The 115,343-nt window shown below is 38.9% G+C and carries 93 protein-coding genes, 2 pseudogenes and 1 riboswitch; of the genes and pseudogenes, 22 read left to right on the top strand and 73 right to left on the bottom strand.

Going from position 1 to position 115,343, the window contains the following annotated elements; genetic code table 11:
- Nucleotides 1-99: 99 nt before the first annotated feature.
- Nucleotides 100-276 carry a small, acid-soluble spore protein K gene (locus tag ACFVSW_RS15775; RefSeq protein WP_024030816.1) on the top strand — a complete coding sequence of 59 codons (177 nt, stop codon included), beginning with the start codon at nt 100-102 and terminating at the stop codon, nt 274-276.
- A 41-nt stretch (nt 277-317) separates the two neighbouring features.
- Here ACFVSW_RS15775 and ACFVSW_RS15770 read toward each other — a convergent pair whose 3' ends face one another.
- Nucleotides 318-641 carry a YfhH family protein gene (locus ACFVSW_RS15770; protein ID WP_387317638.1) on the bottom strand — a complete coding sequence of 108 codons (324 nt, stop codon included), beginning with the start codon at nt 639-641 and terminating at the stop codon, nt 318-320.
- A gap of 89 nt (nt 642-730) precedes the next feature.
- Here ACFVSW_RS15770 and ACFVSW_RS15765 point away from each other — a divergent pair, with 89 nt between their 5' ends.
- The gene (locus ACFVSW_RS15765) at nt 731-1,402 is read left to right on the top strand and encodes an SDR family NAD(P)-dependent oxidoreductase (protein ID WP_387317611.1); all 672 of its coding nucleotides are present in this window, start codon (nt 731-733) and stop codon (nt 1,400-1,402) included.
- A 9-nt stretch (nt 1,403-1,411) separates the two neighbouring features.
- Here the strand turns inward: ACFVSW_RS15765 and recX are convergent, their stop codons facing one another.
- The gene (gene recX, locus ACFVSW_RS15760) at nt 1,412-2,221 is read right to left on the bottom strand and encodes a recombination regulator RecX (RefSeq protein ID WP_387317610.1); all 810 of its coding nucleotides are present in this window, start codon (nt 2,219-2,221) and stop codon (nt 1,412-1,414) included.
- A gap of 291 nt (nt 2,222-2,512) precedes the next feature.
- Between recX and ACFVSW_RS15755 the strand changes: the two genes are divergently transcribed.
- The 4 genes from ACFVSW_RS15755 to ACFVSW_RS15740 all read left to right on the top strand — a co-directional run bounded on the left by ACFVSW_RS15755 (nt 2,513) and on the right by ACFVSW_RS15740 (nt 5,901).
- The gene (locus ACFVSW_RS15755; RefSeq protein WP_387317609.1) at nt 2,513-3,319 is read left to right on the top strand and encodes a UTP--glucose-1-phosphate uridylyltransferase; all 807 of its coding nucleotides are present in this window, start codon (nt 2,513-2,515) and stop codon (nt 3,317-3,319) included.
- A gap of 16 nt (nt 3,320-3,335) precedes the next feature.
- Nucleotides 3,336-5,333: a galactosyltransferase-related protein gene (locus ACFVSW_RS15750; RefSeq protein WP_387317608.1), complete on the top strand. Its 1,998-nt coding sequence runs from the start codon at nt 3,336-3,338 to the stop codon at nt 5,331-5,333.
- A 105-nt stretch (nt 5,334-5,438) separates the two neighbouring features.
- Nucleotides 5,439-5,573, top strand: coding sequence for a YfhE family protein (locus ACFVSW_RS15745; protein ID WP_082195836.1), 135 nt, complete (start codon nt 5,439-5,441; stop codon nt 5,571-5,573).
- A gap of 139 nt (nt 5,574-5,712) precedes the next feature.
- Nucleotides 5,713-5,901: a YfhD family protein gene (locus ACFVSW_RS15740; protein WP_387317607.1), complete on the top strand. Its 189-nt coding sequence runs from the start codon at nt 5,713-5,715 to the stop codon at nt 5,899-5,901.
- 128 nt (nt 5,902-6,029) lie between these two features.
- Here ACFVSW_RS15740 and ACFVSW_RS15735 read toward each other — a convergent pair whose 3' ends face one another.
- The 4 genes from ACFVSW_RS15735 to ACFVSW_RS15720 form a co-directional block, all read right to left on the bottom strand.
- Nucleotides 6,030-6,527: a DoxX family protein gene (locus tag ACFVSW_RS15735; RefSeq protein WP_387317606.1), complete on the bottom strand. Its 498-nt coding sequence runs from the start codon at nt 6,525-6,527 to the stop codon at nt 6,030-6,032.
- Nucleotides 6,528-7,050: 523 nt separating this feature from the next.
- Entirely contained in the window at nt 7,051-8,283 is a 1,233-nt protein-coding gene (locus tag ACFVSW_RS15730; protein ID WP_387317605.1) for a homoserine dehydrogenase, read from the bottom strand.
- Nucleotides 8,284-8,354: 71 nt separating this feature from the next.
- Nucleotides 8,355-8,466: riboswitch (SAM riboswitch) on the bottom strand.
- A 116-nt stretch (nt 8,467-8,582) separates the two neighbouring features.
- Nucleotides 8,583-10,547, bottom strand: coding sequence for a galactosyltransferase-related protein (locus ACFVSW_RS15725; protein WP_387317604.1), 1,965 nt, complete (start codon nt 10,545-10,547; stop codon nt 8,583-8,585).
- Nucleotides 10,548-10,731: 184 nt separating this feature from the next.
- Entirely contained in the window at nt 10,732-11,856 is a 1,125-nt protein-coding gene (locus ACFVSW_RS15720) for a galactosyltransferase-related protein (protein ID WP_387317603.1), read from the bottom strand.
- Between the two features lie 365 nt (nt 11,857-12,221).
- Between ACFVSW_RS15720 and ACFVSW_RS15715 the strand changes: the two genes are divergently transcribed.
- Both ACFVSW_RS15715 and ACFVSW_RS15710 read left to right on the top strand, forming a co-directional pair.
- Complete coding sequence (locus ACFVSW_RS15715) at nt 12,222-12,653, top strand: AAA family ATPase (protein ID WP_387317602.1); 432 nt, start codon at nt 12,222-12,224, stop codon at nt 12,651-12,653.
- Nucleotides 12,654-12,703: 50 nt separating this feature from the next.
- A complete protein-coding gene (locus ACFVSW_RS15710) occupies nt 12,704-13,594 on the top strand; it encodes an ROK family protein (RefSeq protein WP_387317601.1) in 891 nt (296 codons plus the stop codon).
- 184 nt (nt 13,595-13,778) lie between these two features.
- Here ACFVSW_RS15710 and argH read toward each other — a convergent pair whose 3' ends face one another.
- The 17 genes from argH to ACFVSW_RS15625 all read right to left on the bottom strand — a co-directional run bounded on the left by argH (nt 13,779) and on the right by ACFVSW_RS15625 (nt 33,466).
- Nucleotides 13,779-15,155, bottom strand: coding sequence for an argininosuccinate lyase (argH, locus tag ACFVSW_RS15705; protein WP_387317600.1), 1,377 nt, complete (start codon nt 15,153-15,155; stop codon nt 13,779-13,781).
- 194 nt (nt 15,156-15,349) lie between these two features.
- Complete coding sequence (locus tag ACFVSW_RS15700; RefSeq protein WP_387317599.1) at nt 15,350-16,561, bottom strand: argininosuccinate synthase; 1,212 nt, start codon at nt 16,559-16,561, stop codon at nt 15,350-15,352.
- An 82-nt stretch (nt 16,562-16,643) separates the two neighbouring features.
- Nucleotides 16,644-17,612: an ornithine carbamoyltransferase gene (gene argF, locus ACFVSW_RS15695; RefSeq protein WP_387317598.1), complete on the bottom strand. Its 969-nt coding sequence runs from the start codon at nt 17,610-17,612 to the stop codon at nt 16,644-16,646.
- A complete protein-coding gene (carB, locus tag ACFVSW_RS15690; RefSeq protein WP_387317597.1) occupies nt 17,596-20,832 on the bottom strand; it encodes a carbamoyl-phosphate synthase (glutamine-hydrolyzing) large subunit in 3,237 nt (1,078 codons plus the stop codon). The genes argF and carB overlap by 17 nt, the downstream gene beginning before the upstream one ends.
- Complete coding sequence (locus tag ACFVSW_RS15685) at nt 20,819-21,895, bottom strand: carbamoyl phosphate synthase small subunit (RefSeq protein WP_387317596.1); 1,077 nt, start codon at nt 21,893-21,895, stop codon at nt 20,819-20,821. The genes carB and ACFVSW_RS15685 overlap by 14 nt, the downstream gene beginning before the upstream one ends.
- Nucleotides 21,896-21,901: 6 nt before the next feature.
- Nucleotides 21,902-23,101 (bottom strand): acetylornithine transaminase, encoded by a 1,200-nt coding sequence (locus ACFVSW_RS15680; RefSeq protein WP_387317595.1) that lies wholly within the window; start codon nt 23,099-23,101, stop codon nt 21,902-21,904.
- Nucleotides 23,101-23,895, bottom strand: a complete 795-nt coding sequence (gene argB / locus ACFVSW_RS15675; protein ID WP_387317594.1) for an acetylglutamate kinase — start codon at nt 23,893-23,895, stop codon at nt 23,101-23,103. The genes ACFVSW_RS15680 and argB overlap by 1 nt, the downstream gene beginning before the upstream one ends.
- Nucleotides 23,896-23,907: 12 nt before the next feature.
- Nucleotides 23,908-25,134 carry a bifunctional glutamate N-acetyltransferase/amino-acid acetyltransferase ArgJ gene (gene argJ / locus ACFVSW_RS15670; protein ID WP_387317637.1) on the bottom strand — a complete coding sequence of 409 codons (1,227 nt, stop codon included), beginning with the start codon at nt 25,132-25,134 and terminating at the stop codon, nt 23,908-23,910.
- 63 nt (nt 25,135-25,197) lie between these two features.
- Nucleotides 25,198-26,235, bottom strand: coding sequence for an N-acetyl-gamma-glutamyl-phosphate reductase (argC, locus tag ACFVSW_RS15665; protein ID WP_387317593.1), 1,038 nt, complete (start codon nt 26,233-26,235; stop codon nt 25,198-25,200).
- Between the two features lie 268 nt (nt 26,236-26,503).
- Nucleotides 26,504-26,929, bottom strand: a complete 426-nt coding sequence (locus tag ACFVSW_RS15660; RefSeq protein ID WP_387317592.1) for a DUF4395 domain-containing protein — start codon at nt 26,927-26,929, stop codon at nt 26,504-26,506.
- Between the two features lie 174 nt (nt 26,930-27,103).
- Nucleotides 27,104-27,724, bottom strand: coding sequence for a response regulator transcription factor (locus ACFVSW_RS15655; RefSeq protein WP_387317591.1), 621 nt, complete (start codon nt 27,722-27,724; stop codon nt 27,104-27,106).
- Nucleotides 27,705-28,799, bottom strand: coding sequence for a sensor histidine kinase (locus ACFVSW_RS15650; RefSeq protein ID WP_387317590.1), 1,095 nt, complete (start codon nt 28,797-28,799; stop codon nt 27,705-27,707). The genes ACFVSW_RS15655 and ACFVSW_RS15650 overlap by 20 nt, the downstream gene beginning before the upstream one ends.
- Before the next feature lie 37 nt (nt 28,800-28,836).
- Nucleotides 28,837-29,934, bottom strand: coding sequence for an ABC transporter permease (locus ACFVSW_RS15645; RefSeq protein WP_387317589.1), 1,098 nt, complete (start codon nt 29,932-29,934; stop codon nt 28,837-28,839).
- Nucleotides 29,931-31,049, bottom strand: coding sequence for an ABC transporter permease (locus ACFVSW_RS15640; RefSeq protein WP_387317588.1), 1,119 nt, complete (start codon nt 31,047-31,049; stop codon nt 29,931-29,933). The genes ACFVSW_RS15645 and ACFVSW_RS15640 overlap by 4 nt, the downstream gene beginning before the upstream one ends.
- A gap of 22 nt (nt 31,050-31,071) precedes the next feature.
- Nucleotides 31,072-32,004 carry an ABC transporter ATP-binding protein gene (locus tag ACFVSW_RS15635; protein WP_387317587.1) on the bottom strand — a complete coding sequence of 311 codons (933 nt, stop codon included), beginning with the start codon at nt 32,002-32,004 and terminating at the stop codon, nt 31,072-31,074.
- Between the two features lie 141 nt (nt 32,005-32,145).
- On the bottom strand, nt 32,146-32,910 hold the full coding sequence (gene aroD / locus ACFVSW_RS15630; RefSeq protein WP_387317586.1) for a type I 3-dehydroquinate dehydratase: 765 nt from the start codon (nt 32,908-32,910) through the stop codon (nt 32,146-32,148).
- Between the two features lie 16 nt (nt 32,911-32,926).
- Nucleotides 32,927-33,466 carry a shikimate kinase gene (locus ACFVSW_RS15625; protein ID WP_387317585.1) on the bottom strand — a complete coding sequence of 180 codons (540 nt, stop codon included), beginning with the start codon at nt 33,464-33,466 and terminating at the stop codon, nt 32,927-32,929.
- Nucleotides 33,467-33,796: 330 nt separating this feature from the next.
- Between ACFVSW_RS15625 and ACFVSW_RS15620 the strand changes: the two genes are divergently transcribed.
- The gene (locus ACFVSW_RS15620) at nt 33,797-34,684 is read left to right on the top strand and encodes a peptidylprolyl isomerase (RefSeq protein ID WP_387317584.1); all 888 of its coding nucleotides are present in this window, start codon (nt 33,797-33,799) and stop codon (nt 34,682-34,684) included.
- 161 nt (nt 34,685-34,845) lie between these two features.
- Here the strand turns inward: ACFVSW_RS15620 and sipW are convergent, their stop codons facing one another.
- The 16 genes and pseudogenes from sipW to ACFVSW_RS15540 all read right to left on the bottom strand — a co-directional run bounded on the left by sipW (nt 34,846) and on the right by ACFVSW_RS15540 (nt 53,027).
- Nucleotides 34,846-35,424, bottom strand: a complete 579-nt coding sequence (sipW, locus tag ACFVSW_RS15615; protein WP_387317583.1) for a signal peptidase I SipW — start codon at nt 35,422-35,424, stop codon at nt 34,846-34,848.
- Nucleotides 35,425-35,503: 79 nt separating this feature from the next.
- A complete protein-coding gene (gene tapA / locus ACFVSW_RS15610) occupies nt 35,504-36,151 on the bottom strand; it encodes an amyloid fiber anchoring/assembly protein TapA (protein WP_387317636.1) in 648 nt (215 codons plus the stop codon).
- Between the two features lie 390 nt (nt 36,152-36,541).
- Entirely contained in the window at nt 36,542-38,155 is a 1,614-nt protein-coding gene (locus tag ACFVSW_RS15605) for a M4 family metallopeptidase (protein WP_387317582.1), read from the bottom strand.
- Between the two features lie 132 nt (nt 38,156-38,287).
- The gene (locus ACFVSW_RS15600) at nt 38,288-39,892 is read right to left on the bottom strand and encodes a M4 family metallopeptidase (RefSeq protein ID WP_387317635.1); all 1,605 of its coding nucleotides are present in this window, start codon (nt 39,890-39,892) and stop codon (nt 38,288-38,290) included.
- A gap of 117 nt (nt 39,893-40,009) precedes the next feature.
- Nucleotides 40,010-40,603 (bottom strand): TasA family protein, encoded by a 594-nt coding sequence (locus ACFVSW_RS15595; RefSeq protein WP_387317581.1) that lies wholly within the window; start codon nt 40,601-40,603, stop codon nt 40,010-40,012.
- Between the two features lie 617 nt (nt 40,604-41,220).
- Nucleotides 41,221-41,724, bottom strand: a complete 504-nt coding sequence (locus ACFVSW_RS15590) for a PepSY domain-containing protein (protein ID WP_387317580.1) — start codon at nt 41,722-41,724, stop codon at nt 41,221-41,223.
- Nucleotides 41,717-41,914 (bottom strand): hypothetical protein, encoded by a 198-nt coding sequence (locus tag ACFVSW_RS15585; RefSeq protein ID WP_387317579.1) that lies wholly within the window; start codon nt 41,912-41,914, stop codon nt 41,717-41,719. The genes ACFVSW_RS15590 and ACFVSW_RS15585 overlap by 8 nt, the downstream gene beginning before the upstream one ends.
- 205 nt (nt 41,915-42,119) lie before the next feature.
- Entirely contained in the window at nt 42,120-44,306 is a 2,187-nt protein-coding gene (locus ACFVSW_RS15580) for a Xaa-Pro dipeptidyl-peptidase (RefSeq protein WP_387317634.1), read from the bottom strand.
- A gap of 27 nt (nt 44,307-44,333) precedes the next feature.
- A pseudogene (locus ACFVSW_RS15575) lies at nt 44,334-45,161 on the bottom strand (PepSY domain-containing protein); the annotation flags it as partial.
- A gap of 947 nt (nt 45,162-46,108) precedes the next feature.
- Nucleotides 46,109-46,702: a TasA family protein gene (locus tag ACFVSW_RS15570; RefSeq protein ID WP_387317578.1), complete on the bottom strand. Its 594-nt coding sequence runs from the start codon at nt 46,700-46,702 to the stop codon at nt 46,109-46,111.
- Between the two features lie 384 nt (nt 46,703-47,086).
- Nucleotides 47,087-47,986 carry an ABC transporter permease gene (locus ACFVSW_RS15565; RefSeq protein WP_387317577.1) on the bottom strand — a complete coding sequence of 300 codons (900 nt, stop codon included), beginning with the start codon at nt 47,984-47,986 and terminating at the stop codon, nt 47,087-47,089.
- Between the two features lie 14 nt (nt 47,987-48,000).
- On the bottom strand, nt 48,001-49,008 hold the full coding sequence (locus tag ACFVSW_RS15560; RefSeq protein WP_387317633.1) for an ABC transporter permease: 1,008 nt from the start codon (nt 49,006-49,008) through the stop codon (nt 48,001-48,003).
- A gap of 79 nt (nt 49,009-49,087) precedes the next feature.
- A complete protein-coding gene (locus ACFVSW_RS15555; RefSeq protein WP_387317632.1) occupies nt 49,088-50,710 on the bottom strand; it encodes an ABC transporter substrate-binding protein in 1,623 nt (540 codons plus the stop codon).
- A 49-nt stretch (nt 50,711-50,759) separates the two neighbouring features.
- Entirely contained in the window at nt 50,760-51,728 is a 969-nt protein-coding gene (locus ACFVSW_RS15550) for an ABC transporter ATP-binding protein (protein WP_387317576.1), read from the bottom strand.
- Complete coding sequence (locus ACFVSW_RS15545) at nt 51,709-52,722, bottom strand: ABC transporter ATP-binding protein (RefSeq protein WP_387317575.1); 1,014 nt, start codon at nt 52,720-52,722, stop codon at nt 51,709-51,711. Before ACFVSW_RS15545 ends, ACFVSW_RS15550 begins: the two co-directional genes overlap by 20 nt.
- Nucleotides 52,723-52,877: 155 nt before the next feature.
- Nucleotides 52,878-53,027, bottom strand: a complete 150-nt coding sequence (locus ACFVSW_RS15540; RefSeq protein WP_387317574.1) for an anti-repressor SinI family protein — start codon at nt 53,025-53,027, stop codon at nt 52,878-52,880.
- Nucleotides 53,028-53,380: 353 nt separating this feature from the next.
- Between ACFVSW_RS15540 and ACFVSW_RS15535 the strand changes: the two genes are divergently transcribed.
- Nucleotides 53,381-53,725, top strand: a complete 345-nt coding sequence (locus ACFVSW_RS15535; RefSeq protein ID WP_387317573.1) for a helix-turn-helix domain-containing protein — start codon at nt 53,381-53,383, stop codon at nt 53,723-53,725.
- Between the two features lie 479 nt (nt 53,726-54,204).
- On the opposite strand, the gene ACFVSW_RS15530 is transcribed toward ACFVSW_RS15535, so the two are convergent.
- Complete coding sequence (locus ACFVSW_RS15530) at nt 54,205-54,969, bottom strand: MerR family transcriptional regulator (RefSeq protein ID WP_387317572.1); 765 nt, start codon at nt 54,967-54,969, stop codon at nt 54,205-54,207.
- Nucleotides 54,970-55,270: 301 nt separating this feature from the next.
- Between ACFVSW_RS15530 and ACFVSW_RS15525 the strand changes: the two genes are divergently transcribed.
- The 3 genes from ACFVSW_RS15525 (at nt 55,271) to ACFVSW_RS15515 (ending at nt 58,666) form a co-directional block, all read left to right on the top strand.
- Complete coding sequence (locus ACFVSW_RS15525; protein WP_387317571.1) at nt 55,271-55,636, top strand: DoxX family protein; 366 nt, start codon at nt 55,271-55,273, stop codon at nt 55,634-55,636.
- 144 nt (nt 55,637-55,780) lie between these two features.
- Entirely contained in the window at nt 55,781-56,893 is a 1,113-nt protein-coding gene (locus ACFVSW_RS15520) for a GIY-YIG nuclease family protein (protein ID WP_387317570.1), read from the top strand.
- 282 nt (nt 56,894-57,175) lie between these two features.
- Nucleotides 57,176-58,666 carry a peptide MFS transporter gene (locus ACFVSW_RS15515; RefSeq protein WP_387317569.1) on the top strand — a complete coding sequence of 497 codons (1,491 nt, stop codon included), beginning with the start codon at nt 57,176-57,178 and terminating at the stop codon, nt 58,664-58,666.
- A gap of 117 nt (nt 58,667-58,783) precedes the next feature.
- Here the strand turns inward: ACFVSW_RS15515 and ACFVSW_RS15510 are convergent, their stop codons facing one another.
- The 3 genes from ACFVSW_RS15510 to ACFVSW_RS15500 all read right to left on the bottom strand — a co-directional run bounded on the left by ACFVSW_RS15510 (nt 58,784) and on the right by ACFVSW_RS15500 (nt 61,406).
- Complete coding sequence (locus ACFVSW_RS15510) at nt 58,784-59,695, bottom strand: Gfo/Idh/MocA family protein (RefSeq protein ID WP_387317568.1); 912 nt, start codon at nt 59,693-59,695, stop codon at nt 58,784-58,786.
- 110 nt (nt 59,696-59,805) lie between these two features.
- Nucleotides 59,806-60,036 carry a hypothetical protein gene (locus tag ACFVSW_RS15505; protein WP_387317567.1) on the bottom strand — a complete coding sequence of 77 codons (231 nt, stop codon included), beginning with the start codon at nt 60,034-60,036 and terminating at the stop codon, nt 59,806-59,808.
- Nucleotides 60,037-60,101: 65 nt separating this feature from the next.
- Nucleotides 60,102-61,406, bottom strand: coding sequence for an MFS transporter (locus ACFVSW_RS15500; RefSeq protein ID WP_387317566.1), 1,305 nt, complete (start codon nt 61,404-61,406; stop codon nt 60,102-60,104).
- Between the two features lie 121 nt (nt 61,407-61,527).
- Between ACFVSW_RS15500 and ACFVSW_RS15495 the strand changes: the two genes are divergently transcribed.
- Nucleotides 61,528-62,760 carry a helix-turn-helix domain-containing protein gene (locus ACFVSW_RS15495; RefSeq protein WP_387317565.1) on the top strand — a complete coding sequence of 411 codons (1,233 nt, stop codon included), beginning with the start codon at nt 61,528-61,530 and terminating at the stop codon, nt 62,758-62,760.
- A gap of 89 nt (nt 62,761-62,849) precedes the next feature.
- Here the strand turns inward: ACFVSW_RS15495 and ACFVSW_RS15490 are convergent, their stop codons facing one another.
- From ACFVSW_RS15490 to ACFVSW_RS15480, 3 genes are all read right to left on the bottom strand, one after another.
- Nucleotides 62,850-63,287, bottom strand: coding sequence for a zinc-ribbon domain-containing protein (locus tag ACFVSW_RS15490; protein WP_387317564.1), 438 nt, complete (start codon nt 63,285-63,287; stop codon nt 62,850-62,852).
- 581 nt (nt 63,288-63,868) lie between these two features.
- A complete protein-coding gene (locus ACFVSW_RS15485) occupies nt 63,869-64,039 on the bottom strand; it encodes a hypothetical protein (protein WP_387317563.1) in 171 nt (56 codons plus the stop codon).
- Nucleotides 64,040-64,165: 126 nt separating this feature from the next.
- Nucleotides 64,166-65,344 carry a C40 family peptidase gene (locus ACFVSW_RS15480; RefSeq protein ID WP_387317562.1) on the bottom strand — a complete coding sequence of 393 codons (1,179 nt, stop codon included), beginning with the start codon at nt 65,342-65,344 and terminating at the stop codon, nt 64,166-64,168.
- Nucleotides 65,345-65,736: 392 nt separating this feature from the next.
- Between ACFVSW_RS15480 and ACFVSW_RS15475 the strand changes: the two genes are divergently transcribed.
- Nucleotides 65,737-67,092, top strand: coding sequence for a DUF4910 domain-containing protein (locus ACFVSW_RS15475; RefSeq protein ID WP_387317561.1), 1,356 nt, complete (start codon nt 65,737-65,739; stop codon nt 67,090-67,092).
- A gap of 164 nt (nt 67,093-67,256) precedes the next feature.
- Here ACFVSW_RS15475 and ACFVSW_RS15470 read toward each other — a convergent pair whose 3' ends face one another.
- Nucleotides 67,257-67,964: a M48 family metallopeptidase gene (locus ACFVSW_RS15470; RefSeq protein WP_387317560.1), complete on the bottom strand. Its 708-nt coding sequence runs from the start codon at nt 67,962-67,964 to the stop codon at nt 67,257-67,259.
- Between the two features lie 265 nt (nt 67,965-68,229).
- Here ACFVSW_RS15470 and ACFVSW_RS15465 point away from each other — a divergent pair, with 265 nt between their 5' ends.
- Complete coding sequence (locus ACFVSW_RS15465; protein ID WP_387317559.1) at nt 68,230-68,418, top strand: hypothetical protein; 189 nt, start codon at nt 68,230-68,232, stop codon at nt 68,416-68,418.
- A 118-nt stretch (nt 68,419-68,536) separates the two neighbouring features.
- Here ACFVSW_RS15465 and ACFVSW_RS15460 read toward each other — a convergent pair whose 3' ends face one another.
- From ACFVSW_RS15460 to ACFVSW_RS15450, 3 genes are all read right to left on the bottom strand, one after another.
- Nucleotides 68,537-69,937 (bottom strand): purine-cytosine permease family protein, encoded by a 1,401-nt coding sequence (locus ACFVSW_RS15460; protein WP_387317558.1) that lies wholly within the window; start codon nt 69,935-69,937, stop codon nt 68,537-68,539.
- Nucleotides 69,938-70,409: 472 nt separating this feature from the next.
- On the bottom strand, nt 70,410-70,859 hold the full coding sequence (locus ACFVSW_RS15455) for a universal stress protein (protein ID WP_387317557.1): 450 nt from the start codon (nt 70,857-70,859) through the stop codon (nt 70,410-70,412).
- Between the two features lie 94 nt (nt 70,860-70,953).
- A complete protein-coding gene (locus tag ACFVSW_RS15450) occupies nt 70,954-72,402 on the bottom strand; it encodes a DHA2 family efflux MFS transporter permease subunit (protein WP_387317631.1) in 1,449 nt (482 codons plus the stop codon).
- A gap of 244 nt (nt 72,403-72,646) precedes the next feature.
- Here ACFVSW_RS15450 and ACFVSW_RS15445 point away from each other — a divergent pair, with 244 nt between their 5' ends.
- Together ACFVSW_RS15445 and ACFVSW_RS15440 are read left to right on the top strand one after the other, a co-directional pair.
- The gene (locus tag ACFVSW_RS15445; protein WP_387317556.1) at nt 72,647-72,862 is read left to right on the top strand and encodes a CarD family transcriptional regulator; all 216 of its coding nucleotides are present in this window, start codon (nt 72,647-72,649) and stop codon (nt 72,860-72,862) included.
- Nucleotides 72,863-72,880: 18 nt separating this feature from the next.
- Nucleotides 72,881-73,147, top strand: coding sequence for a hypothetical protein (locus ACFVSW_RS15440; RefSeq protein WP_387317630.1), 267 nt, complete (start codon nt 72,881-72,883; stop codon nt 73,145-73,147).
- Between the two features lie 115 nt (nt 73,148-73,262).
- On the opposite strand, the gene ACFVSW_RS15435 is transcribed toward ACFVSW_RS15440, so the two are convergent.
- The gene (locus ACFVSW_RS15435) at nt 73,263-73,715 is read right to left on the bottom strand and encodes a MarR family winged helix-turn-helix transcriptional regulator (RefSeq protein ID WP_387317555.1); all 453 of its coding nucleotides are present in this window, start codon (nt 73,713-73,715) and stop codon (nt 73,263-73,265) included.
- A 241-nt stretch (nt 73,716-73,956) separates the two neighbouring features.
- Here ACFVSW_RS15435 and ACFVSW_RS15430 point away from each other — a divergent pair, with 241 nt between their 5' ends.
- On the top strand, nt 73,957-75,870 hold the full coding sequence (locus ACFVSW_RS15430; RefSeq protein WP_387317554.1) for an N-acetylmuramoyl-L-alanine amidase: 1,914 nt from the start codon (nt 73,957-73,959) through the stop codon (nt 75,868-75,870).
- 130 nt (nt 75,871-76,000) lie between these two features.
- Here ACFVSW_RS15430 and ACFVSW_RS15425 read toward each other — a convergent pair whose 3' ends face one another.
- Nucleotides 76,001-76,489 carry a YehS family protein gene (locus ACFVSW_RS15425; RefSeq protein ID WP_387317553.1) on the bottom strand — a complete coding sequence of 163 codons (489 nt, stop codon included), beginning with the start codon at nt 76,487-76,489 and terminating at the stop codon, nt 76,001-76,003.
- A 198-nt stretch (nt 76,490-76,687) separates the two neighbouring features.
- On the opposite strand from ACFVSW_RS15425, the gene gad reads away from it, so the two are divergent.
- The gene (gad, locus tag ACFVSW_RS15420) at nt 76,688-78,301 is read left to right on the top strand and encodes a glutamate decarboxylase (protein WP_387317552.1); all 1,614 of its coding nucleotides are present in this window, start codon (nt 76,688-76,690) and stop codon (nt 78,299-78,301) included.
- Nucleotides 78,302-78,467: 166 nt separating this feature from the next.
- On the opposite strand, the gene ACFVSW_RS15415 is transcribed toward gad, so the two are convergent.
- The 3 genes from ACFVSW_RS15415 to ACFVSW_RS15405 form a co-directional block, all read right to left on the bottom strand.
- On the bottom strand, nt 78,468-78,845 hold the full coding sequence (locus ACFVSW_RS15415; RefSeq protein ID WP_387317551.1) for a hotdog domain-containing protein: 378 nt from the start codon (nt 78,843-78,845) through the stop codon (nt 78,468-78,470).
- A gap of 160 nt (nt 78,846-79,005) precedes the next feature.
- Entirely contained in the window at nt 79,006-79,989 is a 984-nt protein-coding gene (locus ACFVSW_RS15410) for an MBL fold metallo-hydrolase (protein ID WP_387317550.1), read from the bottom strand.
- 102 nt (nt 79,990-80,091) lie between these two features.
- Nucleotides 80,092-81,282: a macrolide family glycosyltransferase gene (locus tag ACFVSW_RS15405; protein WP_387317549.1), complete on the bottom strand. Its 1,191-nt coding sequence runs from the start codon at nt 81,280-81,282 to the stop codon at nt 80,092-80,094.
- A gap of 257 nt (nt 81,283-81,539) precedes the next feature.
- Between ACFVSW_RS15405 and ACFVSW_RS15400 the strand changes: the two genes are divergently transcribed.
- Nucleotides 81,540-83,309 carry a PhoX family protein gene (locus ACFVSW_RS15400; RefSeq protein ID WP_387317548.1) on the top strand — a complete coding sequence of 590 codons (1,770 nt, stop codon included), beginning with the start codon at nt 81,540-81,542 and terminating at the stop codon, nt 83,307-83,309.
- A 95-nt stretch (nt 83,310-83,404) separates the two neighbouring features.
- Here ACFVSW_RS15400 and ACFVSW_RS15395 read toward each other — a convergent pair whose 3' ends face one another.
- Nucleotides 83,405-88,231 carry a S8 family serine peptidase gene (locus ACFVSW_RS15395; protein ID WP_387317547.1) on the bottom strand — a complete coding sequence of 1,609 codons (4,827 nt, stop codon included), beginning with the start codon at nt 88,229-88,231 and terminating at the stop codon, nt 83,405-83,407.
- A 429-nt stretch (nt 88,232-88,660) separates the two neighbouring features.
- Nucleotides 88,661-90,733 carry a sigma-70 family RNA polymerase sigma factor gene (locus ACFVSW_RS15390; protein WP_387317546.1) on the bottom strand — a complete coding sequence of 691 codons (2,073 nt, stop codon included), beginning with the start codon at nt 90,731-90,733 and terminating at the stop codon, nt 88,661-88,663.
- A 480-nt stretch (nt 90,734-91,213) separates the two neighbouring features.
- Between ACFVSW_RS15390 and ACFVSW_RS15385 the strand changes: the two genes are divergently transcribed.
- Nucleotides 91,214-92,656 carry a L,D-transpeptidase gene (locus ACFVSW_RS15385; RefSeq protein WP_387317545.1) on the top strand — a complete coding sequence of 481 codons (1,443 nt, stop codon included), beginning with the start codon at nt 91,214-91,216 and terminating at the stop codon, nt 92,654-92,656.
- 283 nt (nt 92,657-92,939) lie between these two features.
- Here the strand turns inward: ACFVSW_RS15385 and ACFVSW_RS15380 are convergent, their stop codons facing one another.
- The 16 genes and pseudogenes from ACFVSW_RS15380 to ACFVSW_RS15305 all read right to left on the bottom strand — a co-directional run bounded on the left by ACFVSW_RS15380 (nt 92,940) and on the right by ACFVSW_RS15305 (nt 114,788).
- Nucleotides 92,940-95,015, bottom strand: coding sequence for a sigma-70 family RNA polymerase sigma factor (locus ACFVSW_RS15380; protein WP_387317544.1), 2,076 nt, complete (start codon nt 95,013-95,015; stop codon nt 92,940-92,942).
- 430 nt (nt 95,016-95,445) lie between these two features.
- Nucleotides 95,446-95,555: pseudogene (locus tag ACFVSW_RS15375) on the bottom strand (phage tail protein); the annotation flags it as partial.
- Between the two features lie 660 nt (nt 95,556-96,215).
- Nucleotides 96,216-97,868 (bottom strand): M28 family peptidase, encoded by a 1,653-nt coding sequence (locus tag ACFVSW_RS15370; protein WP_387317543.1) that lies wholly within the window; start codon nt 97,866-97,868, stop codon nt 96,216-96,218.
- A gap of 360 nt (nt 97,869-98,228) precedes the next feature.
- Nucleotides 98,229-98,816: a TasA family protein gene (locus ACFVSW_RS15365; RefSeq protein WP_387317542.1), complete on the bottom strand. Its 588-nt coding sequence runs from the start codon at nt 98,814-98,816 to the stop codon at nt 98,229-98,231.
- Between the two features lie 621 nt (nt 98,817-99,437).
- Nucleotides 99,438-101,720, bottom strand: a complete 2,283-nt coding sequence (locus ACFVSW_RS15360; RefSeq protein ID WP_387317541.1) for a M6 family metalloprotease domain-containing protein — start codon at nt 101,718-101,720, stop codon at nt 99,438-99,440.
- Between the two features lie 586 nt (nt 101,721-102,306).
- Entirely contained in the window at nt 102,307-102,456 is a 150-nt protein-coding gene (locus ACFVSW_RS15355) for a hypothetical protein (protein WP_387317540.1), read from the bottom strand.
- Between the two features lie 51 nt (nt 102,457-102,507).
- Nucleotides 102,508-103,401 (bottom strand): peptidylprolyl isomerase, encoded by an 894-nt coding sequence (locus tag ACFVSW_RS15350; RefSeq protein WP_387317539.1) that lies wholly within the window; start codon nt 103,399-103,401, stop codon nt 102,508-102,510.
- A 329-nt stretch (nt 103,402-103,730) separates the two neighbouring features.
- The gene (locus ACFVSW_RS15345) at nt 103,731-104,318 is read right to left on the bottom strand and encodes a TasA family protein (RefSeq protein WP_387317538.1); all 588 of its coding nucleotides are present in this window, start codon (nt 104,316-104,318) and stop codon (nt 103,731-103,733) included.
- A gap of 168 nt (nt 104,319-104,486) precedes the next feature.
- Entirely contained in the window at nt 104,487-106,778 is a 2,292-nt protein-coding gene (locus tag ACFVSW_RS15340; RefSeq protein ID WP_387317537.1) for a M6 family metalloprotease domain-containing protein, read from the bottom strand.
- A 1,480-nt stretch (nt 106,779-108,258) separates the two neighbouring features.
- Nucleotides 108,259-108,681, bottom strand: coding sequence for a collagen-like protein (locus ACFVSW_RS15335; protein ID WP_387317536.1), 423 nt, complete (start codon nt 108,679-108,681; stop codon nt 108,259-108,261).
- 64 nt (nt 108,682-108,745) lie between these two features.
- Entirely contained in the window at nt 108,746-109,036 is a 291-nt protein-coding gene (locus tag ACFVSW_RS15330; RefSeq protein ID WP_387317535.1) for a YjcZ family sporulation protein, read from the bottom strand.
- A gap of 339 nt (nt 109,037-109,375) precedes the next feature.
- Nucleotides 109,376-110,764 (bottom strand): 23S rRNA (uracil(1939)-C(5))-methyltransferase RlmD, encoded by a 1,389-nt coding sequence (rlmD, locus tag ACFVSW_RS15325; RefSeq protein WP_387317534.1) that lies wholly within the window; start codon nt 110,762-110,764, stop codon nt 109,376-109,378.
- A 103-nt stretch (nt 110,765-110,867) separates the two neighbouring features.
- Complete coding sequence (locus ACFVSW_RS15320) at nt 110,868-111,296, bottom strand: hypothetical protein (RefSeq protein ID WP_387317533.1); 429 nt, start codon at nt 111,294-111,296, stop codon at nt 110,868-110,870.
- Nucleotides 111,297-111,366: 70 nt separating this feature from the next.
- Nucleotides 111,367-112,725: a sulfurtransferase gene (locus ACFVSW_RS15315; RefSeq protein ID WP_387317532.1), complete on the bottom strand. Its 1,359-nt coding sequence runs from the start codon at nt 112,723-112,725 to the stop codon at nt 111,367-111,369.
- Nucleotides 112,726-112,989: 264 nt separating this feature from the next.
- Entirely contained in the window at nt 112,990-113,757 is a 768-nt protein-coding gene (gene pdaA / locus ACFVSW_RS15310) for a delta-lactam-biosynthetic de-N-acetylase (protein WP_387317531.1), read from the bottom strand.
- A gap of 65 nt (nt 113,758-113,822) precedes the next feature.
- Nucleotides 113,823-114,788, bottom strand: a complete 966-nt coding sequence (locus tag ACFVSW_RS15305; protein ID WP_387317530.1) for a nuclease-related domain-containing protein — start codon at nt 114,786-114,788, stop codon at nt 113,823-113,825.
- Nucleotides 114,789-115,343: the final 555 nt, after the last annotated feature.

The raw sequence follows: 115,343 nt of genomic DNA, 5'->3' as shown, positions 1-115,343 counted from the left end.
ATAATTGAGCGTAAAAGCACAGATACTATTGTTACGTGGTAAGCATTGAGAATGCTTTGCTTTTCACGTTTTTCTCATTACCGATAATGGAGGTACAGCATGAGAAATAAAGCAAAGAATTTCCCAAATCAAAATAATAACAAGTTTGAGGGAGAGCCAAGAGCGAAAGCAGAGTATGCCTCCACAAGAGCAGATGGCACAATCAATACACATCCGCAAGAGCGGATGCGTGCCTCTGGTGAACGCGATGATGAATCGCCGCAGGTTTATAAATAAGTGTACAACAAGACAAACCAGAGAGCCATATCTCTGGTTTGTCATTTAAGCGATTTTAATAAAGAAATCGGTAATGCCTCTTCTTTTCCATCACCTTTAAGCCGATAGCCCCAGGCAAAAACACCATTCATATAATCAATTTTAAAATAGTGGCCGGGGTCTCCTTCGATTTCATAAACTTCTCCCGGTTTAAATTGATCAGGGTTTATCATGTACGCTCGTGCCATCTGTACTTTTCTTTCAACAACCGCAAACTCATTGACCATTCCCATTTGCTCCGCTTTTCTAGCCTTTTCTTGAAGCATGGCGATTTCCTGTCTAAGTTCATATTCTGTCATTGCACTATAGCGTTTCTCCTGCTGCAGCTCAATCACTCCCCTTTGTCTTCTTTTTTTAGTATAGTAATTTTTATAGAATAAATAAAGACTGAAACCTCACAGAAGGAGAATAAACAATGAAAACAGTATTGATTACCGGAGCAGGATCAGGTTTGGGAAAGGAATTAGCTTTCATTTTTTCGCAAAAAGGCTTTCACCTTTTGCTGGTAGGGAGAAATATTGAAAAATTAGCCCATGCAAAACAAGAAATTGAAACGGCTGGAGGAAAAGCAGACATCCTTCCGTTAGATATCCGAAACGCTGAAGAAGTAGAACAAAAATTGTATGAAATTAGCAGTACAAACGAAATATTCGGATTAGTTAATAACGCGGGAATTGGTCATTTTGGTCCATTTGAAGGAATAGAGAACGAGCAAATTAGCGAAATGTTAGATACGAATGTATTAGGAACGATTTTAATGACAAAGGCCATCCTCCCTCATTTACAAAAAAATGGCCAGGGACGAATTATGAATATTATTTCTACCGCTGGTTTACGTGGGAAAGTGAATGAAGCCGTATATGTTGCTAGCAAATTTGCCGTTAGGGGCTTTACCGAAAGTCTGCAAAAAGAATATGAAGGCAGTGGAATTAAATTGAATGCTGTCTATATGGGTGGCATGGACACCCCATTCTGGGACGACAGCGACCACATTAAAGACAAATCACGCCTCCGTTCAGCCAAAGAAATCGCGGAAATCATCATGGAACAATTGGATCAAGATTCGATTATCATTGAAAACTCATGACGCTTCTTGTCATGAGTTTTCTTTTTCCGCCAAGAACCTTTCGATTAGCTCCATTGAAAAGCCTTTGCGATATAATGTCTGTTTCATCTTTTGTTGATATTCAAAACCACTGTAACGAGAAAATTTCCGATCAGCCTTTTCACCTTGGAAGCGAATCGCTTCCATTTCTTCATCATCTGCTTTATCCACTTCGGTTTCATCTAGAGCAATCTGAATGACTTCAAAAGAATAACCTTTTCTTAGCAGCAGTTGCTCAAGCTTTTGCTTTTGAATTTTCAAGGATTCTTTTGTTCCCTTTTGAAGAAACTTTCCGCTCATTTTGACTGCTTTCGCAATTTGTTGCTCTAATGGATATTCTCCAAGGGCTTGTATCCGAATCCCCTCAGCAATTCCTTTTTCTTTTAACTCCAGTTTGATTAAATCTGGTCCTTTATCGGTTGTATTTGCCTGCGTCCTCACATATGCTAAAGCAAATTCCTCGTCATTGATGTATCTCTGGGCGGTTAATTTATGGATTACTTCATCAATAACTGGCTCATCCGCCTCTTTTTGACTTAGGTAATCCCTTATCTCTTTTTCCGATCTCATTCTCCTTGCCAAATAATTAATCGCTAAGTTATATGCCTTGCGAATATCGTCTTGATACTGAATCTCCAAAAAGGAAAAGTCGTCAAGCTCCATTCCTTTTTTTAATTGGAATTTGATTAACACATCGCTGTCGACACTAAAAGCAAATTCCTCGCCTTTACCGTAATCCATAAAGACATTAAACCGTTCCGTATTTTTCTTCTGCGTGGTGATTTTTGTTATAATAGCCATTTCCTTCACCTCAAAATTACTTTACCACAATCCTGATGATTAACCATTCATCATCTTATTTATATTTATTGTTTGTCTACATTATGGGCTTTTTCCTCTTTCATCCACTCTCTATCGAACATAAGATGAAATAAAACTTTTGCTGTGACCCTTTTTGGATTGTAAAAATTCACAATTCCCCTAATTCCTTAACTCCAAAAGAAAAGATGACCTATTCTGTAATCTAAATATTGGACATGTTACAGTTTTTTGAATTTTTTCGAGAGAAATAAGAAAGTGAGGAGCTCATTAATGGTAAGAAAGGCAATTATTCCTGCAGCAGGCTACGGAACTAGAAGTCTTCCAATTACAAAGGCAATCCCCAAAGAAATGTTTCCACTAGGATTAAAGCCAGCCATACACTATATTGTCGAAGAGGCTGCAAATTCTGGGATTGAACAATTACTAATAATAACATCAAAATCTAAGGATATGATTATTGATTATTTCGACTATTCATTAGAGTTGGATACATTTTTAAAAAATCAAAATAAAGAACATCTAGTAGAAAAGTTAGCACTTCCAAAGGTGGAAATTCTATATATTAGACAACCTTATGCAAGTGGACTCGGGGACGCCATACGACTAGGGAAAGATTTTGTAGGCAATGAACCGTTTGGAGTTCTATTGCCAGATGATATTATCATTCCCCAAAAAATTCCTGCCCTTAAAGAATTAATTGATGTTCACAAGGAAACTCATGGAAGCGTTATCGCCCTAAAACAGGTACATCAAGATTGTTTAAAGGATTATGGGGTTATTCAAGGGAAAGACAGCCCTGATTTTATAAATATTCAAGATATCGTGGAAAAACCTATAAACAATCCACCCTCAAATCTTGCCGTGGTAGGCAGGTATATTTTCACTCCAGAGATTTTTCAAAGTTTAGACACCGTAAAGAAAGGTGTTGGAGGCGAAATACAATTGACGGATGCCATTAAAGGTTTGTTAGCATCTGAATCAGTCTTTGGAAAAGTCATATCCGGTGATCGTTATGATATTGGAAAATTAGCGGAATATGTTCAATTAATGAATATATTAAGCAGGGACAATATTTGAAAAAAGGAGGGTTTGCATGTTTGAAAATGTCTCAATTATCATTCCTTTTCAAACGGATTATGGTCCAAGAGCAGAGGCATTTGAATGGTTAAAAAGATACTATGCTGCTGAAATGCCTGAAGCTGAATTATGTTTAGGATTATACAATGGTAATGATATTAACAAAGCAAAAGCTGTTAACCTAGCTGCCAAAAAGGCAACAAGAGATATATTTGTTATAGCAGATGCGGATATTGTTTATGACCCGCAAATTATTCTTGATTCTATACACTTGTTAAAAAAAGTGGCATGGGTCGTTCCTTTTACAGAAATATATGATATTCCAAAATACGAATCCAGAAAACTGTTTAAAAAAACGCCAAAGTGGCCACTGGATGTGGAATTAGCAAACTGTATTAAAGCAAATTGGATTTATAACGGGTTTGCTGGAAAACTAAATGTCATTCCAAGAAAGAATTTCGAAGCAGTTGGCGGTTTTGATGAACGTTTTGTTGGCTGGGGAGGGGAAGATGATGCCTTTTCACATGCGGTCAATACCCTTTGCGGTCACTTCGTTAATTATAGGGCAAGAATATTTCATTTGTGGCACCCTTCATCTCACTATGGAACGAATCCAAATAGTGAAGCCAATCATAAGCTCCTGAATCGGTATATTTCAGCAAGTGGAAACAAATATGAAACGGTAAAATTAGTTAAGGAACGTGAAGGGTATCAAGAGAAGATGAATCATATCATCCCCAGGGAATTTAATAAAAATTCGCTTTCCTCTAAAAGTAAAATCTGCTTTGCAATCCTTGTTCATGAAAACCGGCCTCTTGTTAAAGAATTAATTGATAACGTAAGATATTTTTGTCCAAATAGCTCCATGGTCTTATATAATGGCGGCGATGATCCAACCCTGTGTGATAATTTAGGGGTTCCTGTTTGTCCATCTAGCCACAAGATGGGACGCGGATTCACCACAATTTATTTTCTCGAGACTATGGAATGGCTCGAAGAAATGAAAATGGATTATGATTACCTTGTAAATATTGATTCGGATGCATTATTTATCAGGGAAGGCTTTGAAAATTTCCTCCATACACAAATGATGAATACAGATTACATGGCAGTGAAATTACGAATACCGGAAGAAGATTGGTACATTGGAAACGAACTAATGAAGGAAAAAAGCCGCTGGAAACAGTTGTTTAATATTTATCCCTTCTATGGTATTTTCAATGTCGGGCAGGTTTTCAAAAGGTCCCTCATCAGATCCTTACTTAGAAAAAAGGCGATATTAAAGAAAGCACTGCTAGAAACATCATCCTTCGGAACAGATGAGTTTATTTTTGTAAACATGGCTAAGGAACTTGGCTATAGAATCAAAAACTATCCTAATAATACTGACGAATTGATGATTCGCTACCGCCCCCACTTTACATTAGATGAAATGATTCACAGCTTTAATAACATAAAAAATAGTTGGTTGTGCCATCCCGTATATCGTGATAAACATGATTTGGTGAGGAAACTAATCAAACACCTTGTAACCGAACAATATAGTAAAAAATACCGGAGTAAAGAATATCCATGGTACCAAAGTAATCCATACATGTATGACCTTTCTTTACCCATTACAAGTGAATTTGGGAATGAAGAACTAATTGTCAGATTGAATTCTTCTTTGACCCATTATTGGCAAGGTAATAATAAGAATAAATGGTACAAAAGTGAAACGTTTGCCGATGGTGCTGTGGGTGTCCCAGTTTTTTTTGAAACCCACTCAGGTTTTTTTGCAGTAGCTTGTAAGTTAGCCGCAGGCGGTGTGGGATTATGGACGAGGAACAATCAAAAAGCTGGACATCCTTGGCTGGGACCTTATCGTATCACCAGTGAGGATGTCGATCCTATTATGATTGCACAACTACAGGATTTAAAACCTATATTAATTTGTAAATCCAATGATAAATTAGTTTATTGGGTCAGGGATACCGATTATAGATGGAAAAAGGGACTTCCTTTTAATAAATAGTTAACCTTTACAAAATCAAAAAAGAATATTTTCCTGAAATTTGTATCATTCCTTTCTTTAAAGGTAAAAATGGAAATAAGTACAATTTTGAAAGGAATGAGTAAGATGGCAGAAAAGAAGAAAAAAGATAAGGATAGAGGAAAATATCCGCTAACAAGCATGCAGGAAGTATCTTACCAAAGAGAATTTAAAATGGCGGACCGTGCCGGCGGCTACCATGACCGAAAAACAAAGTTATAATAACTTGACAGCCTAACGTGTTAGTCAGTATGCGCTAATTTAAATATTTTACCATTAATGGACCCCTTTCTAATTGTAAAAGCTAGTAAAGGGAGCATTGTTGCTCCTAACATGCCTACAATTGAAAGGGGTTTTTGCAATGGGACGTTCACGCGGAGGCAGGACTCGTGATAAGAATAAAGGATCACTTCCACAGGTACCGAAGAACATGAAGTCAGATGGCATTGACGTAGAGTTTTCACAAGAACTTGCTGACCATGCAGATCTGGAGGCACAAGCACGCTCAAACGCAGCGAACCAGCGCGCCAAAAATCGAAAAAATAAATAAGGTATTTTCCTGACGAGAAAAAAGAGAAGCAGGTCTGCCCTGCTTCTCAACTATAAAAGGGGGAAATATTATTTCATCGAGCTCTAAAGAGAGATTTTCAATTTTTAAGCGATTAGAACTCGTTACTGCTATTGATTGCTTTTGACTGCCTTCACATGACCTTTCCTGAAATAGCCTTTGATAAATGGTACTGTATAGCGGTCAAGACCGAAGAGATAAGCTCCAGCTCCCACGAAAAGTAGAATCATTGCTGCTGTATAAAGAATCGGGTTTGTGCTAGTAGTACCTGCAAGCATAAAGTTTAAGTTCATGAAGGCACCAGCGATTAAAGCTGGAATCGTCGCTAAACCGACGATTAATCCTAGACCAACAAGTAATTCTCCCCAAGGAATTAACACGTTGAAGATATGAACATTTGGAATCGCGAATTGTTGTAAGAAGTCAGCGTACCAACCTTGCACTGCTGGATGATCCCCTTTTGCATTAGCAAGCGCAAATTTGAGGAATCCACCTGCATCAAATCCACCTGTTAGTTTATGGTAGCCTGCTTCAATCCATTGTAATCCAAGCCATACTCTCAATACTGTCCAAACAACTGCTGCGACAGGGGTTTTGTACCACCTCATCACAATCATCTCCTATTATTTTTGTGAAATGTTTCACAAGTTAATGTAAAATAAAATTTCTATTCCCCTTTTCGATGAAGGGGCTGTTCAGCTAGCTGTATCTTGCAGTGAAGTTTGTGAATTGTTTCACTATCTTCTCTACACTCTTAATATACTCCCCTTGAAGTAAATTGACAACGACTTTCACAGTTTATTAACATATTAATGTTAGAAATTTGAATAGAATGTGAACTTACCAAGTATAAGAAAAGCGTAAGCGCCCTGGTCAGCGGCGTATGGCCTGGAGCGCTCCAACTGAGATAAAGGAAACACGAAAAGCCGGAGGCGATTCGATGTTGACTTATCGTAGGGCGGAGAGCGAAGGACATTAGCCGCTAGGGCGCTGGAGCTGGACAATTCTCAAAGTCAAAAATTTATACTTTCTTATCTTTGTAAAAAAGAGGCGGCATATGGCTTTTCTTGCCCTGCGCACCTCTTTAAATATTGATTAGATTCGTCCTTCACGTTCAACAACCCATTTGAATTAAAGTGCTGTTAATACTTCATCTTTCTTTTCCACGTTATATTCTCCCAATATAGGATAATAGCCTAGTACATTTTGTTTACGGACCAGCTGTTCAACATCTTTCTTAGTCGCCTGGATGATATACGTCCCATCAGAAACCTGTTCAATCCACAAAATCGACGTGTTTAGTTGTTTCTTGGCAAGTCCATATACAAGCCAAGTTTCTTTTCCCTGCGGATTTTCCGGTTCCGAAATGGCTGTGGGAGGAGGAGTCACACTACTTTTGGCAGGCTTACTTTGACAGACATACACCAAATCTTCAATTACCGCACTTGCAGTGGGATACATACCGGCACCTGGCCCCTGGAGGGTGATTCTTCCGACTATATCCGAGAAAACATTTACAGCATTCTCTACTCCCTCCACATGATAGAATGGGTGTTCATTTCCAACCAGAACAGGTTTAACCGATGACTTTATTTGACCCCCTGCCCTAGTAAGACTTGCAATATGTTTGAATCGAAGGCCTAATTTTTCAGCGGCTTCAATTAATTTACTAGTTATTGAAGTAATCCCCTCCCGCTCGACATCCAGCCAAATCGGTTCTTCCCCAAAAGCGATACGGCTCAGGATCATCGTTTTATAAAAAGCATCATAGCCTTCAACGTCATTAGTTGGATCCGCTTCCGCATAGCCATTCACTTGTGCCGAGAGTAAGCTTTCAGCAAATGACTGCTTTTTCACGCGCATTTCCGTCAAAATGAAATTTGATGTCCCGTTAAGAATTCCTTGGACTTGCTGGACACGATTTATTTTTAATAACTGCCTTAGCGTTTGAATAACCGGAATTCCCCCAGCCACCGTTGCTTCAAAACCAATAGAAACATGATGCTCTTCTGCGAGCGCGAACAGCTCTTTCCCGTGGTGGGCAAACATTTCTTTATTGGCTGTAATAATGTGACAGCCGCGCTCGATTGCTTTTTTCAAAAATGTAAACGTTGGTTCTTTGTCGACAATGGCTTCGACCACAATATCAAGCTGGGGCAGCTCTAGGATTTCTTCATAATCCGTCGTAACAAGTACATCTTCATTTATTTCCCTTTCCTTTTGCTTGTTTTTAATGAGGACAGCAGCTACCTCCACCTTTTTTCCTAAAACAGCTGTTAACTCTTCCGAATGGGATTGTATGGTCCGATAAACCCCTTCACCAACAGTTCCAAAACCAAGAATTGCTACTTTTATTGCACTCATGGTTAATCCACCCCTTTAGATTTAATGATAAGCAAAAAACCCTCTTCCATAAGAAGAGGGTTCATTTCCTCCTCTTATCTGTCAGGTTAAAAATAACCTGCAGGAATTAGCACCTTTTCAAGGAATACCTTGAAGGTTGCCGGGCTTCATCGGGCCTAGTCCCTCCGCCGCTCTGGATAAGAGTATATATTTATGCGTCACCATTTTATTATTAGAATTCATTTTAGTCGAAACAATTTGAAGTGTCAATAAATTCGGAATCCACATCTAAAAATTTTTTGAAATTAAGACTTTCTTTTTTAATGACTTGTCCAATAACCAAATCTATCACCATATTTACAAATTAATAAGATTGATCCATCCTCAAGTTTGGTAATCATAATCGGTTCGACATCCTGACTAATAATTAGTGAGGGTCCATACCATGGATATCCTTTTTGATTATTGTCCCTCCACCATAACCCAATCCCCCCTGAGGCTAATCTACATACAACCTCAAACCTTCCTGAATCAGTTTCAATCCATACGGGGGTACCAATTACACCTTTAGCAAAGGTTTCACTCTTGTACCATTTTCTTGTTCGTGAATCTTCCCAGTAGTGGCACAGGAAATTACCAGATCTCACGATTAGCTCCTTATTTCCAAAACTACTAGTAATAGGTATTGAAGGCATAAACGCTTCCGGATTACTTTCATACCATGGAAAGCTTTTACTTCGATATCTTTTAGTTTCATATTCTGATCCATGATGCTTAATCAAATTTCTAGCCAAATCTTTGATATCACGGTCAATTGGATGGAACAACCAACTTTCACTAATATCATTAAGGCTATAAACTATTTCATCTAATGTAAGGTATGGACGGTAGCGAATCACCATTTCGTCTGTTTTGTTTGGATAACTTTTGATACGGAATCCCAATTCCTTTGCCATGTTAACAAAAAAGATTTCATCTGTTCCGAAAGATACCGTTTTTAGCAGTGCACTTTTTAGCTTATCCTTTCTTTCGGGTTGAAGTAAGGCTTTAACAAGCGATTTGTTGAAAACTTGACCAACATTGAAAATTCCGTAGAATGGATTTACATTAAATAGATTCTTCCATCTATTTAAATCCTTCTTTAATTCATTTCCAATATACCAATCTTCTTCAGGAATCCGCAGTTTTACCGCCATATAGTCGGTATCTCTCATTTGTTTCTCAATGAATTCTTCATATCCTTTTCTGATAAACAAGGCATCAGAATCAATATTGATTAAATATTCATAATCCATCCCCGTCTCTTCGAGCCATTCCATGGTTTCAAGAAAATAAATGGTCGTGAATCCCCGCTCCAACTTTCGGCTGGAGGGACATACAGGGATCCCTAAATTATCACAGAGGGCTGGGTCATCTCCACCATTGTACAAAACCATCGTGCTATTAGGACAATAGTTTCTAACATTATCAATTAAATCTTTTACCAGCTCCCGCTGTTCATGAACGAGGATCATAAAACAGATTTTACTTTGGGAAGAATTCATAACCCTATTAACCTTTTCAGGCTGGATTGAGTTATTCATAACAAAAAATTCTTCACGTTCCTTCATTATTTTTAACATGTCATTCTTGTTGCCGCTTGCAGATACATACTGATTTAGCAGTTTTTTATTCGTTTCACTGTAGGGTTTTGAATCAGAGTAGGCAGGCGGATGCCACAAATGAAATACTTTACCTTCAACTTTAACGAATTTTCCGCAAAGGGTATTGACTGTATGTGAAAATGCATCATCTTCCCCTCCCCAGCCAATAAACCGCTCATCAAAACCACCTACCGCTTCGAAATGCATCCGTGGAATAACATTTACTTTTCCGGCGAATCCCTCATAGAGCCAGTTGGCTTTTATGCAATCTTCTATTTCTACACTTAGAGGCCACCTCGGTTGTTTTCTAAGCAAAGCTTTTGTTGCTTGCATCGGAATATCGTATATTTCTGTGAAAGGGACAACCCATGCTGCTTCATTAAGTAGTTTAATAGCCTTTAGAATAATGACAGGGTCAAAAACAATATCCGCATCTGCTATGACAAAAATATCTTTGGTGGCCCTTTTGGCCGCTTGGTTTACAGCTTTTGATTTATTAATTTCATTGCCGCTGTAAAGGCCAAAACATAATTCGGCATCTGGCATTACAGCAGTATAGTACCGTTTTATCCATTCAAAAGCCGCTTCCCTTGGACCATGATCTGTTTGGAAAGGAATGATGATAGAAACATTTTTAAACATACACTACCTCCCTTGGTGTTAATCTGTTGTTCTGGACAATTTTTATTACTTGTCCAATTTGATAACAACCGAACTTAATTTATGAAACAAACAATGTACTTCATCGTCATTATATGTTTTATAAAGAGTAGTTGATAAGGGAGAATACCTATATTTTCAAGCAAAAAAAATTGGCTACCCTTAGTCATAGTCCAGACCAAGGGTAGCCAGGTGCTTTGTTGTCTCTTAGCCAAAATCCAACTCCACCAGTTTTTAATTTACAGACTACTACATATTGCCCTGAATTATTTTCAAAAAAAAGAGGATTTCCCGTTACACCTTTAGCAAACGTCTTACTTTTATGCCACTTTCCATTAGGGTCTTGCCAATAATGGGTCAAAGAAGAACCTGACCGTACAATAAGCTCTACGTTACCAAACTTACTTTTGATTGGAATGGAAATGGTATAATTATTTGGATTATCCTCATACCATGGATATTTCTTATTTTTATATTTTTTTGTATTATTATGTTTATTTTCAATATGCAGGGATTCAATTAATTTATTTTTATAACCGTCTAAATTATCACAACTGTGTAAATGATCACTATTTTTAGCTTCAATGTTTACTAAAGTATTTTTCCGTTCATAAATGAGTTTGGTCATTCTTTTCTTGTTTCCACTTGCATGTATATAGTGACCGAGAAGCTCCGCATTCGCTTTACCATGTGGATTTGTTTGATAGTTTGAACTAGGGTGCCATAAGTGAAATAATTTCCCTTTAATATTTACGATTTCTCCGCAAAGCGTACGGACAGCATGTGAAAATGCATCATCTTCGCCTCCCCAACCAATAAATCGTTCATCAAAACCACCAACTGCTTCAAAATTTACTCGAGGAATGACCAAGAGTTTTCCTGCAAATCCTTCATAAACCCAATTTGATTTGCTACATTCTTCATACTTTACATCAATAGGCCACTTTGGTTTTGTTTTAAGTAATCTTTCAGTACCTTGCCATTCAATATTATATACTTCAGTAAAAGGGACTACCCATGCTGCTTTATCAAGTAATCTTATCGCTTCCACAATAATATTGGGGTTATAAACGACATCCGCATCAGCTATTACAAAGATATCTTTTGTTGCTTTTTTAGCTGCTAAGTTTACAGCCTTAGATTTATTAATATCCTCGCCATTGATTAGTCCTAAACATAATTCAGCTTCGGGCATCACACGAGCATAATATTTTTTAATCCATTCAAAAGCCTTCGCTCTTGGACCATTGTCTGTTTGGAAAGGTACAATTATTGAAACGTTTTCTAACACTGCAGCTCTCCCCTTTATTATAAAAATTTTTATAAATTCTATTATTTCTTACTGTATGTGATTGGATCTGTGATGGAAACGGCATGTATCATGCTTCCGCTGAATGATTAGTTATGGCAGGGCAACTGGACGAATTAGAGAAAATCAACATGGGGTATTCAGTAATTAATGTCTCGCTGACCGCTGGCATTTGCTTTATGAAGAATTTATTTGAATCATTTGGTAAATGCAACATAGTTTATTGTCCCTTTCAAATCAATGCGCAATTGCATTTTATAAGGTAGAAGGACCTGCTGATTATGTGAAGTTTAATTGTCGCTGCCATATAGATAGTGGATGCGAATCTGATTTGGGAGAGATGAAAAGTGAAATTGGGCATTATGTGTGGGATGCCATTAAGCGGGAAATCAACATACAGTAAAACTCTTCAGAAGCAAGGATGGGTACGTGTGTCTCTAGATGATATTAGGCTAGCTTTACATGGACAAGTTTACAAAGCAGAAGCAGAACCGCTCGTGTGGGAAAGCGCTGAACTTATGGTACGGGCATTGCTAAAAAGTGGACACAACGTACTTGTTGATACCACAAACAGAACCAGAGAACGTCGAAAAAGATGGATTCGTATTGCGAAGGAATTTGGACTTACTTTGGAAATATTCCATGTAGATACTGATTTTGAAACTTGTAAACAACGTAACAGAGCGCTGAGGCGACTATCTGAAAATTTTTTAAAACAAATATATAAAGAATTCCAAAAGCCGACTACAGATGAAGGAACCATTATTAAGGTCATTTAGCAATAAACAGCTTCAAGCTTACAATAATTCGTAGATTTGGAGGAAGTAATGTGAAAAAGTATATTTGCTTTGATATTGGCGGGACAAAAGTAAAGCACGGTTTATTATTAGCGGATGGATCTATTCTTTCAAAAGATAGTTACCATACCCATGGTAAAGATCTAGAATTATTTTTAAATGAAATGATAGATACCATTAACATGTATACAAAAAATAATACTGTAAGCGGTGTAGCTATTAGTTTACCGGGCTTTATTAACCCTCATACTGGGTACTCAAAACGAGGCGGCGCGGTAAAAGCACTGGATAATCAAAATCTTAAAAAACTATTAAAAAAAAGAATTTCGCTTCCTGTTGAAATTGAAAATGATGGAAATTGCGCTGCTTTAGCAGAAAAAATAAGTGGTAACGCAAAAAATTGTTCCGATTTTATTTGTGTGACAATTGGTACTGGAATAGGCGGGGGTATATTTATTAACGGAAAACTTTTGCATGGTCACAGTTATAGAAGTGGTGAATTTGGTTTTATGATTACTCAAGCTGGAAACGAAGACAAGGATATACTACACTCCAATGCTTCTACTAATGCCTTAATTAAGTCCTATAAAAAGCTAAAGAATATTAGTGAATCTGAAAGCATTAAAGGAGAAACCGTTTTTTTAGAATCCAGCCATAATAGTTCGGTAAAAAAACTACTTGATGACTGGATTAGTAACGTTAGTTATGGAATTTATAACCTAGCCGCAACTTTAAACCCGCAAAAAATTTTAATTGGCGGCGGAGTAATTGCCCAACAGAGTTTGATAGGTACTATTAACAATAAACTTGACCAGCTTCATTGGTGGAAAGATATTAAAATCCCTGTTGAAAGTTGTAAGTATCAAAATGACGCAGGAATGATTGGCGCAATGTACCACTTTATCCAAAAGAAAGGTAAATAGAATTACCTAGTAACGTTAATCTAGTTTTAAAACATCCGTAAATATAAAAATGTTAAAAGAAAAAGCTCCCTCCAGTTAGTATTCTTTTAAGGGATTTATCTAATATTTTCGTATTTTATACAAACTTTTGGTACCCGATGAAAAAATAAGTAATGCCCGCCAAATAGCGGGCATTTCACAACAATTATTCTTGTAGTTTCCTTTCAGCCAGCGCAATTTGCTTCGTTACCTGTTCCGGTGCTGTTCCGCCAAAGCTGTTTCTTACGGCAACTACATGCTCAGGAGCCAATACCGTATAAATATCTTCTTCAAATAGTGGACTGAACTCTTGATATTCTTCGAACGTTAAATCCAGTAAAAATTTATTAGATTGAATGGCATACAAGACAATTTTCCCAATCACTTCATGCGCTTCCCGGAACGGTAACCCTTTTCTAACCAAGTAATCGGCAATATCTGTGGCATTTGAAAAATCATTGTTGATCGCCTTACGCATTACATCCTTTTTAACGGTCATGGTTTCGATCATTGGTGCCAACAGCTTTAATGACCCTTCTAGTGTCTCCACCGTATCAAACATTCCTTCTTTATCTTCCTGCAAATCCTTGTTATAAGCGAGCGGCAAACCTTTCAGCACCGTTAACAACCCAATCAAATTGCCATACGTGCGGCCCGTTTTTCCTCTGAGCAGTTCTGGTACGTCCGGGTTTTTCTTTTGCGGCATAATACTTGAGCCTGTACAGAAGGAGTCATCCAGCTCCACAAATTGAAACTCCTGGCTAGACCAAATGACCAATTCTTCAGAAAGTCTGGAAATATGCGTCATAATGATGGAACCAATTGATAAAAATTCGAGAATAAAATCACGGTCGCTGACAGCATCCATGCTGTTTGGATACACTGTTTCGAATCCTAACAGCTCGGCCACTCGATCACGGTTAATAGGGAAGGTCGTCCCCGCCAAGGCACCAGAACCTAGCGGAAGCCAATTAATCCGTTTTAGAGAATCTAGCATTCTCTCTTTATCACGTTCAAACATCCAAAAATAGGCCATTAAATGATGGGCAAAGGAAACCGGCTGGGCCCGCTGCAAGTGTGTATACCCTGGAATCAACGTTTGCACATTCTCTTTTGCCTGCCCGATTATTGCCTGCTGGACATCTTCAAGCAATTTAACAAGTTCCGTCGTTTTCGTTCTTAAATAAAGATGCATATCGGTTGCCACTTGATCGTTTCGGCTGCGGCCCGTATGAAGCTTGCCGCCTACAGGGCCGATTTTTTCAATTAATAGTTTTTCGATATTCATATGAATATCTTCATCTTCTACTAAAAACTCAACCTCGTTATTTTCTATCATCTGTTTTATCGAAAGAAGGCCATCCTTAATTTTTTCAGCATCCTCCATCGGGATTATGCCGCATTCCCCCAGCATTTGGACATGTGCAAGGCTGCCTGCAATATCCTCTTTTGCTAGTTTTTGATCAAAAGTGATCGAAGCAGTGAATTCTTCCACCAATTTGTTCGTTTCCTTTGTAAAACGTCCGCCCCAAAGCTTTGACATGTGTTTTTCTCCCTTCAAACTGGGCTAATTTTTGTTTTTTAAATTTTATCGACGAATTTTAAGTATATATCGGCGAATCCAACCATTATATCGGCGAATTCTTAATTTTATCGGCTAATCGCAAAATACCGCTAATTTATCTAGTAAGAAAGTTGCCCTCGAATTTCAAGGTTCGAGGGCACTTATTCTTCATGTTATTTTAGAACCGATTCTTTTTTATTCACTTCAGAATAAACCTTCGTCGGCAGTCCCCAAAGTTTAATAAAACCAACTGCCGCATTATGATCAAACGCATCTCCTTTTGAGTAGGTTGCTAATTCCTCATTGTAAAGACTATGCGGTGATTTTCGGCCGACAACCATGTGATTCCCTTTTAGAAGCTTCACGCGGATGGTGCCTGACACCACCTTTTGTGTTTCATCAATAAAGGCATCAAGTGCCGCTTTTAACGGAGAATACCAAAGTCCCTCGTAAATGATTTTCGCCATCTGCTGTTCAACCTGCGTTTTAAATTGAGTGACCTCACGAGTCAAGGTTAGAAATTCTAATTCTTTATGAGCATTGATTAAAATGAGCGCCGCTGGATTTTCATACACTTCACGTGATTTAATGCCTACTAATCTATTTTCAATATGATCGATACGGCCAACCCCGTGCTTGCCGCCAAGCTCATTTAACGTTTCAATTAACTGTACTAATGGTAGCTTTTCGCCATTCAGAGCAACAGGGACACCTTGGTCAAATTCAATTTCCACATATTCCGCTGCATCTGGTGTTAATTCAATTGGATTCGTCCAATCAAACGCCGCTTCCGGCGCCTCTGCCCATGGATTTTCAAGCACACCAGCTTCACAGGCACGGCCCCAAATGTTAGCATCAATCGAAAATGGATTGTCTAAATCAACGGGGATTGGAATTCCATTTTCCTCGGCATAGGCAATCTCCTCATCACGGGTCATGCCCCACTCACGAACAGGAGCCACCACTTTTAAACTTGGATTTAACGCTTGAATTGAAACTTCAAAACGAACTTGATCATTTCCTTTTCCGGTACAACCGTGGGCAACAGCGGTTGCACCCTCTTTTTCAGCAACCTCAACTAATAATTTAGAAATCAACGGTCGGGAAAGGGCTGAGGATAATGGATACTTACCTTCGTATAAGCAATTTGCCTTTAACGCCGGTAAAATATATTCCTTCGCTAACAGTTCCTTTGCATCGACGATATAGGCTTTAACGGCACCGACATTCAGTGCCTTAGCTTTAATCGCTTCAAGATCCTTTCCTTCGCCAACATCAAGCCCTAGTGCAATCACATCATAGCCGTATTTTTCCTGAATCCATTTAACCGATACCGATGTATCCAACCCGCCTGAATAGGCCAAAACAATTTTTTCCTTAGTCATCTGTATTCTCCTTTATTTCCGTTTGTATTAATATTCAATCAATAGAATTATTATACAACAAATCTCAAAAAAATAAATACTATTATGATAGTAATAATTTTAAAATTGCTTTTTGTGCATGAAGGCGGTTCTCAGCCTCATCGAATACAACCGAATGGGGGCCATCGATGATATCGGCGGTAACCTCTTCACCACGATGGGCCGGCAGACAATGTAAAAAGATAAAATCGTTCTTAGCAAGCTTGCATAGATCCTCATTTACTTGATAAGATTCGAATACCTTCAATCGCTTTTCGGTTTCTTCTTCCTGCCCCATACTGGTCCACACATCTGTAACGATGACATCTGCGTCTTTAACAGCTTCCTGTGGATTGTTTGTAACCTCAACCGTACTTCCTGTCAGTTTCCCCACTTCGATTGCCTTCCCTGTTACTTTTCCATTTGGCAGATAACCTTCCGGGCTGGCAATACTAAAATGCATTCCTGTTTTAACTGCACCCTCCATCAGCGAGTGCGCCATATTATTATTTCCGTCTCCCAAATAGCACATCTTTAAGCCGGCCAATTTTCCCTTATGCTCGAGAATGGTCAATAAATCGGCTAATACCTGACAAGGGTGCTGTAAATCTGTTAAACCATTAATAACAGGTATTGAAGCATGCTCCGCCAATTCTTCAACTGAGTCGTGTGAAAATGTGCGAATCATAATACAATCGACATAACGGGATAACACTTTCGCTGTATCAGAAATGCTTTCTCCTCTGCCTAGCTGGATGTCCTTCGAGCTAAGGAAAATCGCATGTCCGCCAAGCTGAAGCATGCCAACTTCAAACGATACACGTGTACGAGTTGACGATTTTTCAAAAATCATCCCTAATACTTTTCCGCTTAAATACGGATGAGGTTTGCCCTGTTTCTGCTGTGTCTTTAACTCCTGCGCCACGTCTAACAAATAATGAATATCGTCAGTGGTGTAGTCTGAAAGCTGTAAAAAATCTTTTCCCTTTAATTGATTTTTTTCCATATTACTTAATTTATATGCTTCTAACATCGTCAACACCTCTTTTTTTCAAATTATAAAACTCACGGACTGTTCGTACTTCCCCATCTGACATGAATGGATTTTGTAAGCCGCAAATTGCTTCAAGCGTATCTAAATGTGTAAACACTGGCAGCTGGTAACGAACGGCATGTTCTCTAATTTTAAAACCAAATTTAAGTTTATTTCGCCCTTGGTTTGGGATATTAATTACAGCCTTGATTGGCTGTTCTCGAAAAAGTTCATTTACCTCTTCATCGTTTTTGACCACTTGTTCAACCTTAAGACCATTGCTTTGGAAAAACAGCGCAGTTCCCTCTGTTGCAACAATCTTGTAACCGAGTTTGCTAAGTTCCTTCACAATCGAGAGACTTGCAGGTTTTTCCCGGTCGGCAATCGAGCAAAACAGATAATTTACATCTGCGCTTCCCTTAAGAGCGGGAATCACTTTTTCAAGTGCCGCCTGATACGTTGCTCCCATTCCAAGTACTTCCCCGGTTGATTTCATTTCCGGTCCAAGCACATGATCCACGCCCTTAAGCTTACTTGATGAAAATACTGGAGCTTTTACGGAAAAGTGATCTGGCTCAGGAAGCAAACCTTGAACTTCAGATATATCGGATAACTTTTCTCCTAATTGGACACTTACAGCCCATTCAATCATCGGAATGCCAGTCACTTTACTGATAATTGGCACGGTTCTTGATGAACGCGGGTTTACCTCAAGCACAAAGACTTCATCATTGTAAATGACATATTGAATGTTCATCATGCCAATTACTGGTACTGAGGTTGCAATTTTTCCTGCATAATGAATGATTGTTTCTTTGGTTTTTGCTGATAGCGAAAGCGGCGGAAACACCGAGATGCTGTCACCTGAATGAACACCGGCTTTTTCAATATGTTCAAAAATTCCCGGAACAACTATGTTGCAGCCATCGCTGATCACATCAATCTCACATTCTAGCCCTGGCAAAAATTTATCAACTAATAACGGCCACATCTCCGCATGAGAATTTTTCTCCAGCTGAATGATATACTGTTTTAATTCCTCTTCTGAAAAAATTGTAAACATCGCTTGACCGCCAATGACATACGATGGACGGACAAGCACCGGGTAATCTAACTGGGCCGCTGCTTCTATTAGTTCTTCAGAATGTGCTGCTGTTTTCCCTTCGATATGCGGGATATTTAAGTTTTCTAAAAGCTGATAAAATTCCTTTCGATCTTCAAGGAGATTTATATTTTCAACTGTTGTCCCTAAAATATTGACGCCTTCTTCTTCTAACGCCTGCGCTAGATTGATAGCCGTTTGGCCGCCGAACTGAATCAATACACCCTCAACTTTTTCTTTTTCAATGACATGAAGAACATCTTCAGCAGCAAGTGGTTCAAAATACAGCCGGTCGGCAACTGAATAGTCCGTACTAACGGTTTCAGGATTGTTATTAATTACTACCGCTTCATAGCCTTTTTTCTTGATCGCTTTTGCGGCATGGACCGAGCAGTAATCGAATTCAATCCCCTGGCCGATACGGATTGGTCCTGATCCAATGACAAGGATTTTCTTCTTGTTCGTAACTTCTACTTCGTCAAATCCGTTCCAAGTTGAGTAGTAGTAGGGGGTTACCGCATCAAATTCTGCCGAACAGGTGTCTACCATCTTATAGCCCGGTTTCCAGTTAAGCTCTTTCCACCTATTTCTGATCTGTTTTTCTGGGATATTAAAAATTTGCGCTAATAGCTTGTCGGCAACATTATTACGTTTTGTCTCTTTCAGCAACGCTGTCGGAACATTGCCCCAGTCAAAGGAAGCTAGTTCCATTTCTAATGCAACGATTGAGCTAATTTTGTGTAAAAACCATGGGTCAATCCCGGTTAACTGTTGAATTTTTTCAAAAGAAATTCCTCTTCTGTATGCTTCGGCTATTACGAAAAGCCTTTGGTCATTTGCTTTTTCAAGCAGTTCAAACAAAGAATTCTCGTTTAAAGACTTATTTACCTCGAGGCAAAGACCGTAAACATTCATTTCCATTGACCGGATTGCTTTGTTTAACGCCCCTTCAAAAGTCCGGTCAATTGCCATGACTTCTCCGGTTGCTTTCATTTGTGTTCCGAGTGTCCTGTCAGCTTCAGGGAACTTGTCAAACGGAAAGCGCGGCAGTTTTACGACAATATAATCAATGGCTGGCTCAAATGAAGCAAAGGTGCTCCCTGTTATCGGATTCACAATCTCATCGAGGTGATAGCCAATCGCACATTTTGCGGCCATCCGGGCAATCGGATAACCGGTTGCTTTTGAGGCAAGTGCCGACGAGCGGCTGACCCTTGGGTTCACTTCAATGATGTAATATTGATTCGATTCCGGGTGAAGCGCGAACTGGATATTGCATCCGCCAATTATTTTTAGTTCCCTAATCACTTTTATCGAAACGTCACGGAGCATTTGATATTGAACATCTGTTAATGTCTGTGATGGTGCAACAACAATCGAATCTCCGGTATGAACACCAACAGGGTCCATGTTTTCCATGTTACAAACAATGATGCATGTATCATTTGCGTCCCTCATGACCTCATATTCAATTTCCTTCCAGCCTTTAATGCTTTTTTCGACTAACACTTGGTGGATCGGACTTGACGCTAAGCCTTTCTTTAGGACGATTCCGAGTTCCTCGTCGTTATAGGCAAAGCCGCCTCCTTCTCCCCCAAGGGTATAGGCTGGGCGAATGATGACTGGAAAGCCAATTTTCTTTACAAAAGCTGCCCCTTCTTCAAAGCTGTGAATGATCGCAGATTCCGGTATCGGTTCAGCGATTTCCAGCATCAGGTTCCGAAACTTTTCCCGGTCTTCACCGTTTTTGATGGACTCCACGGAGGTTCCAAGAAGTTCAACATTATATTTTTCTAATATGTTTTGTTCATAAAGCTGAACAGTTAAATTCAATCCTGTTTGCCCGCCAAGTGTGCCGATTACACCATCTGGCTTTTCTTTTTGAATAATCTTTTCAATGGTTGCTACGTTTAACGGTTCGATATATACCTTGTCGGCGTTTGTCTCATCTGTCATAATCGTTGCCGGGTTGTTATTGATTAAAACGACCTCAATCCCCTCTTCTTTAAGGGCAATGCACGCCTGTGTCCCGGCATAATCAAATTCTGCAGCCTGACCAATGACAATTGGGCCAGATCCGATAACAAGGACTTTTTTTAAGTTTTTATTTAACGGCATAAACGGTCTCTCCCAATGATGCAATCTGACCTACGAAATCTTTTAATATATATTCTGTATCGCTTGGTCCCGGATGACCTTCGGGATGAAATTGAACAGTTTGGATTGGATAGCTTTGATGCTTTAATCCTTCAATCGATTTATCATTAACATTTCGGTAGGTGACAGCGAAAACATTCTTATCAATACTTTCGTCAACAACAACGTAGCCGTGATTTTGGGCTGTTATTTTAACCTTTCCCGTGTTAAGTTCCTTAACCGGATGATTGCCGCCGCGATGCCCGAAGGCAAGTTTTTTCGTCTGGGCTCCATATGCTAAAGCAATTAATTGGTGTCCAAGGCATATTCCGAGTGTAGGGTAAGCTTGGGTAATCTTTTTAATCTCCGGGAACCACTTTTGAAGTTCCATTGGGTCGCCTGGTCCGTTGCTTAACAAGACACCATCCGGATTTATCGCTTTTATTTTTTCAAAAGGAGTGTTATATGGCACAATTGTAACCGCACAGTTTTCATCTAAAAGAGCATGTAGAATAGATTTTTTATAACCATAGTCAAATAAAACTACATGAGGTCCTTTATTTTTGAAATCTTGCGTCACCTTAGTCGATACTTTTTCAACCCACAATGAATGCTTTTCCGATGTGGAAAAATCTGATTTCTTTGTATTGCTTAAGTATCCTTTGACCGTCCCGCGGCTGCGAATGGTTTTGACGAGGAGTCTTGTATCAACTCCCGCAATACCGGGAACTCCTGTCTGTTTTAGTTTTTCAGAAAACTTATGAATCAATTGATAATGGCTTGGTATCTCGCATAAATCACCGATTACTACCCCTGATAATGCAGGTGTAATGCTTTCATCATCCAGTGCATTGATTCCATAGTTTCCGATAATCGGATAGCAGAAGGTGATGATTTGACCTGCGTATGAAGGGTCGGTGATGATTTCTTGGTATCCGGTCATGCTCGTGTTAAAAACTACTTCTCCAAGAGAATCCTTTTCAGCACCGATTAAGGAGCCTTCAAATACTTCTCCCGTTTCCAAAGTAAGGTATCCCTGCTCCAAGTTCGCTCACTCGCCTTCCTGTATACTTTGAAAAACACTTTCCAATTTATTCGCAAATTCGTTGATTTCTTCTTTTGTTACAGTTAACGGTGGTAAAATCCGAACGACGTTCGGGCCGGCTGTTAAAATAAGAAGGTTTTTCGGTATTGCTTTTTGGACGATTTCTATGGCATTGGTTTCAATAACCAAACCTTTAAGCAGGCCTTTTCCTCGGATTTCTTTTATAAAAGAGTATTTTTCCTTCAAGTCTTGGAGTTGTTGATCTAAGTAATCCGTGATTTGGATAACGTGTTTGAGTAAATTACTTTCAAGTATATGGGTAACGGTGGCCAGCCCTGCTGCGGTCGCTAATGGATTCCCGCCAAAGGTACTGCCGTGGCTGCCTGGCTCAAAGCCTTTTGCCGCCTCTTCTTTTGCAATGATGGCTCCGATTGGGAAGCCTGAGCCGAGACCTTTGGCGATACTTATGACATCCGGTTCAATTCCGTATTGTTCATAGGCAAAAAGGGTTCCGGTTCGGCCGATTCCTGTTTGGATTTCATCGACCATAAGCAGGATATCGTTTTCTTTACAAATTTGGGAGAGTTCTATTACCCAATCCTGATTTGCGGGAATGACTCCGCCTTCTCCTTGAATAAGCTCAAGCAGTACTGCAGCCGGTTTGATTGTATGAAGTTTTTCAAGTGCTTCGCTGTCATTGTACGGCAGGTAACTGAACCCAGGCATTAGCGGTGAAAATCCCTGTTGGATTTTTTCCTGTCCAGTAGCTGTTAAGGTAGCTAAGGTTCTGCCATGAAATGATTGCTGGAATGTGACGACATCGGATGAGCCGCTCCCTTTAACCTTATTTGCATATCTTCTTGCTAGTTTTATTGCGGCTTCATTTGCTTCTGCACCACTATTGCAAAAAAAGACTTGGTCACCGCAGCTGTTTGTTGTAAGAAGGGATGCAAGTTGCTCTTGGTTCGGTATGCTGTAGAGGTTTGAGCAATGCCAGATATTTTGTAATTGTTCTTCTAGTTTCCCTTTAACCACTTCTGGAACATGCCCTAAATTACAGGTGGCAATACCGGATGTGAAATCTAAGAATTTGTTCCCTTGATCGTCCCATACGTAACTTCCTTTTCCCTTCACGATTGTGATTGGAAAGCGGGAGTAAGTTGACATGACAGGCGACGCTACGGAGATGGAATTATTAGTTGTCATTACGCAATCTCCTCTAGAATAATTTTTGTTCCGATATTCTTTCCGTTTACAAAATCTATTAGGCTATCTTTATCAAATCCGTTGATAATACCAACTTCAGGTATGTTATGAACAAGACCGTCAATTGCCGCGGTTACCTTTGGAATCATTCCGCCATATATAGTTTGATTGCTAATCATTTCTTCGATGATTGATTTTGAAACTTTATCAAGTTTCATTTTTTCGCCATTCTGTTCAATTAAAATCCCCGGAATATCACTGATAAAACAAAGATTTGCTCCTAAAGCATTTGCAATTGCGGATGCCGCGATGTCGCCGTTTATGTTATAGCGTTGGCCACTGAAATCAATTCCAACAGGTGAGATAACTGGAATGAAACCTTGATTGATGATCCCTTCGATTATGCTTTGATTGACCTCGACTACTTCGCCAACGAAGCCTAATGTCTTGGCATCTCGTGACGGTATAGCTTTTAATAAACCTCCGTCTACTCCACTTACGCCAATCGCATTTCCGCCAACCTCAACAATATTTCTTACCACCTGTTTATTAACAGAACCGCTTAGCACCATTTCTACTACATCTAAAACTTGATGATCCGTTACCCTGAGTCCATTTACGAACTTGGTTTCAACGTTTAAGCTTTTTAATAATGAAGTGATGAGCGTGCCGCCGCCATGTACAATAATTGGTGTCCACTCTCCAAACTGATGCATCTTAACCACATCTTCAAAAAATGATCTTGGCAGATTATTTAACACACTGCCGCCACACTTAATGACTAAATATTTCATTTTTCGGCCTCCTTAAGTGCGGTATGATGCGTTGATTTTCACATAATCGTATGTTAAGTCGCATCCCCAGGCAGTTGCACTGAAATTACCTTGGTTTAAATCAACAAGCAATTTAACATTTTCTGACTCTAAGTATTCCTTCACTTCTTCTTCAATAAATTGACTTGGCAGACCGTTTTCGAATACAGTGAATGGACCAATTGAAACCTTAATTGCAGTTGGTTCTACTGGTACACCGCTATAACCAATGGCTGTAACGATTCTTCCCCAGTTTGGATCTGTTCCATAGATAGCTGTTTTAACAAGATTAGAAGAGATGATTGATTTTCCAACTGCTCTTGCAGCATTAGTGCTGAAGGCGCCATTAACTTGTACTTCGACTAGCTTTGTAGCTCCTTCGCCATCACGGGCAATTTTTTTAGCAAGTGATTCACAAACAATCTGTAACCCTTGGTTAAAAACGTCCCATTCCGGATGATCTTTAGTAAGTTGGTTATTCTCTGCCAGGCCATTCGCCATTACCAATACCATGTCGTTTGTGCTTGTATCTCCATCTACAGTAATCATATTGAATGTTGTATTCGTTACTTCTCTTAAGGCAGAAAGAAGATCTTCATGGGCAATGTTTGCATCCGTTGTGACGAATCCAAGCATCGTTGCCATGTTGGGATGAATCATTCCAGAACCCTTAGCTGCACCGCCGATGCTTACTGTTTTTCCGTCAATAGTAAACTGTACGGCAATCTCTTTTGTACATGTATCTGTAGTTAGGATTGCTTTCTTAAAGTTTTCTTCATTTTTATATTCTTTTTGGAGAATTTGCTTAATGCCATTTGTGATATTACCCACTGGAAGCAATTCACCAATAACCCCAGTAGATGTTACTGCAACCAAGTGGTCTTGAATTCCCAATTCGTTTGCGAATTCTTTTTGCATGGTCATTGCATCTGCTAATCCTTGTTCGCCAGTACAAGCATTGGCATTACCGGAATTAACAAGGATTGCTTGGATTTTATTTTCTGTCGCTATACTTTCTTGTGTAACTAATAATGGGGCTGCTTGAAATAAATTTGTTGTATATACACCCGCAACTGCGGCAGGAACATCTGACACAATATACCCCAGATCGAGTCGTTTTCTTTTTATTCCACAATGCATTCCGCCAGCTTTATAGCCTTTTGGCAGAGTAACACTTTCCTTTTCAAAAACAATTATTTCATTAGTGGTTATTGCCTGGATCACTTTATTTTCCTCCTTTAATTTCCCTAGGTTACTCTGTTGGACTATAAAACTAGTAAATATTTATGGGTACATTGGGATAAATTCAAGTCCTGTTTGCTCATCCCAGCCGTTCATGATATTTACATTTTGAATTGCCTGGCCTGCTGCTCCTTTAACTAAATTGTCGATGACGGAAATAACGGTTAATCGATTTGTTCTTGCATCAACATGAAGCCCAATATCGCAATAGTTCGAACCAAGTACTTCTTTTGTAGTCGGAACAGCACCTTGAGATCTGACTCTCACAAACGGTTTATTTTTATAAAACTTACTGTATATTTGTTGAACCTCATCAGTAGTAGCATCCTCTTTTAACGATAAATACATCGTGCACATGATCCCTCTTGTCATAGGTACCAAGTGGGTCGTAAAAGTAATCGTGATTGGATGACCAGTTTCATCCTGAAAAGTCTGCTCAATTTCCGGTATATGCTGATGCGCTCCTAATTTATAAGCTTTTAAGTTTTCATTAATTTCTGCGTAGTGGGAGGTTAATGAAAGTCCTCTCCCCGCACCAGAAACCCCTGATTTTGCATCAATTATTATTGTATTTAAATCCGCTAAATTAGATTTAAGTATTGGAATAAGGCCCAGTGTAGCAGCTGTCGGATAGCAGCCAGGATTGGCTATTAGATTTGCAGTTTTAATCTTTTCTGCATAAATTTCACTTAAACCGTATATTGCTTGTTTTAAATAATCCTCTGAGACTGGTGTATGTTTATACCATGATTCATATTCCTCGCTTGACCTTAGCCGGAAATCTCCAGATAAATCGATACATTTTATCCCCCTATCCAATAGGGGTGGAACAAGTTTACTACTCACTCCTGAGGGTGTCGCCAAAAATACAAGGTCGTTTTCCTCGCATATTCTATCTGGATTGAATGCTTCAAGAATTGGATCCACGATATTTGACAGCTGCGGATAATTTTCACTAAACATGGACCCTGCTTGGGAGTTTGAAACAACTGTACCTATTTCTATGTGAGGGTGCTTTTTTATTAACCTTACTAATTCAATTGAACCATAACCTGTTCCACCAATAATTGCAGCCTTCATTTCCTCAACTCCTGCATTGCTTGATAATGAATTATTATACATATGATTATATAATTATTCAATATAAAAATTGCTTAAATTACTGTTTTAACTGAAAATCACTGCTTCTTAGTTTGAAACCGCTTACATTATGCGTTTTGAGGATATACAATAATTATGCAATTTAATGTTTAAAAAGTAGGATGCAAACAATTTAGCCAGTTATCGGTTCATTTTCAATCCGAACAAAAAAAGTCCCAGTAATTAGCTGGAACTTTAATTTAAAAAACTATTTAATGCTGCGTCTATATTTATATTGCTTCCATTGAAAATGAATAAAACAGCCAATACAAAAGCCTAGAATGGCAACAAATGCTGCAACTGCAACAATGATCGTAAATATATAACCCACTGCATCCCAATTAAGCAAAAAGCTGACAAATCCTATTCCAAGACACGATACTGCAATGGTTTGATTAAATCGCTGCTGCTCCCAATCCTCAGGAATGTAAGCATTTGGCTCCTTCCTCAAAAATAAACTTGCCACCTGCATAATCGGATTAAATCCGAATATTAGTCCGCTTACTCCTGAAAGGAACGGAACTAATAAAAACCATTCAAAACCTGACACCCATGTTAGCAATACACTTAAGACGATAACCCATTGGTTTGTTTTTACAAGAGGACGTGGGATGGAACGAATATTTTCAGGCACAAAAACCCACCTTTCTTATTGGAATTATATGCTTAGGGCTATTTTAACGTGAATTTAATCCTTTGTATATGATTTAAAACAATAAAAGCACCCAGTTGTGAGTGCTTAGCTAATGTTTAAAGGCTTGTATGAAAGAGCTTTAATATACTTCGAATTTCATTAACGGACCCTTCATCAAAAGTTTTTCAAATAATATATCGCAAGCTGCGTACGATCCCGTAACTTTAATTTTTCAAGTAACCCTGTTGTATAGTTCCTTATCGTTCCCTCGCTTAAATAAATCCGTTGAGCAATTTCCTTGTTGGACAAACCTTCTGCAATTAACCCAAGTATCTCTAATTCCCTGTCTGAAAGGTCTAATTTCAACGGAGCCTTCTTCTCATCTTTAAGCATTGTCGAAAGAGCACTTGCAACTTCTCTTTCTAAAACAATATTCCCCTTCCCCACGGCCCGAAGACTTTCAATGATGCTGTCAGATGGTTGATTTTTCAAGATATACCCTTCAGCACCGCTTTTTATCGCCTCTTTGATATAGTCATCATCCTTAAAGGTCGTTAAGATTACTACTTTAATAGTATTAAAATGTTGCTTAATTAATTTCGTTCCCAATACACCATCCATAACGGGCATGCGGATGTCCATCAACACTAAATCAGGCCGTTGCTTTTGGCACATCTCAAATGCTTCCTGTCCATTCGCTGCCGTACCTGTTACCTCAAAGTCATTTTCAAGATCAATCAAAATCTTTAATCCATCACGAATTAAAGCATCATCATCAACGATTAGAATCTTCAAATATCCCACTCCCTTCCCTCGGAATTAGACAAACAATTAAAAATCCATCATTTGCGGAGATTGAAAGACTTCCGCCAACATTTCTAACCCTTTCCTTCATACCACGAAGGCCAAGTCCCTCTGTCATCGTTTTACAACCAACACCATTGTCTTTTATAAACATCCTCGAATATTGCTCGGTTACTTCAATCTTTACCTCCATTTTTGTTGCTATGGAATACCGTGAGGCGTTCGTTAATGCCTCTTTTAAATTTGTACTTAATAATTCTAGATGGCTGGTAGGTATGGTATTCAAATCACCACTAAATTGAAGTGATACCGGGCAAAAACTGAAATGATCGATGATGTTCTTTATATAGTCTATGCCTATGTATTGTTTTGGCTTGATATTATGGACAGTATTACGGAGTAACTCGACCGATTTTGCCAACCCTTCAATAGAACTCTGAATCATGTTTAATGATTTCTCATTGTCCCTTGAATGAAGTTTGTATGCCGCTTGCAATTGAAACAAAATGCCCGCAATACTGTGCCCGATACTATCGTGTATTTCTTGGGCAATTCGATTCCGTTCTCTGACTTCAGTTATTTTAGCGATTTCCTTTGCCGAATGAAGCAGCTTCGCCTTTGTATCTTCAAGTTCATACCTTAACCGGCGCTCGTTATCTACCGTTTGTTTAAAACTGTCTCGCTCTTCCTTCCCTTTACGAATAACATAAGCTAGTAAACTGGAAAAAAGAACAATCAACAGGTTGGTTAAGAGTAGATCGCTTGACCTAAGTAAATAAATCATGCACAATGCCGTTACAGCTAATCCAATATACTTTCTTTTTAAAATAAAGTCATAACTGCAGAGAGCAAAAAGAATTGCAAAACGGAAATCCACCGTAACGGCTGCAGATGTTAACAGCAGCGTTACGATGGTTAAATAAACAGAATCAAAATATCTTTCTTTAAAAATATTTACGGCGATAATCACCAAGAGGATTAAGAGCTGTTGGTATGGTATATGATAATCGATAATTAGGTTTAAACTAAGGTATAGGATAATCGCTGCCTTAACAATATAGTTCATGTCATCCCCTGCCATTAAGCTTTTCCTTCATTATAATTTATTTAGCAATATCTGCCTTTCTAAATGTTCCTAATAAGAAGAAAATAATTGAAAACATTAATAGGATTGATACTTCTTTTACTAGAGAAGTTAGGGAATCGCCATGCAAAAGCTTCTCAATTCCGTGTATAACCCATGATACCGGTGTGAAGTTACTTAACGTCTTGATGACATCCGGCGCAAAGTCGAGTGGGAAGTAGGCGCCACCAAGCATTGCAAGCGGCGCTACCAAACAGATACCAATTAAGCAGGCCTGAACGGTGTTTTTTGAAAGTGAACTGATCGCCACACCAAAGGATACAGAAACTAGTGAAAATAGAAGCAACAAGACAAAGATGGAAAGCCCGGCACTACCAAGGTACAGCTTGTAAACATATTTTAAGATCAGCAGGACAAAGGAAATTTGTATAAACGAAACAAATAGAAAGCTGCTAACAATTTGAAGCATGTACGTTTTAATTTTTACAGGTGCTGTCAACGTTCGATAAAGTGTATGGTTATTTTTATTAAATATTATAAATAACCCTACAATTAATGAAGTGTATAACATCGAAATGATTAGATATCCCAACACCGATCTCGTTCTTTCCGCTCCTTCATTAACGGCTAATTTGTGATTGAGTTGAATCGCTCCATGCTGATCATAGTTGGAAAATTCCTTGGAGAAGGAATCTGGATTATGATCGACGGCCTCTGCAACCATAATGGCATGATTAAGCCATTGTTCTAATAATGCACCTACAGGCTTAGAGAAATTCGACTCCTTAACAGAGTAACTCGTAATCCCTCCATTTTTTCCTTGAATGAGGTTATCTGTAAATCCCTTATCAATCACAACCACATAATCAACCTTTAATGTTTTGAGATCGTTGTTTATTTCTTCCTCTTTCACATGGCGGATTTCAGCTTTTGTTTTTAAATTACGGAATAAATCAGCTGTAAATTCTGTATGATCCTTATCAATTATAGCGACTTTTACTGCAGGTTCCTGCCCAATAAATCCTAACGTCGTAAAGGCAAGAGGAAACAACAAGATAAAGAAAATCTGAACTTTATTGCGAAAAATTCTTTTTATAGAATTCACGAAAATGGTCATGCAATTCTCCTCCTTCCAGTAATAAATGTAAGGGTAACAACAATAATCATATATACTACTAATCCGAGAATATTCGATTGTGCGAAGGTACCATCATAAATATTGGTAAATAACGCCTTTTGCGCATAGGTGTTGGGTGAAAGGTAGCTGAGCATTTCAATTACTTTTCCGTCCATTCGTGAAAATCCACCAGCAACTAAAGTAAGAATAGTGCCAACAATAAGGATACTTAAAGCTGATGCCATCGTGCTTTTTGTCAAATACGCCAGAATCATTCCAAAGGCGACTGCAATCGCAGAAAACAAGAATAGTACTAGTAGAATGAGCCATAAGCTGCCATTCCAATTTGCTTGAAAGGCAAATTTTGAGACAAGAAAAATAAATAAGGAGATGCCGTACAAGACAACCGTACTCCCAGCTAATTTCCCCAGGATGATTTTACTAGGACGGATTGGAGCTGCATTCATTCGTAGGTTTGTATGGTTCCCCATATCCTTCGTAATCGCAAAAATTCCAAAAATAGCTCCGAACAACAAAGATTGGAATAATCCTGTCAGCGAATAATAATCAATTCCCCGCGGTATTTTCCCTTCTGTCACTATTTTTACTTCTTTAATTATCGAAGGGTTAGAATTGGGCTGCACTTGCTGCCCATTAATCTTGATAAGTGTGTTTCCAATATTAAAGGTTCGAACAAAGCTTTCTAATACTGGATGAACGTATGAGTTTTTCTCTTTACTGTAAAAGTTAATCTTCACTTGCTTCCCATTTTGGAAATTGTTTGAAATCCCATCTTCAAGATAGATTAACCCTTTTAACTTTCCGGACTTAACTTGATTCATGCCGCTTTCAAGCGTTTTAACTTTTTTCACTTCTAATATTGAACTGGTTTCTTTTGCTGAAAAAAATTCTTTCAAGGAATTGTTTAACAGCCCGTCATCTTTACTGAAATAGCCAACCACTACTGGATCGATTTTCTTTGGGGTATAGGCACTATCCGCCGCTTTTCCAAGAATCAAAATCATTAAAATTGGCAGTAAAATAAATGTAATCATCGCTTTTACATCCCTTACATTGCGAATGAATGTATACCAAGCTATCATCGATATTTTCATTTGATTTACCCTCTTCCTCCTATTAATCTCGCAATGACCTTCCAGTTAGCGTCAAGAACACAGCCTCTAAACTTGGCTTCTCTACATTCAACGATAGAATTTCAATTCCTGCTTCCGACAATAAATTAATCACACGACTGACGTTATGTTCTCCTTTTTTCCCAATCACTTCTAAGCTAGTTCCTTTGATACTGCATTCGCGAATGCTAGAGATCGATTTTATCTGTTCAACGATTGTGTAAGTGACTGAAGATAATTCAATTACCAATTTTTCCTCGGTGGAAACGAACGCGGTAAGTTCTTCCTTTGTTCCCTGGGCAATGACCCTGCCATGGTCGACGATGGCCACTCGCGTGCATATCTCTTCTACCTCTTCCATGTAATGGGAGGTATAAATAATCGTCGAGCCCATTTTGTTTAATTCTTTGATGGATTGTAATATATGATTCCTTGATTGCGGATCAATTCCTACTGTTGGTTCATCCATAATGATGAGCTTTGGATGATGCAAGATGGCGCAGGCGATATTTAATCTTCGTTTCATCCCGCCGGAGAATCCCTTTGGCCGGTCCTTTTGCCAATCGGAAAGCCCTGTAAACGAGAGGGCCTCAGCAATTCTTTCCTTTAAGAGACTTCCTCTAAGTCCGTAAAGCCGCCCGAAGTAATCCAGATTTTCATAGGCCGTTAAGTCTTCAAATAAGGCGATTTCTTGTGGAACGATTCCGAGCTCCTGCTTAACTTCCATTTCATGCCGCTTGATTTCTTTTCCAAGAAACTTTACTTCCCCGCCATCATACTGAGTAAGGCTTGAGACAATACTGATAGTCGTTGTTTTTCCAGCTCCATTTGGTCCCAGCAAGCCGAAAATTTCTCCTTCTTTTACAGCAAATGTTATATGATCTAATGCAAGGAAATCACCATATCGTTTAATTAGATTGTTCACTTCGAGTAACATGCTTCCAACTCCCTTTTCGTTTTCTAATGTAATCATATTCCAAATTAAGTAGCCCTTATAGTGACTGGAAGAATAAGTTCATGTGACAATTGTCATGTTTATTAATGCAAAAAAGCACTCTGCGAGTGCTTTTTTGATTGATTATAAATTTGAATGTAAAAGGTTAATTGTCCTGCGTAATTCGACCACATCGATTTGTCCTGGGGCCGATGTCTGCTTTGCCGCTCCAAAAGTGAGAGCTGAACCAAATATTTCACCAGCTAGACGGCTGATAAGCCCTTTGCCCGCCATCGACATGGTTATGATTGGTCTGTCTGCGTATTGTTCGTTCATTGTGTTTGTTGCGTCTAAGAGGGTTAAGACATCTGATGAACTTCTTGGCATCACCGCAATCTTAGGAATATCTCCACCTAATTCCTGTGCTTTCCTTAGGCGTGAAACAATTTCATCCTTTGGCGGAGTTCTATCAAAATCATGATTAGAGATAACGGCAAACACGCTATGTTCGTGCACTATTTCAATGAGTGTATTTATCTCCTTTTCGTCATTAAATAGCTCAACATCAATAATATCTACATGTCCGGATTCAGCGATTAACTTATTTAGTTCAAAGTAATAATCGGGACTGATTTCCTTTTCGCCGCCTTCCCTTGCGCTGCGGAATGTAAAGATAAGTGGTGTGTCAGCCAGGATTGCACGGATTTCTCCCAATGCTGTCTTAACTTCCTCCATATCTTCTACATGTTCAAAAAAATCCACACGCCACTCAACGATATCTAAATCTAGAGTTTTTAGGTAGACAGCTTCTTCCTTTAGTTGCGATAGAGTTGCCCCTACCATTGGAACACAAATTTTTGGCGCCCCTTCACCGATGGTCAGCCCTCTGACTGTTAGAGTTTTTTTCATTAACTTCCTCACCTTCTCAATAACACAAAATATCAACATCCACTATTAATTTACGTACAATCTCATCAGCTATTTCCTCTGCATCCTTGTTGTCAGATGCAATCTTCAGGTGGTGATTAGCATAAATTTCTTGTCTGTTATAAAAAAGCTTTTCCATTTCCTCGATTGACTTTCCATGTAACACAGGGCGGCTGACAATAATTAAATCTATTCTATCCTTCCAACCCTCAAAGGATAGATCAAGGAAAATAACAATGGAGGATGCTAAACACAGCTGTCTGATTTCTTGCTGTAAAAAAGCGCCGCCACCTACAGAAATAATCTTAAGCTGCTTTTCGGTTAGGCTTGCTATTAATTCTTTTTCTCTTTCTCTAAATGCCTTTTCACCAATGTTTTTAAAAATCTGTGATACGGGCATATCGAATTCTCTTTCAATTTCTTCATCAATATCAATAAATTTACGATTTAATTTTTGGGCTAGAAGTTTCCCAATCGTTGTCTTCCCAACACCCATAAACCCTATTAATAGTATATTTTTTTTACATTTATTTTCCAACGCATTCCCACTCCCGAAAGAAAAGCAATCTCTATTTATATTATTATTTGAGTTTATTCCTTATCAACATTTTTGACAAGATAATACTCCCCTTTAAAACTGAAAATGTTTAAGTATAATTTCCGGAATACAGGTTATTTTTTATATTCTTAATAACATACAATAAATTTTACCATATGACAAATTCCCCCATTTATTTTAAAAAAATATCTAAAAATATTATAAAATTTCTAATATTGTTAATATTTGTTTTACAATCGTTCGTTTTATGATACAGTAGTTATATAAACAAAATACTAGAGTAAATCAGTAGAGAGGTGCATTATTTATATGAAAAAAACAATTCTTGTTATGTCAATGGCTGCCGGATTGTTAACTTTTTCCGGCTGTAGTAGTACTCCAACCGGGAAAATTGTTGCCGAAACAAAAGTTGGGAGTGTAACAGAAGAAGACTTATTAGCTGAATTAAAGGCTGGTTATGGCGATCAAGTAGGAGAAGCACTTCAATCAATTGTTTTAACCAAAATTCTTTCTAAAGATTTTAAAGTAAGTGACAAAGAAGTAAATGATGCTATTAATAAAGATAAAGAAAAGATGGGAGATCAGTTCGAGCAGGCAATTCAACAAAGCCAATATAAAACATTTGAAAACTATAAAAAAGGAATAAAATTGAGTCTCCTAATGGAACAGGCTGCTAAGAAGGATTTAAAAATATCAGATGAAGACTTAAAAAAATACTATGAAGACTGGCAGCCACAGATTAGAGCCAGCCATATTTTAGTTCCAGATGAAGAAACCGCAAAGGAAGTTAAAACGAAACTTGATAATGGCGGTTCATTTGAAAAATTAGCCCAAGAATATTCAAATGACGACCCAACTGCTGTTTGGGGCGGAGACTTAGGTTGGTTTAGAGCAGGTGACATGGTTCCTGAATTCGAAAAAGTAGCATATAAATTAAAAAAAGATGAAATTAGTGACCCTGTTCATACTATTCATGGATGGCATATTATTCAATTAACGGATAAAAAAGAAAAAGAATCTTTTGAAGAAGTAAAAAAAGAGCTTGAGAAAAAATATGTATTAGAACACGGAAACCCAAGTGAGGTCATTAGTAAAGTTTTAAAAAACTCAAATATAAATGTAAAGGATAATGATTTAAAGAAAACCTTCGATGCGCTTTTAAAGAAGGATTCTGAAAAAGAAACTACGAAAAAATAAAAATCAAAATAATAGTATATTTTAAAGAGGCACATTACATCGTAATGTGCCTCTTATAACTCCAAATGTCCAGATCGTTCTTCACTCTATCTTCTTCTGCTCTATATATTTATCTCCTCACTAAGTTGTTCCCCTACAATAATGAATAATTTTCATTGAAACTAAACTATATCCTCTTTCTTTTCCAAATTTTTAGTTTTCACATCAAGTTCTTTTAGTCCGCGGTAGATAATAAAAGTTGCATAACCTAGTAGCAAAATACCTGGGCCAATGAGCAAGAGGGCAGTGCCTTCTTTTGATTGAGCAAAGTTAATGAAGTATCCAATATAAGGTATGGTAAATCCCGAATAGATAGCGACAACATTATCAGATAAAACTGGATCCTTATCCGAAGCATTGTTGTTATCACCTTGGGTTACATATAGAATATTTTGTCCACTTTCTGTAACACCCATAATTCTATGAGTTACTAGAATTCCTTCATTTGTTTTGAATGTAATAATATCATCTTTTTTAAGCTTGCTTCTTGCTTCCGAGTTTAGTGGTTTTACCCCGATAATAGACCCGGTTAGAAAAGTCGGTTCCATTGAACCGGATAAGACGGCTTTTAGCTGATATCCAAAGAGCTGGGTCTCTCCTTTAGATGCTTTTGAGGAGATTACAAGAAAAGCCATAAGGACCAAATTTAAAAATAAAACTAATGTAATTAAGTTGCTAACTACTTTCAAAATCTTTTTCATGCTTTTCACCTACCTTTTCATTTTTAATAAATGAAACGTAATCAATTAGTAAGCGCCTCAATTTCCTCTAATAAAAACTTTAAGTATGTCCTTCTTTATCTACACTGTCTTCGGATAACTCATTTTCGACTTTACTAGATTCATAATTATTTTCTATCGAAATGTTTGTTTTTTCCTGTTTTTCAGTGTTACCATTCTCATGGATCTCACTTAAAGAATTTATCTTGTCTTTTATACGGACTTCAATTTTCCCACTCCAGAGTTCCTGCACACCCTTTCCTGGATGATCTTCGTCAATCATCTTAAACATGTAGAATCCACTTTTAGTTGGTGTAAAAGCTAATAATAGTTCTTGATCTTTTAAAATCGGATTAAATGGTAGAGTTTCTGAAATCTTGCTTCCATTTTTCGGGTTACCCTTTTCAATAAAATAAATCTCATACTTCCCACTTGTTTTCATATCGGCCCCGGAGTTCTTGAGGGATACGTATATTTTTTGACCATCAAATTTTTCATCTGTAAACTTTAATTTACTGCAATCCCCATGACCGTGATTATCTGAACAACCTAAATTATCTTGACTCTCCCAAGTTCCTGCCTGTATTACTCCACTTACAGTACTAGTATGAGAAAAAGAAGCATTTGTCTTACCAGTAACAGGAACAAGGGCCCACAAAAATAAATAGAATCCGGCTAACAGTTTAACAACTATCCAAGTTGAATTTATTTTCCTCCAAAATATCCCTAATGTTCTGTATCGTATCTGAACCCCTCCTCACGGACTTCGTTTTTTCTCTAATTGTAATTATTTTATATAAAGAACAATTAATCTTAGTTTATTTCATCAGTATTATTTTGGAAAAGTTCAAATTCATCCATTTGTTCTTTATAAACTATCGTTTTCGTTCGTTTTCTTGAATATACTCCGTTTTTCTTAATATTTAGGATTTTCTATTAATTTATCATTTCACTAAATAGTAAAAATAATTCTATGTAAGTGAATCTCTTCTTCCTATGTTCAAGTTATACAATGGGATTATATCCCTAGCTCTATCGTCCATATTAGAACTTTGATAGAAGAAGGTGTCCAAAAATTCATAGGACACCCTGCTAAATATTAATCGATTCCTACTGCAGTGTAAGCGGCTTGGACAGCTTTAACTTCATTGGAGCTAGCTCCATATAAATCTGTGGCGGCTTGGATGGCAGCTTGTCTCATCATTTTAAAGTTTGAACTTTGTGTTAAATATAACGATAGAGCACGGTAATAGATTTGCTCTGTTGCTTCCCGGCCAACACCCTTTACGGTTACACCATAATGGGTTCCCCCATCAGATATAAGATATGCTGCCTTGTTATTAATACTGCTGTTGATGTGAACTCCGCCGCTATCTAAGGTACCGATATATCTTTTACTCCAATGGTCAGGAGAATAGCCGCTTTCTGTTCTCACATCAACAATTTCAGCAGGATTACTCATGGAACGAATCGCGATTTTTTCATCTTTATTTACTACAACGTTCTCGCCGATTAGCCAGTTATCTCTGTCCACCATTGCGCCAAATATGTCAGACATGGATTCATTCAATGCTCCGGATTCATTTCGGTAGGTTAAATTGGCTGTATGTTGAGTAACCCCGTGGGCCATCTCATGGGCTGCCACATCCAATGCTGCTGAATAAAATGCCCGTGTGATTCCATCACCATCGCCATACGACATTTGTACACCATTCCATGATGCATTATTCCATTTATCACCAACATGTACAGCAGAAATCAATTGTTGCCCTTTATTATCGACAGAATCACGCCCAAATGTGTTTTTAAAATAATCATAGGTCTTCATTGCATTTCCATGTGCATCCACACTAGCTCCATCATGAAAAGATTTAGACAAGCTTGTGACAAGGACATTTTTTCCGCTTGACTGATCATATGTGATAATACCCTTTCCACGTGAAAACCCACGAAGCTCATACAATCCATCAATAAATTGAACATCCAACAGCTGTTTTGTACCAAGTACCCCCATTCCAAATGCACTTAAATCCTGTGCTGCATTATAATGATCCACAATATTTCCATTTATTGCATCAATGAAGTAATGCCAGTATCCAACCTTGGGATTGCTAGTAGAGGCTTTGACAAGGTAAGTATTATAAAACGTTCCATCATGTTCATAAATAAACTGTTCCGCATTAATTGGACCATCGTATTGGTCTACCTTGCCAATTTTCTTTTCAATAGCTTCTTTAGTTATTTCAATCGCTTCATTTTTGGAAATAGCAGCATCAATATTGATATTTTTATCGTCGAGATTTGGCACAACCTCGCCGAAGAATGATGTAACATTATCGCTTTTATCCAAGGCTAAGGTAGATTCAGAACCAAATATAGGAATTCCCTTATATTGTTCAACAAGCCTAAAGTGGTGAGTTCCTGTTCCTGGGTCCGCATTTTCTTCTTTAACTTTAAAGTGGTTTTTCATGTCCCCTTTAAGTTTAAACTTTTGGCTATTCTCTGTGAGATAAGAAAAGGCAATATCTCTTTTGCTTAGACCTTTTTTTGTTTTTGGAGCCCAGGTTTCACCGATGAAGGAAGGGGTACCATACTCAGAACTATACTGAATCTTTGATTCCTGTGCACTTACGGTTGAACCAGCTGTAGCGAACGTCCCAAGGGCAACGGACAGAGCCAAAGTAGAGGAAATCACTTTTTTGTTTAATTTCAATTGTCTAAACCTCCAATATAAAATTTAAACTACTATTTTGCTAGACATTATCATAGCACGTGCAGAACTCTTTTTCCGAAATAAGAGGATGCCCCAAATGGTTAAGTTTGAGACACCCTCTTTTTTGCATAATTAATTAACACCAACAGCTGTATACGCTTGTTGTACAGCTTTAACTTCTTTTGAGCTAGCTCCATATAAGTCTGTCGCAGCTTGAATGGCTGCGGATCTCATCATAGAGAAGTTTGAGCTTTTTGTTAAATATTTTGTAAGGGCACGGTAATAGATTTGTTCTGTTGTGTCACGCCCTACCCCAGTCACTGTAACACCGTAATGGGTCCCGCCTTCCGAAATCAGGTAAGCAGCTTTATTATTAATACTGCTGTTGATATGAACGCCGCCACTATCTAATGTGCCAATATAGCGCTTGCTCCAATGGTCTGGCGAGTAACCGCTTGCAGTTCTAGTGTCGATAATTTCAGCCGGATTACTCATAGAACGAAGTGCTCTATTAGGTCCAGATTTAATAAGCTTCTCTCCAATTAGCCATTCTGGATCTCTGTCAACCATTTTAGCAAAGATATCAGACATAGATTCGTTTAGAGCACCGGACTCATATGAATAGATTAAATTGGCTGTATGCTCCGTTACTCCATGAGTCAACTCATGCGCAGCAACGTCTAATCCGCTGGCAAAATTGTAATAGTTAACCCCATCACCATCACCATACGACATTTGTCTTCCATTCCATGATGCGTTATTCCAGTTGTTATTTACATGGACAGCAGATATCAATTTAAATCCTTTATCATCGACTGAATTACGCTCAAAGGTCTTTAGATAATAGTCGTATGTCTTTTGTGCAAATGTATGGGCATTTACTGCTGCCCCATCTGTAAACATTTTACTTAGGCTCGTTACCATTTTATTTGCATTCTTTGCGTCATTGGTGACGATCCCTTTTCCTCTAGTCGTATCGTTGAGTCCATATACCCCATCAATGAATTGGGCTTCAAACATCTGCTTGTCGTTAAACACTCCGTTACCAAATGCGATGACTTCATCAGATGCATTGTATCGATCGACAATATTTCCGTTTGTAGCATCAATGAAATAATGCCAATAACCAACCTTAGGTTCAACAGTAGACACTTTTACTAGATAAGTGTTATAGAAAGCGCCATCATGTTCATAGATAAACTGTTCAACATCAAAGTCACCATCATATTGGTCAACCTTGCCAATTTTCTTTTCTATACCTGCTTTTGCTATTTTGATAGCTTCAGCATTGGAAATAGCAGTCTCAGTATTAATCCCTTGATCATCCAGATCAGGCACTACCGAGCCGAAGAAGGAGGTCACATTATCATTTTTATCTAAAGCAATCGTTGAGTCGGATCCGAAAATTGGGATTCCCTTATATTGCTCGATAAGTCTAAAGTGATGAGTTCCAATTTTTTCATCTGCTTGTTCTTGTATTACTTTAAAGTTTTTCTTCATGTCACCTTTTAGTTTAAACTTTTTTCCATTTTCCTCAAGATAAGAAAAGGCAACATCCCGCTTACTTAACCCTTTTTTCGTTTTTGGGGCCCAAGTTTCACCCATAAAGGAAGGTGTTCCATACTCCGCATTATACTTGACATGTGGTTCCTGCGGACTTGCAGCTGAACTACTTGTTGCAAAAGTTCCAAGTGCAATGGATAAAGCAAAAGCAGAGGAAATAACTTTCTTATTTATTTTCATTTAACTATCCCTCCAAGTAATATCATAATAAATTTCATTTGGATGATGAATCTTCAAGGACTACAATTCTATATTCTATGAATAATAGCCGGTAAAGGTTAGATAACTATCTTATTTTGCATCTCCAGGCATTTGAGAAGCGATAAATGTCCAATCAAGATTAAGAGCGTCTCCTTGGAACACGTTTTGATCCTTACCATTATCAACGAAGTCAAACTGTACCCAAAGGTCATTTACTGCGCCAGGTTCAAGCCCGCCATTCTTTTTAAAGAATGGATCTAAAACAGTCTTCTGAACAACATCAGGGCTCATTGCTTTTAAGTCTGATAGCGTTGTTTCAAAGATAGGTTCATTTTCTTTGTCCCAATTCCATAAGAATCTTACCATAATGTGTTTCCCGAAATCTTCCGCGCCGTTATTACCTTTGGCATCAGTAACGGTATAGGCAGTTTTTAATTGCACATCTTTGATTCTCAATGAGCCGTTATTAGCCAAAGTGAAATCACGCATTATCGTATCGCCAGGTTTAAGATCCTTAAGGTTAACAATCACACCAGGATCAACAGATAAATCCAATGTGCCTGCAGCAAATGTATTATGCGTTACTTCTGTATCACTGAAGAATGCATATGTACCCCCGCCGATTAATGATAGTCCGAGTGCTGCCGAAGCTAAGCCTAAACCAAGTTTTTTCTTAATACCCACTTTATTTCCTCCTCTTCATCTTTTCCTTTAAAAATATTTCCGCATCCCTGATGATCAATGAGTCGTTCCCAAAATCTTTCGTTCTTTAGTGCAATAACTCACCTCACTTTTTAATTAAAGGGTTTGATTGTAACTAAAGTAGGAACTAACTAGTTACTAATCTGGTATTAGAAACACAACTTTAATTATTCTTAATTGAGGTTATATTAATTCTCAATGGAGAACAATTGATTTTAGTATAAACTAGGTTACTAAGATTTCAAACTTGCAAATATGACCGTTTATACTTTAAAAAGAACCTTTTTCTCCGATTATCGAATTATTTCTCCCTTTTTCTCTATTTTCCGAAAAATGCGAATTCAAATCTTTTATTCTATTACTATTGAAATTATTATTGGGACTACTAGCATATTAATGAGAATATTTTCCCTAAAAATATTCTATTTCCTCGTTCTTAGACTTAATGATACTACGCAACAAAGAACATTTTATTTCTAGTCAAAGGAGCTATGTTAGGCCCTTCTACCATAATTATTAAAAAGAAGATGTCCTAAGTGGAACCATCTACTTGGTACTAGGAATCACCATTTCATGCTTTGCTTGTTATTGAAGTCCCTCTAATCAAACGCTTCCGCGGCATTATAGTTATCCACAATGTTTCCGTTAGTGGCATCAACGAAATAGTGCCAGTAGCCTACCTTGGGTTCTACCGTTGAGGCTTTTACGAGATAAGTGTTGTAGAACCTACCCTCAAATTCATAGATATATTGCTCGGCGGTCACATCGCCATCATACTGTTTTACTTTTCCAATTTTCTTTTCAATCGCTTCTTTCGCTATTTTAATAGCTTCCTTGTCAGAAATAGCTGCAACTTTATTGATGTCTTTATCATCAAGGTCAGGTAATACCTCACCAAAGAATGCCATTACATTATCATTTTTGTCTAATGCAACTGTTATATCAGAGGCATAAATAGGGATACCCTTATATTGCTGAATCAATCTAAAGTGGTGAGTTCCCGTTTTTTTATCAGCCTGTTCTTCTATCACTTTAAAGTGGTTTAATTGCAATTTAGGGCTTTTCTTTTTAAGATAGGCAAAGACTATGTCTTTCTTACTCATGCTTTTTTTTCGATTCCGGCGCCCTGTTTTCTACAAACAACGAAGGTGTCATCTGTCCATCAATAGGTTCAATCTTTGGACACAGGGCCTCAATTTCCAGAGTAGTGGCAAGCGAACCAACCGTAGAAAATGTCCCGAGTACAACGGACGGGGCAAAACCATTAGAAACCACTTTCTTGTAAATTTTCATATTCTCGCTCCTCTAACAAGTCTATGATTCGATTAACTTCTTTAGCAAAATTTTTATGATATACTCTCACCAGCCACTAGATAAATCTAACTTAAGAGTAAGGACTGGTGAGATATTATGTCGACTCAATTCATGAACTAGGAAATCTTAGTACCTCATATAAAAAATCTTGCTATCTAACTCTTTTACCTCTTAATTTCAAAATCTACTTTTTAATACCACCGACAATCGGTAAAATAAATTCACTGCTTGTCGGTGTTATAGTGATTTTTGTTCCACCGGTAGGACGTTGGGTATAATCGTAATCAGTGGCGAGAATAACCAGACCGATCTTGCTTCCTTTTTTAAATACGTAATCTTCCGGCTGCATGTCCCATTTAAATGTATATTCTTGATTAGGGACAAGCCTTTCCGAACGATCAGAACCATGTAAGTTTTGTGGGTCCATCCATCCACGTGTAATAATCGTGGCTTTAGAACCACTATAATCAACAAGCAGAGCAGTCAAGTTTGAAACTGGACGGTCAATGCTTGCCTTTAAGCTTACGAAAGGTGTACCGCTGATTCGTACATCTTCTGTAAGTGCTTGAGTCAAATAGACAAGACGATTCGGATTTTCCACATCAGGATTTGTAATTAAAGTAGTCGCTTTTTTCTTCGGGTCATCAATCAAAGATTTTTTCTCATTTGGTTTGTCAGCAAGCGGCAAGCTGCTTAATACGCCTGCAGAACTCCCTTCAACCGAGCCCAATTGCAGTTTAACGGGAACGGCAGTAGCCTCTGGCCAATTAGATTGTTTCTGCCACGTTTTATCCTCACGTTGAACATCGACGGCTGGTTCATCCATAATTCCGTTGTCAACTCCATATAACCAATAATCAAACCATTTATTTTCGTTTTGTTTCCAATTGTTTGTCGTCGTACCTCCGTGGCCACCTTGGTGGAGCCACATCTTCCGTTGCACATTATTTTGTTCAAGTGCTTTCCACCATTGGTCGAAATGTTTCGTCTTCACATTCCAATCACTAAGGCCATGGACAATAAAAACACTCGCCTTGATATTTTTTGCATCTTTGACAAAATTACGTTTATCCCAGAAGCTATTATAATCGCCCGATTTCCTGTCTAATCCCACTGTAAATTCATCAATAATCTTATGGCAGACTTCAGGCATCTTCCTTGTCAATACAGCTGCTGCCATATTGTCAGCGTCCTCCCCTTGATAACCTCCAGGAGCGATTACAGCGCCATTTGCACGGTAATAATCATACCAGCTGCTGATTGCCGAGATGGGGATAATTGTCTTTAATCCTTTAACACCAGTAGTAGCAACTGCGTTTGGCAATGTTCCGTTGTAAGAAGTACCTGTCATCCCAACGTTTCCAGTCGACCATTCAGCGGTAACTTCCTTTCCATCGGCTGTATATGCTTTCGCACTGCCATTCAACCAGTCAATGACTGATTTTGCAGCGAGAGTCTCATTTTCATCACCAGTAGTTGGGCAGCCCTCTGACTTTCCTGTTCCGATACTCTCAGCTAGGATGACTGCATATCCTCTAGGAACATAATAATTTCCAATTGTTCCGAGGTTTGCTGGTCGAGCATTAGGTTTGCCTCCACTTTGACCATCCGGTCCAGGTACAGGTGTAAGTTCGACATCAACATTATAGACAGGCACGTTTAAGATTCCAGAGCGATAAGGACTAATCTCGTAAATGGCTGGAACTTTAATGCCTGGCTCCGTTTTAGGTCTCATCACTTGAATTGAAATTTTGTCACGTCTTCCGTCACGATCACTGTCTACCGTAGTTTCAACAAACAGATTCTCGACTATTGCATCGTCAGTAGAGTAAATAGGCTTTGTCATCCCGTTGTCGAGTTCAATTTTAGTTGTTGAATCATTCACACCTACAGCCGTATATGCTTGCTGGACAGCTTTAACTTCCTTGGAACTAGCACCATATAAATCTGTCGCAGCCTGTATAGCAGCTTGTCTCATCATCGTAAAGTTGGATCTAGCTGTTAAATATTTGGTTAGGGCACGGTAATAAATTTGCTCTGTTGCTTCACGGCCGACACCCTTAACGGTTACACCGTAGTGCTTGCCGCCTTCTGAGATCAAATAGGCAGCCTTATTATTGATACTGCTATTGATATGAACGCCGCCATTATCCAGCGTACCGATATAGCGCTTGCTCCAATGATCAGGGGAGAAACCGCTTTCAGTTCTGGTATCCACGATTTCGGCAGGATTACTCATTGAACGAAGTGCTTTTCTGCCATCTTTTACAATCTTCGCTCCAATTAGCCATTCATTATCATTTCTGTCAACCATTTTAGAAAATATATCGGACATGGATTCGTTAAGGGCACCGGATTCGTTTGAATAGATTAAATTTGCAGTATGTTCAGTTACTCCATGAGTTAACTCATGCGCAGCAACATCTAATCCGCCGGCAAAATTGTGATAAGCGATTCCATCGCCATCACCATATGACATTTGTCTTCCATTCCATGATGCGTTATTCCAGTTGTTATTTACGTGGACTGCAGAGATTAATTTATATCCTTTATCGTCAATTGAATTACGATCAAAAGTCTTTAGATAATAGTCGTATGTCATCTGTCCAAATGCATGGGCATTTACTGCTGCTCCATCTGTGAACATTTTACTAGGACTTGTTACCATTTTGTTTGCGTTCTTTGCGTCATTTGTGACGATTCCTTTTCCTCTTGTCGTATCGTTGAGTCCATATATTCCGTCAATAAATTGGGCTTCAAACATCTGCTTGTCGCCAAACACCCCATTACCGAACGCGATAACTTCATCAGAGGCATTGTATCGATCGACAATATTTCCGTTTGTAGCATCAATGAAATAGTGCCAGTAGCCCACCTTAGGTTCTACCGTGGAAGCTTTTACAAGATAAGTGTTGTAGAACTTACCCTCAAATTCATAGATAAATTGTTCGGTTGTCACGTCACCATCATACTGATCTACTTTGCCAATTTTCTTTTCAATTGCTTCTTTAGCTAGTTTAATAGCATCACTATTAGAAATAGCCGCTACTGTATCGATATTTTCCTTTTCCAGATTAGGTACAACCTCACCGAAGAAAGAAGTTACATTATCATTTTTGTCCAAGGCTATTGTTGAATCAGTGCCAAAAACAGGGATTCCTTTATACTGCTCAATCAACCTAAAGTGATAGGTGCCTGTTTTTTTATCGGCTTGTTCTTGTGTCACTTTAAAGTGGTTTCTCACGTCACCCGTTAGTTTAAACTTCCCGCTGTTCTCCCCTAGATAAGCAAAAGCAATATCTTTCTTGCTTAACCCCTTTTTCGTTTTTGGAGCCCAATTTTCCACAATATAGGATGGAGTTAAATACTCGTCATTATATTGAATCTTTAGTTCCTGAACATCGTTTGCATGAGCAGTTGGGGTTGAAATTCCTGTAGTGAATGTACCGAGTACTACGGATAGAGCCAAAGCAGAAGAGATTATTTTCTTATTAACCTTCAATTTTCCCGCCCTCCTAGCAATATTATTCTATTAATGATGATAGATGGATTAGCTTCAAATGTATTATGATTACCGCATGATCAGTTGAAAAATGCATTATGTACTCTTGTCAATAGCGATTTTCCTAATTCTGCTGTTGCTATTCCTTCATTCTCACTTCTGTTACCTATTTCTCTTAAATCTAGTTAAAAAAACACATCCCGCCCTCTCTTTTGTTCAACAGATTTATACCCATGCAACCATATTTAGCTTTCATCACCTCACTTTTAATTTTGAAAACTCTTTAAGAAACAAAATAGTTACTAATCGATGATAGTAGCTATTGTTCTTTATTGAGGTTATATAATAATTTTATTAAGAACCAACAAGTTTTAGTATAAACTAATTTACTATGTTTTTAAACTTGCAAATAAAGCTATTTTTTCTTAATAAAGCACAAATTACTTCTTATGTTGAGTTATTTCTACATTACTCTATATTTTCCGATAATACTGTCATTAGGAAATTACAAAAAAGAAGATGAACCAAATGGGGTACACCTTCTTTTTAATGAAATTGATTTATTTTTAGCTATACGCTTTAACAGTACTAGAAACAGTTGCTGACTTTCCTGAATCCGTTTCTGAAATAGCTGTGAATTAATAATAGTTGGCAATGATCATATAGATTTCTTATTTTGCTTCCCCAGCCATTTGAGAGGCGATAAACGTCCAATCAAGTTTAAGAGTATCTCCTTGCAATACATTTTGGTCCTTACCATTATCAACGAAGTCAAACTGAACCCAAAGGTCATTTTCTTCACCAGGATTAAGACCGCTATTCTTTTTAAAGAATGGATCTAGAACACTCTTCTGAACAAGGTCTGGACTCATTGCTTTCAAGTCTGCCAGCGTAGTTTCAAAGATAGGTTCATTTTCTTTGTCCCAATTCCATAAGAATCTAACCATAATGTGTTTCCCGAAATCTACCGCGCCGTTATCACCTTTGGCATCAACAACAGAATAGTCTGTCTTTAATTTTACGTCTTTGATTTTCAAGGAGCCTTTATTGGCTAATTTGAAATCACGTACCATCGTATCGCCAGGTTTAAGATCTTTAAGGTTAACAAGCACGCCGGGATCAACTGATAAATCCAATGTACCTGCTGCGAATGTATTATGCGTTACTTCAGTATCACTAAAATATGCATATGTACCCCCGCCAATTAAAGATAATCCTAATGCTGCTGAAGCTAAGCCTAAGCCAAGTTTTTTCTTTATACTCACTTTGTTTCCTCCTCTATTTTTGTAAATTGCGTAAATATTAAACCTTCCGCCATCTCACTTGCATTCTACTAGTTAGGCATTACATATATACCTATTAAGGCTTTCGATTCACCTCACCTCAAATTTAAGTAGTTACTAGTCTGATGATAGTAAAAATAACGATATTTTTTATTGAGGGCTCTATTATCCTTTATAACGAACACCCTACTAAAAGTATAAATCCTTTTTATAAATTATTAAAGTTGGAAATACAAACATTAATCCTTTATAAAGTACACTTTCCTTCGTTTTTTGAGCACATTCTCGTTCTTTCTCGCTTTTACAAAAAATATTCAGTATTTTAGGAACAAATAAAAGAAGAGACTCTAAATAGAGTCTCTTCTTTTATTGCTTCATTTTCGGATCAAGAACATCTCTTAAGCCATCTCCCATTAAGTTGAATCCGAGCACTGTCAGCATAATCGCCATACCTGGAAAAAATAATGTCCAAGGGGCATTTGTAATATAGTTTTTAGAATCAGCAAGCATTTTCCCCCACTCAGGCGTTGGGGCTGTTGCGCCCATTCCAAGAAATCCAAGTGCTGCCGCCTCAATTATTGCGGTTGCAATGGCCAAAGTTGCTTGAACGATCACTGGCGAAATACTATTCGGCAAAATATGGCGAAGGAGAATCCGGGCATCTTTCATTCCAATCGCTTTAGCTGCCATTATATACTCTTCTTGTTTTACACTTAGGACCCTTGAACGGACTAATCTCCCAAAATTCGGAATATTGATCACAGCAATCGCAATAAGTGCATTTTGTAATGAAGGACCCAATATTGCAACAACCGCAATAGCCAATAGAATACTTGGGAAAGCAAGCATAATATCGAAAATACGGGAGATTAAGGTGTCCACAAAGCGGCCATAGTATCCTGCCACAATGCCAAGAGTCGTTCCCACTACCACTGAACCTAAAACAGAGAAGAAACCAACCCACAGAGAAATACGCGCACCGTACAACACTCGTGAAAAAATATCCCGGCCAAAATCATCTGTCCCGAACCAATGTTTGCTCGAAGGCGCCTGCATCCGTTCAGCCATTATCTGGTCTTTAAAACTATATGGAGCAATCCACGGGGAAACAAGCGCGATTACGATAAAAAAGAGAACAATACCTAAGCCAATAACCGCCAATTTATTTTTATAAAAGGACTGCCATGCCTCCTTCCACGGAGGTGTCAGTTTTTCTTGGATGGGGGTCATGGTAATTTCTGCTGGATTTTTTGCAACCTCTGCCACTGCTGTTACCTCCCTTATTTCGAATATTTAATTCTAGGATCGACCAAGACATACAATAGATCCACAATTAAATTTATTAATACAAAGATAGCGGCAATAATTAAAATTCCGGACTGGATGACAGGATAATCACGAAAAGTAATCGCATCATATAAATACCGTCCAATCCCTGGCCAGCTGAAGATAGTCTCTGTCAGGATCGCTCCTCCCAATAAAAGGCCAGTCTGTAAACCGATTACCGTAAGAACTGGAATAATCGCATTTTTTAATGAGTGCTTATACACAACCCAAAACATTCTCAAACCCTTTGCCCTGGCTGTACGAATATAATCCGACTTCATTACCTCCAACATCGTGGCGCGAGTCATTCTCGCGATAATCGCCATCGGAATGGTCGCAAGTGCAACACTAGGCATCACCAGATGCTTAATAGCGGTGATAAAATGATCCATCCTTCCTTGTATAAGTGTATCAATCAAATAGAAATTGGTAATTGCTGTGATGGGATCCCTTACATTTTCTCTTCCAGTCGTTGGAAGCCAGTCTAATTCAATAGAAAAAACCCATTGCTCCATTAAACCTAACCAAAAAATTGGCATGGATACACCAATTAAGGCCAATACCATTGCTACATAATCAAACCATGATTTAGAAAACCATGCACTAATTATACCTGCATTTACCCCTATAATGATGGCAATAATCATCGCCACGAGTGTTAATTCAGCCGTTGCTGTCAAATATGGCCATATTTCTTCATTAATAGGTCCTCTCGTCCTTAGAGAATTACCCAAATCTCCATGAATGAGATTGTTAAGATAATCAAAGTATTGTATGTACCAAGGCTTGTCCAAACCTAATTGTTTGGTTACTTCCGCAATTGCCTGCGCAGTTGCTCTTTGCCCAAGAATTACCTGCGCAGGATCCCCTGGAATGGCATGAATAATAGCAAAAACAATGAGAGTCATACCGAGTAAGACGGGAATTAACGAAAATATTCGTCTAGCTGTATACGTAAGCAGCTTAATCACCTCTTCTTTAAAATAATTTCAACTTTGTTAACAAAAGGGGAGGCAAAGTTACCCCCCCTTTCTCCTGTGATTATTTAAATTCAACTTTGAGCAGGCTCTCAGAACCGGTTGGGTGCGGCAAGTAGTTCTGTACGTCTTTAGCTGCAGCCAATAATGGTGTTGAGTGAACAAGTGGAACCCATGGTGCGTCTTCATGGATGATTTCTTGAGCTTTCTTATACAGTTCATTGCGTTTAGCTTGATCTGCTTCGGTTTGTGCTTCAATTAAAATGTCATGCAGCTCATCATTGCTGTATTGTGCGTAGTTATTGCTTCCAATACTGTCTTTATCAAGCAATGTATAGATGAAGTTATCAGGGTCTCCATTGTCACCTGTCCAGCCTAGCATAAAGATGCCAAACTCTCCTTTTCTTGCCTTTTCTAAATAAGTAGCCCAGTCGACCGATTGGATATTTGCTTTAATTCCAATTTTGCTTAAACTTTCTTGGATAACCTCTGCGACCTTTTGTGCTTCAGGCATATATGGGCGTGCAACAGGCATTGCCCATAGGTCTATTTCAAATCCTTTTTCTACCCCTGCTTCTTTCAATAATGCTTTCGCTTTTTCTAGATCATATGTGTATTCTTCAATTGCATCGTTATATCCTTCAATAGAAGGAGGCAATGGGTTCTTGGCTGGAAGAGCCTTTCCGCCGTAAAACGCATCAATAATTGTTTTCTTATCAACTGCATGGTTAATCGCTTGACGGACAAGCTTATTATCTAAAGGTTTTTTCGTTGTATTCAAGCCAATATATCCAATGTTATTAGACGGACGTTCAATTACTTGAAGATCTGGGTTATTCTTAACGGTATCCTCATCAGAATTGTTCAAACCGTCCATCACATCGATCTCGCCTTTTGCCAGAGCGTTAAGACGAGCAGCATTTTCTGGAATAACACGGAAAATAAGTTTGTTTAACTTTGGCAGACCTTTTTGCCAATAATCCGGGTTTTTCTCAAGGACAATCTTGTCGTTTTGTTTCCATTCGACGAATTTGAATGGACCAGTACCGACAGGGTTGTTCCTAAAATCATCGCCATACTTCTCTATAGCCGCTGGGCTGGCAATCCCAAACGCAGACATCGCTATGTTTTTAAGGAACGGAGCTTGCGGCCTTTTCAAATCAAATTCTACGGTATTTTCATCAACTGCTTTAACTTCTTTAATTACGTGCCCTTCATCTTTCTTATAGCCGCCAAACATCGAATAGTAAGGGAATTGCTCGTCATTCCCGTTCATCCAGCGATTGAAGTTATAGACAACTGCATCTGCATTAAAATCAGTGCCATCATGGAATTTAACACCTTTGCGAAGATGGAAGGTATACTTTAAATAATCGTCAGATACATCCCATTTTTCCGCAAGCCCTGGATTAATCGTGGTATCCTGATCCCCGTAATTTAACAATGTTTCATAAATGTTAATTGTTACTTTATAGGCTTCCCCTTCAGTCGTAGTAATCGGGTCCAGGGAAGTGGAATCTCCGCCGCGGCCATAAACAAGCGTATCCTTCTTGGAACCGCCTTCATTAGATGTTCCTGGAGTCTCCTTTTTTCCACCTGTTTCCTTTGAATTGTTGCTGCATCCTACTAGGAACATACTAATAGCTAGCAAGGAAATCAGCAACATTTTAAATGTGGTTCTTTTCATGTTCATTTTTTACCCCCTGTGATTTTTTTTTTATCATTAACGTTTCATTTCACCTATTAAATAAGTGACATGCCACATAATGACCATTAAGATTGTGTTCCTCTGGTCTGGTAGATTTACAAATATCCATACACTCAACGCATCGCGTATGAAATGCACACCCTGATGGTGGATTGGCAGGGCTTGGAAGCTCCCCTTCTATTAAAAAGGTTTTCTTTTTTACATCAGGATCAGGTACCGGTACTGCTGAAAGAAGTGCTTTTGTATAGGGATGTTTTGGATTTTCGTAAAGCTCTTCACTTTCTGCTAACTCTATCAATCTGCCTAAATACATCACTCCCACACGATCACTAATATGTCGTACAACCCCTAAATCATGTGCAATAAATATGTACGTAAGCTGAAATTCCTTTTGAATGTCCTTCATTAGGTTGAGAACCTGGGCCTGAATCGAAACGTCGAGGGCTGATACGGGTTCATCCGCAATGATCAGCTTCGGTCTTGTCATCAATGCCTTCGCAATTCCAATCCGCTGACGCTGCCCTCCACTAAATTGGTGCGGATATCTTTTCGCATGGTAACTGCTTAAGCCAACCACCTCGAGCATATCCTTCACTTGCTTTCTCCGTTCTTCTTTTGTCCCTATTCCATGTACAATCAGAGGTTCCTCAAGGATTTGTTCGATAGAGTGCCTTGGGTTTAATGAGGCATATGGGTCCTGGAACACCATCTGCATATCTCTCCGGGTTTTTCTTAAATCAGACTTTGACATGCTTGTAATCTCTTTATCTTCAAAAACAATCTTTCCGTCACTCGCCTCAATCAACCGCATAAGTAAGCGGCCAGTTGTCGATTTTCCGCAACCGCTTTCACCAACAATGCCCAATGTTTCCCCTTTTTTCACAAAAAAAGAAACATCATCAACCGCTTTGACTTCGCCTTGCTTTCTTCCTAAAAAGCCTCCAGTAATCGGAAAATATTTTTTAAGTCCATTTACCTCAAGAAGTAACTCCGACATGTTTGTCACTCCTTTCATTTAATGTATGTAAGAAACAGCGCACTTCATGTTCGTCTTCTTCTGTTTTAAATAATTCTGGTGATTCCTCGCGGCATTTGCCGAATACTTCCGCACATCTTGCAGCGAATCTGCAACCCTTAAGGGTAGTACCTGGGGAAGGGACAGTTCCCGGGATACTATAGAGGCGGTCTTTTTTCCCTCTTAAGTCAGGTACGGATTTTAACAGACCTTTTGTATATGGATGCTGCGGGTCTTTTAAGATTTTACGGACGTCACCCTGTTCAACGATTTGACCGGAATACATAACAATTACTCGTTCGCAAATTTCTGCAACGACACCTAAATCGTGTGTAATGAGAATAATAGAGGTATTTGTTTTTTTATTCAAATCCTTCATTAAGGCTAAGATTTGTGCTTGAATTGTTACATCGAGAGCCGTTGTAGGCTCATCAGCAATCAATACCTTAGGATTGCAGGCCATGGCCATGGCAATCATAACACGCTGTCTCATACCACCAGATAATTGATGAGGATGCTCTTTTAAAATTCCTTCTGCCCTCGGAATACCGACCAACTTTAATAATTCGATACTTCGTACTATCGATTGTGCCTTTGTGAGATCTGTATGTAATCTGATAGCTTCCAATAACTGATTGCCTATCGTAAATAGCGGATTTAATGACGTCATCGGCTCCTGGAATATCATTGATATCTGATTTCCACGGATTTTCCGCCATTCTTTTTCGGAAATATTTTTTAGATCTTTTCCTTCAAAAAAAATTTCACCATTCTCGATTTTACCTGGCGGGGAAGGAATCAACCCCATCGTCGCTAAAGAGGTAACACTCTTACCACTCCCAGATTCGCCGACAATGCCAAGAATTTCACCTTCTTTAAGGTCAAAACTGATACCTTCTACCGCAGAGATGAGTTTTTTTCCTGATTGAAATGATACCTTTAAGTCTTTTATTTGTAGAATTGGTTCTTTACTCATATATGCACCTACCTGACAGTTCTGTTATCAAATGTTAATCTGAAATATCAAAATTCACTGAGTTTTATGATTAATCTATCATACTTTACAATCGAATTTTGTCGAAATTTGTAAGGGTAATAAAAACTTTTTCATAAATAGCCATCCTTGTAAAATTAATGACTATCCATAAGAATATCTTTCACTCCATTTTGTATTAGGAATTCTCTAATCTCTTCTTTCACCATTCCTATATTCTTAGCATCAAGTATTAGTTGCAGCCATTCTTGATCAATTTCCTCTAATCCTGCTTTTCTATTAATCACACTTTCTTCCCCCCCAAATACAAATCGTGTCCTGACAATCAGTCATCTCAGTATTTATTTTTTGGTCCATGTCTAAACCTAGTCGTTCATTAGTGCTGATAATATTGTTCAATTTACCAACATATGAGTTTAGTATAGTCCAAATGTATTATTTTTTAAAATTCTGAATTATGTCATTTTTTCGTTTTTAAGAACATTTTTCTTTTGTTTTCTCGATATATCTTTATCTATCTCATTATTTCATATCTTTTTAATAATGAATTTGTTCTTTATAATGAATTATGAGATGCTAATTTAACCTTTAATAACAATGATTGTTCCAATTAATTTATGATAAAAGGAGAAATATACATATGATAGGAATTCGCATTAAACTCTTAAGGATGCAAACTGGATGTTCCATTACTGAACTTTCTAAAAATTCTAGGGTATCTAAATCATATTTAAGTTGTATTGAAAGAGGAATTCAAAAGAATCCGTCCCTGCTTGTACTATCTAGATTGGCAAAGTCGCTTGGTACTAACGTGGAGAACCTATTAGACCAGAAACAATTCGGAGATACTTCAAGTAAACTTAATATTGATGATGATTGGGTTCAACTAGTACATGATGCCGTGCAGCAAGGGATTACAAAGGAAGACTTCGCCTTTTACTTGGAATTCATTAAATTCACGAAAAAGTCAGATGGAAATGTATAAGATGCAGCAGAGAGGCATGCCTCTCTGTTTACAGGACAAGGCCTTCTTTTTATTTTGATTAGAAATTCTCTTTTTTCTCCTTTCTTTATTCCTATATTATTCGCTTCTATGAATAACTGAATCCATTCTAGATCAATTTCCTCTAATTCTTCCTTTGTCATAATCACGCTCTTCCCCCTAAAATATTCTAATATATATGTATTTTACTATCTATATATCACCAATGTTGTCACTATTTGTCTAATGTTAAAATCTTTTTAATCGTGTTAAAATTTTAATTATTACTTAATCTTTCAAGTTAGAAAAAGAAACTCCCATGACTTTTCGACTCAGCACCCCTGGATGTTTTAGGACAAAGTCGTAAGACTACCACTGCAAGAAGGCACTTTTACCTTCTGTAGAGCATGGCTTACGACTTTAGCCCCTAGGAGTGCAACTAGACATGCTTATGACTCCGAGTCCTAGATTTCACGTTGGACTTAATGTTTCAACCCAGTGTAAATGTTGATGGCTTCTCTAAAAAACGCCGCTGTCCCTGGCTGTTCTTTATCATAATAGGCTGTGAATCTCTCATCATCGACATACATTTGTCCGAGCCCGGCATGGGCCTCCTTGCTATATTCTTTCCAATAGTAGCAAAGCCATTGTTTGTGGAGCTCGGCTGCTTTTTGAGCCAATTCACCCGCTGGATCTCCCGTTTTAAAGGCTTCAGCTAATGTTACCGTTATTTGTTCCGCAAGTGCGGTTACCTCGTTATGTTGCGATTGAGTCATACTCTGTAATTTGGCATTAGACTTATCAACCGTTTCGTTGCCATACTTTTGACGTATTTCTTTCCCATACTTTTTCTCATTATCATCAATCATTTTTTTCTTAAATCCCTCAAACTTTTCTTTATTTGACATTTCCATTCTCCCTTCTGTTAAAGCAATTGTTTTATCCACATTAGCTATTAATAACTCCAAGTGCTCTTTTTTCTCAAGGAGTTTTTCACGATGTTCTCTAAGTGCAGCAGCGCCATCGAAAGAAGGAGCGGTGACGATTTCCTTTATGCTATCTAAGCTCACACCTAATTCCCGGTAAAAAAGGATTTGCTGCAGCCTGTCAACCTCCTTCTGCCCGTAAATGCGGTATCCTGATGAATTGATTCTTGCCGGCTTAAGAATGCCAATTTCGTCATAATACCGAAGCGTTCTGGTGCTTACCCCTGCCAAACTTCCCAGCTTTTGCACTGTATATTCCATCCCTTCACCTCCTTAAACAAAACGATACACCTTTACGTTGCGTCAATGTCAACAAACATTATGCCTTTTTTAGGAAAATGGTTGGAGCGGTGCAAAGGCAAATCATTTTTTCCAATCGTAGTAGAAAATATTCATTCTATACTTTCGACAAGTGAAGCCTAGCTCTGCTCACACCGCCTTTATTGGCAGGGATGGTTCCCTGAATAATTCTCCATGGTAGAAGGTGCCTTGGTACACCATATTATTTTTCTGTGCTAGTTTGTCCTATTATTGCATACAGTTTTTACAAAGGAGGGGACATATGAACACTTCTTTCACTTCGGATAAACTTATCCGCTATGCTGTCGCATATGTTTTTATTACTTCAGGATTGATGAAATTAGTAAGTGCTGAATTAGCTAATGGTTTTATGAGCTTAGGACTTCCATATCCACAAATAATGCTTAAGATTGTAATATTGCTGGAGATAGGGTGTGGAATTCTAATACTGGTTAATAAAGCAGTTAAAGACGCAGTAATCCCTTTAATTGCCATTATGATTACAGCCCTTCTCTTAACAAAAATTCCAACGCTGCACACCGGCTTTGTTCAATTCGCTTTTAACGCTCGGTTAGATATTGTTATGCTAGTTTTACTAATAATTCTATATAAACGATATCCAAAATGAGAAGAATGAAAAAATAGGACCATTCTATAAACTGCACCGTTACCAAGGCAGTTTTTCTAGGATGGTCCTTTGACGTTCTGCTGCAGATTCCATTCTTTGTGGTAAAATGATAAAGATTTAAGCTATAGGAAGGGAAGTATTCCTATGAATATAAAAGACAAGGTAAAAAACCTGCCCGCATCACCTGGTGTTTACCTGATGAAAGATTCTTCTGCTAGAATCATTTACGTGGGGAAAGCAAAAAATCTAAAAAACAGAGTACAGACCTACTTTCAAAACTCTAAAGCCCACTCGCAAAAAATAAAAAAGCTGCAAGCAAACATTAACGATTTTGAAATTATCCTCACAGATACAGAATTTGAAGCCTTTTTATTGGAATGTGGATTAATTCAGGAAATGAAACCATTATTTAATAAAAAAATGAAAAATCCACAATCATACGCCTATATCCTGATTGATATGAACGAAGACATGCGAAAACTAGAAATAAGCAATAGTCCCGAAAAGAAGGGCAATCTATCATTTGGCCCATTTCCCAGCAAACATTCAGTAGAAAAAGCCGTTCAAGGACTTAAGGAATTCTATCAGATAAGCTGCAGCAGTCCTGCAAATAAGAACAGTCCATGTTTGAATTTTTCCTTAGGATTGTGTATTGGGATGTGCACTGGGGCTCCTCAAGCAATTGCCCAATACAATAACATATTGAATAAAATCATCGCTTTGCTGAAAGGTAACGATACAAGTATTCTTGAAGAAATCAATCAAAGAATGTCACTGGCATCTGAGCGATTTGAATTTGAAACTGCTGCGAAATATCGAAATTACCTCGAAGTCATAAACTTTCTAGTCAAAAAAGAGCAGGTTATTGATTTCACTGAAGCAAATAAAAATATCGCCATCATAGAACCGTTAACAGATGACACTATTAAACTATTTCTTATTAAAGGAAACAAAGTTCTATTTAGCCAGAAATATTTGTTACCGAGCACAAATTTGGTGCTGCTGGTTGATCAGATAAAGATCGCTATTTTGACCAATTTTACCCCTAAGGCACTATATTTACCGCAAAAAGTTAGCAAGAATGATATCGACAAAGCCCAGATTATCCATAGCCATTTAAAAAGCAGTAATTGCAGCTATCGAATGATTCCGCAAAAATGGATTAAGACAAGGGATTCAGCCAGAATAGCTGAAGCCTTAACCAAAACCTTGGTTAACCTGAAAACAAAGTTAGAAAAAACCAATCTCCTCTCATAATAATAAAGCCCTCGTTTGCAAATCTGACGAAGGGCTTTTTCTGTTCCCGAAAACATTCTATTATTTTACATATTACTAATTCTATTTATCTATTTAGACCGAATAATTAGCCATTTTGGAATTAATTTACTATTTCAAAAAAACTTTCTTTTTTTTAATAATTTCTCCAAAACCCTAGTAAAATCAACGTTTGTAAGCGCTTAACTCTAATTTGCCAAAAAATTAGTTTTGACAATTCAAAACCCTTAAAAGTATTATAAAATAATAAGAGGAGGTTGGAATATGTCAAATATAAATAGGCAGAAAATTGTGGATAGTGTCCCTCAATCAGGATTTTTTGGACACCCAAAAGGATTGTTCACACTTTTCTTTACAGAGTTCTGGGAGCGTTTTTCCTATTATGGAATGCGGGCCATTCTTGTATTCTATATGTATTACGAAGTTTCTAAAGGCGGCTTGGGGCTGGATAAAACCCTTGCGCTTTCCATCATGTCCATTTACGGATCACTTGTTTATATGTCCGGAATCATTGGCGGCTGGTTAGCTGACCGAGTTTTCGGTACATCGAAGGCAGTGTTTTACGGCGGAGTATTGATTATGTTTGGACACATTGTCCTCGCCATTCCTGGCAGTGTCAGCATGTTCTTCGTATCCATGGTATTGATTGTCCTTGGTACAGGATTGCTTAAGCCAAACGTTTCTAGCGTTGTCGGTGAACTGTACAGTGAACAAGACAATCGTCGTGACGCCGGTTTTACCATTTTTGTTATGGGGATTAACATGGGTGCATTTATCTCTCCACTAATTGTTGGAGCAGTAATGGACTATAGCTTCCACATTGGTTTTGGTATTGCCGCTGTCGGTATGTTCTTGGGACTAGTAATGTTTGTATTAACAAAGAAGAAAAACCTTGGCCTTGCTGGTACAATAATTGCAAATCCAATGACACCATCTGAAAAGAAGAAAATCTTTACTATTTTTGGCATAGGTGTAGTGATTATTGCTATTATATGTGCTATTTTAATCCCAAATGGACTTCTGACATTTAAAGGATTTATAAATCTAGTTACAATACTTGGATTTTTGATTCCATTTATTTATTTCGTTGTCATGTACAAAAGCTCGAAAACAACAGCTGTCGAACGTTCTCGTATTATTGCTTATATACCACTATTTATTGCATCGGTAATGTTTTGGTCTATTCAAGAGCAAGGTTCAACTATTCTTGCCAACTATGCGGATGAACGTACTCAATTAGATTTTGCAGGAATCCATATTTCACCTGCCTGGTTCCAATCATTAAACCCATTATTTATTATCATTTTTGCACCAATATTTGCCTGGTTATGGGTAAAATTAGGGAAACGCCAGCCAACGATTCCGCAAAAATTTTCGTACGCTCTGCTTTTCTCAGGGGTATCATTCTTAGTGATTTTACTGCCAGCTTACCTTGGCGGGGCAAGTTCTTTAGTAAATCCTTTATGGCTTGTACTTAGTTATTTAATTTGTGTATTCGGGGAATTACTATTATCACCTGTAGGTTTATCAGCGACTACAAAATTAGCGCCTGCTGCCTTCTCAGCACAAACGATGAGCTTATGGTTCTTATCAAATGCTGCTGCACAAGGGCTCAATGCACAACTCGTTAGATTTTACAAACCTGAAACTGAAATGACTTATTTTGGTGTAATCGGCGGCGCCTCCATCGCGCTTGGTATTTTGCTATTTATGTTATCACCGAAGATTCAAGGCTTCATGAAGGGTGTTCGGTAAGAAATAAAAAAGGTGCCTGTCTCCAGCGAAATGATGGAGACAGGCACCTTTTTTATTAGCATTTTATGGACCGGCCGCGACCCACTCCTTACTTTTACATATTCAACTAAGACAAAATTAGTTTTTCTCATTCAATTTTGCTATGATTTTTTCGCAGATTTCATGGGTCTCTAATGCACCCGCAGCTGTGATCATCGGCAAGCTATTTGTTTGAACAGCTTGAATGAAATCCGTAACCATTTGCTCAAAGCCACGTTTCCTTAAGGTTGATTCCCAGTCACTGCCCCGGACCTCGATATTTTCCATGTCTTTTGATATCATCAGCTGGGAGACATTAGAAACGGTTCTTTTCTCCAGAGGACCCATGACCTGGGCAACTTCTTCGTTCGTCCCATTATCACGATTCATAATCCCGACTGCTGTTGCCCCTTTAGAAATAAACTGAATGACCACGTGATAAAGTGTTTCACCCTCCATACGGCCGTTCACAAGAAGCTCTTCGATTGGGTACGGAAATAAATACCTCATCGTATCTACAACATGAATAAAATCATCAAAAATAAAGCTCCTTGGCTCACCAGGGAGGCCTTTGCGGTTTTTCTGGACAATCACCATATTTGGATTGGCGACTTTCTTTAGTTTCAGGTAAGAAGGTGCATACCTGCGATTAAAACCAGTCATCAGAATAAGACCTTTCTCTTCTGCAAGTTCGACAAGTCTTTTCGCACTCTCAAAATGGTCAGTAATCGGCTTATCGACAAACACATGAATACCACGGTTCAGGAGCCGCTCTACAATTTCCTCATGCGAAGCTGTGGTCGAATGGACGAAAGCACCTACAATGCCGCTATCGAGCAATGACTCTAGATCAGAATGAAGATGCTCAAAACGGTATTGCCCGCCGATTATCCTAAGCTTTTCTTGATTTCTTGTATAAAAATGAAATTCAACATCCTTCATACTGCTGTAGACAGGCAGATAGGCCTTTTGCGCAATATCCCCAAGTCCGATAACCCCAAATCTAATCATTGAAAAACCCCATTTCTTTTCGCAATTATTCCATCTTTACCATACACCTTTGGAACTTGAACTACCAATAATAAAAGCTGTGGGATCTCCATCCACACAGCTTCTTCAATTTATTGCTCTTTACTTTCATTCAGCTCATCTATCAGCTGTTTGGTTCTTTTCGCATTTCCTTCAGCAAAGTTTTCTAGGCGTTCCTTCAGTTCATGATCATCGTGAATCCGCTCTGCGGTAATCAGATAGGCGCGCATTAAATCTTCTTCGATTTCAATTGAACTCTCAAGAATTTCTTCAAGGGTTTCCTTTTCTTCTTTCTGCTTTCCGTTAAACATAGTAAAACTCATTTGGAAGAACCACCTTTTTTAACTTAGGTTCTCCATTTCGTTCCCGGATATCCAAGTGATTTTATCTAGATACTTGAAGGAACTTTTCCAGCTTTTAGTCCTTTGCCTGCACTTAGCTCCGGGTGCAGCATTCGTATCACCGATGGTCTTGCCAGGACAAGTGTGACACCGACAAAAAGGACAGCCGAAACGACCATGACCCACTGTGCCGGAAATACATCATACATGAAGCCGTATAGGACCATTCCTAAAGGCATCAATGCCATCGCCATCGTTTCAAGTATGGAAAAAACCCGCCCTTTAAATTGATCATCGATTTGCTTCTGCATGATGACCATGATTGGTGTATTGGTGATTGTCATCATTGCCCCTAAGCCAAGCTGAAGGACTATATAATAGGCTAGAATATAGCCATAGGGCATCTTCATCAATAACGGCAAAACAATTGCTGCCATGATAGCGCCCATTCCGATGATTCCCCTTTTAGAGACAAGAAGCGGATACTTTACTTCCTTCCCTACAGAAAAATAAATCGATAACAGCAGCATCCCAACTGCAAAAGCCCCTTCTGTAAAACCAAAATGCTGTGAGGCAATTTTCAGCTTTTCGATGAGGATAAATGAATAGCCCACTTGGTAAGCACCAAAGAGGAAATTCACTAACAGTGAAATCCAGATAATCGTCATCAGCAATTGCTGCTTTTTCAAATAGGTTATTCCTGCCTTTATACTTTGCCACATAGATTCCTTGACTTCCACCGCTTCCGCACTTTCCCGGTTTGAGAACAGTCGGAAATTCATCGTTGACTCAAGAATGACGGCTGTACTGGATGCGGCCATATACAAAATGAGGAATGTCGGCATCGAAACAGCCCCGTACAATAGCCCGCCAATCGCCGGACTCCCGATGGCCGCAAATGAAATCGACATTTGATTTAATGACATCGCTTTTTGAATTCGTTCTTCGTCAACTAGCCCGGTAATAGACGAGGAGAAGGCAACACCTGTAAACATTGATGTAAGGGACAAAATACAGGAAGTGATATAAATGGCGGTTAAAGATAGCCCCCAATTCAAACAGACGGCCAGCAATCCGGCAATTGCCAAAGTGGTGGTAATTTGCGCAGTAATGACAATTTTTTTCCGTGAATATTTATCGACAATGTAACCAGCAAACGGAGCGGCAAGGGTCCGTGGCAAGATATTGCAGATCAGATTCGCGGCAAAACTCGTCGCAGAACCAGTCATCTGTAAAATATAAAAGCTGATGGCAAAAGAATATACTTGTGCCCCAAAGGAAGAAATCAATTTACTGGTTGTAAACGTCCATAGATGATACGTTGCTTTTTTTAGCCTAATGCTGTCGTTCATAAAAATCCCCCGCCTCGAAAGTTTAATTTAATTAAACAAATTATATCATGCACTGCTCTTCCATTACAAGAAAAAGTTTAATATAATTAAACTAATTAATTTTAGGAGTGTGCTTTGGTCGATGTTAGGTGAACGGATACGAAAATTAAGAAAACAGAAAAAGATGACGCTTGAGGGGCTTGCAGGTGAAGGTCTTACAAAAGGCATGCTCAGCTTGATTGAAAATAATAAAGCCAATCCGTCAATGGAGAGCTTATCCTATATCGCGGAGCGACTAGAAGTGGAAGTAACAGAACTCTTAGAAGAAACTAATACACAGGAACTTAGGGAGATTCTTGAACAGGCAGAAAAGCTTTATAATACTGAATCAGGAAAAGTAACCGATAAATATAAGCAGGTTATTGTTCTGATTGAGCCGTTTATCAAAAACCTCTCCCATGGATATGAGTCAGCAAGGCTGTTAGATATTTATTGCCGTTGTCTTTTCAATGAGAATCTGGATGGATGGCAGGAACTGTCTGTGCGTGCTGCAAAGATGTACGATGAGATGAATTTGACGGCTCGCCGTGCCGGCATCGGCATCTTCCTGGCGATGGTGAAATTCGTTGAACATAATTATGGTGAATCGTTAAAAATATTCCTAAATGAACGCGCCGAAATCAAGTCAAACCATGCTTATATCGACCCAATGACACGCGTTGATCTGGACTATAATGAAGCGATATTATATTTTGCAGTGGGTGATTCTGCTTCGGCCACAAGAGTGATGGAAAGTGCCATCGAGTTTTCAAAAGAACACCGGATTTTTTACCGGATTGATGATCTATATAGACTTGCTACTGTCCAGGCAATGATGGCTCTTGATGATGAAAAAAAAGGTTATTATTCCTTGAAGTTAAAGCAATATGGAGATTTTGCTGACGATACCCAGTCCATCCGCTTTCATGATCTGTTCCGAGTCATGTCACTTATTGCGGATCAACACGATTATCTCCAAGCACTTGAAATAATTGAACAGTATTTATCAGATCCGAAATTAGGGGAATTCTATGGGATTTGGTATTTTCTCGAAAAAGGAAAAGCCTTGTACGGCCTAAGGTCTTATAAAGAGGCGCTGCTTTTTCTCGACAAGGTTGAAATCCCTTCCTGGGCCCATCACCCGTTTGATTTGACCTTATTGTATATAATGGATTCGTATAAAGCTCTTTGCTATCAAGAGCTTGGCATGGAGGAGGAAGCACTTCAATTCGCAAAAAATGCAGTGGAAAATTTTGCTTCTCTCCCGCCTACCCCCTTCAAAGATTTTGTGATTGAAACGTACAATTGTTTAAGGGAAGAGAATCCGTCCAATTAAGTTTAGCAGCCGCCATGATTACCCATGGCGGCTGCTGTAATTACCATTTTATTTTATCAAATGCAGGCATTCATACTGGACAAATTCATTTACTTTAAAATCGAGATATTCCCGATAATTGGCAGCGGTTTTTGTTCCCCCTTATAGGCATTCACCATCCCGATAATCATCAAAGCGAATAATGCTAGACCCCATAATGAAGAAACTAAAGACATTACTATCCACAATTGCCACAAAATGGCTGATATGATGGACAGCACAATTTGCCCGCCAACTGCAGTAATTAACAGGACAAGACTTTGGTTTGCATGAAAGCGTCCAACCTTAGAATTAGGGCAAGCAACAAGCGGCAAGAAAAATAAGATTCCTAGATACGAGAGCACGAAAATCACCTTATTATCCTGGTCCTCATTTTTCGCAGCCGGGGCTTGATTCTCCGTCGGCGGGTCGTTGTTTGATGCTGCACCACATCCGTCGCAGAATTTTGCATTGTCCGCAAGCTGCTTACCACATTTGTTACAAACCATAAAAAACACCTCCAATTATTTGAATAGTCCACTCCAGTTTATTAATATTTATGTAATTTCGTGCCAAGATTTACCTTGTCCTATTAATAAAAAAAACAGGCACCAAATAGGCGCCTTAAAACAAACTACATCTCTTCGTTTCTACCTTTTGTATAGCGAGAACCCTATTAAAGTTCTGAGGTTAACCCTAATGATTCTGAAGTTAACGTCGCCAGGGGGACAAGAGCAAAAATCGTCGCGAATGCCGTCATTATGGTAGCTTAAACCCTTATTAGCTACCGAACTTGAACGAACTTCTCGATTTCGGTAGCTTATACCCCTTATATGCTACCGAACTTGGATGAACTTCTCGATTTCGGTAGCTTATATCCCTTATAAGCTACCGCACTTGGATGAACTTCTCGGTTTCGGTCGCTTATACCCCTTTTAAGCTACCGAACTTGGATGAACTTCTCGGTTTCGGTCGCTTATACCCCTTTTAAGCGACCGAACTTGAATGAACTTCTCAGTTTCGGTAGCTTATACCGGGAATGTAAATTATTTTGTGTGAATGATTTTATTACAAACTTTTAGACGTTCTCTTATGAACCGTTTCGACTTGGTCTCCTTCTAAACGAGCTGTATGAACCGCTCTTATAAACCGTTTCGACTCTGATTCCATCAAAACAGGCTGTATGAACCGCTCTTATAAACCGTTTCGGCTCTGATTCCATCAAAACGGGCTTTATGAACCGCTCGGTTTTTGTCCTCATGAACGCCTCATGATTTTTCGACATAAAGCCCTAGTAAATTATAAAAAAATGAAGAGCTGTCGATAGCAACAGCTCTTCTGTATGTTCAATCACTATTCAAGTTAACACTTCAAAAAATTGCCATCCTTAAGGCAATACTCTAGCAGCACTAGTAAATTTAGACGGATTATAAGGAGCAATTTTCACTACATCACCCGTTTGTGGGGCATGGATATATTGACCGTTACCGATATAAATGCCGACATGATAGGCAGGAGAACCCCTGAACACTAAATCTCCTGGCTGTACTTGACTTGGAGAAATTCTTGTTCCAACATTTTGCTGATCACGTGACACTCTCGGAAGATTAATTCCAACTGAACGATACACATACGAAGTAAATCCCGAACAATCAAATCCACTTGGCGTTGTCCCGCCCCAAACGTAAGGAACTCCCAAATATTTTTTAGCTTCCGCAATAACCGCACTCGCAGTAGCGTTAGAAGTAGTTGAATTAGCTACTCCAGCCGATGGTGTTGAATTTGAAGCTTTGTTAACTTTAGCTTGCGGCTTGGACTGTGGTTGAGCTAATCGGACTTGCTGCTCCGCAAGCTGTCGAGCCTGTTTCTCTTGCTCCGCAAGTTGTCGGGCGATTTCAGCCTGCCGCTCTTCCTCTTGTTGCTGCGCCAGTTGATCCTGTTGGTTTTGTAAGATGTTTTTTGCATCTGCTAATTCTTTTGCAATTTCATTTTTATCTGCTTCGATCTGTTTTTGTTCAACCGCTAATTCATCTTTGCTCTTTTTTAATTTGTCGACTTCATTTTGTAATTTTTCCTCTGCAGCCTTTAACGCTTGTTCCTTTTCATTTAAGCCATTTAGTAAGTCTGTGTCACTTTCCATGATTTGAGAAATCGCTGTGAAACGTGTTAAAAGCTCAGAAATATTCTTAGAAGAAAGCAAAAGTTCAGCGTATGTAGCAATTGACTGTTTTCCCTCTAACTGAATACTTTTTAATCGTTCAGAATAGACTTTTTTGTGAGTGCCTAATGACTTTTTAGCTGTTTCAATTTCAGCTTCTGTTTCTTCAATTTTCCCTTGTTGCGTTTTAATTTGATTATTCAGTTTTTCACTTTTCTCAATTGATATAGAGATTCGGTCATCTAATTGTTGAATCTTTGTTTCAAAGTTATTGATTTGTCCTTGTGTCTCATCAATTTGTCCTTGTGTTACTGGTGGAACTACTGGACTTGCAAAAGTAGGTGTTGCTTGAACCATAGTGGCAAGTACGGCAGCCGATACCGTAAATTTAATTAGTTTTTTTATCATAACAAAATCTCCTCTTATTCCCTATCTATTATTCGGTTTCCTCATATATTAATAGTTTATAGTCTAAATTGACTAAAAACAATGAATCTGTCGGTAATGTAATATAATTGTAATTTTATGTAGAAATATCTCATAAAGAATCGACTTTTTATGAATTAATTATAGGAAAAGGAGCGAAAATCCCAATTATCTCCCAGTTTAACAATCCCACAGCCTAAAGACCTGTGCAATTATTACTTCAACTTCAAAAATCACCGGACCTTAAGTACCAAATATTACTTCAATTTAACCTACCGAATAGTTTAATAGATTCAATTTCCAAAAAAACGAAAGGAATACACATAGCGTAAGCGAATACATATGAGGAATTCAAACTCAAGGAGGTAATCATTTTGAAAAAAGGAAAAAAACGCTCTTCCATTATGCTATCTACTATACTAGTAACTTCAGGTTTGTATTTTTCTCCTGTGAATTTCGGTACTCAGGTGGAAGCTGCGGCACAGAATAGTGTTAACCCTAGTGTAAAGGCTTTTGACCAGAAGGTAATTGCAAGAGTCAGTGCCGAACGAATTTATAAGGATATTCACTTTTTATCCGAAACTATTGGTCCACGTGTTACCGGAACTGAGGGGGAAGAGCTGGCAGCCAAATTCATTAAAGAACGCCTTTTATCTCTTGGCTATAAGGTAGAGACGCAAGAATTCAGCGTTCCAGACAAAATGATTGGCCATTTACATACAAGTGATCATAATGAAGTGCTGGTTAATATCCCTCCTGGATCTGAGGCTACAACGAATGAGGGCGTTACTGCTAAACTTTTCAATGCCGGATTGGGAAAAGTAACAGATTTTACTGCAGAAGCAGCGGGTAAGATTGCCCTTATCTCAAGAGGAGAATTAACTTTTAAAGAGAAAGTAGACAACGCAGTTGCGGCAGGGGCTATCGCAGTGTTAATTTATGATAATATCAATCAGACAGGTCCATTGAATCCTTCCATTGGAGGCAATGTAAATGTACCAGTAGGCGGTATAACTAAAGTGAGTGGTGAAGCATTACTACAGGACGTGGTGGCACCAGGTAAAACGGTGACGCTGAATGTGACCCGGATTGCAAATGCGAAATCACAAAACATTATAGCGACCAGAGCCCCTAAACAAGGAAAAAACCATGACATAGTACACGTATCTGCCCATATTGATAGTGTTCCGTTTGCGGCAGGAGCAAATGATAATGCTTCAGGAACCGCTGTTGCTTTGGAATTGGCCAATGTTTTAAAGAGTTATCCAATTGATAAGGAATTACGGTTTGCTTTTGTTGGAGCAGAAGAGATTGGCTTAGTCGGTTCGGAATTTTATGTTAGTCAGTTAAGTAAGGATGAAGTCGGACGCAGCATCGCGAATTTCAATATGGATATGGTTGGAACTTCATGGGAAAATGCCACAGCGATTTATATGAATACGCTAGATGGGAAGGCAAACATTGTGACAGATACTGCACGGGCGACAGCAGCAAGAATCGGTACACCATCTCAATTGGTGTTATACCAACGCGGATCTTCTGATCACGCTTCATTCCATGATGCAGGGATCCCGGCTGTTAATTTTATCCGTCGTGAGCCGGGAACAGCGAACCTAGAGCCATATTATCATACACCGCTTGACAAGATCGAGCTTAATATCAGTCTTGAGCGTCTGAAAGAAGCTGGTGACTTAGTTGGAGCCTCTTTATACAGCCTAATCAGAAAATAGCCATTTGAAAAGATAGTAAAAATGCTAGTTTTAGGAATGTTTTCTCTTAAATAAATAAGCCGGAAAATATATAGAGGTGAATAAACCCTTATATATTTTCGGCTTTTTAAAAATAGTCGCTTTGATAAAATCCAATAAATTATATTCTCGATACCAGCGGGCTGCTAAACAGTCATTTTCCAGTTTGATAATGCCAGCCAGTTTTCCTTTTCCTTATAATCGGGCATTATTTTTCCCACTAGTCGCCAGAAGGAACGGTCGTGATTTAGATGGACCATATGGCACATTTCATGGACGACTACGTAATCAATCACTTCCTGTGGTGCCATGGCCAGCCTCCAATTAAATGTTAACTGTAGTTTAGAATCACAGGTTCCCCACGTAGTTTTGCTATCCGAGATATGAATAGCACGTGGTTTGGTTTTAAAATTGCTTTGATAGAATGAGATACTCTTTTCCACAAAAGCCTTACATTGCTGGTAATAAAATCGTTTTAAAGCTTGTTTTATTTTTTCATCATCCAGCTGCTTCACAAATATATGCAGCTGTTCCCCCTCAAACACTACATAGTCTTTCGTAATCTTTATGTCTTGGGAAATCTTTATAGGATAGGTGTTTCCTAAATAAAGAAAACTTTCACCATGCTCATAGACCTTTTCCTGTGATCCTTGCAGCCTATCCTTCATTTCTTTTACTTTTTGCTGAATAAGATCCCATTTTTCCTCTAATAACTGAAGCACTCTTCCATCAGGTGTCCCTTTCGGAGCCTGGACTTCGATATTTCCATAGCTGTCTATCGAAATTCCTATGGTGGTTCGGTTCTTGTATTTTATCTCAAAACGTATTGTCGTACCTGAGTAGGTATGTATCATGTCATCACCTGTTGATCTATTAATGCGTTATCCATGTTTTTGTTTACTTTTTTTAATAGGAGATTATTAAACTTTTCGCTTTTCTTAAAAGATGGCTCTGATGTATCAGGCTGTCCTGGCTAAAATTGTAACACAATGACAGCTTAATTGAGAAACCTCGAAGTGAAAGAAAATTTTTTATTTTTCACTCTTAAAGGTGATTTGAATATTTTTGTTGAAATCCATATTGTGAAACAAAGGCATTAAGAAAGAGGAGCATCTAAATATGAAAGATTTCCATTGCTGTGCGACATGCAGGCATATTAAAGTAGAGAAAAAAGCAGAAAGAATGAAATACTATTGCAGCCGGTTAGGTTATGAAACAAAAACAAACTATAAATTCAATTGCTGGAATCCCAAAGATCATGTGATTAGGTTAATGAAAAAGAAAAACAATCCCCTAACGGACGGTTAAAAGGAAATTAGATTTTCGGTTCGGGCTCTTGTTTTCCTCTTTATATATCATAATAAACCATCAAAAAAATAAAGACCCAACTTTGAAATGCAATCAAAGTTGGGTTTTTCCAAAAGACCTATGATGCGATGTATTCTTCTTCCGGTATATTCTCAGCTTTACACATACAGTAGTACTTTCCTTTTGTTAAAACAGCGAAAACTACAGTAAGGATAGAAGCAAGAATTGCTGCAAAAAAGGCAGCCGTACTTTGTAAGAACGTACCCATATATCCTAATGCAGCGATTGTCCCTAAAACACTTGCTACAATTAATGGCACAACGCCAACAGGATTCCATTTATACAAATTCTCCTGCCTTGCCTCATAATAACCAGGACCAATCTTGAATATTTTTTTCACTACTAAGGCATCAGTAACCAAAATTCCAGCCCAAGTCAAAAGAAACACCCCTTGGAACGTCATAGCAGTATCTAAATGATCCAGTATCCCGCCAAGCATCAAGGCCATGGATATTACCCCCGCCATAACAATCCAAAATCGTCTGCCAGGTTTAAATTTAAACACATTCTCAAAAAAATTAGAAAGCGATAGTGAGGCACTATATATATTGGTAATATTAATTCTTATTTGAGTTAACAAGGTAAACAGAACGCCACCGAGGCCAAGGAGTGAGACAATATAAACACCCGGGTTGGATTCTCCTAAACGAACACCAAACCATATACCAAGACCGCCCATGACCCCAAAGCAGAAAATCTGCGGGACAAATCCAATCATGAATGATCCTAATTTGATATCCTTAGGTTTAAGGAAACGTGCATAATCTGAAGCTAGAAGGGCTGTTAAACCCATTATACCGTGCTGCATCCCTATACAGAGCAGCAAGGCTGTCCCGCCAGCTTGGACTCCCTCAGGCATATATGTCCAAAAGCTTCCTTCGTAAATGGAAGTTTTATTGAATGCGACTATAATAGTGGTGATTAAAAAAACACCGAATATTGGCAATGACCATTTTTGCAATTTATCTAATTGTTTTATACCAAACCAATTTAAAGGTATAACAATTGAACCAAAGACGATGATTAAAAGCCATACTGGTATGATGGGGAAAAATGCATGTATTGCAGCAACTAATATCATGCCTTCAAATGCACAATACATGATAAAGTTTGATGCATAAATGAACGAGGTTAATGAAGCGCCTATATATCCAAATCCTCCTCTAGATAATAAATTTACATTCATACCAGATTTAGCCGACAAATAGGCAATGATTGTTCCAAGAATCCCAGCAACAATGATTGCATAAATAGCTGAAATGATTGCGTTAACAGCTCCGAATTGTAGTGCCATTACACTTCCCATTTGAAAGTAAAAAATAGCCGTTGCAATTCCAAACGTAATATTTGTAATACTAAACCAGCCCATATTCCTTTTTTCTGTTGGTACCCTATCGTATGAATAATCATCCTGCATCTCTTCTTTTGCTTTGAGATCTGCTTCTTGACCAGTTCTCATTCAATCATTCCTTTCTTTTGTGAATAATTTCACATATAGTTTTACTATTTATAAAAACACAATATTGATAAAATAATTCAACAAAATTGAAAAGTATCAATATGTAGTAATTAGGATCTTTTTTTGATTCTTCATCACTGCTATAGAATCATTCGATCGTTTCAATCAGATCTAGGTTATACTTTTCGGAGAGAATAAACCGCAAATTTCAGGTAGCAAAGGGTAAACTGGAGGATAATTTAAACTAAAAAACCGAATAACTAAGCATTAATCTTTAAATAGTATACCACAATCAGTTTACATAATCAAATAACCCTAATTCACCAGTCATAATATCTGGATAATTTCATTGCTGGAGCCCTAAGGGGTATATTATAAAAAAGACATCTACAATTTTAAGTAGATGCCCATTTTTACCTTTTTTCAATGCACTTTTTCAAAAAGTTATTTTCTAAAAATTAAAGTATACTTCTCATTTAACAGCATGTAAAACAGGTCTGCGAATCACTAAAACATCACAGTTAGCTGACCGTACGATTGCTTCAGAAACGGAACCAGTCAAGAACCGTTCAACAGCATTTAGCCCCGTTGCACCACACATAATTAAATCCGCCTTGACGGAGTTAGCGATCTGTCCAGTAATAATAATTTTTGGAGAACCATATTCAATTACTACCTTTACATTTTTAATACCTTCAGCCACAGCTTCTGACTTATAGCCATTTAACAGCTCCTCTGATGCCTGCTGTGCACGGTCAACAACTGAGCGGTCATAGGCTTCGAATGAACGAGTATTGATTACATTTACGATGGTTAATATAGAATTTTTGTTACGTTTTGCAACATCAATTGATTTGCGAAATGCGTATTCCGCTTCTTTTGAACCGTCTACAGCTACTAGAATACTTTTATAGTGATTCATCTGCCATGCTCTCCTTCTAACATGATTTGAAAGTGGTTATAAATACTACACCCTACTAAAAGATAAGGCATAATATTAAGCTTCTGCCTTTATATTATTTAGCATTAGGTTTTTTCATGAATAAAGACAGTATGACATTAACCACCGCTAATCCTAAACTGATCGTAAAGACGAGTGATGATCCAGCTGCAGTTGCTTGTGGCAGGTCATTTGCAGTAGTTGCTAGGTAACTAGTTTGTTTAGCTGATAAAAGCGCAACAATTACTGCAATACCAATAGCACCAGCTACTTGTTGAACCGTTTGAGTAATAGCGATTCCATCTGGATAGTATTGTTTTGGAAGCGAATTTAACGTGTTTGTTTGTACAGAAGCAAGCACCGCCCCGATACCTAACATCATGACAATATGTGTTACCACAATCATCCATAAAGCCGTGTCTGTTCCAAATTGTGAATACAATGCATAACCAATCGCTACTAAAATGGTTCCCGGTGTAATAACCGCTTTCGGACCATATTTATCAAATAAACTACCAATGGTTGGAGCTAATATACAGTTAAGCAGACTTCCTGGCAACAGGACAAGACCTGTTGTAAATGCAGCAATTAATAAAGCCATTTGCATATACATCGGTAAAATAACAAGCATCGACAACATATTAAAGAACGTGATAAAACTTGATATTACTCCAATAACGAAAAGCGGGGTTTTAAATGCTCTTAAATTCAGCATAGGCGTTTCCATTTTCGTTTGACGAATGGCAAAAAGAATGAGTGCTGCAAATCCAACGATAATGGATCCAAGAACAGGTGCACTCGTCCAACCGGCATCCCCAGATACACTAAATCCGTAAACAACCCCGCCGAATCCAATCGTCGAAAGAATAACTGATACTGCATCAATCGTCACCTTACGAACCTCATTCACATTCGGTAAATACTTAATCCCAAAAAGTAGAGAAAACAGTAAGAAAGGTACTGTAACCCAGAAAATCCAATGCCAGGATAATGTATCTAAAATAAGTCCTGCAATGGTTGGACCTAATGCTGGTCCAGCTAACATAACTAAGCCCATAACTCCCATCGCGGCACCTCGTTTATTTGGAGGGAAGATGGTGAAAATAACATTTTGCGTTAAAGGTAAGGCAATGGCTAATCCCGCTGCTTGGATTACACGTGCCACCAATAAAAGACTAAATACAGGTGCAACTGCGGCTATTATGGTCCCGATAAGTGATAGTGATATAGAAGTCAAAAACATTTGTCTTGTTGTAAACTTCTGCATCAATATGCCTGTTACCGGCACTAAAATACCTAATGTTAAGAAATAGCCAGTCGCTAACCATCCGATCGTCGTTGCATTAACGCCAAATATTTGACTTAAATCTCCTAAGGCAATATTTAATGCCGTTTCACTAAAAAGTCCGACAAATCCTGCTACAAAAAGTGCAGCCATAATCGGTCCTGTTTTGAATTGTTGATTCTGTGCTTTATTACTTTGTTGATTCTGACCTGTGTTGATTTGCTTCCGTGCTGTATTCATTTGTTGATTCACTTATTAAAACTCCCTCAATTAAAATTTCGTTTACCCCTTTGTTGCTTTTCTGCTGAAATAGATATATCGTGATTTCGATTATCAGCAATGATCCAATTCCGTAGTACACCCCCGGATACTAAACGATTTGTTAACTATATCAAAAAAAAATTCGGAACGTCAACTTAGTTGACAATTTTTTTTTAGTGAGTTATTATTAACATAATTGCTGAGATATATTGGGAGTGAACAAATGTTTAATATTGGAGATTTGGTCATTTATTCCGCACATGGTATTTGCAAAATTGATGATATTTGCGACAAAACTGTTTCTGGTATTACAAGAACCTATTATGTATTACACCCTATGGATAATAATCATCAATTAACCATAAGTATTCCTGTTAATAATGATAAAGTGGTTATGCTTGAACTTATCCATCAAGAAGAGGCCAATAAAATCCTTTAATCTTTTAAATATCCAGGGATAAAATGGGTTGATAATCCAAATATACGTTTCAGGTTATATTCTGATATTATAAATACAGGTAATCGAAAAGAAATTGCTACAGTTGTAAATACTCTGATACAGAAAAAAATCGAAGCTGATTTTCATGAAAAAAAAGTTTACGAACAAGACCGTAAACTTTTGAATAATACACAAAATATCCTATTTAAGGAATTAGCTATATCATTGAACACTACTTTTGAAGAGATAAATGAAATGGTAATAAGGTTGATAAAGGCTTCATAAACAAAATTACTAAATGATCAACCAGGTTGACCATCTGAACAGAAAGAAAAACCCACGCTTCGTCATCTAGATGAATAAAGCGTGGGTTTTTAGTTGCTTTCTGCAGACGCAGATTTCATATTTTCCAATCTAATTTTAATAGCTCTTTAAGAATATTTACTTGCTCAGCACCTATTTTTTCAGCAATTTTATTCTCTAGTTGACCTTTAAGAGCCTCGTTTTTTATGTAGCATTCTTCTCCCAAAGCGGTTAATTGGATACACTTCTCTTTCTTGTTGTTTTCTACATTTTTGATTTCAACTAATCCTTTTTCGGAGAGATTTTTGATAAACTTATGTATCGCCTGACGAGAAATTTCTACATTTTTTGTCACATACGAAATGCTAGGCTGTTTTTTATAAATTCTGGCCATGATATACCATTCAGAATTTGAAATATAAATCTCACTTTGATTGTTCCATGCTTTCTCTGAGATTTTTCGAACCAAACTATGACGCTCGCTTAATAGGTCGATAAGATCCAAATTTTGTAATTCAGAGTTTGAAATCAAACGATCCACTCCAATCATCATCTTCGCCACTTAATATACAAAATCTGCTATAGGATGTCAATTTGGTTGGCTTCTAATAGCATTACTTCAACGCACATCAATCAAACTATTAGCCTAGCATTCTTCGTTATATCTACCTACAATCTTTCCAACCAGGGTTTTCTTCTTGTGCATTTTGAATCATTTTGCAACTCGCATGAAGGAAAGTCTCCTCCATAGGATGAATTTTATAATTATTCTGATAAAAGGAGGTTTTACAATGGTTTTTCAAGTGAAAAAGGTTTCAAAAGTGTTATTTGCTTCTGTACTCACTGCTTCTTTACTGGTCGCCCCCTCTTATTTTTCGAAAAACGAGGTGAAGTCCTATGCGGAATCAGTCGGAAATACGGAAGTTTCACAGCAATTATTTGAAAATGCTGCAAAAGAATTCGGCGTTCCCGTCAGTGTCCTGATGGCTGTATCCTACAATCAATCGCGCTGGGTGCAGCACGAGGGACATAACGAAATAGGCGGATATGGGGTCATGAATTTGGTTCATCTGGATCAAGACTTAAATGGCAAAGGGGATGAAACAGTACAGGATGCATCCTCCCCACCGGAAGATCAGTCTCTAAACACGCTTGATCAGGCAGCCCAGCTTCTTAATGTGGATCCAGGTTTGTTAAAGAATGACCCGGAACAAAACATTCGCGGCGGTGCAGCCTTGCTTTCTGAATATGCCAAACAAACGACAGACGAACTTCCAGCGAATCCTGGTGATTGGTATGGAGCCGTTGTAAAATACAGCGGTTCAGATATTGCGGAATCAGCAACAGATTTTGCAGATGAAGTATACGGAATCATCCAAAGCGGGGCAGAAAAAGCAACGCTTAACGGAGAAAAACTCACTTTAAAAGCGGAAAATATTGTTCCTAATAAAGACACAGCCAAAAAGATTCCATTACGAAATGCGAAATTCAACAATGCGGATTGTCCGAATGGACTGGAATGTACGTATATTCCAGCTGCATATAAACAGTTTTCGAGCAGCACAACGAATTACGGGAATTACGACATTGCCAACCGCCCTCAAGATGGGCTTGATATTAAGTATATCGTGATCCATGATATTGAGGGGAGTGCACAGTCGGCCATTAATACCTTTCTAGCAAATTCCTCTGTAAGTGCCCATTACATCATTGACTCTGCAAAAGGGAAGGTCACAGAAATGGTTCGCCCCAATAATATTCCATGGCATGCAGGAAACTGGTATTTTAATATGCACTCGATAGGGATTGAACATGAAGGGTTTGCAGTGCAAGGAACGGATTGGTACAGCGAGCAAATGTACCGTTCAACTGCCAAACTTGTAAAATACTTATCTGAAACATACAACATTCCATTAGACAGGCAGCATATTATCGGGCATGAGGAAATCCCGGGACTGACAGTTGCCAAACATGCCAGCATGCATTGGGATCCGGGCGCATACTGGGACTGGTCGCATTTCTTTAACCTGCTTGGAGTATCCATCAATCCAAGCAATGGTGAAAAAAATAGCTCGATTGTCACAATACGTCCGAATTATAACACCAATAAAATAAGTTATTCTTATGGCGGCAAAGAACTTGAAGCACAATCTTCCAGTTTCGTTCAGTTATATAAAGAGCCTGATTTTAATGCACCGTTCATCAGCGACCCTGTTCTTCAAAAAAACGGCGCACCGGGAACAAAGAATCTCAGTGATTGGGGAAACAAAGCCACTATGGGGCAAAGTTATGTTCAAGCAGATAAAAAAGGAGATTGGACCGCTATCTACTTCGCCGGGCAAAAGGCTTGGTTTCACAATCCTAAAAACAAAAACACCGTACCAGGAAAAGGAATCGTGATTACACCGAAAGACGGGCTTTCCTCTGTTCCTGTTTACGGCGGAGCCTACCCGGAAGATTCCGCCTATAACGGCACAGGAATTGCAGACTCAGCAAAAGGAAAAACGGAGGTTTTATATCAACTGCCAAAAGGACAAATGTATGTGGCCACAGGACCAATCCAATCCGACTACTATCATGCCAAATATTTCAATGATCCCTCCACGAACAAAGTCGTGAAGGGCAAAGAAGAATACTACCAAATCACTTTCAATCATCGTGTTGGGTTTGTAAAGAAAAGCGATGTTGACGTTGTTAAACCGTAAATAAAAGAGGGAAAATCCAATTCAGCATCTGAATAGGGTTTTCCCTTTTTTTAGCGTTAACAGTGAAATAATAAATTTTTACTAATAGAAAACTCGCCACCCCTACCCAACTAGAATAGCACTACGAGTCTTATTCTCTATATTTAATTGCCAGCCCTTTTAAGAAATTCCTCGCGTATTTATCGCCGCACTCTTTATAATTCTTATGCCCTTCTTTTCTTAATAAAGCGCCGAGTTCTCCTTTTGTAACCGTGATTCCCGCCTTTTGAAATATATCCAACATATCCTCAGTAGTTAATGATAAGGCTATTTTTACTTTCTTTAACAACAGATTATTAACGTTTGCACTATTCTTTTTAAACGGTTCAGATGGATCAGGCTGTCCAGATTTTGGCTCCTGTTTACCTCTTTTATTAATAATAAACCCATTTAAAAAGGAATCTAACATACTGTTATTACATTTGATTTGTTCGTTGCTTTCATCATCTGATTTTGTAAGAAGCTTGATCACTTCTGGTACGGTTACTTCCTCGCCGCCAAGTCTAAATATCTCTGCCATTTCTTTATTTTTTATTTCCAGCGCATATCTCAATCGAATTAATATATCGTTATTCTCCACAATTGGCCTCCAAAACAAAATTAGTGCCTGTCCAATGATCCAGCACCATTTGATTTATCTAATATTACAGGATAATAAACTGGATTTCAAAAAACAACGATTTTTTATCAACAGCCATGATAAATTAATGGTAAACCTTCTAGATTAAGGAAGTTCCTCATACTAATTAACTAATTGTTGAAAAAGGAGGGTCATTGATTGAAAAAATTCCGACCCTATTTTAGCCCTTTTAATCCTTACCCACCAATAAAACTTGAAGCATACTCCTTTCCACATAATTTATATATGGGATATCAGCAGACAAACCTTACACATTCACTATCCAGAGAGATACTAAGGGCAGGAACCCTATGGAAACCATTCTATGATCCTTATTTCAATCCTCATGAGTCAGCAGCAAGAAGAAACTGCGCAAAATGGTCCCCGCGCCGCTCACGAAAAATATTGCCACACGAATTTTCTATTAATCCTCTATTCATTCGTAATGGGGAAGGGTCTGTTCCGCCTTTTCGTATGCCCGACCAAGGCATGGTACCTGAAACTGCGTACCAAAAAATCCACGATGAAATTGCTCTTGATGGCAATGCCAATCTCAATCTTGCAACATTCGTTACCACATGGATGGAACCTACCGCAAATCGCTTATATTCGGAATCATTCAACAAGAATTTGATTGATAAGTGCGATTACCCGCAGACGGCCGCGATAGAGGATCGTTGTATACGAATTTTAGCTGATCTATGGCATTCACCCCGCCCGCAAAATACGATGGGTGTTTCGACAACGGGATCATCAGAAGCATGCATGCTCGGGGGGCTTGCATTAAAGCGGCGCTGGCAAAACGCGCGTAAGAGACAAGGGAAGCCGATTGATCGGCCAAATATCATATTTAGTTCCGCTGTACAAATCGTTTGGAAAAAATTCGCGAACTATTGGGATGTTGAACCGCGTTATGTGAACATTACCCCAGAACATCCCTATATGGATCCCGAGGGCGTGCTTGCTGCCATTGATGAAAACACAATCGGTGTGGTGCCGACTCTTGGTTTGACTTATACAGGCCTTTATGAACCGGTTGAGAAAATCGCGAAAGCCTTGGACGGCCTCCAATCCAGAATAGGCCTCGATATTCCGATACATGTAGACGCTGCTTCAGGAGGATTTATAGCCCCTTTCCTCCAGCCGGACTTAATTTGGGATTTTCAGTTGACCAGGGTGAAATCCATCAATGTTTCCGGACATAAATACGGATTAGTATACCCGGGAATTGGATGGATCATTTGGCGTGAGGCTGAAGATCTCCCAGAGGATCTCATCTTTCATGTGGCCTATTTAGGCGGGAACATGCCCACGTTGGGCTTAAGTTTCTCCCGCCCCAGCTCACAAATTCTCCTGCAATATTACAACTTTCTCCGGTTAGGCAAAGCCGGATACTACCAGGTACAAAGAACTTGTAAAACAGTGGCCCGTTTCCTTGGCAAGGCGATTCAAGACATGAAACCAATTGAACTATTTACAGACGGCTCGGATATTCCGGTAATTACGTTTCGCCTGAAAGAAGGATATACAGCAAACTGGAACCTCTACAACTTGTCCCATCAATTGCGCACATTTGGCTGGCAAGTTCCGGCATATTCCTTACCTCCAGATATGGAAAATGTAACGGTTATGCGTGTTGTGGTTCGAAATGGATTTTCCATGAACTTGGCACAATTGTTCTTGAACAACCTTATGCAGTCCGTCTCAATTCTTGATTCATTGGAAAAACCAATACCACATGACTCGAACTGTGATATCAGTTTTCATCATTGATTTGCGATTTGCGATGCCTGTCACCACCCGAATAAATTGCGGATGTGCCAGGCACTTCTACTTAATAACAAAGATAAAAACCGTTTCCTTTTTTTTATGCCTTCACATACATACCGATTTGATAACTGGATTGGATAAAGGATGTGCTACAGCAAATGAAAGGAATTTAAAGTATTACACCTGAAAAATCCCCTCTTAATACTTCTTTTTCATTTTGATTTTTACATAAAAAGGTTGCCATGATAGCTGTTCTATTATTTTCCTGCCTTTCGTATTTTTCAATTTTAACCTCACAATTTATTGTATCCCCCGTAAACACAGGTCTTAAAAACTCAAAATTCATATTACGAGCGAGTACGTTATGATCTCCGCCTACTTTTGTTGGCAGGGTTGCTGTTAATAACCCTTGAACTACAAGTCTGCCCTGTTCATCCGGGGTTATATGATGAATTCCTTCATCACGTGAAATCTCTGTAAATAATTCAACATCCCTTACTGTAAAAGTCCGTTCAAACGTAATGATATCTCCTACTTTTAATGGCATATAAATCTCCCTCCCACAGGTTTATTCTGAATGGTTAATAGCAATCTGAATATTACAATAATTTACATCAGTAATCAACTATCTTTCTCCATTAGCAAAAAAAGAGACTATTACTACCAAGCGGGATTAAACAGTTTTCCATTCACTTCCCACCTCTTTTTTATATGAGAATATCTTGTGATTTCCAATCTTTCGGCTTTATGTTCTTTTTCATCCATTTCTCTTGTGGTGCTTGGTATGGGGCGGCAGCGATTAAATGATTATTGTGCCAGATTGCTGCTCCGGAACGAATCATTTCATCAATCAGGACTTGAATAAATTCTGCTGGCTGAAGCTGGAAGGAGTAGCGTGCAAAATCTTGGAACCAGCCACACTTTAGTAGGTAGTGATCGATTTCTTCCTTTGCCAATCCGTTTTTCATGATTAAGGTGAATGAGAAAATCCTCTTGCAGGCATGCCATGAAACTTTTTCTGGTGCCCTGAGCCACTTTTCAAACCGTTTCCTTGCTGCATCAATGGAAGCACTAGGATTCTCTATTTGAGGTCCATGTCCTGAATATGCCTGCTTGATCTGGAGCATTGACAGCCAATCCAAACTTTCCATCGATCGTTGGATAGATGAAACACCCTCTCGAAAGATATTTAACCATCCGATATCATTTTTGTGAAAGAGATCCCCGCAAATTAACACCTCTTCTTCAGGATCATATAAAGAAATATGCCCTAACGTATGTCCCGGTGTGTGCAAGACTTTCAACGTCCTGCTTCCTGTATGAATTTCATCGTTATCTGAGAGCTTTGTATCGACTCGATATGGTTCAACAGGCTGATCTAACCATTCCGCACTACAGGCTTCAAGGTCACAAGAATTAATTAACTCAGCTTCCCATTTATGAGCTGCAATCGTTACCCCATAATTTTTTTGAAGATAAAAATTGCCTCCTACATGGTCACTATGATAGTGCGTGTTTACAATGAGGTGTAATTCTTCTGGCGAAACGCCTGCTTCTTTCATTAATTGTTCTGTCTCTTTCGTATCGCTCCCAAAACCAGTATCAATAAGAATTGGGAGCTGATCTTTAATAAGGATCATGTTTGCACTTGGAAATTTTCTTTCAAAGAAAATCACACAGGATTTTTGCATCATCAATTCCTCCTCAATTTACATATGAAATATATTCAAATGCTGTTGTTCCATATACGTTTTTAAAGAGTCTATTTAAATAAGTTAAGTGAATTTTTATTTTTAGATACCAAATTGACTTTTAAATTTGAAAATCTCATCACCCGCTCGTTGATATCCACCCGATATTTGAAAGGATTCCCGAATATTTGCAACCGCTTTATGAAAAGACGGTTGGTTTAACACATGATCTGCTGCTTCACTCAGCTGATTTGCCGTCAAGCTCTCCATTTGTAATTGAATACCTGCCCCGATAGTGGCAACCTGTCCGGCAATGACCGGCTGGTCCGCGCTTTGCGGGATAACAATTAGCGGAACCCCATAATAGAGACCTTCATGGACACTGTTCATCCCGCCATGTGTAATAAATAATTTTGTGAATTTTAGCACCTCTGTTTGCGGGACATAATTTTTTACAATGAAGTTTTTTGGTATCTCTCCCAAATCAGAAAGTTGAACTTTTTCCCCAATAGACATGACCACGGTATGTTCTGTGTTCCCAAGTGCCTCGAAACAAAGCTTATAAAAATTAATTGCTTGGTTAAATACCGTACCGAGTGAAATATAAATTGGGCTTTTCCCTTGGATTGCCGTAAGATCGAAGTTTTCTTGCGTTAATCGTGAAGAGATCGATGGACCTACAAATTTATAGGTTTGGTCGAATGCTTCTCCAAAAGGTTGAAACTCTCTCGTTGTATAAACGATTGTAAGCGGTGCAGGATTACAAAAGACTTCGTAAGAGGAACGGATCTCGACGCCATATTTTTCCTTCACCCTTGCTGTCAGCCTTTGGTATTCAACGAATGTTTCTGCAGGAATTTTTTTAGAAGGCTGTTCGAACATGTTATCGAATGAGCTTTTAGTCTGTGCAAAAGAAGTACACGAATTAATGACAGGAAGCTTAAGCATTTGGGCAAGTAAACGGCCGCAGCCAAACATGGAATCGTGGATGATGTAATCAAAATGCTCTCCTTCAATTTGCTCTAGAACGCTAGGTATCATAATATCTGCCGTATGCAAAAGACCGTTGATTCTTTCGAGTAAATTATTTCTCCCGCCTGAGATAAACGCTTTTAAAAATTTTTGGACATCAAAGGTTCTTACCGTTGCACCCGTCTTCTCAATCCGCTCTCGAAAATCTTCGATTGTAAAGTACACTACCTCTTCACCACGCGAAATAAGCTCTTGGACAACACCAATAGTCGGATTGACATGTCCTTCTGATCCGGCATTAATAAATAAAACACGTGCCATTTCTACCACTCCTTAGAAAATATTTTCTTAATAAAAGTGCCACCGTCACTAACCGAATTGTGTTGAGGAGAATTCGACAATTTGCGGTAGTGACACTTATTTTATGGAAAATGAGTATTTTAGGCCTAAATTGAAGACCAATACTTATTTACTAGAAATCTTTAATTCATTTTTACAATACTAGAATATTCCGTTAATATCCCCAGGCTATCATTAAGTAGTGCTAAAAACTTTCAACTATTAGGAGGAACTATTTAATGAAAAAGAGTAAGGTAATTGTACCATTATTAAGTGCAGCAATTCTCTTCCCTTCTGCAGTAAATGTCCATGCTAATCCAAATAAACCGATTCCAGTAAAATCGGTGGAATTTGTGGGAATGAAGGCTCCTGTTACAGTGGCAGAACGTTCCACTATGTATAGTCAAGCATCAGCCCTTGTTACATTAAACGATGGTTCTCAAAAGACTGTCCCTCTAGAATATAAATCTTTGGCCCGCCCAGGAGAAATCATTAACGGCAAAGTGGTCGGCGCCGCTTATGATGTTAAGGGGAATATCATAAAAGATAAAGATGGCAAGCCATTTGTTTCTACAGCACCTGACGCAAATTCACTTTTTAGTGTCAACGGAAAAAGCGGAAAATTATATATGGTTAATCACTTCGAAAGTATTCCGGAAAAAGGTTACGGAAATATGCCAAAACCATTGTATTTAAATACAGTAGTCCAAGATAAGAAGACGGGTGAGCTGAAAATTACCGATATCAATCCGATTGATTTTTCAGCAGATGGCGGCGTTTGGACTCCTTGTGGAGGCGTCTTATCTCCTTGGAATACCCATTTAGGCAGTGAAGAGTATGAGCCGGATGCCCGTGCACATGAAGCAAATCCAGCCACTTCCAGTGTAACAGCATTTGCAAAGAATTATTATCAAGATCCTAATGCAGTGGGAAATCCATATCTTTATGGACATACGACAGAAGTAAAGGTTCACCCAAATGGTGAAGCAAAAGCTGTTAAACACTACAGCATGGGACGATTATCCTTTGAAAATGTGACAGTAGCACCAGATAACCGTACCGCTTACTTCGGTGATGATGGCAGCTATACGATGTCCTTCATGTATGTGGCAGACAAAGCAAATGATTTATCTGCTGGTACGTTGTATGCTGCAAAATGGAACCAAACAAGCGACCAAAATGGTGGAGCAGCTGATATTGAATGGATCAAATTGGGACATGCCACAGACGCCGAAGTCAAGAAATTAGCTGAAAACACTAAATTCAGTGATATTTTTGAAACAACAACGGATGCAGCCTATGGCAAAGCAAATGGGTATAAAGAAATAAAAACAAATTCAAATGGCGGCGGCAAAACCGAATGGCTAAAAGTGAAACCAGGGATGGAGAAAGCTGCGGCGTTCTTGGAATCCCGCCGTTATGGTGCTATTTTGGGAGCAACTTCCGAGTTCAATAAAATGGAAACTCTCACGTTAAACAAAGCCGATAATAAAGTCTATATGACCATGTCCTATGTTGAAAAAGGTATGACTAAAAATTCTAGTGATCCTGTGGATGATATCCAATTACCAAAATTAAGTTCTGGTGCTATTTATGAAATGAATTTAGCAAAGGGGCAAAAAGATCGTGATGGCAAAAAAATTGATAGTGATTATGTCGTAACGGACATGTCCGCATTGCTGACAGGTGAAGACCTTCCTGCTCCTGATAAGGATGGAAACAAATCTAACCTTGAAAAAATCGCCAATCCTGACAATATTGCTTTCTCTGAAAAATATAGAACGTTATTCATTGCAGAAGACAGCGACAGACATATCAATAACGTTGGATGGGCTTATAACGTCGATACAAAGAAACTTTCCCGGATTATTTCGGCTCCAGATGGAGGAGAAGTTACTGGAGTTCAAGCAATCGATGATTTAAATGGTAAATCCTATTTAATGGTCGGTTCGCAAAATCCTGGCAACATTGGTTATATTGATTTATCTTCACTAAACTCTGTTAAATAATCAACATAACTCTTTGACCGTAGGGAATCCTCCTGCTGTCCATTTATATGAAGGAAAAAACGAGGCATGGAAAACGATCCCATGCCTCACTTGTTTTATTTTACCCACTTTCCATTTTGGTTAAAGAAGTAGCGTTTTCCGTTAATTGTAAACCAGCCGGTGGCCATTGCACCGGAGTTTTTGAGGTAGTACCAGCTTGAACCATCAAGGAGCCAGCCCGTTTTCATTGCACCGCTCTTTGCGAGGTAATACCATGTACCACCGCTATTCAGCCAGCCCGTTTGCATCGCTCCACTCTTTGCGAGGTAGTACCATGTACCGCCACTATTCAGCCAGCCCGTTTGCATTGCTCCACTCTTTGCGAGGTAGTACCATGTACCCCCGCTATTCAGCCAGCCCGTTTGCATTGCTCCACTTGTTGCGAGGTAGTACCAAGTACCTCCAGTGTTCAGCCAGCCCGTTTGCATCGCTCCGCTGGATTGAAGGTAATACCAGCTTCCTCCAACATATTTCCATCCGGTCTGCATGATACCTTTTTCGTTCATGTAGTACCATTTTCCACCTTCATTTAACCAGCCCTTTACTGGATTTCCGTTCCCATTATAGTAATACCATTGTCCATTTTCCCTTTGCCAGCCATGTTTATCAGCTCCGACCACTACCAAAACAGTTGCCTTATTTGCACCATAAGTAATAGTAATTGAGGTTGATCCTGATGCCAATGCAGTGACAAGTCCTTTTTCAACCTTGACTATTTTTGCATTAAATCCACTATAGTTTGCTAGATTTGTGACATCTGTTTCCGTTACCTTGTCGCCTATTGTTTCAATGGATTTTACCGTGAGCTGTGATGTATTGCCCTTTTTCAAATCAAGGGATTCTGGACTTACCGAAAGTGTGGTGCTTACTTCCGGTTCGACCTTAACAGTTACTGTCTTAGAGTGCTCACCAAACTTAATCGTAATGCTCGTCTCACCAGCACTTAGGGTCGTTACCTTACCCTTTTCGACCTTTATGATCTTTGCATTAAAGCCACTATAGTCCGCAAGCTCAGTAACATCTGTTTCCGTTATCTTGCCACCTTGCGTTTTGATTGATTTTACTGTTAGTTTCTCTGTTGCGCCAACCTTCATATCAAGGGAAGCCGGGGTTACTTCCAATTCAGTTGTAACTGCCTCTTTTACTTCAAATGGACCAAATGAAGTAATTTCTTCATTCCCTGCCTTATCCTTTACCTTTGCATGCAAATACCATGTTCCAACATCAGTAACTGTAGTTGTAAAATCACCGCCGTACGAAGGAATACTCACGTTTTTCCAGGACCCAGCAGCATCAGGATCTGCGTTTGAAGAAAGCTGATAATCGACTGATGCAACCTCTTCTGATCCTTGCTGAACCTTCACCTTAATATCGAACGGTGCGTCCCCGCTTGTTTCTGTATTTTTTAAAATCGCTTTCGCATATTGGAATGGCTCTTGGGCACCGTAATCGACAACAGCGCGAATCATATAGTTTCCAACACTCTGATCGGCTTTGAACCATTGGCCTCCGAAATAATCCCAGCTTCGTCCAGCCCAGTTCTTTTTATCCCCATCAGATACAAAACCCGGCACATATGGATAGTCGTCAGCCTGTAAATAGGCAATATAAAAATCATCCTTCACAACCAGGCCTAAATTGGAAAGGTCAACCTCTGTCCATTTGGATAAATTGCGCTGTGCCTTCGCTTTTATTGGTCCAGCGAGCTTGTTTTCTGGGGCGCCATTCTTGCCCTTAGCATCATAGATGGAAATTAAAATGTCATCCCCGCCGGGAACCGGGATATGTCCAGCCCAGAATTGAAGCTTTGCCCCTTTTAGCTTTGCAGAAGTTTCGCCGTCTTTTAACGACATTTTCACCGCAAATCCGCTTCCAGCATTGCCCATGACAAGGTTCTTATTGTAGCTGCCATTATCGTATTTGATTTCACCTGATTCCTTATTAATAAAAGGACTTAATTGAATATCACGTTCAAGATTTTTACCTGGCTTAACATCAATTGTTAAGGTCTTGCTGTAATGGTCCTTTGCAAACACCTTAACAGTATAGGAACCCTCATACGCTTTTAGCTGATAATCGCCATTTTCACCCGAATGACCGAGTTCGGCTTTTTCATCCTCTAAAAGAAGAATCGTCACATCCTTCAGTGCCTTTCCGGATGTATCTGTAACGGTACCCGAAATCGTTTGCCTTGGCGATGGCTCGAGTGTGATTTTCGGATTAACCTCACCTTTACTTGAAACGGTTACCTTCTGGGTCTTAGGCTTGTACCCATATGCTAGCACCTCAACCGTGTAATCTCCTGGCGGATGATCAATCACAAATTCACCGTTTTGCGGATTTGACTTCGTCTTCCAGTCTGTTTCTAAAACCTTAATCGCAGCATCAACCGGCAGCAGAGCAGCATTTTCAGATTCCTTGTTTGCTTTATGATAGTCCATTAAAGGATAGACTGGATTGACAAATGCCTCACTGTTCAGCTTAATTTCCTTTTGAATTTCATGTTCTGCTCCGCTGGCAAGCGCACTGCCTACAAGTTGCATATCATCCATGTACCAGCCTGGAACCTTCCCGTCATCTGTTTGAAGGTTAAAAGCTATCGTAATCTTTTTACCGGCATATTTCGATAAATCAATTCCGACCTCATGCCAATTTTCGTTAGTTCTTGTAATTTGGTAAAGCTTATCCCAATTCTTTCCGTCAGCAGTTGCAAGAACGGTTCCGTAATCCCAGAAGCCCATGCTGTACCACTGCTTAAAGCGAAGCTGTGTTTCCCCCTCCACAATGACAGGAGGCATCACGAGCGTCATATTGGAGAACATTTCAGTCTGGCCGCGCAAATTCGTGGCAATGACATTTTTCCCTGATGGCGGTGGGGTCTTGGGACCATAGGTTGAAACGCCCCATTCCCATGAGTTATTGATCCCATAGGAGGACCAGCCTTCAGGAAGGCTTTCGAAATCCTCAAAATAGCCGGCACGAATCCCATCCTTCACGGAAACCTTTGCCTCAGCTGTTTTTACCTGATTACCTGAAAAATCTTGGATCGTCCACCAATAGGTTATAGTGCTGCCTTTTACAGCTTCAGCTGGAATAATCGCTTCATATAAGCCATTTCGATAGTCCCCCGCATAACGTTCGGCAATAAAAGTTGCTTCGCTCGCACCATCATACCGGACATGGAGGGTAACCTGATTCACACTAATATTGTCCATTGCTTGGATGGAAAATGGTGCATTTAACCCGTCATAGACAACATGATGTGCTTCCTCTGCATACGTCGGTGCTTCAGTATCATTGCCTGGCCCAACGACCTGACCCTTAATTTTTCCAATTCCTTGTTCAACGGCCTTTACAGCTGCATTTACATTCACAATTCCGTAGCCATAGCCATTATTCGGGGCTTCTGGATAATTTTCATCGGTTTTTGTTACAGCCGTCAATTTTAAAATATCCTCAATTTGTGTTAATGACAATGTGGGGTCCGCTTGTTTTAATAAAAGTGCTGCGGCGGCAATATGCGGAGCCGCCATCGAGGTGCCGTTATAGCTGCCATACTCAAATGTATTCCATGTCGCCCCCGGCAATGCAGAACGAATCCCAACCCCCGGTGCAGAAATGTCAGGCTTAACATCGCCTCTTTCAGTTGGCCCCCTTAGGGAGAAGCTTGCGAGCACATCGGAATTCGTCGTTGCTCCAACCGCAAATGACTCCGAATAATTCGCTGGTGAACTTGCTGTTCCCGGCAGCGCAACCGGATTAAAAAGATCCGTATTTCCTACCGAAAAAACCGGTAAGATTCCAACAGAACGCCACGCCTGGACAAGTGGTCTGAACCAATCGTTATTAATCGGGCGTCCTCCCCAAGAGTTATTGACAACATCTGGCGCCATTTCGGGATGTGGAACTCCCTTTTCATCTGTTGGCGCCAACACCCATTCAGCTGCTTGAATGATATAAGAATCATAGCTTTCATCATTCGCAAACGCCCTTGCCGCAATCCATTTTGCTCCTGGTGCGACACCAATTTGATTTTGTCCATCAGGCTCCTGTCCAACCATTGTTCCCATTGTATGTGTGCCGTGCCCGTCAGAGTCAACCGGGCTGCCAATTTTATGAATCGCATCATACCAGTTGAACGTGTGTGATAGTTTATCGGGATTATTCGGGTCATATCCGCGGTACTTGGTTTTTAAGGCCGGGTGACTGACGGCAACGCCGCTATCGATATTAGCAACAACCGTTCCTTCCCCCGTAATCCCTCGTGCCCAAACCTCAGGAGCACCGACACGTTCAATATTCCATTCAACCGGGCCGCTTTCATCTGCCTGCAGTTTCGCAGATTGCTCCTCCTTTTTTATCGGTTCAAGTGTTTGTTTTTCATCAAGGAGGATTGCCTTTACCTCAGGCAGCTTCGCAAGCATTCCGGCGGCCTCCTTCGTACCTGTTACAGCAATACCATTTATGATAAAAAAGTTATGAAACTCTTTTATCTTTCCGGAAGCCTTTTCCTCCTTTAGCCGGAGATTAATCACCTTTTGTGTGAGTTTGGCCTTGTCCTTTAGTGCTTGTACAACAGCTTTTTGGACATTGGCTTCCGTTTCCTTCTGAGAAGTATTCTTCTTTACTGAGGTTTGCTTAGCTGATAGGGCAACTTTCTCAGTATCGGTTTGGTCGCGCAGAAGCACGATGAATCTAGCAAATTCATCCTTCTCAAATTTTTTTAATAGTTTCGCATCGATGACTTCACCTTTTGCAGAGCTCGTATCCGCCGGGATTACACTACTTGCAAGCGAATTCGCCGGCAGTGCCAAACTCAAGATCATCACCAACGCAAGTAAAAGCATAACAGCTTTTACGCAAAAACGTTTGGCTCCTCTCATCCTTACACTCCTTTATTTATTTTTTGTATGTATGAGAATATTCATAGATGGTCATTGTGAAATGGTGGTTAGTGGGTTAAAAAAAAAGGGAGGATAATCACATGGTGTAAAACTCTGCATGAACCTGAATATTTATAATTTTAGTAATAATCACATAATATAACAATAGGATATTTTTACCTTTTCTCCTAAAATTAGTAGGACTAAAGCGAGAGAGAATCCTCCCTAAATAGTAAATAATGCCCAATTATGGGTTTTAAGTGGCGATTTGAGTGACACTCGTCCTCAGGAGAATATTTACTTCTCTTTGAAATAAAAAATCCCCCTAAAGTAACGACAGATTTTTGTTTTTTCATCTGTCCACTTTAGGGGGGGCATATCAAACTAAACATTTATCATATTGCTGAAGTACCCCTCTCCCTTCAGATGTTATTTCAACGAAATCTTCAAAACATCATCCAAATATTTCGTTGTATTATATCCATAAATCTCCAGCCTTTTAGGAATCACAGTCTCTCCATCGTTGTTACTTAGTAACTGTATGTTTTGAACTGTAAAGAAATGACGGGGCTGCTCGATTTTTTCATATGCGACAGGGGTAGTCGCATCATATTCCACCCCGTTTTTATCAACAAGCACCCCTTCAGAATTCATCTCCATTGGATTTATTTCATATTCATTTTCGCCCTTAATTTGGAATTGAAGCCACTCAAATGCTCGATTTTTTATTTCATGGCTGCTTATGACAACTTTGGTCGGTTGTCCAACTTCCACCTTGTCGATGGAAATTGTACTGCCTGCATATTCAAAGGTTTGAGGATATCCTCTAGATGCATCCAGTTCGATGGTTTTTTGGTCTTGAATCGTTAATTGAACAGATGCTAATTGAATTTTGACCTCTTTTGGCTTTTCTATTAGAATAGGATCAAAGTGTGCTCGAAAAGCAATCCAATTCATGCCTTGTTGTGAATCTACAAATGTGCTGCCATACATATCAGCTTTCACTTTTTTATTGTTCACTTCTAGATTGTCAAAATTAAGGACATCTATCCGCTTCTCCCACTGTTCAACATTAAAAGCATATTGCAGAATCGTCGCTGTTGGAGCAATGATTAGTTTATCAAATCGAACTGGGACACCCTCGACTTCTTTTTCTTCATTCAGAGCATATTCGATAGAGGGCTTTTTTGTAACAGGGATCTCGAAGCTCCACTTCCCAAATTCATATTCCTGTTCCATGTCAGCCCTCAAAGCATTCCAATCAGAGGAATCACGAATCAATTTCTGAAGCATTATGATCTTGAGTTTGATTGTCCCGCTTTCAGTTGTAAGTGGCGGCAGACTAATCTTCCCTCGATACACGTTCTTTTTTTCGTTATTTACATCCGATTTAAGGTCAGGAGGATAGTATCTTGGAAATGTTTCACGGCTCATGATTTCAAATTCGTTCTCCACAGAAACCCCATTTTGATAATTCATCATATATTGATTGTCGTTCTCTGTATCTTCTATTTCATAAAAAACAAGCGTCTGAACATCATCAGCAATCGCGCTCTTGATCTTAATTTTCACCCCATCGCTCTCCGCTTCCAGGTTCAGCCTTTCCCCAAATCCCTGTTGCAGAAAGGCACGCAATTGCTGATCTTCTTCTGTCCATGTATAGTAGAGGTTAGTAAAAGCCCCTGTAAAAAAACCTATTCCCATTAATAAGGCGAAAGCACTTGCAAAAAGAAGTCCCATTCTTTTACGTTTCTTGTTCTTCAATTGTCTTTGCTTTTCCTTTTCTGCCAGCCTAGCTTTGACGTTCTCCATGAAACCAGGTGGTACATGGAAATCCTCAATCTTTTCAGTAAGATTTAACAGAGTTAGCATGACATCCTGGAATGTTGCCAAATCCTCCTGACAGTCTTGACAATGATAAATATGTACCTCAAAATCAATTTTTCTCGACCGATCCATGGCTTTTTCTAAGTAATCGATGTAATTCTTATGATACTCTTTACAGCCATTAAAGTTTAATCCGTACCCCATCTCTTTTCTAAGTGACTGGATTCCAGAAAACAAAAGCGCTTTCATCTTTTCCACTGAAACTTGGAGAAGATGTGCTGTTTCCTCCTGAGAGAATCCTTTTATATATGTAAGGACCACCGCTTCTTTCTCATACTCTTTTAATTGTTTAAGTGCTTTAAATAAATCCTTTTGTTGTTCACTTTCCTCTGAAGCTTGTAAACTTCCATCATTAGAAAGCTCCCTACAGATATGTATGAATATGGATGTAACCCACGTTTCGAATGATGTTTCACTTTTAAATCGAGGCATTTCCTTGTGGACTTTTATAATGGACCGATAAATAAGCTCTTCCATTTGCTGCTGATTACTAAGATAGGACCGACCAAGTATATAGAACGATTGTTTATGCTGATCGAACCAATCGACGATGGATTCCACGTCTTTTTCTCTTTGTGTAGTGATTAACATGGAATCTATTTTTACTGGGATCATAAATGTGTTTTCCCCCTTTCTTCTTACCTTACACGCAACACCCCATCCGGATAGTATTATCCAGCTACTTTTACTTCCAAAAAATAATCTCGTAAGATGGGTCTTCCATATAATTTTTTTGGCAATTTATTTTCATTTACCATTCTTATCACTTCTTCCATTTAATCACTATTTAATACTTATCGCCATCCCTTTTAAATATTCAGCACCTTTAATAAAGGTGCTCTGCCGTGCGCTTAACAGGGGATTATTAAGTAAAATCCCACCTTAATAAATTTTTCCAATTTAATCGCAACATAAAAAAAAGGGCTAATTAAATATTTAAACATACACAAAAAACGACAATGTTCGAATATGACATTTTGTAGAATAGTAGTATAAATTACTTTTTTTCTAAAAAGTGGTAACAAATAACACAATATCAATTGTTTATGGCCAAAAGATGATAACAGCTGAAGGTCAGGTATGGGGGGATACTTAATGGAAAGTACGGTAAATAATCAAGAAATTAAGAAACAACATGTAAATTCAGCTAAGTGGTATGCAAACTGGAGGTTTATTACAGCAGGTATCATTATGATTATCGTGCTCTTCATTGCAGCAGGCAGCTACTATCAGGCAATCCATTTTAATTCACAAATCAAGATTAATGGCATCAAAGTCGGTGGAATGACCGCTGATCAGGCATTAAAAAAATTAAAAACAAGCGTATTAAAAAATGTAATCTATGTTGGAAATCAACAAATTATAGATGGAAAAGATACAAAGATGGTATTTACGAATAAGGATCTGCCCGATGTCAAAAAATTATTAAAGAGCCAGAGGACTTTTTTTCCTTCTTCAAAGGCTAAAGATTATTCATTAATGCCCAACAATCAGGATCAGTATCGAAACCAGACGTTGAAAAAACAGGTGGAAGAAAAGCTGTTAGCCATGAATCAGAGTTTAAAAGCGCCACAAGATGCTATGGTTCGTTTAGAACAAGGCAAAATTGTTGTCACCAGCAGCATTAGCGGAGAGCAATATGATGTCGCCAGTCTTTTGAAGGACTTCGAAAATCATAAATATATTAGTGAAATCCGGCTCAATCCAGTATATATACAGCCAATTAAAGAAGACAGCGAGTTTATAAAAAATCAACAGAAAAAGTTTGAAGAATTCCTTGCTCAGACCGTTGATTACAAGGTGCAGGATAAAGTTTTTACGTTAAAGGCGAGCGAATTAATTAAAAATGCATCTATTTCAAAAGATTTACAGATTAAGATGGATGATGCCGGTGTTATTAAGAATAAGATTGCTGAAATTAACAATTCCCAATCAACATTAAATAAGGATTTCAAATTCAAGACCCATTCAGGTTCGGTGATATCGGTTAAAGGGAAAGGCTATGGCTGGGCCATAGGAGTTGAAAAAGAAATACCTCATATTATGGAAGCTTTTGAAAATGGGGAGAAATCAGTTTCCGCCTCTAATATTTACGGACATGGCTGGAAGGATGAAGGCTACGGATATGACACAATCGCCAATAATGGTATTGGCGATACGTATGCTGAAGTCTCCATTGCAGAGCAACGAATTTGGATATACAAAAATGGAAAATTAGTCGTCACAACAAATGTTGTTACCGGGAATCGCAGCACCGGTCATGATACATCACCAGGAGTGTGGTATATCCTCTATAAGCAAACGCCTTCCATATTAACGGGCAGAGAAAACGGAAAAATCACTTATCAGGTTCCTGTTAATTATTGGGCTCCTTTTACAAATGACGGACAGGGGTTCCACGATGCCAGCTGGCGAGGCAATTGGGCAAGTAATGCCTATCTTGGGGCAGGATCGCATGGCTGTGTCAACACACCGCCAAGCATTATGAAAACTGTGTATGACAATCTCAACACCTATGAGCCGGTTGTTATTTATTGAGGCAGGGAAGGCTGTCCCAAAAGTATAACTTTTTAGGAACAGCTGGCTCTTTCTTTTCAAAGAATAATTGGTTTTGAAAATTAATATGTAAGAAAATAAGAAACGTAAGAAGGCAACGCCCAGAAGAAAGGGTTAGTTGCCTTTCTTTAAAATAAGTTACGAGACGCACCCCACATGTCCAGTGTTCATGTGGCAATACATGGGATGCTGGTGAGTTTTTAAACACAATTACTCTTAACCTATAGAACCAAGAATTTTTGGTACGTAGGGTAAGCGATAAATGTTATTCCAACGAAATCTTCACAACATCATCCAAATATTTCGTTGTATAATATCCATAAATCTTCAGCCTTTTAGGAATTACTTTCTCTCCAGAAGTGTTACCCTGCAACGCCATGCTTTGAACTGTAAAGAAATAACGGGGCTGCTCGATTTTTTCAAAAGCGGCAGGGTATTCATTCATATCATATTCAATCCCATTTTTATCAACAAACACGCCTTCAGAATTCATCTCTATTGAACTAGTTTCATGTTCATCCTCACCAACAATTTCGAAGCGAAGCGACTCATATGCTCGATTCTTAATTTCATGATTGCTTATGACAACATTGGTCGGCTGTCCAACTTCCACCTTGTCGATGGAGATTGTACTGCCTACATATTCAAAGGTTTGAGGATATCCTCTAGAAGCATCCAGTTCGATAGTTTTTTGGTCTTCAACCGTTAAATAAACAGATTTGAATTGAACGTTGATCTCTTTTGGTTTTTCTCCAAAAAGAGGGTCAAACTTTGTTTGAAGAGCAGTCCAATTTATGTCTTGCTGTAAATCTAAAAAAGAGCTGCCATACACATCAGCTTTGACTTTTTTATTGTTCACTTCTAGATTGTCAAAATTCAGAAAATTTATCTGTTTCTCTGGCTGTTCATTATTAATAGCATATCGCAGAATCGTCGCTGTTGGAGCAATGATTAGTTTATCAAATCGAACCGGGACACCCTCGACTTCTTTTCCTTCATTCAGAGCATATTCGATTGAGGGCTTTTTAGTAACAGGGATCTCGAAGCTCCACTTCCCAAATCCATATTCCATTTCCATGTCAGCCTTCAAAGCATTCCGATCAGAGGAATCACGAATCAATTTCTGAAGCATTGTGATCTTGAGTTTGATTGTCCCGTTTTCAATTACAAGTGGCGGCAGACTAATCTCCCCTCGATACACGTTCTTTTTTTCGTTTTTTGCATCCGATTTAAGGTAAGGAGGATAATACCTTTCGTATGTTATACTACTCATGATTTCATGTTTGTTCTCTACAGAAACCCCATTTTGATAATTCATCATATATTGATTGTCTTTCTCTGTATCTTCTATTTCATAAAAAACAAGCGTCTGAACATCATCAGCAATCGCGCTCTTGATCTTAATTTTCACCCCACCGCTTTCCGCTTCCAAGTTCAGCCTTTCCCCCAGGCCCTGTTGCAGAAATGCACGCAATTGCTGATCTTCTTCTGTATATGTATAGTAGAGGTTGGTAAAAGCCCCTGTAAAAACTTCTATAGCCATTAATAATGCGAAAATACTTGCAAAAACAATCCCCATTCTTTTACGTTTCTTGTTCTTCAGTTGTCTGTGCTTTTCCTTTTCTGCCAGCCTAGCTTTGATGTTCTCCATGAAACCAGGTGGCACATGGAAATCCTCAAGCCTTTCAGTGAGATTTAACAGAGTTAGCATGACATCCTGGAATGTTGCCAAATCCTCCTGACAGTCTTGACAATGATAAATATGTACCTCAAAATCAATTTTTTTCAACCGATCCATGGCTTTTTCTAAGTAATCGATGTAATTCTTATGATACTCTTTACAGCCATTAAAATTTAATCCGTACCCCATCTCTTTTCTAAGTGAATGGATTCCAGAAAACAAAAGCGCTTTCATCTTTTCCACTGAAACTTGGAGAAAATGTGCCGCTTCCTCAAGGGAGTATCCTTTTATATATGTAAGGACCACCGCTTCTTTCTCATACTCTTTCAATTGATTAAGTGCTTTAAATAAATCCTTTTGTTGTTCACTTTCCTCTGAAGCTTGTAAACTTCCATCATTATAAAGCTCCCGGCAGGTATGTATGAACATGGATGTAACCCACGTTTCGAATGATGTTTCACTTTTAAATCGAGGCAATTCCTTGTGTACTTTTATAATGGACCGGTAAAAAAGCTCTTCCATTTGCTGCTGATTACTAAGATAGGACCAACCAAGTGTATAGAACGATTGTTTATGCTGATCGAACCACTCGACGATGGATTCCACGCCCGTTTCTCTTATTGTAGTGATTGATATGGAATTTATTTTTGCTGGGATCATAAATGTGTTTTCCCCTTTTCTTCTTACCTTGTACGAAGGTCCCCCATCAGGATAGTATTACAAGCTACTTTTACTTCCAAAAATTAAATTTTGTAAGATATTTTTGAAATTTATTCCCAATTATCATTCTTATCACTCCTTTCCCTCCATTTTTCATGTTTACATGACCATCTTAATAAATTTTTCCAATTTAATAGTAACATATAAAAATAAACATACTTTATGAGATTTCTTTTTCTGTAAACATTTTTTACAATATTTTTCTCCGTCTCCATGTTGTATCTCTCTCGATATATTTCTTGATAATACAAAAAAGTACCCCATAGGTAGACTTTTTTGTGTGTCTACTGTATAGGGTACATTTTAAAGAGCTGTTGCCTTATTTTATAACGAGTTGCGAGACGCACCTCCACTTGCCCTTTTGCTTACTTTAATATTCTCCTTTAATTACAAAATACGAGTCCCGAATAGTTCCGGCTAGTTTAGACTTCTGCCTAGCAAACTTAAATTTCCCTTCTACTCCGTTGGCACCTCTATCCCCTACTTCCTCTTAGTTGCATTGCTTTTAACAATTTAACTAAATAATACTTCAAATTCCGGCCTTCTTGAAAGGTGGGGACTATTTGTCGCTTACCTTTTTTGATAGTGGGTTTGAGTTGACACATTGAATTTATTTGAAATTTACAAGTGAAATTTGACAACCTAAATGTCTAACATAGTTTAATTAATACATCAATGTTTTGATAAACTCTAAATGACCATTTGATATATTTATTCACACCTTTGGATATCCATATGGTTAGATAGATTCCACACCAGAATTTGTCAAGTCAGATATACAACGGGGAATAAATTGCTTATTCAGAGCAAGATTATTTCCAAAAGTGTCACGACTTGCATGTATTGAACCCCCAAAAAAAATAAAATGCCCTTTCTTTAATTAGCGAATTGAGTCTACAGTTTCTCACTATTGCCAAATTGGTGAGAACTTTTTTATTATTTTCAAATCCATTTGGGCTTTGTTTGGTAGTTAGGATTAGGTTTTTATGTATTTAGCAGTCCATGCCTAGCAATTGAAATCAAGTTATTAAAATATCAAACATTCCCTTGGGGCTTCCCAAGGAAATGTTTGATATATTTGGTTGCTTATCTGGAGATTCCTTACGGGATCACGCTGTTCGCCAGGCATTCACTATGAATCTATGAAGCTTTCTTTAGTGATGCATCTTCATTCTTACTACTATTTTTCTGGAAACCAATTAGATCAGAAATAGCTTTAAAAACTACATCCCCGGTAAGTTGTACTCTTTCAGGGCTTACATGCTCTATTTTATCCTCTAACGAGTGATAATAAGGCTCGATATTAGCTGCCCCAGGTGGTGTTCCAGGTTCCATCCAAATGAAAAGTGCTGAAGGTACCCCTTTCTCGTGGAATGGAACATGATCAGACCTACTCAACATATGAACAGGCAATAAATTTTTGTTAATATCTAGTTTCTCAGCAGCCTGATGTGTTGATTGCGAAACAAGATTCGTTTTCCCATCTACAGTATTAATAAAAAGTTGCGAGGCAGGTACCCAAGCCGTACCCGTCATATCCATCTGGAACTGAACTTTTGTTCTGTTAACTTCATCTTGTGACAAATTACCGATATGGTATTTCGAGCCGACAAATCCAAGTTCTTCGCCCCCAAATGCAGCGAATCGTAATTCTTTGTCGCCGTCATAGTCCTTGAAGATCCTTGCCAACTCCATTAGTGTAGACGTCCCGGAAGCATTATCATTGGCCCCTGGAGCGAATGGAACACTGTCCAAATGTGAGCCCACGTAATATATTTCAGGATTTTTAATGCCTTTTGGTTTTTTTACAGCGATTACATTTACTGTTTTTTGATTCGTAAGCGTTTTAATTGAAAGTTGGACATCCACCTTTCCCTTGGAAAGTTGAGAAACAAATGCTTCCCCATCCTTCTTGGTAATTGTTCCAACCGGAATGTTAGGGCGTACGGTGCCTAGGGAGACAGTTGGAAGGGTAAAACGATCCTGGTTGTCATATATAAGCACACCTATCGCACCTGCATCCATTGCGTTCTTCGCCTTGTCACCGACAGTGATTCCCCCATTTTGTATTAAGGCGATTTTGCCTTTCGCTGCCGCAGTGAAATCACCCGGTTGGCCTATACCCGCATGATATAGATTCCCTGTGATACCATCCCCAGTCGTTTGAGGAGCATTGCTAACGGCCTTCAATGGAATGATCTTGTTATTATCGGAGAGTACCTTAAGCAGCAGTTCTGTCCGATTGCTTCTTGGGGCTTCCTCGATAGTAGTTTCATAGCCGTAACTTTTCAACACACTTTCAATGTATTCAGCACCCGCTCTCTCTGCGGCGCTGCCGGCCTCCCTTGGCCCAATATCAACACTTAGATGTTTGATATGTTTCATAACATTATCGGAGTTAAACGGACCATTAATTTTTCCAATCGTGTATTGCGTGTACGTATTCAGAACATCAAACGCTATTCCGGAAATGGCCCCGTTGCTTTTCTGATTATCAAGCAGGCGTTTAAAAGTCTGCATTTGCTTAAGGACCTTATCCGTCTGTCCTTGTTTTTGAAAAAGATTTACTCCGCTAAGGTGCATTTTTAAGGTACGGACCGTGATATCATCCCGAATATCACCATCTTCTCTAAAATAATCAATTTGCTTTTCCATGTCCGCGAAAACATCTCCTGTATGCGGCATATCATTGAAAATTCGGTTACTCGCAGCATCTACCATCATGTTCGTACCAAAAATAAATGCTATTATTATCGCTATGGATAAAACTTTTTTCAAACCAAACCTTTTCATCATAATCCTCCCTCGATAAATGTTGTATTACCAATGGTTTTAACCATTGGTATTGTGTCAAAAAAATATTTTTTGAAAATGTCTCTTACATTTAGGCATCAGTGTGCCTACATTCCTTCGTTCGGTCCAGTCATAAGGCAGAGACTGGCGAAGCTTTCTTAGGGACTCAAGGCGATGGAGGCGGGACAGTTCTCCAACTGTCCCAGCCATTCTATTGTTTTTATTTTCCTATGAATCTCATAAATTCGCGAAAATCGAGGAAATAGATATGAACCATCACAACCATACCCTAGTTCACGTTTGATAGGGAAGTGTCAAAATCGAAATAAGTAAGCTGCACTAACGTACCTTTTTTTAATCTTATAGGTCTCTGCCTGCGCCTTGTGTGGCATTAAAAGTCCATTTTAGATTGAGCTTATCCCCCTGGAATTGGTTTTGATTTTTCCCGTTATCAAGGAAATTGAACTTCACTACCAAATCATGTTCATCGCCCGCCTTAAGAATGCCACCATCTAGTGCTTCGTTAAATATCTTTTCTGACACTGCTTTAGGGCTCATACCCTTTAGCTGATCCAATGTTGTTTTGTAAATGATTTCATTAAATTGGTCCATATTGTACAGAAATTCCACTTCTATATACTTGGCGAAATCCTCCGTGTTATCCCCTTTAGCATCAACCACGGTATACGCGGTATCCAGCGTCACGTTCTTGATATCCAGTGTCCCTTCATTATGCAGTTCAAAGGTACGCGTCATCGTGTCTCCAGGCGCGATGTTTTCGATATTGATGATTGTTGTCGGTTGAACTGACAAATCGAGCGTGCCCGCCGCAAACGTATTGTTCGTAACTTCACTGTCACTAAAGTATGCGTAAGTTCCCCCCCCAATTAAGGATACCCCCATTATTCCCGCCATAATTCCCATACCTAATTTCTTTTTCAATCCCATGTTTACTTAGTCCTCCTTAAACTTTTTCCCCTTTTTCAGGGCTTTTATTTTTGAACGGTTTTCAGTTGTAGTTTTATAACCGATTCAATCTGGATAAATTGCCTAAAAAATTTTTGTTCCTTCGTTTTCTTCTTTACTACTAATTCCGCTTAGGGTCTGCCACATGGTAAAACCTGCATAGCCCAGTAACAACACCCCAGGCGGTGGGATTAGTAGTAAAGCCTTCCCAAAAGTGAATTGGCAAAGTGAGCAATATAACCAATATAGGGAATTGTAACCCCTGTATAGATACCTACAATATTATGGGAAGGAACGGGGTTCACATCCGGTGCAATGTTGTGATCGCCCTTTGTGATGTATTGCATCCCCGCCCTTTTTCCTTAACAATTCGGTGGGTAATCAGGATTCCGTCACTGGGTTTATTAGTAACGTCCTCCCCCTTTTTTTAAATAGGTTTGTCCACTTACCTGCTAATGGCGATTATGGAACCCGTTTGGATATTTGGTTCCTTGCATCCCGTGCCTCGGACCACATGGGTTATTCTAAATAGTTTTTGAGTTTGTTACCCTCCATGCCGGGCGCCCCCGGCACAAAAGGTATTTCCATAACAGTGAATCTATCCTATTGCCAGACCACAATCATTGCATCGACATACGCTTTCAAACTGTTATAAGCTTTCTCAGAGATCACATTCGTATCTTTATCATGATCCAATAGCACTTTAAGACCATTCAGATGTTTGACAACCTTATCCGCAGATTTAGTATTTTCAAATTGGGCTAAGCCCGCCAATTGAAGTTTCAAAGCTTGAGCTGCTCCGGCTTTGAAGGCTCCCGCCTTGTCAAAACTATCAATAACAGAACTTAGACCGGTTGCGCTTAAGCTGCTCGGCAAAACATTGGTATCAGTTGCGCTTTGCTTGGAGTCAGTCTCTGAAGTAGCCGTGAAAGTAAGGTTAGCCGGAGCTGTCTTGCCCTTTGGAATTTTCACGTATACTGGTACATCGACAGTTGCCCCCGGCTCCACGGCCAATACGTTGTGATCTAGTTGAGTTGTCCAATCAGCACCAGCAGAAGCGTTGATACGAATAAGATCCTTTGCTGCGCCGGTATTAGTGACATTAAAATGATAGACTGCCACTTTGCCCTCAACAGCAGGTTGTACAGTGGCAGCGCTTACATTTACCCCGCGCTTGTAGGCACCTGCGCCATCAGTATTACGGATGGCAACCTGATAACGAAGTACGCCGTCAGCGTCTTTGTAATTCCCTAAAATATAGAAATGAAGTTTATTGTACGGATCTTCGTACTCACTGACAACTGTATCCTTGCCAATGGAACCATCGAATTTTCCGCTAACCAATTTCCCCCCACTTCCAGCATGGAATAAAGCATCGAGAATTTGCCGTGGGTCACCTTTGGTAACCATGGCTGTTGTGCCGTCAGGTCTTGTAAAGTCCTTCAGATTGATATTTTCGGGATGTGAATCAACAACCCAAATGAACGGGGCACTTTCCGCATTTTTCGTTTTGGCAATCATTACACCGGAATCTGCTGCGAACGAGTCCGCACCGACGCGGTCTACCACTTCAATGGTGTAGTTATTGTATTTAGCACCACTTGGCATATCGTTACGCCAATCACCGGTAAGGTAATTGGTTGGTGTTAAATCGGTCATGGCGATGTTGATACCGTGGAGCCCTGTTCGGCCAAATTTACTGCCAATAGGTACTTCGCGCGCGATAATATCCGCAAATGCCGGTCCAGAATCTTTTAATGCATCACGGTTTAGCTGCAGGACTTCATCATTGGATAGAAATCCTTGTTTCATCTTATTTCGAAGTGTATGTGGTGCTGGTAAGGAAGAACCAAGGGTGGCCGGAATCATCCAGCGGGTGTGCGTTCCACCAGGACCATTGAATGATCCCCGGCTCATCGTTTCCCAATAACCCGAATAGGTTCGAGGGTCTAGTGCCGCATTATTGTAATTATCGCCAAGTCCTTTGAGATGGCCGAATTCGTGAGCAAATGTGGACATGCCATCACTTTCGCCTTGAATAGAAACACGAATCGTATTGCCATTTATTCTTGCGCTAGATGCGGCAGACCAAATTGTTTTGGCTGCATACCAGGAAGTCCATGGTACATAACGGGTACTTGCCCAGTTTGGCATGGTTTCAAATCCAGGTAAATTCTTCGGCGGCCCAAATGTATCAGGCACCGCTTCTTTATTCAGAAACCTCATTTCGCCGAGTTCTTGCCAAACGGTTGATTCATCATAGCCAGCATGAACAATGAAGGCAAAGTCATAGTCTTTTCCAGATGCGGTTATGTCGGCTGTTGCTGCATTTACGCCATCAGTAAAAAGGTTTCCACCCGAATAATTCTTTGGCAGGTAACCGGCATTCATACTGTCAAGCCCATACTGAAATTCGTTTTTATCCAAGCGGTAGGGACCATAAGAATCGAGGCTTACTCCCCATTTTCCTTGAGAGTTCTCCTTCCAAAATCCATCAATTGACTGATAATTATTCATCGCACTTGGAACGTTCAAGAAATTCCTCCAAAATTCCCCGAGTTTCTCGCGAGGAATTGCGTCAATTTGCGGGTTACCGATGAGCTCTGAACCCTTAGGTTTGGTCAGGATAAAATCCTGATCTGGAAAGTCGACCAAAATCAAGGCCCCTCTAAGTTCTGTTTCCGGTTTAATATCCGTGGTATTCCAGTTAATACCCTGAACCTCTTTATAATCATTCCATGTCATATTATCTGGATTCACCCACGACTGGGGATCCACTGGGCCGGGCATTTTATCCAGCCCTGGATCCGCTGCAAAAGCGGATGTTGAAGTCATTGCAAGCAATATCGTGGTCGATAATGCGGTAATCTTTTTTTTCAGCTTCAAAGTGTTTCTCCTCCCCCTTGGAAAATGACCTACTTTTTATGTAGGTTTTCGTTTTCGAATTCCCCCTGATGATTACGTTATGTCGTCATTTCTATATCGTTATTAACCCCCTTTATCGCCTCCTTTCACAGCCTAATGCCATTCCTGGGTCTACCACCCCCCTTCAAAGCCATAAACCATATAGTCATAAATCAGACAGCACCTTCTTGAAATCTACTATTTGGGTAAGCTTGGAAATTCGCAAAAAAAAGAATCTTCTATTGGAATTTTTCTATTCGCAAAAAATATGATGACTCTTAATAAAATATTTAATAGATTCTTTTATACCTTATTGTTAATTCTAAGCATTATTTACTGAAAATTTAGTCAATCATTGCCATTTTTAAAATTTTTTTATTGACAAAACCCTTCATACAAGTTGTTCTATGATCAGGAATCGACATATTTAACAGGTGCCTTTCAAAGTATTTGTCACTTGTTCATGGATTTCGACCTGTTTTACTGGGATATTTTTGGTATAAAAGTCCTTAATCATTTTTAAAATGCCTCCTTGGATTTTTCCTTAAAAGGGAAAAAAGAGAATGGGTTACAGTTCGAAGCGATGCATCGCTTCGTAACGAACCCACTCACTTGTCCGGTTGAAAGTGGTTAAGACACCACAAAGCTGGCCAATTTTCATCAAATCGTTAATAACATCATTAACTATGTAATTGGTGTAAAGTTCGGTGATAATCATACCAACTACGACTTTTTTGTCATACTAACCAGTCAGTAATGACCAGACATTTTAGTGGAGCTTTGGTTGTTGAGGTTCTACATCCTTAAATACATCTTTAAATGCATCATCTTTAATTTCAATTTCTTTATTCAATTTGTTTAATATCTCCTGTACCGGTTTTGCCTCTTTTCCCAGCAGTGTTTCTCTGATTTGATCTTTCACCTTGCTTAATGGCGTTTCCTTTCTATCTGTTACCTTAATAATGTGATAACCAAACATTGTCTTAACCGGTTCGCTCACTTCATCTTTTTTCAATTTCATAGCCGCCGCAAGAAATGTCGGGTCCATTTCCTTGCTTCCCCCGGAAAGATAGCCCAAATCTCCGCCTTCTGCTGCAGTCACCTTATCCGTCGATTGTTTTTTTGCCAATTCAGCAAAGTCAGTTCCTTTCTTTAGTTCCTGTTCAATCTCTTTAGCAGTTGACTCCTTATCCACGAGAATATGACTGGTTCTTACCTCCGTGTATTGGTCTTTATTTTGTTCATAGTAATCTTTTATTTCTTTATCTGAGACTTTCACCCCGTCTGTTGTTGCTTTAAAGAAATAAATGGTTTGTTTAATATAATCCTTTAGTTCATTTTCATTTTTAAAGCCCTGTTTTTCTAGGAACATTTTAAATCCATCTTTATCGCCGGCCTCTTCCTTTATAAGGTCCAGCCGTTGATTCACCTCTTTATCAGACACCTCATATTTGCCCTTCAAAATTTGCATATAGACCAACTTCTGAATCAATTCTTTTCCCCGCTCGGAACTGATTACTTCTTTATATAAATCATCTTTTGCGATAGTTCCATAGTCCGTTTTAACAAGTACCTTGCTCCCTTCGCCTGAGGTCAAAGCCGAACAGGCACCAAGTAAAAATAACAATGATAAAATGGCTAAAACCATAATTATTTTCTTCAATTATCTTCACCCCTACTTTTGACATATTTCCAAAGTCATTGTCGCTAACGGATCTTACTTTGGTTCACCATCCAAATAAACAGCTAACTAAGCCTTAAAATGCCTTCGATATTTTTATTTAAAAACGTTTCTAAACCTTTTTAAATGAGGCGGGACAGTTTCTTTAACTGTCCCAGCCATTCTATTGTTTTTGTTTCCTATGAATCTCATTATTTCGCGAAAATCGAGGAAATAGATATGACCCAACACGACCATACCCTAGTTCAAGTTTGATAGGGAAGTGTCCAAATTAAAATAAGTAAGCTGCACTAACGTACCTTTTTTTAATCTTATAGGTCTCTGCCGGCGCCTTGTGTGGCATTAAAAGTCCATTTTAGATTGAGCTTATCCCCCTGGAATTGGTTTTGATTTTTCCCGTTATCAAGAAAATTGAACTTCACTACCAAATCATGTTCATCGCCTGCCTTAAGAATGCCACCATCTAGAGCTTCATTAAATATCTTTTCTGACACCGCTTTTGGGCTCATACCCTTTAGCTGATCTAATGTTGTTTTGTAAATGATTTCATTAAATTGGTCCATATTGTACAGAAATTCCACTTCAATATACTTGGCGAAATCCTCCGTGTTATCCCCTTTAGCATCAACCACGGTATACGCGGTATCCAACGTCACGTTCTTGATATCCAGTGTCCCTTCATTATGCAGTTCAAAGATACGCGTCATCGTGTCTCCAGGCGCGATGTTTTCGATATTGATGATTGTTGTCGGTTGAACTGACAAGTCGAGCGTGCCCGCCGCAAACGTATTGTTCGTAACTTCACTGTCACTAAAGTATGCGTAAGTTCCCCCCCCAATTAAGGATACCCCCATTATTCCTGCCATAATTCCCATACCTAATTTCTTTTTGAAACCCATATTTATTCCTCCTTAAGTTTTTTCCCCTTTTCAGGGCTTTTATTTTTATTGTTATGATAAAAACAATGAACAACAGTACCGTTATTGTGTTACTACCCTTTTAGATTGTTACCCTTTGTGCCGGGAGGCCCCGGCACAGAAGGTATATCCTCCAACAGTAAATCTAACCTATTGCCAAACCTCAATCATTCCATCAGCATACGCCTTCAAACTGTTATACGCCTTCGCGGAGATCACATTCGTATCTTTATCATGATCCAGCAACACTTTAAAACTATTCATTTGTTTGATAACCTTATCCGTGGATCCTGTCTTTTCAAACAGAGCAACACCTGCCAAATGGTTTTTCAAAGCTTGTGCTGCTCCTGTATTGAAGGCTCCCGATTTGTCAAAGCTTTCAACAACGGAACCAAGACCAGTTGCGCTTAAGCTGCTTGGCAAAAGATTGGTCTCGACAGCGTTTTTACTAGAGTCTGTCTCTGAATTGGCCGTGAAAGTAAGGTTAGCCGGGGCTGTCTTGCCCTTCGGAATTTTCACGTATACTGGTACATCGACAGTTTCTCCTGGTTCCACAGCCACTACGTTATGCTGAAGTTGAACTGTCCAATCAGCACCTGTGGAAGCGTTGACACGAATAAGATCCTTTGCTGCGCCTGTATTAGTGACATTAAAATGATAGACTGCGACTTTGCCCTCAACGGCAGGTTGTACTGTGCTAGCGCTTACATTTACCCCGCGCTTGTAGGCACCTGCGCCATCAGTGTTACGGACGGCGACCTGATAATGAAGTGCGCCTTCAGCATCTTTGTAATTTCCTAAAATGTAGAAATGAAGTTTATTGTACGGATCAACGTACTCACTAACAACAGTGTCATTGCCGATTGAACCCTCGAACTTTCCACTGACCAAAGTTTCTCCCTTCCCTGCATGGAATAAAGAGTCGGCAAGCTGCCGCTCATCCCCTAAGGAAAACATGGCTGTTGTGCCATCAGGTCTTATGAAATCAGGCAGATTAATATCTTCCGGATGGGAATCAACTACCCAAATGAACGGGGCACTCTCCGCATTTTTCGTTTTGGAAATCAATACACCGGAATCGGATTGGAAGGAGTCTGAACCGACACGATCCACCACTTCAATGGTGTAGTTATTGTACAATGCTCTTGAAGGCATATCGTTACGCCAGTCACCTGTAAGGTAATTGGTTGGTGTTAAATCGTTCATGCTGATGTTGATACCGTGAAGACCAGTGCGGCCAAACTTGCTTCCGACGGGCACCTCGCGGGAGATAATATCCGCAAACAACGGCCCAGAGTCTTTTATAGCATCACGGTTTATCTGAATGATTTCATCATTGGAAAGGAATCCCTGTTTCAACTTATTTCGCAATGTATGCTCCGCCGGTGAGGACCCACCTTGGGTGGAAGGAATAAAATAACGCGTATGCGGGCCGCCCGGGCCATTGAAACTTCCGCTGCTCATTAATTCCCAATTTCCCGCATAAGACCGGGCCGGAGGGTTACCGAATGGATTGTTGTAATTATCACCAAGAGTTTGTAGATGACCGAATTCGTGAGCAAATGTAGCCAAACCATTACTTTCGCCTTGAATAGAAACACGAATCGTTTTGCCGTTGATCTTTGCACTGGATGCGGCAGACCAAATCGTTTTGGCTGCAAAATAGGAAGTCCATGGTACATAACGAGTCTTTGCCCAGTTTGGCGTATTTTCAAATCCAGGTAAATCCTTCGGCGGTCCAAATTCGTCAGGCACTGCATCTGGATTTAGAAACATCATTTCACCGAATTCCTGCCATACGGCTGATTCGGCATAACCCGCATGAAGAATGAACGCAAAGTCATAGTCAATTCCAGATGCGCTTAGATCGGCCATGGCCGCATTTATGCCATCCTGAAAAAGGTTTCCGCTTGGATAGTTCTTTGGCAATGTACCAGGGTTCATGCTGTCAAGCCCGTACTGAAATTCGTTTTTGCTCAAACGGTATGGACCAAAAGCATCAAGAGTAACACCCCATTTTCCGTAGGAGTTCTCCTTCCAAACACTATCCATCGTTTGATAGTTGTTTAGGACGCTGGGCTTGGTGAGATAGTCCTTAAAAAACTCAGGAACTTCCTCTCGGGGAATAGATCCGACACCTCTAGGGTTCCCGGCCGGATCGGAACCTTCGGGTTGGCTAAGGATAAACCCTTGATCAGGAAAATCTACTACTATCAACGCTCCCCTTATTGGCTTCTCCGGTTTGATGTCCGAGGTGAGCCAGTTGATTCCCGGAATCGGTTTATAGTCATTCACTGTCATATTATCTGAAAGAACCCAAGACTGGGGATCCACATGTTCGGGCATTTTATCCAGCCCTGGCTCCGCTGCAAAAGCGGATGTTGAAGACAACGCAAGCAATATCGTGGTTGATAATGCGGCAAACTTAATTCTCAATTTCAAAGTAATTTTCCTCCCTCTTGGAAAATAACCTACTTTTTATGTAGGTGTTTGTTTTCGAACCCCCCTGATAATTACGTTATGTCGTCATTTCTTTATCGTTAATAGCCCCTTTGTCACCTCCTTTTACAGTTAAATGCCTTACCTGGGTTTATCACCCCCCTCAAAGCCATAAACCATCTAGTCATTAATCGGACAACACCTACAAAAAATGCCAACACTTCATGAAATCTACTATTTTGATAATCTTGGAAATTTGCAAATAGAAGAATCTTCTATGAGAATTTTGCCATGCGCATAAATATGATGATGACTTTATTAAATATTTAATAGATTCTTTTAAACTATGTTGTTAATTTTAAGCATTGCTTAGTGAAAATTTCGCTAGTTATTGTCATTAAAAAATTTTTTAAATTGACAAAACCCTACATACAACTTGTTTAATAGTTAGGAATCGACGTATTTAATGGTTACCTTTCAAAGTATTTGTCAATTGTTCATGAGTTTTGACCTGTTTTGTAGAGAAATTTTTGGTATAAAAAAACTTGTCGATGTCTTTAATGATCAAGCCCATGTAGAGCCTGACATTTTATGCCCCGGGATATTGGCATGCTATGGAATAGTTAGACCAGTCGATAGATACTGAATGTGAAATGGTCCATAATTTGGATCAAAGTTAATACTTCAGATATAAATGCTAATCTAAGAATGTCCAAAAATGATTGTATAAAAATGCAGAGTTGGAGGATCAAAGACATAATATTACCAAGGTGAATATTGTTCATATTATGTCACTTTAATAATTGCCACTTTTATTCACTCGAATGGGGCTATTATTAGCGTTTGCCTTTTGTTGATTATTTACGGAAACTTGTGTCTTCGAATCTATCAGGTTTTTCACTAGTGCTGCCCTGGAGTCCGGGCATGGGTAGTAATCGAAGACACGAACAGTGGGGAAGTGGCAAATATCAAAAGCCCTCTTTTTAAATAACCTGTCCCTTGCAGGTTCTTTTTACAAATCTTTGCCCAATATCTTCCTGACGTTGGTGTTACTTAAAGACCGCAACATGTTGCCATTTATCAAACATAAAATTCGAGTAGATGTTGAAAACGTTAAACGCCTTTTCGGTTATAGAACCACTTCCTCTTTATTTTGTTTGAAGGTGAAATGCATAAAGAGTCGTGCACAAAAGATTTATATAGAGATTGTGGCCGTGGTATGCATTTTTAAAAGAATTGTCGAGGGTATATTTGAGGAAAATGGGGAGTCGTTCTTGGTTAAGTAGCATGTAGGTCTCTTATCGTGACTTAATAAGGCGGTTGCCAATATTAAACAAACAAAAACACCTGCATTTTTTCTGCAGATGCTAGATGATGGATATTATTTGTTTTTCCAATAAACATTTTTCCGTTATACATAATCGTAGTGCCTTTCACCATTAACAGATCTACGCGCTAAACGTTTTTCTTGTTCTCTTAGTTTTTAATAACACGTAAACGAAATAATTCTCCTTGTATCAATGCCAAAAATCATCCAGGATATACCATTCCATCTGAAACCAGCAACAGATCTTGGACCTACGAAAATGGGATAAAACCAAAATCCTTCACCATTGCTGAGCCAAATAAAAGTATTACGAAACAGGCACAACCTAATTGCTCCTGGATCAACAGCAAATGGTGAAGCAGCTGCTTGTTGAGGAATAAATGGTGGAGGAGGAGCAGTTGGAGCTTGTGGAATTTGTAATCCTGGTAGACCTGGAAAACCTGATGGTCCCGCAAACTCAGGTCCTGGTAAGCCCGGTAAACCTGATAGTCCCGGAAACGAGGGCACTGGTAAACTTGGAAATTGCCGCTCCAATTGCTGATCATAATTTATATAGGAGTAAACTGTCTGATTATACATTTAAAAGATCACCACCTTATCTTAAATAAATCTCTAAAGTATTTAATAGATACAGTCACATCTTTTAACCACAGAAACAAACTGCACCAACAATGATTAATAAAATAAATAACACTACTATGAGTATAAAATCACCGCACCCACGTGCAGGAAAACAATCTGCATAAACAGGAGCTGCATAGGAGTAAGACAATGGAGGTTGGGGAATAAAATTTACGCCAGAAGTCATCGGTAATGCATTTGGAATTGGGAAGGCATTAGGAATTGGGAAGGCATTAGGAATTGGTAATGCATTTGGAATTGGGAAGGCATTAGGAATTGGTAATGCATTTGGAATCGTGAAGGCATTGTCCATTTTTTACACTTCCTTTCGAATGTATGGAGAGCTAATACGCCATTACACTATATATTACACTCAGAGAGGAAATTGGAGCCCGTCTATTTAAATATGGGCATGACTTAGTGACGATCACTTTTAGTAATGAAAAAACCATAGAGTGGCAGGCTATTGATTTCAAAAGAAGAAGGTTAAAGCCAAACGAGATGTTCTGTGGGAAAATAACTATCATCTTCAGTAAAGAAAGAAAAGGTAGTTTCATTTCTTGATTGGGGTTTAATAACTATCATAAAAAAATAAACCCTTCATACCAACCGGATGAAGGGTTTATTACTTGAGAAGGCAACGCCCAGAGGGTTAGTTGCCTTTCTTTAAAATGAGTTGCGAGATACACTCCACATGTGCCGTCTGCGGAAACATATCCACTGGCTGGATATACTTAACCTCATATTTCGAGCTTAAGGTTTGGATGTCTTTTGCCAACGTCGACGGGTTGCATGAGACATAGATGAGTTTTTCTGGCTCTACTTGCAGGATGGTTTGAAGTAGTTGACCGTCGAGACCTGTTCTTGGCGGATCGACTACGACGACATCTGGTTTCCAGCCTTTTTTGACCCATTTTGGCAGGACTTCCTCTGCCTTTCCAGGTACATATTTAGTATTGGAAAATCCGTGGCGCTTGGCATTTTTCTTGGCATCTTCAATCGATTCTGGGATTACGTCCATTCCGCGGATTTCTGCTGCTTGATTGGCAAGCCATAACCCGATGGTTCCGACACCACAGTAGGCATCCACCACTTTTTCGTTACCTGTTAGTGCCGCTGCTTTTTTCACTTCGTTATATAGCTTGATTGTTTGAACTGGATTTAACTGAAAAAAGGTTCTAGCGGATAGCTCGAATTGCAGGTCACCCAGTGTTTCTTGAATAAATTCTTCGCCTGCGAGCGGTACTGTTTCCTCACCAAAAATAAGCGATGTTTTTTGGCCGTTAATATTTTGGACGATGGATTTCACATTTGGCAAACGTTTTTGGATTTCTTCGATGATAATCTCGATTTTTGGAATCTCTTTTTGTGAAGTAATTAGCACAATTTGAAGTTCACCTGTTTGCACCCCGACGCGAGTGACAATCGTTCGGATGATTCCCTTTCGTGACTTTTCATTATAAATAGGGATTCTTAATTCTTCTAAAATTTGTTTCACTTTTGCTGTCGCTTCATTTGTTTGCGAATGCTGAACTGCACAATGCTCAATGTCAATGAGTTGGTGTGAATTAAGTCCATATAGTCCGGCAAGGACCTTGTTATCTCGTTGAGCAACTTGAAAACTGCTTTTATTCCGGTAGCCCCATGGATCCTCCATGCCAATCGTTTCACGGATATCAAGCTTGTCGATTGCCAGCTTCGTATGGCGTACTAGAGATTGAATGACAATGTCCCGTTTTTCTTTGAGCTGCTGGTCATAGTGCAAATGCTGAAGCTGGCAGCCGCCGCATTGATCATAAACCGGGCACAGCGGGAGCACTCGGTGCGGGGATTTAATCCGAATCTTTTTGATTTTCGCTTCAGCAAATTTAGGGTTAATTTTTATTGCCTCGACGACCACCTCTTCACCTGGGAGGGCACCCGGAACAAAGACAACTTGTTTTTTAAAATAGCCGACACCTTCGCCATTAATGCCAAGCCTTTTTATCGTTAGTGGGAATGTTTGATTTAATTGGATTTTGATTCCTTGTTCTGTTTTCATTTTTTCACTCCAAATTTTTGGATAAAGCTTGAGTTCCATTTTTATTTTCCCCGTATTATAGCATGATTCACAAAGAAAAACCGAATTCTAGACGAAATTCGGTTTAGGTAGCTATTGATTGTTGTCTGAAGAATTTCATGATCCAAACATATTGAACGGCTATTACAACAAACATCCCGATGATAAAGAAGTGATAGGCCTCTAAATCCGCACTGAATTGCATAAAAATGATTCCAATAATATTAGCAACTGCAGCGATTATTAGCATAATAATTTTCCTCCAGCTTTTCCTTTTAGTAAGGAGAAGCAGTAAACAGGTAATTGCTCCTATCCCCAAAATAATGGTATATATTAGGGTTAATTGAGGGGTAAAATAGCTGGATTCAAACTGTTGCTTTTTAAAAATTAAATAGCGGGCAACCCCCATTTTTTTAGCTGATAAATTTTCTAGGACAATGGCTAATATGATTCCCGAAAATTGCAGCATTGTAAGCAATGGGTAAAAGAAGAATGTTTTCATGGCTTTAATCATTAAATCATCACCTTTTTCAGAAGAAAAAGACAATACCAATCGTCGTATTGTCTCTCCATTAAACATATTATTATTTCTTATTTGGTTCACCTTTTTCAACAGGATTGGATGGGTCCATACTCCATTCATTCCAACCGCCATCGTATAGCGTAATATTATTTACCCCTAAAACGTCGGCATAAAATAATACTTCCGCTGCTCTCCAGCCAGTTCCACAATAGAACGCCATTTCTTTATCCGTGTTAATTCCATCTTTTTCCCACATATTTAAAATTTCTGCGCCGCTTCGCATTGTATTATCGATATTTCGAAAATCTTCAAGTTTGCTAGAATCGGAGCCTGCATGTCCCCAAACAGACCCGGCAGGACGCCCTTTTGCCTCGATATAATCATAACCCGATATTTTTCCGATATATTCATCCCAACTTCTAATATCAACAAGTGTACCATTATTTTTATTAGCTTGAATTGCTTTTGCTTCTGGCAAATCAATAATATATTCCGGATTAGCAGGAATGACCGTTCCAAATGCTGTAACTGATTTCTTGGTATTCACCTTTTTTTCCACTTGGTAACTGCCATTTTTCCAGGAGGTAAATCCTCCGTTTAACACCCTAACATCGGTAACACCCATGTATTTTAAAATAACTGCTGTACGAAAAGCAGGCATGGAATCGGCGCCATATAGAACGACAGTCGTGTCCTTTGTAATCCCATTTTTTAAGGCGAACTTTTCAAGCTCTTTGTCCTTCAGACGATTCCATACAGGCCCTTCCTCTACCTCATCCGTATTAATATGGACAGCACCTGGAATATGGCCGTTTTTATAATCCTTGGCTTCATCACCCCAGCTGACTTCAAAAATTTTATAAGGATTTCCGTAATTTTTATTGTTAATTATATCATTGACCCATGATGATGGCACAAGCATTTCGTAATTAGGATAGGCTTCTAATGCCAGGTCTTGGTTCTCTGCCCAATCTTTCACATCATATTTATATAGATTTTTAAAACCTTTATCTTGTAAGTATTCAGCAACGTTTTGAGCATCTTTTCCGTTTGCATCATAAAGAACGACGTTTTTGTCGGTGGTAATTCCTTTACTTTTTAATACTTCTGTTAGTTTTTGATCTTGTTTATCCATTTTTACCTTTAGCCAATCAGCGGAGAAATCAACGGCGTCTTTAATATGGCCGCCCCTTTTAACCCCATCTAATGCCCAGCCGTTAAACGCATCATTTGCTCTCGTATCAACAATTACCCAGTCAGATTTTCCGATATTTCCCTTCAGTTCGTCTGTTTTAATACTTTTGGTTACTACTGATGATTCCTTTTTATTTTTACCTGCCGCAGTATTATTCGAACAGGCTGAGAGTACTAAAAGACTGCCCAATAAAAGATATAGGATTGCCTTTCTGTTTAACACCATTTTGTATTCCTCCTATAAGTTTGTATCTGTCAATGCCAGAAGATTATAAGCATAACTGTTCATGATTTTCACCATTAACAATAGTACAAATTTAGATTCCTTTTTCATTATAAATAAATGTTATTCTAAAGATAAATACATTCTATCTATTAAACAAATGGATACGAATCGATTTTTTGATTAGTACTATAACGGTGTTGTTAAGCGCCTGTAAATGACGTCGAAAAAAGCCGAATTGCTGGCAAATTCGACTTTGGGTAAGTGCTATTTTTTCTTTGTTAAATCGTTAAGGCTTTTGAATTTATAGCCTTTCTTTTTCAAATCTTGGATTGCTTTTTCAAGTGCATCTGCGTTGTCTTTCGAGACGGAGTGAAGCAACAGTACGCAACCAGGATGGATTTGTCGCATAATATTGTCGTATGAGTATTGCCACCCTCTTTGCTGGTTAACATTCCAGTCAACGAAAGCGAGTGACCAGAATACGTGCGTAAAGCCCTCATCTTTTGCAATTTGCATCGTTCTTTCGCTAAAAACCCCACGCGGTGGACGTAAATACTTCATTTTTTTTTGACCCGTTAATTCTTTTGTTCTTAGTTTTACACGATTGAGCTCTTCGCGGATTCTTTCATTACTCACCGCTGTGAAATCGGGATGATGCCAGGAATGGTTGCCAATAATATGCCCTTCTTTTACCATTTGTATTACAAGTTCCGGTTGAGAATTTAAAAAATGCCCCGTCACAAAAAAAGTGGCAGGTACCTTTTCCTTTTTTAAGACCTTCAGAATTTTCGGAGTATAACCATTTTCATAGCCGCTATCGAAGGTAAGGTACAAGGTCTTTGAGTTAGGATCACCTTTGTAAAATGCTCCATATTTTTCAAGAAGCTGATCATACTCCGCTCCTGCATCTGCCGGCTGTTCATTTACCGCTTTTTTGAATCCCCAGTGAATTGGTTTATTGGGTACTGATGCGTATGTAACATTCGGTATTAGTAAAAACAGCATACTAAGGATGCCTAAATATTTTTTCATCCATGTTCCCCCTAATTTATTTGTTTATATTGTTTGTTTTATGGGGGAAAAACATTATTAGCATATTAAGGAAATGGCTGTGACTGATGGTAGATTCGACCTCTTTTTGTACCTGTATAGGGAAGGTGTAAGGAAGGCAGTCTTGATGTTGTTGTTCTAGAAGAAGGCATTTGTAGAAATTTTCTTATTTCAGGATTGCTAAATGAGGGTTTTACCAGCAGGAAGTAATCATTTATCCCGTTTAAAAAGGCATCTTTTGAAAACAAAAGGCATTTAGGGCATATCCATATTCCTCTTCTGTAATCCATAGGGATGTGCAAACATCTTGGACATTGAACCCCTGTGATTATTTCATCTATTATAATTTGAAACAATTTTAGGATATCAATTCTTTGAGGAGTATGTAGTGATAATAAAAGATTTGTCACTTGGCTAATTGTCTTTTGATTAATCTTTTTTTCACTATATCTTTCCTCTAGTTCATTGATTCTATTTAATAAATCATAGGCTTTTATGACTTTTCGCTCGGCTTCTTTGTAGTTCGGTCCGATTATAATTTCAGTAGCCGGTTTGCAAACTGCGACAAGATTTTCTATTGGAATAAAAGGTATTTTATTTTTATCAAATAAATTTCTTAATGAAATTTTGTGCCGATTTACTTGTGCTACTGGATTTTCATAAACCTCTCTATTTTCTCCATGTTCATGGATCAATTGATTCTTATCGAATCTCAACATTCCTGAATGATTTTTAGCATCAATAATAAGAATGAGCTTTTGTGAAAAAAGAAGTGCGTCGATTTGGAAGAAGGTAGGTCCTATTGGGAGGCGGAGACCGTAAAAAATGTGGTACTTGTGTTCCGGGATTTGATCTAGATAATATTTTAATGTTTTTTCTCCATTGTATCCCGATTTTAATATTCTTATTTTGGACTTGATATCCGGTATTTTCTCATGAGTTTCTGTTACCCTTCTTTCCAATGCCTCCGCTTGAAGTAAGAAGGTGGGGGGAGTTAGTTCCTTTTCATTCAAAATTCATTCCTCCTTAATTGTTTTAGGAATATCTTCAATAGAAATTCTGGAAACTCCTACCCGTTTTAAGCAGTTTTTGTGACATTTTTGTGTCTATTTCCTCTTATGAAAAATTTCCGCTGCTTGGTTAGTCCAATTTTATTAAAAATAATTTGGATCCGTGTAGCTTATTACATATTTTTAATTACTTACGACGTATTTTTAGCTGCTTACAACATATTTCCGGTCACTTACTACCTATTTTTCAATACATACGACATTCACTGGATATTAATTGGTAATTACCTCGAACCTCGAGAACTTATGACATATTTTTAGCTGCTTACAACATATTTCCGGTCACTTACTACCTATTTTTCAATACTTACGACATTTACTGGATATTAATTGGTAATCACCTCGAACCCCGAGGACTTATGACCTATTTTTCCCCACTTATGACATATTTCCGGTCACTTATTACCTATTTTTCAATACTTACGACATTTACTGGATATTAATTGGTAATCACCTCGAACCCCGAGGACTTATGACCTATTTTTCCCCACTTATGAC

Source organism: Neobacillus sp. NPDC058068 (genome assembly GCF_042885335.1).
Taxonomy (GTDB): Bacteria; Bacillota; Bacilli; order Bacillales; family Cytobacillaceae; genus Neobacillus.
This window is presented reverse-complemented; position numbering and strand designations above follow the sequence as displayed.

What these genes read in the sequence shown, in the direction of transcription:
- ACFVSW_RS15775 (WP_024030816.1), top strand. Translation starts at nt 100, where the DNA reads ATGAGAAATAAAGCAAAGAATTTCCCAAATCAAAATAATAACAAGTTT.
- ACFVSW_RS15765 (WP_387317611.1), top strand. Translation starts at nt 731, where the DNA reads ATGAAAACAGTATTGATTACCGGAGCAGGATCAGGTTTGGGAAAGGAA.
- recX (WP_387317610.1), bottom strand. Translation starts at nt 2,221, where the DNA reads ATGGCTATTATAACAAAAATCACCACGCAGAAGAAAAATACGGAACGG.
- ACFVSW_RS15755 (WP_387317609.1), top strand. Translation starts at nt 2,513, where the DNA reads ATGGTAAGAAAGGCAATTATTCCTGCAGCAGGCTACGGAACTAGAAGT.
- ACFVSW_RS15750 (WP_387317608.1), top strand. Translation starts at nt 3,336, where the DNA reads ATGTTTGAAAATGTCTCAATTATCATTCCTTTTCAAACGGATTATGGT.
- ACFVSW_RS15745 (WP_082195836.1), top strand. Translation starts at nt 5,439, where the DNA reads ATGGCAGAAAAGAAGAAAAAAGATAAGGATAGAGGAAAATATCCGCTA.
- ACFVSW_RS15740 (WP_387317607.1), top strand. Translation starts at nt 5,713, where the DNA reads ATGGGACGTTCACGCGGAGGCAGGACTCGTGATAAGAATAAAGGATCA.
- ACFVSW_RS15735 (WP_387317606.1), bottom strand. Translation starts at nt 6,527, where the DNA reads ATGAGGTGGTACAAAACCCCTGTCGCAGCAGTTGTTTGGACAGTATTG.
- ACFVSW_RS15730 (WP_387317605.1), bottom strand. Translation starts at nt 8,283, where the DNA reads ATGAGTGCAATAAAAGTAGCAATTCTTGGTTTTGGAACTGTTGGTGAA.
- ACFVSW_RS15725 (WP_387317604.1), bottom strand. Translation starts at nt 10,547, where the DNA reads ATGTTTAAAAATGTTTCTATCATCATTCCTTTCCAAACAGATCATGGT.
- argH (WP_387317600.1), bottom strand. Translation starts at nt 15,155, where the DNA reads ATGTCAAAGCTTTGGGGCGGACGTTTTACAAAGGAAACGAACAAATTG.
- ACFVSW_RS15700 (WP_387317599.1), bottom strand. Translation starts at nt 16,561, where the DNA reads ATGACTAAGGAAAAAATTGTTTTGGCCTATTCAGGCGGGTTGGATACA.
- argF (WP_387317598.1), bottom strand. Translation starts at nt 17,612, where the DNA reads ATGTTAGAAGCATATAAATTAAGTAATATGGAAAAAAATCAATTAAAG.
- carB (WP_387317597.1), bottom strand. Translation starts at nt 20,832, where the DNA reads ATGCCGTTAAATAAAAACTTAAAAAAAGTCCTTGTTATCGGATCTGGC.
- ACFVSW_RS15680 (WP_387317595.1), bottom strand. Translation starts at nt 23,101, where the DNA reads ATGACAACTAATAATTCCATCTCCGTAGCGTCGCCTGTCATGTCAACT.
- argB (WP_387317594.1), bottom strand. Translation starts at nt 23,895, where the DNA reads ATGAAATATTTAGTCATTAAGTGTGGCGGCAGTGTGTTAAATAATCTG.
- argC (WP_387317593.1), bottom strand. Translation starts at nt 26,235, where the DNA reads ATGAAGGCTGCAATTATTGGTGGAACAGGTTATGGTTCAATTGAATTA.
- ACFVSW_RS15650 (WP_387317590.1), bottom strand. Translation starts at nt 28,799, where the DNA reads ATGAACTATATTGTTAAGGCAGCGATTATCCTATACCTTAGTTTAAAC.
- ACFVSW_RS15645 (WP_387317589.1), bottom strand. Translation starts at nt 29,934, where the DNA reads ATGACCATTTTCGTGAATTCTATAAAAAGAATTTTTCGCAATAAAGTT.
- ACFVSW_RS15640 (WP_387317588.1), bottom strand. Translation starts at nt 31,049, where the DNA reads ATGAAAATATCGATGATAGCTTGGTATACATTCATTCGCAATGTAAGG.
- ACFVSW_RS15635 (WP_387317587.1), bottom strand. Translation starts at nt 32,004, where the DNA reads ATGTTACTCGAAGTGAACAATCTAATTAAACGATATGGTGATTTCCTT.
- aroD (WP_387317586.1), bottom strand. Translation starts at nt 32,910, where the DNA reads ATGAAAAAAACTCTAACAGTCAGAGGGCTGACCATCGGTGAAGGGGCG.
- ACFVSW_RS15620 (WP_387317584.1), top strand. Translation starts at nt 33,797, where the DNA reads ATGAAAAAAACAATTCTTGTTATGTCAATGGCTGCCGGATTGTTAACT.
- sipW (WP_387317583.1), bottom strand. Translation starts at nt 35,424, where the DNA reads ATGAAAAAGATTTTGAAAGTAGTTAGCAACTTAATTACATTAGTTTTA.
- ACFVSW_RS15590 (WP_387317580.1), bottom strand. Translation starts at nt 41,724, where the DNA reads ATGAGTAAGAAAGACATAGTCTTTGCCTATCTTAAAAAGAAAAGCCCT.
- ACFVSW_RS15585 (WP_387317579.1), bottom strand. Translation starts at nt 41,914, where the DNA reads ATGAAAATTTACAAGAAAGTGGTTTCTAATGGTTTTGCCCCGTCCGTT.
- ACFVSW_RS15555 (WP_387317632.1), bottom strand. Translation starts at nt 50,710, where the DNA reads ATGAAAAGAACCACATTTAAAATGTTGCTGATTTCCTTGCTAGCTATT.
- ACFVSW_RS15550 (WP_387317576.1), bottom strand. Translation starts at nt 51,728, where the DNA reads ATGTCGGAGTTACTTCTTGAGGTAAATGGACTTAAAAAATATTTTCCG.
- ACFVSW_RS15545 (WP_387317575.1), bottom strand. Translation starts at nt 52,722, where the DNA reads ATGAGTAAAGAACCAATTCTACAAATAAAAGACTTAAAGGTATCATTT.
- ACFVSW_RS15535 (WP_387317573.1), top strand. Translation starts at nt 53,381, where the DNA reads ATGATAGGAATTCGCATTAAACTCTTAAGGATGCAAACTGGATGTTCC.
- ACFVSW_RS15530 (WP_387317572.1), bottom strand. Translation starts at nt 54,969, where the DNA reads ATGGAATATACAGTGCAAAAGCTGGGAAGTTTGGCAGGGGTAAGCACC.
- ACFVSW_RS15525 (WP_387317571.1), top strand. Translation starts at nt 55,271, where the DNA reads ATGAACACTTCTTTCACTTCGGATAAACTTATCCGCTATGCTGTCGCA.
- ACFVSW_RS15520 (WP_387317570.1), top strand. Translation starts at nt 55,781, where the DNA reads ATGAATATAAAAGACAAGGTAAAAAACCTGCCCGCATCACCTGGTGTT.
- ACFVSW_RS15515 (WP_387317569.1), top strand. Translation starts at nt 57,176, where the DNA reads ATGTCAAATATAAATAGGCAGAAAATTGTGGATAGTGTCCCTCAATCA.
- ACFVSW_RS15510 (WP_387317568.1), bottom strand. Translation starts at nt 59,695, where the DNA reads ATGATTAGATTTGGGGTTATCGGACTTGGGGATATTGCGCAAAAGGCC.
- ACFVSW_RS15505 (WP_387317567.1), bottom strand. Translation starts at nt 60,036, where the DNA reads ATGAGTTTTACTATGTTTAACGGAAAGCAGAAAGAAGAAAAGGAAACC.
- ACFVSW_RS15500 (WP_387317566.1), bottom strand. Translation starts at nt 61,406, where the DNA reads ATGAACGACAGCATTAGGCTAAAAAAAGCAACGTATCATCTATGGACG.
- ACFVSW_RS15495 (WP_387317565.1), top strand. Translation starts at nt 61,528, where the DNA reads ATGTTAGGTGAACGGATACGAAAATTAAGAAAACAGAAAAAGATGACG.
- ACFVSW_RS15490 (WP_387317564.1), bottom strand. Translation starts at nt 63,287, where the DNA reads ATGGTTTGTAACAAATGTGGTAAGCAGCTTGCGGACAATGCAAAATTC.
- ACFVSW_RS15485 (WP_387317563.1), bottom strand. Translation starts at nt 64,039, where the DNA reads ATGAGGACAAAAACCGAGCGGTTCATAAAGCCCGTTTTGATGGAATCA.
- ACFVSW_RS15480 (WP_387317562.1), bottom strand. Translation starts at nt 65,344, where the DNA reads ATGATAAAAAAACTAATTAAATTTACGGTATCGGCTGCCGTACTTGCC.
- ACFVSW_RS15470 (WP_387317560.1), bottom strand. Translation starts at nt 67,964, where the DNA reads ATGATACATACCTACTCAGGTACGACAATACGTTTTGAGATAAAATAC.
- ACFVSW_RS15465 (WP_387317559.1), top strand. Translation starts at nt 68,230, where the DNA reads ATGAAAGATTTCCATTGCTGTGCGACATGCAGGCATATTAAAGTAGAG.
- ACFVSW_RS15460 (WP_387317558.1), bottom strand. Translation starts at nt 69,937, where the DNA reads ATGAGAACTGGTCAAGAAGCAGATCTCAAAGCAAAAGAAGAGATGCAG.
- ACFVSW_RS15455 (WP_387317557.1), bottom strand. Translation starts at nt 70,859, where the DNA reads ATGAATCACTATAAAAGTATTCTAGTAGCTGTAGACGGTTCAAAAGAA.
- ACFVSW_RS15450 (WP_387317631.1), bottom strand. Translation starts at nt 72,402, where the DNA reads ATGAATACAGCACGGAAGCAAATCAACACAGGTCAGAATCAACAAAGT.
- ACFVSW_RS15445 (WP_387317556.1), top strand. Translation starts at nt 72,647, where the DNA reads ATGTTTAATATTGGAGATTTGGTCATTTATTCCGCACATGGTATTTGC.
- ACFVSW_RS15435 (WP_387317555.1), bottom strand. Translation starts at nt 73,715, where the DNA reads ATGATTGGAGTGGATCGTTTGATTTCAAACTCTGAATTACAAAATTTG.
- ACFVSW_RS15430 (WP_387317554.1), top strand. Translation starts at nt 73,957, where the DNA reads ATGGTTTTTCAAGTGAAAAAGGTTTCAAAAGTGTTATTTGCTTCTGTA.
- ACFVSW_RS15415 (WP_387317551.1), bottom strand. Translation starts at nt 78,845, where the DNA reads ATGCCATTAAAAGTAGGAGATATCATTACGTTTGAACGGACTTTTACA.
- ACFVSW_RS15410 (WP_387317550.1), bottom strand. Translation starts at nt 79,989, where the DNA reads ATGCAAAAATCCTGTGTGATTTTCTTTGAAAGAAAATTTCCAAGTGCA.
- ACFVSW_RS15405 (WP_387317549.1), bottom strand. Translation starts at nt 81,282, where the DNA reads ATGGCACGTGTTTTATTTATTAATGCCGGATCAGAAGGACATGTCAAT.
- ACFVSW_RS15400 (WP_387317548.1), top strand. Translation starts at nt 81,540, where the DNA reads ATGAAAAAGAGTAAGGTAATTGTACCATTATTAAGTGCAGCAATTCTC.
- ACFVSW_RS15395 (WP_387317547.1), bottom strand. Translation starts at nt 88,231, where the DNA reads ATGAGAGGAGCCAAACGTTTTTGCGTAAAAGCTGTTATGCTTTTACTT.
- ACFVSW_RS15390 (WP_387317546.1), bottom strand. Translation starts at nt 90,733, where the DNA reads ATGATCCCAGTAAAAATAGATTCCATGTTAATCACTACACAAAGAGAA.
- ACFVSW_RS15385 (WP_387317545.1), top strand. Translation starts at nt 91,214, where the DNA reads ATGGAAAGTACGGTAAATAATCAAGAAATTAAGAAACAACATGTAAAT.
- ACFVSW_RS15380 (WP_387317544.1), bottom strand. Translation starts at nt 95,015, where the DNA reads ATGATCCCAGCAAAAATAAATTCCATATCAATCACTACAATAAGAGAA.
- ACFVSW_RS15370 (WP_387317543.1), bottom strand. Translation starts at nt 97,868, where the DNA reads ATGAAAAGGTTTGGTTTGAAAAAAGTTTTATCCATAGCGATAATAATA.
- ACFVSW_RS15365 (WP_387317542.1), bottom strand. Translation starts at nt 98,816, where the DNA reads ATGGGATTGAAAAAGAAATTAGGTATGGGAATTATGGCGGGAATAATG.
- ACFVSW_RS15355 (WP_387317540.1), bottom strand. Translation starts at nt 102,456, where the DNA reads ATGATTATCACCGAACTTTACACCAATTACATAGTTAATGATGTTATT.
- ACFVSW_RS15345 (WP_387317538.1), bottom strand. Translation starts at nt 104,318, where the DNA reads ATGGGTTTCAAAAAGAAATTAGGTATGGGAATTATGGCAGGAATAATG.
- ACFVSW_RS15335 (WP_387317536.1), bottom strand. Translation starts at nt 108,681, where the DNA reads ATGTATAATCAGACAGTTTACTCCTATATAAATTATGATCAGCAATTG.
- ACFVSW_RS15330 (WP_387317535.1), bottom strand. Translation starts at nt 109,036, where the DNA reads ATGGACAATGCCTTCACGATTCCAAATGCATTACCAATTCCTAATGCC.
- rlmD (WP_387317534.1), bottom strand. Translation starts at nt 110,764, where the DNA reads ATGAAAACAGAACAAGGAATCAAAATCCAATTAAATCAAACATTCCCA.
- ACFVSW_RS15320 (WP_387317533.1), bottom strand. Translation starts at nt 111,296, where the DNA reads ATGATTAAAGCCATGAAAACATTCTTCTTTTACCCATTGCTTACAATG.
- ACFVSW_RS15315 (WP_387317532.1), bottom strand. Translation starts at nt 112,725, where the DNA reads ATGGTGTTAAACAGAAAGGCAATCCTATATCTTTTATTGGGCAGTCTT.
- pdaA (WP_387317531.1), bottom strand. Translation starts at nt 113,757, where the DNA reads ATGAAAAAATATTTAGGCATCCTTAGTATGCTGTTTTTACTAATACCG.